The sequence below is a fragment of the Moraxella sp. K23 genome (assembly GCF_041154765.1).
Classification (GTDB): Bacteria; Pseudomonadota; Gammaproteobacteria; order Pseudomonadales; family Moraxellaceae; genus Faucicola; species Faucicola tetraodonis.
Genome location: NZ_AP031595.1, coordinates 576,715 through 692,057, shown reverse-complemented (window position 1 = coordinate 692,057; position 115,343 = coordinate 576,715). Strand labels below are relative to the sequence as shown.

The 115,343-nt window shown below is 44.2% G+C and carries 94 protein-coding genes, 4 tRNA genes, 3 rRNA genes and 1 pseudogene (1 of these 102 running past the window's edge); 42 read left to right on the top strand and 60 right to left on the bottom strand.

Annotation, left to right across the window (positions count from 1 at the left end):
* On the bottom strand, positions 1 to 1,088 hold the 5' portion of the coding sequence (locus ACAM37_RS03070; protein ID WP_369626532.1) for a ComEC/Rec2 family competence protein. It extends 1,750 nt beyond the left edge of the window; the window shows 1,088 of its 2,838 coding nt (coding positions 1-1,088); the start codon lies at positions 1,086 to 1,088; its stop codon lies beyond the left edge, outside the window.
* 102 nt (positions 1,089 to 1,190) lie between these two features.
* Between ACAM37_RS03070 and ACAM37_RS03065 the strand changes: the two genes are divergently transcribed.
* Positions 1,191 to 2,015 (top strand): YdcF family protein, encoded by an 825-nt coding sequence (locus ACAM37_RS03065; protein ID WP_369626531.1) that lies wholly within the window; start codon positions 1,191 to 1,193, stop codon positions 2,013 to 2,015.
* Here ACAM37_RS03065 and lolD read toward each other — a convergent pair.
* On the bottom strand, positions 2,012 to 2,689 hold the full coding sequence (lolD, locus tag ACAM37_RS03060; protein ID WP_007115912.1) for a lipoprotein-releasing ABC transporter ATP-binding protein LolD: 678 nt from the start codon (positions 2,687 to 2,689) through the stop codon (positions 2,012 to 2,014). The genes ACAM37_RS03065 and lolD overlap by 4 nt on opposite strands.
* Positions 2,690 to 2,698: 9 nt before the next feature.
* Positions 2,699 to 3,934, bottom strand: a complete 1,236-nt coding sequence (locus ACAM37_RS03055) for a lipoprotein-releasing ABC transporter permease subunit (protein ID WP_369626530.1) — start codon at positions 3,932 to 3,934, stop codon at positions 2,699 to 2,701.
* Between the two features lie 479 nt (positions 3,935 to 4,413).
* Between ACAM37_RS03055 and ACAM37_RS03050 the strand changes: the two genes are divergently transcribed.
* Entirely contained in the window at positions 4,414 to 5,391 is a 978-nt protein-coding gene (locus ACAM37_RS03050; protein WP_369626529.1) for a hypothetical protein, read from the top strand.
* A 295-nt stretch (positions 5,392 to 5,686) separates the two neighbouring features.
* Complete coding sequence (locus tag ACAM37_RS03045) at positions 5,687 to 5,950, top strand: hypothetical protein (RefSeq protein WP_312116404.1); 264 nt, start codon at positions 5,687 to 5,689, stop codon at positions 5,948 to 5,950.
* A 35-nt stretch (positions 5,951 to 5,985) separates the two neighbouring features.
* Here the strand turns inward: ACAM37_RS03045 and ACAM37_RS03040 are convergent, their stop codons facing one another.
* Positions 5,986 to 6,375, bottom strand: coding sequence for an SCP2 sterol-binding domain-containing protein (locus tag ACAM37_RS03040; RefSeq protein WP_036597947.1), 390 nt, complete (start codon positions 6,373 to 6,375; stop codon positions 5,986 to 5,988).
* Positions 6,376 to 6,898: 523 nt separating this feature from the next.
* Here ACAM37_RS03040 and ccoN point away from each other — a divergent pair.
* The 4 genes from ccoN to ccoP are packed head-to-tail and all read left to right on the top strand — an operon-like array spanning position 6,899 to position 10,347.
* The gene (ccoN, locus tag ACAM37_RS03035; protein ID WP_203172121.1) at positions 6,899 to 8,371 is read left to right on the top strand and encodes a cytochrome-c oxidase, cbb3-type subunit I; all 1,473 of its coding nucleotides are present in this window, start codon (positions 6,899 to 6,901) and stop codon (positions 8,369 to 8,371) included.
* Positions 8,372 to 8,381: 10 nt separating this feature from the next.
* Complete coding sequence (ccoO, locus tag ACAM37_RS03030) at positions 8,382 to 8,999, top strand: cytochrome-c oxidase, cbb3-type subunit II (protein WP_065252990.1); 618 nt, start codon at positions 8,382 to 8,384, stop codon at positions 8,997 to 8,999.
* Positions 8,999 to 9,172, top strand: a complete 174-nt coding sequence (locus tag ACAM37_RS03025; RefSeq protein WP_050325699.1) for a cbb3-type cytochrome oxidase subunit 3 — start codon at positions 8,999 to 9,001, stop codon at positions 9,170 to 9,172. Before ccoO ends, ACAM37_RS03025 begins: the two co-directional genes overlap by 1 nt.
* Positions 9,169 to 10,347: a cytochrome-c oxidase, cbb3-type subunit III gene (ccoP, locus tag ACAM37_RS03020; RefSeq protein ID WP_050325698.1), complete on the top strand. Its 1,179-nt coding sequence runs from the start codon at positions 9,169 to 9,171 to the stop codon at positions 10,345 to 10,347. The genes ACAM37_RS03025 and ccoP overlap by 4 nt, the downstream gene beginning before the upstream one ends.
* A gap of 90 nt (positions 10,348 to 10,437) precedes the next feature.
* On the opposite strand, the gene ACAM37_RS03015 is transcribed toward ccoP, so the two are convergent.
* Complete coding sequence (locus ACAM37_RS03015) at positions 10,438 to 10,791, bottom strand: Spx/MgsR family RNA polymerase-binding regulatory protein (protein WP_369626528.1); 354 nt, start codon at positions 10,789 to 10,791, stop codon at positions 10,438 to 10,440.
* A 95-nt stretch (positions 10,792 to 10,886) separates the two neighbouring features.
* Here ACAM37_RS03015 and leuS point away from each other — a divergent pair, with 95 nt between their 5' ends.
* The 7 genes from leuS (at position 10,887) to ACAM37_RS02980 (ending at position 19,473) form a co-directional block, all read left to right on the top strand.
* A complete protein-coding gene (gene leuS / locus ACAM37_RS03010; protein WP_369626527.1) occupies positions 10,887 to 13,547 on the top strand; it encodes a leucine--tRNA ligase in 2,661 nt (886 codons plus the stop codon).
* Between the two features lie 136 nt (positions 13,548 to 13,683).
* Positions 13,684 to 14,250 (top strand): LPS-assembly lipoprotein LptE, encoded by a 567-nt coding sequence (locus ACAM37_RS03005; RefSeq protein WP_369626526.1) that lies wholly within the window; start codon positions 13,684 to 13,686, stop codon positions 14,248 to 14,250.
* Between the two features lie 29 nt (positions 14,251 to 14,279).
* Positions 14,280 to 15,299: a DNA polymerase III subunit delta gene (holA, locus tag ACAM37_RS03000; protein ID WP_065252996.1), complete on the top strand. Its 1,020-nt coding sequence runs from the start codon at positions 14,280 to 14,282 to the stop codon at positions 15,297 to 15,299.
* Between the two features lie 299 nt (positions 15,300 to 15,598).
* Positions 15,599 to 16,909: an efflux RND transporter periplasmic adaptor subunit gene (locus ACAM37_RS02995; RefSeq protein ID WP_369626525.1), complete on the top strand. Its 1,311-nt coding sequence runs from the start codon at positions 15,599 to 15,601 to the stop codon at positions 16,907 to 16,909.
* A gap of 78 nt (positions 16,910 to 16,987) precedes the next feature.
* On the top strand, positions 16,988 to 18,970 hold the full coding sequence (locus tag ACAM37_RS02990) for a MacB family efflux pump subunit (protein ID WP_369626524.1): 1,983 nt from the start codon (positions 16,988 to 16,990) through the stop codon (positions 18,968 to 18,970).
* A gap of 256 nt (positions 18,971 to 19,226) precedes the next feature.
* Positions 19,227 to 19,302: transfer RNA gene (locus ACAM37_RS02985), tRNA-Lys, on the top strand.
* Positions 19,303 to 19,397: 95 nt separating this feature from the next.
* Positions 19,398 to 19,473, top strand: a tRNA-Lys gene (locus ACAM37_RS02980).
* Positions 19,474 to 19,713: 240 nt separating this feature from the next.
* Here ACAM37_RS02980 and ACAM37_RS02975 read toward each other — a convergent pair.
* From ACAM37_RS02975 to ACAM37_RS02955, 5 genes are all read right to left on the bottom strand, one after another.
* On the bottom strand, positions 19,714 to 19,992 hold the full coding sequence (locus ACAM37_RS02975) for a lipoprotein (RefSeq protein WP_007115896.1): 279 nt from the start codon (positions 19,990 to 19,992) through the stop codon (positions 19,714 to 19,716).
* A 203-nt stretch (positions 19,993 to 20,195) separates the two neighbouring features.
* Positions 20,196 to 22,217: an NAD-dependent DNA ligase LigA gene (ligA, locus tag ACAM37_RS02970; protein WP_369626523.1), complete on the bottom strand. Its 2,022-nt coding sequence runs from the start codon at positions 22,215 to 22,217 to the stop codon at positions 20,196 to 20,198.
* Positions 22,218 to 22,373: 156 nt separating this feature from the next.
* Positions 22,374 to 23,315 (bottom strand): cell division protein ZipA C-terminal FtsZ-binding domain-containing protein, encoded by a 942-nt coding sequence (locus ACAM37_RS02965; protein WP_369626522.1) that lies wholly within the window; start codon positions 23,313 to 23,315, stop codon positions 22,374 to 22,376.
* 158 nt (positions 23,316 to 23,473) lie between these two features.
* Positions 23,474 to 27,121: a chromosome segregation protein SMC gene (gene smc / locus ACAM37_RS02960; RefSeq protein WP_369626521.1), complete on the bottom strand. Its 3,648-nt coding sequence runs from the start codon at positions 27,119 to 27,121 to the stop codon at positions 23,474 to 23,476.
* 218 nt (positions 27,122 to 27,339) lie between these two features.
* Positions 27,340 to 27,522: a hypothetical protein gene (locus ACAM37_RS02955; RefSeq protein WP_007115891.1), complete on the bottom strand. Its 183-nt coding sequence runs from the start codon at positions 27,520 to 27,522 to the stop codon at positions 27,340 to 27,342.
* Between the two features lie 359 nt (positions 27,523 to 27,881).
* Between ACAM37_RS02955 and hemF the strand changes: the two genes are divergently transcribed.
* Positions 27,882 to 28,877, top strand: coding sequence for an oxygen-dependent coproporphyrinogen oxidase (gene hemF / locus ACAM37_RS02950; protein WP_369626821.1), 996 nt, complete (start codon positions 27,882 to 27,884; stop codon positions 28,875 to 28,877).
* A 67-nt stretch (positions 28,878 to 28,944) separates the two neighbouring features.
* Here hemF and gloA read toward each other — a convergent pair whose 3' ends face one another.
* From gloA to ACAM37_RS02935, 3 genes are all read right to left on the bottom strand, one after another.
* Positions 28,945 to 29,439, bottom strand: a complete 495-nt coding sequence (gene gloA / locus ACAM37_RS02945) for a lactoylglutathione lyase (protein ID WP_144917904.1) — start codon at positions 29,437 to 29,439, stop codon at positions 28,945 to 28,947.
* Positions 29,440 to 29,669: 230 nt separating this feature from the next.
* Positions 29,670 to 30,311 carry a carbonic anhydrase gene (locus ACAM37_RS02940; RefSeq protein ID WP_159676529.1) on the bottom strand — a complete coding sequence of 214 codons (642 nt, stop codon included), beginning with the start codon at positions 30,309 to 30,311 and terminating at the stop codon, positions 29,670 to 29,672.
* A gap of 119 nt (positions 30,312 to 30,430) precedes the next feature.
* Complete coding sequence (locus tag ACAM37_RS02935) at positions 30,431 to 32,062, bottom strand: DUF2252 domain-containing protein (RefSeq protein ID WP_369626520.1); 1,632 nt, start codon at positions 32,060 to 32,062, stop codon at positions 30,431 to 30,433.
* A gap of 350 nt (positions 32,063 to 32,412) precedes the next feature.
* Between ACAM37_RS02935 and potA the strand changes: the two genes are divergently transcribed.
* From potA to ACAM37_RS02915, 4 genes are read left to right on the top strand one after another with little or no spacing between them, the layout of a single operon-like run.
* Entirely contained in the window at positions 32,413 to 33,600 is a 1,188-nt protein-coding gene (potA, locus tag ACAM37_RS02930) for a spermidine/putrescine ABC transporter ATP-binding protein PotA (protein ID WP_472826323.1), read from the top strand.
* 55 nt (positions 33,601 to 33,655) lie between these two features.
* Positions 33,656 to 34,525, top strand: a complete 870-nt coding sequence (gene potB / locus ACAM37_RS02925; RefSeq protein ID WP_312116469.1) for a spermidine/putrescine ABC transporter permease PotB — start codon at positions 33,656 to 33,658, stop codon at positions 34,523 to 34,525.
* A gap of 10 nt (positions 34,526 to 34,535) precedes the next feature.
* A complete protein-coding gene (gene potC / locus ACAM37_RS02920) occupies positions 34,536 to 35,330 on the top strand; it encodes a spermidine/putrescine ABC transporter permease PotC (RefSeq protein WP_369626519.1) in 795 nt (264 codons plus the stop codon).
* A gap of 19 nt (positions 35,331 to 35,349) precedes the next feature.
* On the top strand, positions 35,350 to 36,495 hold the full coding sequence (locus ACAM37_RS02915; protein ID WP_369626518.1) for an ABC transporter substrate-binding protein: 1,146 nt from the start codon (positions 35,350 to 35,352) through the stop codon (positions 36,493 to 36,495).
* Positions 36,496 to 36,575: 80 nt separating this feature from the next.
* On the opposite strand, the gene gorA is transcribed toward ACAM37_RS02915, so the two are convergent.
* From gorA to ACAM37_RS02900, 3 genes are all read right to left on the bottom strand, one after another.
* Entirely contained in the window at positions 36,576 to 37,946 is a 1,371-nt protein-coding gene (gorA, locus tag ACAM37_RS02910) for a glutathione-disulfide reductase (protein ID WP_369626517.1), read from the bottom strand.
* Between the two features lie 134 nt (positions 37,947 to 38,080).
* Complete coding sequence (locus ACAM37_RS02905) at positions 38,081 to 39,319, bottom strand: 5-methylcytosine restriction system specificity protein McrC (protein WP_369626516.1); 1,239 nt, start codon at positions 39,317 to 39,319, stop codon at positions 38,081 to 38,083.
* Positions 39,316 to 40,611: an McrB family protein gene (locus ACAM37_RS02900; protein WP_369626515.1), complete on the bottom strand. Its 1,296-nt coding sequence runs from the start codon at positions 40,609 to 40,611 to the stop codon at positions 39,316 to 39,318. Before ACAM37_RS02900 ends, ACAM37_RS02905 begins: the two co-directional genes overlap by 4 nt.
* A 217-nt stretch (positions 40,612 to 40,828) precedes the next feature.
* Here ACAM37_RS02900 and ACAM37_RS02895 point away from each other — a divergent pair, with 217 nt between their 5' ends.
* Together ACAM37_RS02895 and ACAM37_RS02890 are read left to right on the top strand one after the other, a co-directional pair.
* The gene (locus ACAM37_RS02895; protein ID WP_472826334.1) at positions 40,829 to 42,178 is read left to right on the top strand and encodes an MFS transporter; all 1,350 of its coding nucleotides are present in this window, start codon (positions 40,829 to 40,831) and stop codon (positions 42,176 to 42,178) included.
* A 112-nt stretch (positions 42,179 to 42,290) separates the two neighbouring features.
* Positions 42,291 to 42,857: a DNA-3-methyladenine glycosylase I gene (locus ACAM37_RS02890; RefSeq protein WP_369626514.1), complete on the top strand. Its 567-nt coding sequence runs from the start codon at positions 42,291 to 42,293 to the stop codon at positions 42,855 to 42,857.
* 58 nt (positions 42,858 to 42,915) lie between these two features.
* On the opposite strand, the gene ACAM37_RS02885 is transcribed toward ACAM37_RS02890, so the two are convergent.
* Complete coding sequence (locus ACAM37_RS02885) at positions 42,916 to 43,494, bottom strand: BLUF domain-containing protein (protein ID WP_369626513.1); 579 nt, start codon at positions 43,492 to 43,494, stop codon at positions 42,916 to 42,918.
* Between the two features lie 100 nt (positions 43,495 to 43,594).
* A complete protein-coding gene (gene rarD, locus ACAM37_RS02880; RefSeq protein ID WP_369626512.1) occupies positions 43,595 to 44,572 on the bottom strand; it encodes an EamA family transporter RarD in 978 nt (325 codons plus the stop codon).
* A gap of 174 nt (positions 44,573 to 44,746) precedes the next feature.
* On the opposite strand from rarD, the gene ACAM37_RS02875 reads away from it, so the two are divergent.
* The gene (locus ACAM37_RS02875) at positions 44,747 to 45,214 is read left to right on the top strand and encodes an Lrp/AsnC family transcriptional regulator (protein ID WP_100270281.1); all 468 of its coding nucleotides are present in this window, start codon (positions 44,747 to 44,749) and stop codon (positions 45,212 to 45,214) included.
* Positions 45,215 to 45,269: 55 nt separating this feature from the next.
* Here ACAM37_RS02875 and ACAM37_RS02870 read toward each other — a convergent pair whose 3' ends face one another.
* Together ACAM37_RS02870 and ACAM37_RS02865 are read right to left on the bottom strand one after the other, a co-directional pair.
* Positions 45,270 to 45,737: a threonine/serine exporter family protein gene (locus tag ACAM37_RS02870; protein WP_007115872.1), complete on the bottom strand. Its 468-nt coding sequence runs from the start codon at positions 45,735 to 45,737 to the stop codon at positions 45,270 to 45,272.
* Positions 45,738 to 45,785: 48 nt separating this feature from the next.
* A complete protein-coding gene (locus ACAM37_RS02865) occupies positions 45,786 to 46,673 on the bottom strand; it encodes a threonine/serine exporter family protein (protein ID WP_369626511.1) in 888 nt (295 codons plus the stop codon).
* A gap of 422 nt (positions 46,674 to 47,095) precedes the next feature.
* On the opposite strand from ACAM37_RS02865, the gene ACAM37_RS02860 reads away from it, so the two are divergent.
* From ACAM37_RS02860 to ACAM37_RS02850, 3 genes are all read left to right on the top strand, one after another.
* Complete coding sequence (locus ACAM37_RS02860; RefSeq protein ID WP_369626510.1) at positions 47,096 to 49,495, top strand: YgiQ family radical SAM protein; 2,400 nt, start codon at positions 47,096 to 47,098, stop codon at positions 49,493 to 49,495.
* A 510-nt stretch (positions 49,496 to 50,005) separates the two neighbouring features.
* Positions 50,006 to 50,218 carry a DUF2905 family protein gene (locus tag ACAM37_RS02855; protein ID WP_219332143.1) on the top strand — a complete coding sequence of 71 codons (213 nt, stop codon included), beginning with the start codon at positions 50,006 to 50,008 and terminating at the stop codon, positions 50,216 to 50,218.
* Between the two features lie 111 nt (positions 50,219 to 50,329).
* Positions 50,330 to 51,994, top strand: coding sequence for a vWA domain-containing protein (locus ACAM37_RS02850; protein WP_369626509.1), 1,665 nt, complete (start codon positions 50,330 to 50,332; stop codon positions 51,992 to 51,994).
* 72 nt (positions 51,995 to 52,066) lie between these two features.
* Here the strand turns inward: ACAM37_RS02850 and upp are convergent, their stop codons facing one another.
* The 6 genes from upp to ACAM37_RS02820 form a co-directional block, all read right to left on the bottom strand.
* Entirely contained in the window at positions 52,067 to 52,702 is a 636-nt protein-coding gene (upp, locus tag ACAM37_RS02845) for a uracil phosphoribosyltransferase (RefSeq protein ID WP_065263959.1), read from the bottom strand.
* 161 nt (positions 52,703 to 52,863) lie between these two features.
* A 5S ribosomal RNA gene (gene rrf, locus ACAM37_RS02840) occupies positions 52,864 to 52,977 on the bottom strand.
* Positions 52,978 to 53,075: 98 nt separating this feature from the next.
* A 23S ribosomal RNA gene (locus tag ACAM37_RS02835) occupies positions 53,076 to 55,935 on the bottom strand.
* Between the two features lie 298 nt (positions 55,936 to 56,233).
* Positions 56,234 to 56,309 (bottom strand) — tRNA-Ala (locus ACAM37_RS02830).
* An 85-nt stretch (positions 56,310 to 56,394) separates the two neighbouring features.
* Positions 56,395 to 56,471, bottom strand: a tRNA-Ile gene (locus ACAM37_RS02825).
* 136 nt (positions 56,472 to 56,607) lie between these two features.
* Positions 56,608 to 58,139 (bottom strand): 16S ribosomal RNA (locus ACAM37_RS02820).
* Together the 16S, 23S and 5S rRNA genes with 2 tRNA genes alongside form the textbook arrangement of a ribosomal RNA operon.
* 588 nt (positions 58,140 to 58,727) lie before the next feature.
* On the opposite strand from ACAM37_RS02820, the gene ccoG reads away from it, so the two are divergent.
* Complete coding sequence (gene ccoG, locus ACAM37_RS02815) at positions 58,728 to 60,152, top strand: cytochrome c oxidase accessory protein CcoG (protein ID WP_050325858.1); 1,425 nt, start codon at positions 58,728 to 58,730, stop codon at positions 60,150 to 60,152.
* Between the two features lie 126 nt (positions 60,153 to 60,278).
* Positions 60,279 to 60,848 (top strand): FixH family protein, encoded by a 570-nt coding sequence (locus ACAM37_RS02810; RefSeq protein WP_369626508.1) that lies wholly within the window; start codon positions 60,279 to 60,281, stop codon positions 60,846 to 60,848.
* 119 nt (positions 60,849 to 60,967) lie between these two features.
* Here ACAM37_RS02810 and ACAM37_RS02805 read toward each other — a convergent pair whose 3' ends face one another.
* The gene (locus ACAM37_RS02805) at positions 60,968 to 61,891 is read right to left on the bottom strand and encodes a PHP domain-containing protein (RefSeq protein WP_369626507.1); all 924 of its coding nucleotides are present in this window, start codon (positions 61,889 to 61,891) and stop codon (positions 60,968 to 60,970) included.
* A gap of 204 nt (positions 61,892 to 62,095) precedes the next feature.
* On the opposite strand from ACAM37_RS02805, the gene ACAM37_RS02800 reads away from it, so the two are divergent.
* The 4 genes from ACAM37_RS02800 to ACAM37_RS02785 all read left to right on the top strand — a co-directional run bounded on the left by ACAM37_RS02800 (position 62,096) and on the right by ACAM37_RS02785 (position 64,793).
* Positions 62,096 to 62,659: an inner membrane-spanning protein YciB gene (locus tag ACAM37_RS02800; protein ID WP_369626506.1), complete on the top strand. Its 564-nt coding sequence runs from the start codon at positions 62,096 to 62,098 to the stop codon at positions 62,657 to 62,659.
* A gap of 12 nt (positions 62,660 to 62,671) precedes the next feature.
* A complete protein-coding gene (locus tag ACAM37_RS02795; protein ID WP_099834262.1) occupies positions 62,672 to 62,974 on the top strand; it encodes a YciI family protein in 303 nt (100 codons plus the stop codon).
* Positions 62,975 to 63,039: 65 nt separating this feature from the next.
* Entirely contained in the window at positions 63,040 to 63,468 is a 429-nt protein-coding gene (locus ACAM37_RS02790; protein ID WP_282841264.1) for an SH3 domain-containing protein, read from the top strand.
* Positions 63,469 to 63,512: 44 nt separating this feature from the next.
* Complete coding sequence (locus ACAM37_RS02785; protein WP_369626505.1) at positions 63,513 to 64,793, top strand: TIGR03862 family flavoprotein; 1,281 nt, start codon at positions 63,513 to 63,515, stop codon at positions 64,791 to 64,793.
* A gap of 10 nt (positions 64,794 to 64,803) precedes the next feature.
* On the opposite strand, the gene ACAM37_RS02780 is transcribed toward ACAM37_RS02785, so the two are convergent.
* On the bottom strand, positions 64,804 to 66,153 hold the full coding sequence (locus tag ACAM37_RS02780; RefSeq protein WP_369626504.1) for an APC family permease: 1,350 nt from the start codon (positions 66,151 to 66,153) through the stop codon (positions 64,804 to 64,806).
* A 146-nt stretch (positions 66,154 to 66,299) separates the two neighbouring features.
* On the opposite strand from ACAM37_RS02780, the gene mnmC1 reads away from it, so the two are divergent.
* A complete protein-coding gene (mnmC1, locus tag ACAM37_RS02775; protein WP_369626503.1) occupies positions 66,300 to 68,399 on the top strand; it encodes an FAD-dependent 5-carboxymethylaminomethyl-2-thiouridine(34) oxidoreductase MnmC1 in 2,100 nt (699 codons plus the stop codon).
* Position 68,400: 1 nt separating this feature from the next.
* On the opposite strand, the gene ACAM37_RS02770 is transcribed toward mnmC1, so the two are convergent.
* From ACAM37_RS02770 to ACAM37_RS02720, 11 genes are read right to left on the bottom strand one after another with little or no spacing between them, the layout of a single operon-like run.
* Entirely contained in the window at positions 68,401 to 69,210 is an 810-nt protein-coding gene (locus ACAM37_RS02770; RefSeq protein ID WP_369626502.1) for a glycosyltransferase family 2 protein, read from the bottom strand.
* A complete protein-coding gene (locus tag ACAM37_RS02765; RefSeq protein ID WP_369626501.1) occupies positions 69,207 to 70,031 on the bottom strand; it encodes a beta-1,6-N-acetylglucosaminyltransferase in 825 nt (274 codons plus the stop codon). Before ACAM37_RS02765 ends, ACAM37_RS02770 begins: the two co-directional genes overlap by 4 nt.
* Before the next feature lie 4 nt (positions 70,032 to 70,035).
* Positions 70,036 to 71,037 carry a glycosyltransferase family 52 gene (locus tag ACAM37_RS02760; protein WP_369626500.1) on the bottom strand — a complete coding sequence of 334 codons (1,002 nt, stop codon included), beginning with the start codon at positions 71,035 to 71,037 and terminating at the stop codon, positions 70,036 to 70,038.
* On the bottom strand, positions 71,034 to 72,290 hold the full coding sequence (locus tag ACAM37_RS02755; RefSeq protein WP_369626499.1) for an oligosaccharide flippase family protein: 1,257 nt from the start codon (positions 72,288 to 72,290) through the stop codon (positions 71,034 to 71,036). The genes ACAM37_RS02760 and ACAM37_RS02755 overlap by 4 nt, the downstream gene beginning before the upstream one ends.
* Positions 72,290 to 73,342 carry a pseudaminic acid synthase gene (gene pseI / locus ACAM37_RS02750; protein WP_369626498.1) on the bottom strand — a complete coding sequence of 351 codons (1,053 nt, stop codon included), beginning with the start codon at positions 73,340 to 73,342 and terminating at the stop codon, positions 72,290 to 72,292. Before pseI ends, ACAM37_RS02755 begins: the two co-directional genes overlap by 1 nt.
* 10 nt (positions 73,343 to 73,352) lie before the next feature.
* Complete coding sequence (pseG, locus tag ACAM37_RS02745; RefSeq protein ID WP_369626497.1) at positions 73,353 to 75,047, bottom strand: UDP-2,4-diacetamido-2,4,6-trideoxy-beta-L-altropyranose hydrolase; 1,695 nt, start codon at positions 75,045 to 75,047, stop codon at positions 73,353 to 73,355.
* Positions 75,044 to 75,718, bottom strand: a complete 675-nt coding sequence (gene pseF, locus ACAM37_RS02740) for a pseudaminic acid cytidylyltransferase (RefSeq protein WP_369626496.1) — start codon at positions 75,716 to 75,718, stop codon at positions 75,044 to 75,046. The genes pseG and pseF overlap by 4 nt, the downstream gene beginning before the upstream one ends.
* Positions 75,718 to 76,899, bottom strand: a complete 1,182-nt coding sequence (pseC, locus tag ACAM37_RS02735) for a UDP-4-amino-4,6-dideoxy-N-acetyl-beta-L-altrosamine transaminase (protein ID WP_369626495.1) — start codon at positions 76,897 to 76,899, stop codon at positions 75,718 to 75,720. The genes pseF and pseC overlap by 1 nt, the downstream gene beginning before the upstream one ends.
* 54 nt (positions 76,900 to 76,953) lie before the next feature.
* A complete protein-coding gene (pseB, locus tag ACAM37_RS02730) occupies positions 76,954 to 77,952 on the bottom strand; it encodes a UDP-N-acetylglucosamine 4,6-dehydratase (inverting) (protein ID WP_369626494.1) in 999 nt (332 codons plus the stop codon).
* A 39-nt stretch (positions 77,953 to 77,991) separates the two neighbouring features.
* Positions 77,992 to 79,257, bottom strand: a complete 1,266-nt coding sequence (locus ACAM37_RS02725) for an exopolysaccharide biosynthesis polyprenyl glycosylphosphotransferase (protein ID WP_369626493.1) — start codon at positions 79,255 to 79,257, stop codon at positions 77,992 to 77,994.
* Positions 79,257 to 81,056: a PglL family O-oligosaccharyltransferase gene (locus tag ACAM37_RS02720; protein ID WP_369626492.1), complete on the bottom strand. Its 1,800-nt coding sequence runs from the start codon at positions 81,054 to 81,056 to the stop codon at positions 79,257 to 79,259. The genes ACAM37_RS02725 and ACAM37_RS02720 overlap by 1 nt, the downstream gene beginning before the upstream one ends.
* A 411-nt stretch (positions 81,057 to 81,467) precedes the next feature.
* On the opposite strand from ACAM37_RS02720, the gene ACAM37_RS02715 reads away from it, so the two are divergent.
* Both ACAM37_RS02715 and tfpZ read left to right on the top strand, forming a co-directional pair.
* A complete protein-coding gene (locus ACAM37_RS02715; RefSeq protein ID WP_369626491.1) occupies positions 81,468 to 81,989 on the top strand; it encodes a pilin in 522 nt (173 codons plus the stop codon).
* A 58-nt stretch (positions 81,990 to 82,047) separates the two neighbouring features.
* Positions 82,048 to 82,782, top strand: a complete 735-nt coding sequence (gene tfpZ, locus ACAM37_RS02710) for a TfpX/TfpZ family type IV pilin accessory protein (RefSeq protein WP_369626490.1) — start codon at positions 82,048 to 82,050, stop codon at positions 82,780 to 82,782.
* A 245-nt stretch (positions 82,783 to 83,027) separates the two neighbouring features.
* On the opposite strand, the gene ACAM37_RS02705 is transcribed toward tfpZ, so the two are convergent.
* The 17 genes and pseudogenes from ACAM37_RS02705 to ACAM37_RS02625 all read right to left on the bottom strand — a co-directional run bounded on the left by ACAM37_RS02705 (position 83,028) and on the right by ACAM37_RS02625 (position 101,618).
* On the bottom strand, positions 83,028 to 83,474 hold the full coding sequence (locus tag ACAM37_RS02705; RefSeq protein WP_369626489.1) for a type IV pilin protein: 447 nt from the start codon (positions 83,472 to 83,474) through the stop codon (positions 83,028 to 83,030).
* Complete coding sequence (locus ACAM37_RS02700; protein WP_369626488.1) at positions 83,474 to 84,067, bottom strand: type IV pilin protein; 594 nt, start codon at positions 84,065 to 84,067, stop codon at positions 83,474 to 83,476. Before ACAM37_RS02700 ends, ACAM37_RS02705 begins: the two co-directional genes overlap by 1 nt.
* A gap of 8 nt (positions 84,068 to 84,075) precedes the next feature.
* Entirely contained in the window at positions 84,076 to 87,840 is a 3,765-nt protein-coding gene (locus ACAM37_RS02695) for a pilus assembly protein (protein WP_369626487.1), read from the bottom strand.
* Between the two features lie 70 nt (positions 87,841 to 87,910).
* Positions 87,911 to 88,789: a PilX N-terminal domain-containing pilus assembly protein gene (locus tag ACAM37_RS02690; protein ID WP_369626486.1), complete on the bottom strand. Its 879-nt coding sequence runs from the start codon at positions 88,787 to 88,789 to the stop codon at positions 87,911 to 87,913.
* Between the two features lie 3 nt (positions 88,790 to 88,792).
* Complete coding sequence (locus ACAM37_RS02685) at positions 88,793 to 89,707, bottom strand: PilW family protein (protein ID WP_369626485.1); 915 nt, start codon at positions 89,705 to 89,707, stop codon at positions 88,793 to 88,795.
* Positions 89,707 to 90,318 (bottom strand): type IV pilus modification protein PilV, encoded by a 612-nt coding sequence (gene pilV / locus ACAM37_RS02680; RefSeq protein ID WP_369626484.1) that lies wholly within the window; start codon positions 90,316 to 90,318, stop codon positions 89,707 to 89,709. The genes ACAM37_RS02685 and pilV overlap by 1 nt, the downstream gene beginning before the upstream one ends.
* Positions 90,315 to 90,851: a GspH/FimT family pseudopilin gene (locus ACAM37_RS02675; RefSeq protein WP_369626483.1), complete on the bottom strand. Its 537-nt coding sequence runs from the start codon at positions 90,849 to 90,851 to the stop codon at positions 90,315 to 90,317. The genes pilV and ACAM37_RS02675 overlap by 4 nt, the downstream gene beginning before the upstream one ends.
* Positions 90,852 to 91,177: 326 nt before the next feature.
* Positions 91,178 to 91,921, bottom strand: a complete 744-nt coding sequence (locus ACAM37_RS02670; RefSeq protein WP_369626482.1) for a ComF family protein — start codon at positions 91,919 to 91,921, stop codon at positions 91,178 to 91,180.
* A gap of 8 nt (positions 91,922 to 91,929) precedes the next feature.
* Positions 91,930 to 93,243, bottom strand: a complete 1,314-nt coding sequence (locus tag ACAM37_RS02665) for a phospholipase A (RefSeq protein WP_369626481.1) — start codon at positions 93,241 to 93,243, stop codon at positions 91,930 to 91,932.
* Positions 93,244 to 93,410: 167 nt separating this feature from the next.
* Positions 93,411 to 93,521 (bottom strand): annotated as a pseudogene (locus ACAM37_RS12210) (DUF3465 domain-containing protein); the annotation flags it as partial.
* 17 nt (positions 93,522 to 93,538) lie between these two features.
* Positions 93,539 to 94,645, bottom strand: a complete 1,107-nt coding sequence (locus ACAM37_RS02655; RefSeq protein ID WP_369626480.1) for an RNA-guided endonuclease InsQ/TnpB family protein — start codon at positions 94,643 to 94,645, stop codon at positions 93,539 to 93,541.
* A gap of 78 nt (positions 94,646 to 94,723) precedes the next feature.
* Entirely contained in the window at positions 94,724 to 95,221 is a 498-nt protein-coding gene (locus tag ACAM37_RS02650; protein WP_369626479.1) for a DUF3465 domain-containing protein, read from the bottom strand.
* Positions 95,222 to 95,326: 105 nt separating this feature from the next.
* Positions 95,327 to 97,501 carry a cytochrome c biogenesis protein CcdA gene (locus ACAM37_RS02645; protein WP_369626478.1) on the bottom strand — a complete coding sequence of 725 codons (2,175 nt, stop codon included), beginning with the start codon at positions 97,499 to 97,501 and terminating at the stop codon, positions 95,327 to 95,329.
* A gap of 195 nt (positions 97,502 to 97,696) precedes the next feature.
* On the bottom strand, positions 97,697 to 98,146 hold the full coding sequence (gspG, locus tag ACAM37_RS02640; protein WP_065253641.1) for a type II secretion system major pseudopilin GspG: 450 nt from the start codon (positions 98,144 to 98,146) through the stop codon (positions 97,697 to 97,699).
* A 140-nt stretch (positions 98,147 to 98,286) separates the two neighbouring features.
* Positions 98,287 to 99,492 (bottom strand): type II secretion system inner membrane protein GspF, encoded by a 1,206-nt coding sequence (gene gspF / locus ACAM37_RS02635; RefSeq protein WP_369626477.1) that lies wholly within the window; start codon positions 99,490 to 99,492, stop codon positions 98,287 to 98,289.
* A gap of 27 nt (positions 99,493 to 99,519) precedes the next feature.
* Entirely contained in the window at positions 99,520 to 100,416 is an 897-nt protein-coding gene (locus ACAM37_RS02630; RefSeq protein WP_369626476.1) for a hypothetical protein, read from the bottom strand.
* A gap of 218 nt (positions 100,417 to 100,634) precedes the next feature.
* On the bottom strand, positions 100,635 to 101,618 hold the full coding sequence (locus ACAM37_RS02625) for an AraC family transcriptional regulator (RefSeq protein WP_369626475.1): 984 nt from the start codon (positions 101,616 to 101,618) through the stop codon (positions 100,635 to 100,637).
* 473 nt (positions 101,619 to 102,091) lie between these two features.
* On the opposite strand from ACAM37_RS02625, the gene ACAM37_RS02620 reads away from it, so the two are divergent.
* From ACAM37_RS02620 to lon, 3 genes are all read left to right on the top strand, one after another.
* Positions 102,092 to 102,709, top strand: a complete 618-nt coding sequence (locus ACAM37_RS02620) for a 5-formyltetrahydrofolate cyclo-ligase (protein WP_369626474.1) — start codon at positions 102,092 to 102,094, stop codon at positions 102,707 to 102,709.
* Positions 102,696 to 102,959, top strand: coding sequence for a hypothetical protein (locus tag ACAM37_RS02615; protein ID WP_076774006.1), 264 nt, complete (start codon positions 102,696 to 102,698; stop codon positions 102,957 to 102,959). The genes ACAM37_RS02620 and ACAM37_RS02615 overlap by 14 nt, the downstream gene beginning before the upstream one ends.
* Positions 102,960 to 103,250: 291 nt before the next feature.
* Positions 103,251 to 105,746 (top strand): endopeptidase La, encoded by a 2,496-nt coding sequence (gene lon, locus ACAM37_RS02610; protein ID WP_472826322.1) that lies wholly within the window; start codon positions 103,251 to 103,253, stop codon positions 105,744 to 105,746.
* A gap of 128 nt (positions 105,747 to 105,874) precedes the next feature.
* On the opposite strand, the gene ACAM37_RS02605 is transcribed toward lon, so the two are convergent.
* Positions 105,875 to 106,423, bottom strand: a complete 549-nt coding sequence (locus ACAM37_RS02605) for a ferritin (protein WP_060994576.1) — start codon at positions 106,421 to 106,423, stop codon at positions 105,875 to 105,877.
* Positions 106,424 to 106,734: 311 nt separating this feature from the next.
* Positions 106,735 to 108,021, bottom strand: coding sequence for an MFS transporter (locus tag ACAM37_RS02600; RefSeq protein ID WP_369626473.1), 1,287 nt, complete (start codon positions 108,019 to 108,021; stop codon positions 106,735 to 106,737).
* A gap of 350 nt (positions 108,022 to 108,371) precedes the next feature.
* Here ACAM37_RS02600 and hisC point away from each other — a divergent pair, with 350 nt between their 5' ends.
* Both hisC and ACAM37_RS02590 read left to right on the top strand, forming a co-directional pair.
* Positions 108,372 to 109,496 carry a histidinol-phosphate transaminase gene (gene hisC, locus ACAM37_RS02595; protein WP_369626472.1) on the top strand — a complete coding sequence of 375 codons (1,125 nt, stop codon included), beginning with the start codon at positions 108,372 to 108,374 and terminating at the stop codon, positions 109,494 to 109,496.
* Between the two features lie 5 nt (positions 109,497 to 109,501).
* A complete protein-coding gene (locus ACAM37_RS02590; RefSeq protein ID WP_099808640.1) occupies positions 109,502 to 109,753 on the top strand; it encodes a hypothetical protein in 252 nt (83 codons plus the stop codon).
* A gap of 2 nt (positions 109,754 to 109,755) precedes the next feature.
* On the opposite strand, the gene ACAM37_RS02585 is transcribed toward ACAM37_RS02590, so the two are convergent.
* Both ACAM37_RS02585 and ACAM37_RS02580 read right to left on the bottom strand, forming a co-directional pair.
* Positions 109,756 to 111,237, bottom strand: coding sequence for an anthranilate synthase component I family protein (locus ACAM37_RS02585; protein ID WP_369626471.1), 1,482 nt, complete (start codon positions 111,235 to 111,237; stop codon positions 109,756 to 109,758).
* 105 nt (positions 111,238 to 111,342) lie between these two features.
* Complete coding sequence (locus ACAM37_RS02580; RefSeq protein ID WP_369626470.1) at positions 111,343 to 112,569, bottom strand: beta-ketoacyl synthase N-terminal-like domain-containing protein; 1,227 nt, start codon at positions 112,567 to 112,569, stop codon at positions 111,343 to 111,345.
* Between the two features lie 323 nt (positions 112,570 to 112,892).
* Here ACAM37_RS02580 and ACAM37_RS02575 point away from each other — a divergent pair, with 323 nt between their 5' ends.
* The 3 genes from ACAM37_RS02575 to rpsG all read left to right on the top strand — a co-directional run bounded on the left by ACAM37_RS02575 (position 112,893) and on the right by rpsG (position 115,138).
* Positions 112,893 to 113,810, top strand: coding sequence for an EcsC family protein (locus ACAM37_RS02575; protein WP_369626469.1), 918 nt, complete (start codon positions 112,893 to 112,895; stop codon positions 113,808 to 113,810).
* 346 nt (positions 113,811 to 114,156) lie between these two features.
* Complete coding sequence (gene rpsL, locus ACAM37_RS02570) at positions 114,157 to 114,531, top strand: 30S ribosomal protein S12 (RefSeq protein ID WP_007116468.1); 375 nt, start codon at positions 114,157 to 114,159, stop codon at positions 114,529 to 114,531.
* 133 nt (positions 114,532 to 114,664) lie between these two features.
* Positions 114,665 to 115,138, top strand: coding sequence for a 30S ribosomal protein S7 (rpsG, locus tag ACAM37_RS02565; RefSeq protein WP_007116467.1), 474 nt, complete (start codon positions 114,665 to 114,667; stop codon positions 115,136 to 115,138).
* Positions 115,139 to 115,343 lie beyond the last annotated feature (205 nt).

The window sequence follows — 115,343 nt, the reverse complement described above, 5'->3', positions numbered from 1 at the left end:
GCGAGCATCAGCACATGCGGGCCTGAAATTGCCAATAAATGGCTAATCCCCGTGACTTGATAGCGGTTCTTAAGGTCGCTATCCATCAGACTTTTATCACCGGTTAACAGTCCCAATAAGATTGCATGGCTTTGGATAGCGCTTTGAATTGAACTTTGACCGGAAGTTTGAAAAGCGGGTTGGGCAGTATCGTTTTTAGCATTGACTATAGACGTGGATTGTTTCAGCAGGGTTGTATGCAAATTATCGAGGATTTTTTGGCGTAGTTGCCAGCGCAATTGTTCAATAGCAATAACCATAAGGTCTTTGACATGGGATGGATTAAATTCCCGTAGGCTCGATTTTTCAATACCGATGATCACTCCCTTTGCTTGCACCCCACGCTGCCTTAACCATTGCGCTTCATCAAATCCTAGCATGAGCGGTTTGGCATTATTGGCTAAACTTGTAGGCTTAGGCTTTGCAATGGGCTCAAGCTGTAATTTTACGTTAAGCTGCATGCCAGGTTTTAACTGCGACAAGGTCGCTTCCCAATCAGGGTTGTCTTTAATGTTAGCGCTAATCAGTGCCGTTAGCGGTGGTGGAGGGGTTGCTGACGATGAATCAGCATCACCGCCCTTATCAACGCGGACTTGCAGGATTTGTTTGATGAAACCATTGCCAATTAAGGCATTATCATTTGATAATGGGCTCATTTGGCTCACCGTATCGCTGATTTGATGCGATTCAACGATAGCATCCACTGTGACCGCTGAGGGCAATAACGCGTTTTCATACCGCTTGTAATGATATAAACCATAACTGGCACTCAACATGAGCGTCAGCAAAAAGATAAAACTTGCTAACAGCGGCAAGGTAAAACGGTAGGCTAATGCAGGGTTTGGTGACGCTCTTTTTAGCTGTTTACGCTTGCAGCCATGGTATAAACCTACATTGATTAGCAGCGCTATCAACAGGGCTACTGATAGCACAGACCAAATTTTTGCATCATAACTGGCTAGCGCAGAACCTGTCATCAAGGGTTGATTTGCTAGCGTATTGACAACTAAAAACCCCAACAAACTGGCAACCGTGATGAGCCAAATCATGTTTCATCCTTGATAAAGATAGCGATAGCTCGCTACTTCCCTTACAATTATCGAATGAACGATATAGTAAAACAAATAGCAACTTTTGGAAATTATTAATCGATGTTGACTCAATTTAGTAGCGGCAATGACAAAACCTCAGCCGTAAGGAAAAAAACTATCCAAATCACTCTAGGGATTGCAGGATTGATACTGGTTGTTGACTGCGGGCTATTGCTGGCCAATCGTGTTTTTCATATTGGCACCCTAGTGCCATTGGGCATCGGGCTAATTTTTTTAGGCCATGCGGTATATTGGGAGCGTATCCAACTTTATTTGGCGTCACAGCCGTCACTAAAAAAATTATGGCAGCTAGTTTGGCTATTATTTTTTGTCTGGTTGATAAGTTTTTGTATCTTTGTCAGCTATTTAAAACAGCACTTTAACACCGATAACCATCCTAAAGCAGCGCAAGCGATTATTGTCTTAGGTGGCGGAACAAAAGATAATAAGCCGACTGATGCGGTAAAACTGCGTTTGGATAAAGCATCTGAAGTCATCAAGCGTTTTGCAAACGCACTCGTGATAACCAGTGGTGGTTTTGATGCGGGAGAAGATGTCAGTGAAGCCAAAGCGATGGCGGACTATTTACACGACACCTATGGCATCAGCTTGGCGCATATTGCGCTTGAAGAACAAAGCACCAGTACCGAGCTTAACTTTGTCCATAGTAAAAAGATTTTAGCGCAGCAAGGGATTGCCTTAAATCAACCGATAATCGCAGTCACCAGTGATTTTCACACCTTGCGCGCAAGCCTTATTGGCAAACGACAAGGATATACCAATTTACAGGTGGTCGGGTCTGACACCCCTTGGTATATCCGTCCAAATGTGTGGTTTCGCGAATACTTTGCTTTTATCAGCGGTTGGCTACTCGATGAGTATTAAGCCACCCACGTACCATTTTGTAAGGCCAATTGCTTATCCGCTAACTGTGCCAATTGCCGGTCATGGGTGACCATCAACAGCGCGGTATTAAAATCTTTTTGTAGCTCTGACAGAATTTCAAACACCGCCTGTGCATTGGCGTAGTCTAAGTTCCCTGTGGGCTCATCTGCCAGTATTAATGAAGGCTTTGTCACCAGCGCCCTAGCAATCGCCACCCGTTGACGTTCACCGCCAGACAGCTCGCCTGGGCGATGCGTCAACCGATGTCCCAATCCTACTTTTTCCAGTAATTCAATAGACTGTTGACGCGCTACTGCGATTGGCACTGCTTTTCGCATCAATAGCGGCATTGCCACATTTTCAATGGCAGTAAACTCCGCTAACAAATGATGAAACTGATAAATAAAGCCCAAATGCTGGTTACGAAGCTCACCGCGCTGGGTTTCATTCAGATCATTGATGCGTTGCCCATGTAGCCAAACCTCCCCACTGGTCGGCACATCTAAGCCACCCAAGATATGTAGCAAGGTACTTTTACCCGACCCGCTAGTGCCAACAATGGCGATTCGCTCGCCACTGTTAATACTGATATCCAAATGATTGAGCACATTCGTGGTGGTTTTACCATCTTGATAGGTCTTGGTGATATTATTTCCTGTTAAAATCGCCGTCATGGCTCACTCCTATTCATAACGCAATGTTTGAGCCGGTTGAATGCTAGCTGCTCGGCGTGCTGGGTAAATGGTTGCCACAAAACTTATTACCAGCGAGGCTGCCACGATGATGGCTACGTCTTTCCATTCAAGTTGTGAAGGTAAATAGTTGACAAAATACGCATCAAATAAATGCAACCCAAATAAATTATTGATACCGCCTACCACATCGCTCACGGTCAACGCTAAAATCACGCCCAAAATAGTTCCCGCGACGGTACCAATCACCCCGATAAACAATCCTTGCACCATAAATACTTGGGTTATGAGCTTAGGCGACGCACCAAAGGTTTTTAAAATCGCAATGTCCGCCTTTTTATCAGTCACCAGCATCACCAAGGATGAGACAATGTTAAATGCAGCAACCAAAATAATCAAAAACAGCAACAACCCCACCATGGCTTTTTCCATTTGGATGGCACCAAATAAATTCCCATGCGTCGATGTCCAGTCACTAGGCATGAGCATATTGGGTGCAAGGCTCGCTGCTTGCTGAGCCACTTGTGGTGCGACAAACAAATCCTTTAGTTTCATGCGAATACCTTGCGCCCCCGCAGGCAGACGCAATAACGTAGCCGCATCATTCATCGGGATGAATGCCATAATATTGTTGACTTCAGGGCTGATATCATACACCCCAGTGACGGTAAAACGCTTAAAGCGCGGAATCACGCCAGCAGGCGATGGCGAAGCTTCTGGCAACACCAAGGTGACCATATCGCCTTGTTTCACCCCCAGTGAATCCGCCATTTGCTTGCCAATCACAATGTCAAATTGACCTGCTTTTAGACTATCGACACTACCACTTTCCATATGCTGATGAATAATCGAGACTTTTTTCTCATAGCTTGGCTCAATACCTGTCACCATGATACCTGCGACTTGTCCATTCGCGGTGAGCATACCCTGTAATTGGATAAAAGGCGCGACGGCTTCAACTTTGGGGTTTTTTTGAATCGTTTGCGCCAGTGTTTGCCAGTTTGGGATAATTTCACTGGCAGTGACAGTAGCTTGCGGCACCATGCCCAAAATACGACTCTTAAGTTCGCGGTCAAAGCCATTCATCACCGATAACACGGTAATGAGCACGGCGACGCCAAGCGTCAAACCCACCATTGAAATCAAAGAAATAAAAGAAATAAATCGGTTACTTCGCTCAGCACGGGTATACCGTAATCCTAAAAACAAAGCCAACGGTCGAAACATAGCATTCCTAAAAATTATCACTATTTTGATGATACCAGCAGGCAAAGAAATAACTTATTTCAAAACCATTATTCAAGCCTGCTAAAAGCGTGTTAGTCTGACACACTTTTTTACCGTTTTGGCAAAAGTTTTTTTGCAATTTTGCTAAAAATTCGCAGAATCAAACATATCCGCGCAATAAATTGTGGATGTTTTAAGCAAAATAAGGTGAAAAAATTCTGCATGTCCCCATTAACATAGCAGAATTAAATTTCATCCCTGCTTAATCAAGGGTTAATCCATTGATAACAGATAGGTTAATAGCTGATACTCGTTGATTTAATCGGGATGATTTGAAGGCTCATATTAGCCTATTGATAGCTGATAATGTAATCATTAAAATTTTGATAAATATCGTGACAGCTGTTTAGTTTATTAAGTTTGTTTGCAACATAAGCCTGTTGTTACTGATAAACCTGTTGTTACTTAAAGGACGTCTTATGACCAATACCCACCAACCCCCTTCTTCAAATGCCCCCAATACGATTAGTCTAAACTGTGATCAAGTGGTTGGTCATGCAGATCACTGGTCATGTTTTACCAACAATATTCCCGATGACGTCCCAAATTGGTTGCAATCGCATATCGATACTGCCACCATGCCTACCCCACTAAAGACTACCAACGCCACGTCTTCGCATATTTTACTATCGGGTAATCAGCCGATTCATGTCAATCAAGTGATTGAAGTTGATAGTAATCGCTCACCCAAACGTCTGATTAATGCGTTTCCTTGTGTCAATAGTCCGTATGGGCAATGGGTCACTATTGAAGGTGTCTATAAATGTGACAATCAGATAGAAGCGATTTTGCGCTTAAAAACTGATGACAATACCGTGTTGTATGTATTTGACCAGTATTATGCCATCAATGCGCACAACTATGAAAAAAATCACCGCTACTTAGTCAATCTGAGTGCATTTGCTTACACCGTAAGCTTGAGTAACCGCTCAGAAACTATTGTGGTTGATGAGCCTGAAGCGATTCGCTATCACCGCGCTTTTAATGATATTTTGACCAAAAATAATAACGTTGCCCCAAAAGACCTTGAAGCCCAAATCGCCGCTTGGCAACCTAGCGAAAACGACTTGCCGCTGGAGCCAATTGAAATCAATGTCGGTCATATGTGTGCTTATTTATTTGGTGAAACCATCGGGCAACAAGATGAGGCGTGGTGCCAAGGTCAAATTATTGGCAAACAGACTACCAGCTTTAATGGGGTTGAATTTGTATTGCTTGATGTGGTGATATTACGTGAAAGCCTTGATAATCCTGTTGTGATTCGTTTAGCGGTCAATGCCGATAACATCGATGCAACCATTCAAGTCAACGATTATATTCAAGCCAATATTTGGCTACAGGGGACTATTTTTATGGAAAACCAGAAAAAAGCAGCCACCAATTATAGAGCGTTTTAAGCCTTTCCCCTGTAAGATTATTGATTAATTTTCTTGAAGCCACTGCCCACTATGACAGTGGCTTTGTTATTTTGTAAATAAATGTAAATTTTGCCCTTTATTTTATTTAATTCATTGAATTGACTATAATTTTATATTATCGTTATTTTAAATTTGGTTTTAATCAATTTTTATCCATCAACGTCATAAATTCTATAGCGGCTCAGCCATAAATCCTATAGCGGCTCAACAGCCTACCCAACATCATCCGCTAACGTTTATGAGTGTTCTATCAGTTATTTTGGGAAGATGACCCATGCCAAATCAGTCGACTAAATCCGCAGTTTCTACTTCAGACGCTATCCAAGCCCAGACTGGATTGGTAAATCACAGCCCACTCCCACTATCTGCTCAAACCACCTTAGCCACTCAAACTAGCCCAGTCAATGGTCTGATGGTTTATACCACAGGTTTGCTACTGTACCCCACCCAAGCACGCGATAAAAAAAATCACCGAATATTATCGATGATTTTCTTTGTGCTCGGGGTGTTAGTGATATTTCGCTTAACACACGGATGATGCTAGCAATAACATCTATTATGCTATTAACCCGATTACACTTGTGTATTGGCTAAGATGTCTTTGAAAAGCTGTTTTTGCTCAGCGCTTGGGCTTGCAGTTTGGATAGACATTAACTGTCCCATATCGCCTTCAACGCGGATTTTGCCAGACATAAAGGCTTCCATCGCACGGTTCATATCACGATCTAAAAAGATTGCTTTTAAGGTATCGGCATCAAGTTTTAAGGTGGTTAAAGCGCCATCTTTTAAACCTTGATGAATCGTACCATCATAAAAAGCTGCATTGACTTCTTGATTGTCGCTATCGGTGACTTGTAAATTAATTGACATATTTTTAATCGCGGGTGGTAGATTTAGGTCACCTGCTTTATTGGTTAATTCGTCAACTTTGTCAAACCATTCTTGTGTTAAAATTTTAGCCATTTTAAATCCTCATTGTCGTTAGTTGTATTAAAACTTGTGCATCTTACCGAGATTTTGTATGAATGACAATTCTCTAACCCATAATAAACCTATTTATAGAGCAACGATAATGGCGCTCGGTTAACCATTTTTAGCATTGTTACTAGATAGTGTATGGCATGTTAAAAAAATCCCCACAATTTACATGGTTTTTTTTATTTTTCATATTATAATAGTTGGTGTGTAATTTTTTTTTGCGCTATGAACGTTACATTAGATGATATTTAGCAAAGATTAAGTTACAATACTTGGTGAGAATCGTGAGTTTGAGCCTATTTTACTGCTTGTAAATTTACTGTTTTGCGTCAAGATTTAGCCGCTAATTTCTTTAAAATTCATCGTGAAACTAGCCACTAAACAGTTAGCCTATCTTATAAAAAAATAACTAGCGCCAACGTATCTGACCTGATAGTTTTATTGACAGGCACAAAGGAGATTTCTGCTTAAACTTGTTGATAATATAGGCTGTAAAGGAAATCATCGAATGAATTTACAAAACACAGCAATACCTATTACCGATGATTATGAAGTGGACATCATTAAGTTGTTCTCAATCATGGCGGTAGTATATGGTATTATCGGTATGGCAATTGGGGTGTTCATTGCATCACAATTGGCATGGCCTGCCCTCAATTTTGGTATCCCTTGGCTAACATTTAGCCACTTGCGTCCATTGCACACCAACGCGGTGATTTTTGCATTTGGTGGTTGTGCGTTATTCGCAACTTCATATTATATCGTTCAAAGAACGTGTAAAACGCGTTTATTCGCACCTTATCTAGCCTGGTTCACCTTTTGGGGGTGGAATCTTGTTATTGTTGGCGCAATTATTACCCTACCCTTGGGTTTAACCTCAGCGAAAGAATATGCTGAGCTTGAATGGCCCATTGATATTTTAATTGCCGTGGTGTGGATATCTTATGCTATTGTGTTTTTTGGTACGTTATTGAAACGCAAAACCTCGCATATCTACGTTGCTAACTGGTTCTTTGCGGCATTTATTTTGACCATTGCGTTACTGCATATTGTCAATAGTATGGCAATCCCTGTGAGCTTCTGGAAGTCGTATTCCTTGTTTGGCGGTGCAACTGACGCTATGGTGCAATGGTGGTATGGTCACAACGCCGTAGGTTTTTACTTAACAGCCGCGTTTTTAGGTATGATGTATTATTTTGTGCCTGTACAAATCGGTCGTCCTATTTACTCTTATCGTTTATCTATTATCCACTTTTGGGCGTTAATTGCGTCTTATATGTGGGCGGGTGGTCACCATCTTCATTATTCAGCACTCCCTGACTGGGCACAGTCTTTAGGGATGGTATTTTCTATCATTTTATTTGCGCCTTCATGGGGCGGTATGATTAATGGTGTACTTACCTTATCTGGTAGCTGGGATAAACTTCGCACAGACCCTATTATTCGTTTCTTGATTGTTGCACTGTCCTTCTATGCGATGTCAACGTTTGAAGGTCCGATGATGTCAATCAAAACTGTCAATGCGTTATCCCACAATACTGACTGGACCGTTGGTCACGTGCATTCTGGTGCGTTAGGCTGGGTTGGTATGATTACCGTTGGTTCATTATATGTATTGATTCCACGTATTTGGAACAAACAAAAAATGTATTCAACTGATTTAATCACCACGCACTTTTGGCTGGCTACGGCAGGTACTATTTTCTACATCGTATCGCTTTGGATTTCAGGTATTGGTCAAGGTATGATGTGGCGTGCTACAAATCCAGATGGAACGCTGGTATATAGTTTCGTTGATACTGTCTTGTTCTCGCACTATCCTTACATTGGTCGTGCATTTGGTGGTTTATTGTATGTCACAGGTATGGTAGTCATGGCTTACAACGTCTACAAAACTATCACGATGCCAAGCACTAAAACTGTTGAAGTAGCGGATACCACTACACCTGTAGTAGAAACTGCTACCGTAAAACAGATTTAAGGAGAGACTCATGCAACTCAATCATGAAATTATTGAAAAAAACACGGGTCTTCTACTTATCCTAATCGTTGTAGCTATTAGTTTTGCGACTTTGGTAGAAATCGTGCCATTGATTTATACCAAAGAAGTTAACCAACCTTTGCCCAATATGAAGCCATGGACTGCCCTTGAGATGGAAGGTCGTGATATTTATATTCGTGAAGGCTGTCACGTCTGTCATACCCAAATGGTTCGTCCTCTTCGGGCTGAAGTGGAACGCTATGGACCTTACTCGCGCGCAGCTGAATCCGCTTGGGATCATCCCTTCTTATGGGGTTCTAAACGTACTGGACCTGATCTTGCGCGTGTGGGCGGACGCTATTCTGATGACTGGCAACGTGAACACTTGATTAACCCACAATCATTGGTACCTGAGTCTGTGATGCCATCATTTGCTTGGTTAGCAAAAAATGACGTTAACCCTGGAGAAGTACAAGCAAAAATGCGTCTATTCCGTGACCATTTTGGTGTGCCTTATAGCGATGCTGATATTGCAGGTGCACCTGATGCGGTACAAGGTAAAACTGAGCTCGATGCTGTTGTTGCATATTTACAACAACTGGGCACTGCAATGAAAGGTCAACGTTAATGTTGGGCACATTACACAGTATCGCAACGGTCGCAGCGTTTATCGCTTTTATTGCGATTGTTTGGTGGGCTTACTCGCCAAAGAATCGCAAACGATTTGAAGAAGATGCAAAACTTGCGTTAGATGACGAAGACCTAACAGGTGCATCACAACGCAATAAGGATAAAAAATGAGTGGATTTTGGAGTTTTTGGATAACCCTATTTTCCATCGCTTGTTGGGCTTGGATTTTGTTCTGGTTAGTCGGTGTATTGGGTTATCGCCCAAAAATGTCGGATGACGGTACTACAGGCCATGAATACGATGGTATCCAAGAGTTTGACCGTCCATTACCAAAATGGTGGTTAGTAATCTTTTGGGGTTCATTAGCTTGGGCACTACTATACATGCTATTGTTCCCATCAGTAATGCCAGGCTCATGGAAAGGTATTACTACGGTAAAAGTAGATGGTCAAGATGTTCCTTGGACCAGTGCTAATGAATTAGCATCCGATCTTGAGCGCAATAATGCTGTATTTACTGGCACGTTCAATGATAAAATCTTAAAAGACAAAGCGGTAACGGCGCAAATTGATAGCCTTGCTAAATTACAAGCGCAGCAAGCTAAAAATGCAGAGCCCAATGCTGAATTAAAATCGCAAATTGATAAAGGTATTGTAGGACTGGCACCTGCCGTTCTAAAACTCTCTCAAGATCCGCAAGCGATTAAAATTGGTCAGCGTTTGTTCTTACAAAACTGTTCAGTGTGTCATGGCTCACAAGCGCATGGTGCACCCGGTTATCCAAACTTGACGGACAATGACTGGATTTATGGCGGTACACCCGATAAAATCTTGTTAACCCTTAATCATGGTCGCGTCGGTGGTATGCCAGCTTGGAAAGCGCAGATTGGCGAAGATGGTGTTCGCGCCGCAGCTGAATACGTTTTGTCACTATCACCCGGTCATGGTTCAAAAGAAAATGGTCAGTTGAACCAAACTTTGGTTAATCAAGGTAAGGCTATTTTTGATACCAACTGTGCGGTATGTCACGGTAAAGATGCCAAAGGTAACCATGATATCGGTGCGGTGAATCTTACGGATGACATTTGGTTATATGGTGGCGACCGTGAAACGGTTCGTACTACGTTACGTAACGGCCGTGCCGGTGTGATGCCACATTGGGATACCAAACTGGGTAACGAGCGTATTATGTTATTGGCGGCGTATGTTTATTCATTAAGCGATCACAAACAAGACGCTTCTGTGATGACGCCACAAACTATCGTCAATAAAGAACGTGGTGCAGCCTCTACCCCAGTTGAAACTGCAAATGCGGTAAAATCTGCGGTTGCTAGTGCGGTAAAATAATTTTTACCCGCCACTTAAAAAAGCGAGTTTTAGTTACTCGCTTTTTTATTGCGGATTGACTTTTCCTTGTCCCTCTTTACTTGCCTAGTTTTACATGCCTAGTTTTTCAAAGGCAGTTTCATCAAAACCAATGATTAACTCATTGTTTGAGACGACAATCGGGCGCTTAATCATACTTGGCTTAGCCACCATCATATCTAACGCAGCATCCACATCTTGCTTTATTTGGCCTTTTTGCGCATCGCTAAGGTTGCGGTAGGTTGTACCTTTGGTATTTAATACCTTATCTATACCTGCTCGCTTTACCCAATTGGCTAATGTCGATTTATTTATCGCCTGTTTTTTGTAGTCAAAAAATTCATACTCCAAACCCAGTGCAGTTAATTTATCAAACGCCTTTTTCATGGTGCTACAGTTTTTGATACCGTAGATGGTGATGCTCATATTGGCTCCTTTTTTTATCGCAATTTTTACGGTTTTAGGCTATGCTATGGGGCTTAATATATTTTCCCATTCAAATACTGCAAATTCAGACCATTATGAGTAATTCAGCTTTAACCAGTCAATACCAACCCCAAGAGATTGAGCCCGCCCAACAACAAAAATGGGAACAGCAAAATCGCTATCAAGTAAACAACGCGGCATCAGATAAGCCATCACGTTATTTGCTATCTATGTTTCCCTACCCCAGTGGCAAGCTGCATATGGGGCACGTGCGCAACTACACGATTAGTGATGTGTTGAGCCGTTACTATCGGTTAAAAGGTTATGAAGTATTGCAGCCAATGGGCTGGGATGCGTTTGGTATGCCTGCAGAAAATGCAGCGATTGCCAACGCTGTTGCCCCTGCTGCGTGGACGTTTTCAAATATTGATAACATGCGCGCACAGCTCAAATCATTAGGACTATCGATTGACTGGTCACGTGAATTTGCCACTTGTACGCCCGAATACTACAAGTGGGAGCAATGGCTATTTGTACAACTGTTCAAAAAAGGCTTGGTATACAAAAAACTCTCAACAGTGAATTGGGACCCTGTTGATAATACCGTCCTTGCCAATGAGCAAGTGGTGGATGGTCGCGGTTGGCGCTCAGGTGCGCTAATTGAAAAACGCGAAATCCCCATGTACTACTTTAATATCACCGCCTATGCAGACGAGCTGTTAAATGATTTGGATAAGCTAGAAGGTCATTGGCCACAGCAAGTGATTACCATGCAGCGCAACTGGATTGGTCGCTCTGAAGGCATGGAAATTCATTTCCCCTATAACTTAAATGGTGAAGAAAAAACCTTAGATGTATTCACTACCCGTCCTGATACCTTAATGGGCGTGACTTATGTATCGGTGGCAGCTGAGCATCCACTGGCAAAACACGCTGCCGCGACAAATCCTGCCCTACAAAGCTTTATTGAAGCCTGCAAAAAAGGCTCAGTTGCAGAAGCAGACTTAGCCAAAGCTGAAAAAATGGGTATGGATACGGGTCTGACTGTCACCCATCCGTTGACCGGTGAGCAAGTGCCTGTTTGGGTCGCTAACTACGTCTTAATGAGCTACGGTTCTGGCGCTGTCATGGCAGTCCCTGCGCATGATGAACGCGACTTTGAATTTGCCAATAAATACCAGTTACCTATCAAGCAAGTGATTGACCTGGACGAAAACCATAAGCAAGGTCAACAGTTTGATGCGACGACTTGGCAAGACTGGTATGGCGATAAGCAAAATGGCGTGGCTATTAACTCGGGTGAGTTAGACGGTTTAAATTTTAAACAAGCCTTTGACAACATTTTAACCCAACTTGAGCCAAAAGGCTTGGGTAAAAGAACCATTAATTATCGGCTACGCGATTGGGGGGTATCTCGTCAGCGTTATTGGGGTTGCCCAATTCCAGTTATCAACTGTACAGACTGCGCTACAGTGCCTGTCCCTGAAAATCAGCTGCCTGTGGTATTACCTTTAGATGTAGTGCCCGATGGACGCGGCAATCCCCTCAACAATCTCGCTTCATTTACTGATGTCAACTGCCCATGTTGTGGTAAGCCTGCCAAACGTGAAACCGATACCTTTGATACTTTTGTAGAATCAAGCTGGTATTACGCGCGTTTTGCCTCACCCAATTATACCGATGGGATGATTAATAAAGTCGCGGCCGATAAATGGCTACCTGTAGATCAATATGTAGGCGGTGTTGAGCACGCTGTGTTACACTTACTGTATGCGCGTTTTTTCCACAAACTTATGCGTGATGAAGGCTTGGTGCAGGGAGATGAACCCTTTGCCAATTTACTCACCCAAGGCATGGTCTTGGCGGGTACTTATCTTCGCGAAAATGCCGATGGTAGCAAATCCTATTACTTTCCAGAAGAAGTTGATATCCGCTACAACGACAAAGGTCAGCCCATCGAAGCGACCTTAAAAGCCGATGGTCAGCCTGTCAAAATTGGCAAAATCGAAAAAATGTCGAAGTCAAAAAATAATGGTGTCGACCCCCAAGCGACCATTGATCAATATGGCGCAGATACGGTTCGACTTTACACCATGTTTACCGCGCCTGTCGACCAGACGCTTGAATGGATTGACGATGGACTAAAAGGTCCGTATAACTTTTTGAAAAAAGTCTGGCGTTATACCATCGAGCATGCCGAAACCTTGGCACAACAATCTTTAACCGCAACAACGCTATCGGTGAGTGACGCCCAGTCGCTGAGTAAAGCTGCTAAAAGTCTACGCCGTAAAACACATGATACTATCGGCAAATTAGATGACGCGTTTGGCAAAAACTTGGCGCTCAATACGCCTGTGTCATTTTTAATGGAATTGTCGAACGAACTCACCGCGTTTGACATTCATTCAGACAGAGATTTGGCGGTAGCCAATGAAGCACTTATAACATTATTGACCTTGCTCACCATGTACGCGCCGCACATGGCAGAAGTCTTACTTGAGGAGTTAGGGATTGATGTGATGACACTAACCTATCCAACCGTTGATACTTCAGCCTTGGTACAAGACACTATTACCATGGTGGTGCAAGTCAACGGCAAAATCCGGGGTCAAATGGATGTGGCGCCAAACAGTGACAGCGATTGGTTAAAAGCCGAAGCGAAACAACTCGACAGCGTCGCTAAATTTATCACCGGTGATATCGTCAAAGAAATCGTGGTGCCCAATAAATTGGTCAATATTGTGGTAAAAGCCTAATTGATTACAAGGGCTTATTGGCAACCTAAGCCCTTTTTTACCCTGAAGCTTTATAATAACTTGAAGCTTCATAATAAAGTGTTATCACAAGCAATACCGACAATCATAGATGGGTAACTAACAGACAGGTAACTATATGAATCAGCCATTTCTTCGTATCTTCCTAAGCAGTGTGTTACTGACGCAGCTACCTGCCTGTGGTTTTCATCTACGCGGGTATGATGCGCCTATGTCACAGAATATCCCAACCACTGAGCTGATTTTTAACAACACGCCTGAAGCCTATGCGGTTAAAAATGCGTTAAAAAAACAACTCGACCAACTAAGCATTAACACTCAAGATAGGGTGACTGATAACAAGGCAACCACCCAATCAAATACTACCTTGCCTGCCAGTATTGAAGTCAAAAACATTCGCCTGCAAAACTACCAGCTACGCGGTATTTTGACCGAAATTCGCATGGTGTTAAGCGCAGAGGTAAGCTATCGCGCCATTGAAAATGGTCAACCCCGCACGCTGACCAATACGATTCAAGTACAGCGCAGCTATCAGTATGACCAAGGCGTGGTAGCGACCGACAATCCCCAAGCCGAGCAAATTAAAGTATGGTTGTATGACAACCTGGCGCAGCGTATTGCTGACCAATATGTCGCACTGAGCCTTCCAAAAATCACCAAAGTGCCGACCACAACTACCCCCTAACCCTACCCAACCTAATTGATAACACGCTGATGCAGTACAATTTTTTAAATGCCTTTCAACATCTCAAAAATAGGCAGGACCCAGCCACTGGCCTGTGGCTAATGCATGGCGATGAAGATTTGCTGTCACAGTGGCTGATAGAAAAAATGTCGCCAAATTGGCGGCAGCATAATATGGCAATTTCGCGCATGGATATTACCAGCGCCAAATCATGGCAAGCGGTTTTGGCAGAGCTGAACAGTATGTCACTGTTTGATGACAACAAAGCAATTATCGTTCACGGCAATCATAAACCCGATAAAGAGGCGTTAGCAGAATTAGCGCAATTTGCGACGAGCAATCCAAGCAATTGCTTAGTCATTATCAGTGATAAATACGATAAGAAAAGCCAAAGCAGTGCGTTTTTTTCGCTTTGCGATAAATTTGGTCAGGTCATCGAATGTCATCTTTATCAAGAACAGCAACGCGAACAATTGCTACAGCAACACGCGCAAGACTTTGGGCTCGAACTCACCAAACCCGCTTGGCAAATGCTAATGGCACAAACTCAGCATAATTTGCTAGCGGCTTACCAAAGTCTGTGGCGACTCTCCTATCTTTATGCTACAACAGATGCGAATCCCCCTACCCATTTTGTGACCATCGATGAGCCTCAGCTGTTTGATGGGTTGGTGAGTCAATCTATGTTTACCACCTTTGATTTATCGGATGCCATGTTGGCAGGTGATACCGCGCAGGTTGCAAAAATCTTGCAGCAACTCAAAGCCAGTGAAGAACCAGAGAGTCTGGTGTTATGGATGATAGCCAAAGATATGCGCAATATTTTAAGCTTGCAATCAGGGGCAAGCTATCAAAGCCTCGGCATTTGGCAAAGCAAGCAACAGCTGTACAGTAAAGCCCTGCATCGTCATTCCCATGACGCTACCCGAAACTGGTCGGATGCACTGTACCAAGCCGACCAAGCCATCAAAGGTCTGGTGCAACAACCGGCTTGGGAGCTGCTCTACCAACTCGCTTTTCGTCTAGCGGGTCAACCGTTATTTCACTAGTTGCTTTAAAAGCTACTTTAAAAGTTGCTTTTAAAAATGCTCCGCAGCCTTTGCAACCTTTCAAACAGCACGCCCATCAAAACACATACAATCCACCACCCCCAAATTTTTAATGCGTTTTTCTTACTCATAACATTTATTTTATAATCCCGTAAGATTATGTGGTTATAATTCAAAATCCTTGCGACTTACCTATTTTTATTGCAATTTATTCTCATTTAGCTTTTAATACTCCCTGTTAAAAATCTGCATTTATTTAATTTTTCTCAATTTTTTATCCTTTGATAAGGCTTGGCACGATGACCGCTACCCAAAAAAAATGGCTCAAATGGGCAATCTTAAGTTTGATCGTTATTTCGCTGGCAGCGTTAGCTTATTGGTACTTTAAACCCAAACCCCAAAAACCCAATTACATCACCGCCAATGTCGAGCGTAGCGATATTGAAAACAGTGTCATGTCCACGGGCAAAATTGAAGGCATTAAACAAGTGGATGTTGGCGCTCAGGTGTCAGGGGAAGTGACAAAATTGTATGTTGAAGTGGGTGATACCGTCAAAAAAGGCGATGTTATTGCTCAAATTGACCCAGTTACCCTGCAAAACACCTTAACCACGCAGCAGGCTACTTTACAGCAAAGTAAAGCGAATTTGGAAAGTACCAAATCCGCCTATCAGACCAAACAAGCCGCGCTTGCCACAGCACGAGCCGACTTGAAAGGTAAAATAGCAACCTTGCAACAATCGCAAACAGAATACAATCGCCTAAAATCCTTGCTTGCCATGAATGCCATCTCCAAACAAGAGCTGGAGCAAGCGGATACCGCTGTCAAAACAGCCCAAGCCAATGTAGACAGCGCCAAAGAAGCGATTGCGACTGCCCAAGCAAATATTGCCTCATCACAAGCCGATATTGTCAGTGCACAACAAACCATAAAAAAATCGCAAACGGACGTCAATACGGCTGAAAAAAATCTTGGGTATAGCCAAATTGTTGCCCCAATGTCAGGCACGGTGATTTCTATCACCACCAAACAAGGGCAAACAGTAAACGCCAATCAATCAGCCCCCACCATTGTGACATTGGCAGATTTAAGCAGTGTGCGCGTAAAAGCCAAAATATCAGAAGCCGATGTCGTTAACCTCAAAGTAGGGTTGCCTGTTTATTTCAATATCATTGGACGCCCAGATAAGAAATACCAAGCCACACTGTCGACCATTGGACCTGCGCCCGATGGCACTACCGCCAGTGATTCATCGACCTCAACGGATTCAGCGATTTATTACATTGGTTATTTTACTGTCCCCAATCCCGATGGCGCGCTACGTATCAACATGACAGCGCAAGTCTATATTGTTGAAAATAAAGTCAGTAATGTGCTTAGCGTACCCGCTGCGGCAATTAAAACCGACCCAAAAATAGGCAGTTATGTTGAAGTCGTACAAGCCGATGGTACTACCAAAAAACAAGCGGTCAAAACAGGTGTCACCAATCGTATTACTACCCAAATTCTTAGCGGCGTCAACCAAGGGGATAAGGTGGTTGTGGGTCAAGCAACGGTGAGTAAATCAAGTTCATCGTCTAAAAATAACGGTGGCCCGCCGATGATGTAATTATCGGTAGATGATAACCCTAGATTGTAAACGTTGATTATAACCTATGACGCATGCTAACTTTGAGACACACGGCTGATGATAACGCAAGATACCAAACAACCTATTATGGAAGTGAAGGATTTAATCCGCGAATTCCCTGCAGGTGATGAAAAAATTCGGGTTTTACATGGGATTGACTTGACCATTTATGAAGGTGAAATGGTCGCAATTATCGGTCAATCAGGCTCGGGTAAATCCACCTTAATGAATATCTTAGGCTGTCTAGATCAGGCGACTGCGGGCAGTTACCACATCTATGGCAAAGCGGTGGACAAACTCAGCGCAGACGAACTTGCCGAGCTTCGCCGTGAGCATTTTGGGTTTATTTTTCAGCGCTATCATTTACTCGGTGACATCAATGCCCAAGACAATGTCGCCGTCCCCGCTGTGTATGCAGGGATGCCGGTGCGGCAACGTGAAGCGCGCGCCACCCAATTGTTAGACGACTTAGGGCTTGCGGCAAAAACCCAAAATCGCCCAAGCCAACTCTCCGGTGGTCAACAACAGCGTGTGTCTATTGCTCGTGCCTTAATGAATGGTGGCGACATTATCCTGGCTGATGAACCGACTGGGGCATTAGATAGCCAATCGGGCAAAGACGTGATGGCAATTTTGAGAAATCTAAATAGCCAAGGTCATACCATCATTATGGTGACCCACGATCCTTCTATCGCTGCCCAAGCCGAACGCGTGATTGAAATCAAAGACGGACAGATTCTTAAAGATTATTATACCGACAATAGATTTGATAAAACCAAAGCGGTTCAACACCTAAATTTTGCCAAAAAGTCTGGTGTTACCGCGTTTTTAGACCGCTTATCTGAAGCCTTTAAGATGTCTGTTTTGGCGATGAAAGCCCATAAAATGCGGACATTGTTAACCATGCTAGGTATTATCATTGGTATTGCCTCTGTGGTATCGGTAGTGGGTCTAGGGCAAGGCTCTCAACAAAAAATTCTCAATGATATCAGCTCCTTAGGCACCAATACTTTAACCGTACGAGATGGCTATAAATTTGGTGACCCTCGCCGTAAATACCATGATAATAATTTAACAGATGCCGATGCCAATGCTGTCGCAGAACAACCTTATGTGCAAAGCGTCAGTCCACAAGTCAGCAGCAATACCGCCACCGCCCGTTACCGTGAAACAGAAGCTTCTGTGAATGTCAGTGGCGTGGGCAAAGATTATCTAACGGTGAAAGGCGAAAAACTCGCGCTTGGGCAAACCTTTAATGACAATAGTATCACCTCGATGACCCAAGATGTGATTATTGATAATAATGCAAAAACCGCCTTTTTTGGCAATGTCAGCGATCCCATTGGTGAAGTGATGTTGGTGGGTAGTGTGCCCGCTCGCGTCATCGGTGTATTGCAGCCGTCTGAGCAAGCTTTTGGTCCAAGTTCAGACACCCCTACCCTATATATGCCTTATACCACTGTGATGCATAGAATGGTTGGTACTAGTCATGTAGATAGTTTTATTGTGCTACTAAAAAATACTATCTCGTCTAGTGCCGCTGAGCAAGCTGTTTCTGATTTGATAGAGCAGCGACACGGCACCGATGACTTTCGTATTCAAAATTCTGATTCAATTCGTCAGACGATTGAATCCACCACAGGCACGATGACATTACTGGTTTCGTCGATAGCCATTATTTCTTTGATCGTGGGGGGTATTGGCGTCATGAATATCATGCTCGTCTCAGTTACCGAACGTACCAGTGAAATTGGTGTGCGCATGGCAGTGGGCGCAAGACAATCTGATATCATGCAGCAGTTTTTGATAGAAGCGATTTTGGTATGTATCTTGGGCGGGATTTTAGGTATTAGCCTAGCGTTTGGTATCGGCGCTTTAATTAACAAATTTGCAGGGGGTAATTTCCAAGTGGTGTATTCAACCACCTCCATTGTAGCGGCTGTGGTGTGTTCCACTCTCATTGGTGTGGTTTTTGGGTTTATTCCCGCGCGCAATGCCGCGAGACTCAATCCTGTCGATGCCTTATCAGGTGGTGAATAAAAGTTTTATCACCTAGTTAATTAATACCTAGTTAATCCACGTCTAGCCAATCAAGATTTATTTAATCAAGGCTAGATAAGTTAAAGGTATGATAAGTCGATGAATTTAAGCCGCTATCTTGATGCAAATCTTTGGTTGAAAAAATTGTGCAAAAAGGCTTGCAAACCAAGATTTAATGCGTATAATATGCACTCACTTAACGGCAATAGCCAAAATAAAAACGTTAAAAATCGTTTTTGATTGCCTTAACAGTTTTGGATCGTTAGCTCAGTTGGTAGAGCAGTGGACTTTTAATCCATTGGTCCCGCGTTCGAGTCGCGGACGATCCACCATATATTGCTTTGCAATTTTTTAATGCTTTAGCAAATCATAGATTTGCTCTTGCGAAGCTAAAAACGTCTCCCAGACGTTTTCTTAACGCTTCTCAGGATCGTTAGCTCAGTTGGTAGAGCAGTGGACTTTTAATCCATTGGTCCCGCGTTCGAGTCGCGGACGATCCACCATATCCAAAGCCCTTATCGAATTGATAAGGGCTTTTTTTATACCCTTGATTTTGTAACGCTATGATTTAGGCTAGCAGTTTAGGTTAGAAAAATAAAAATCACCTAGTTGAACTTATCTTTGATTGTATCAAATAGCTTGCCTAACGTTTAGCAAAGAAAAAAGCCAAACCATTAAAGGTTTGGCTTTTAACAGCATCGCTGTCGGATGCTGTCGAGATAGGCTATGACTTTTAGTATAGCTTATTTTTGGTATGGATAGTTAGGTGATGTACTTAATACATAGCCTGTTGCCCCGCCCGCTGCTGCACCGATTGCCGCAGCTTTACCGATGTCGTTACGGTTGCCATCTGATTTTGCCAGTGCACCTAATGCTGCACCCGCTACCGCGCCTTGCGTCGCCGCGCGAGAAGAGCCTTGGGTAGTGACGCGGTTGCCATAGGCATCAGTGGTTGCACACGCTGTCAATGCTGTTGAACCAACAAGTGTCGCAAGTACCGCAAGTGTTTTAAGTGATTTCATAGTTTTCTCCAGTAGGGTTTCCATTTGCTAAAATGTCAGGTGCTTTTAGCAACTTACGGAAGATATATTAGCGTAAATTTTTCACCCTATTGTTATAAATAAAGACTGATTTATACGTGTTTTGTAAGTAACCTTGCTATAATTTGGGCAACAAATAGCTTACTCAAGGTTGCGTTAACTTTTTCTACAATACCGCACATATATTAGGCATGATACGTGTTCAATAAATCGGTGAATTGCGCTTCAGTCACCACTTTCACCCCCAGTTTTTCAGCATTGGCAAGTTTACTGCCCGCTTTTTCGCCTGCGAGCAGTGCGGTGGTCTTGGCAGAAACGCTGCCTGAGACTTTTGCCCCTAATGCTTGCAGTTTGGCTTTGGCTTCGTCACGTCCCATGCTTTCAAGGGTGCCTGTAATGACCCAACTTTGACCTTTAAGCGGCTGATTACCTTCAGGCACTTGGCTGACAGGCTGCCAATGAATACCCGCTTGTAATAGTCGATTAATGACTTCGATATTGTGCTCGGCACGAAAAAACTCAAAAATCGAGTCTGCGGTTTTTTCACCGACATCGGGGGTTTTTTGTAAGGCTTCAATACTCGCTGCCATGAGCGGCTGCAAGTCGCCAAATTGCATGGCTAAATTCATCGCCGTGCTCTCGCCTACGCCACCAATACCCAAGGCAAAAATAAACCGCGGTAAGGTCGTATCTTTACTTTTTTCAATGGCGGCTAGCATATTTTCGACAGATTTTTCCCCTAATTTTTCAAGGTTGATGAGCGCATCGCGGTGCTTGCTCAGCGCATAAATATCTGCGACATTTTTAACAATACCTTGCTCAAAAAAGTTAATCAACCAGCGCTCACCAAGCCCGTCGATATCCATCGCTTTACGACTGACAAAGTGAATCAGCGCTTCTTGTTGCTGGGCTGGGCAAAATAACCCGCCGGTACATCGTGCCAGCGCTTCACCTTCTGGCATGATAACGGGTGAATCACACACCGGGCAATGCGTCGGCAGGCTCACCACTTGGGCATTGGCGGGGCGCTCGTCCGTCCAAACGCGCGTAACTTTGGGTATGACATCACCGGCACGGTGTACGCTGACCATGTCCCCTGCTCGAATGTCTAAACGCTGAATTTCACCGATATTATGCAGGGTCACATTGCTCACAGTGACGCCACCGACATTGACAGGTTCAAGTTTGCCCACAGGCGTCAACTGACCTGTGCGCCCAACTTGCCACTCAATCGCATTTAGACGCGTCATCACAGTTTCGGCAGGGAATTTATAGGCGGTTGCCCAGCGTGGCTCACGGCTTAAAAAGCCCAGTTGCTCTTGCAAGGCTAAACTATTGACCTTAATCACCGTGCCATCAATTTCAAAGGGTAAGTGACTGCGTTTTTCAATCACCGCTTGATAATACGCTTGCAGCTGCGCGGCTGTTTGCACGATTTTGATATCGCTAATGCTAAAGCCCAACGCTTTTAGCCAAAAAAGCGCATCGGATTGGGTGGTAATCTCAGCGGGTAAGCCTTGATTGACGGAATAGGCATAAAACGCCAGTGGACGACTTTTGGCGATATTTGGGTCAAGTTGGCGCAAACTTCCCGCAGCGGCGTTACGCGGATTGGCAAAGGTTTTCTCCCCTTTCGCCTGTGCATCACGATTGAGCTTGGCAAACCCTGCTTTGGGCATGAGTACTTCGCCGCGCACTTCTAGCCGTGGTATATCAATCGCTAGCTGTAGGGGTAGATTTCGAATAGTACGCACGTTTTGGGTAATATCTTCGCCTGTTTGACCATCGCCGCGCGTGACCGCTTGGGTAAATTGTCCGTTTTGGTACAACAGTGAAACCGCAAGCCCGTCAAGTTTGAGCTCGACTTCATATTCAGGGTTTTGCTGATTGTCTGCCAAACGGTCATTGACCCGTCGCATAAAGTTCTGTAAATCATCAAAAGTAAATAAATTACCCAGTGACAGCATGGGTATTTGGTGGGTGACTTGGGTAAAAAACGGCAACGGCTTGTCACCTACTTGGTTGGTAGGGCTATCGCTTTGTACCAATTCAGGATACGCGGTTTCTAGTGCCACCAGTTCTTGGCGAAGTTGGTCGTATTCGCTATCTTCTAACAGCGGATTATCTAGGACATAGTAAGCGTGGTTATGTTGTTTTAGCTGTGCAATGAGTTTGCGCATTTGCGCAGTAATAGCGTCTGTGTTCATAATCATGATGCTTTAAAAAAGATAACAGATATTTTACAACAAAGTGATGGTTTACTTGGTCAATTTTTTCAGTCATCAGGTCAGTCAAAACAATAAACATTTTGGCAAATAAAAAAAGGCACTCGTGAGGAGTACCTTGTTTCATTTTAGTAAAATCTATCGACCAAAATTAATGGCAAGCTCGCGCATGGCTTGGGTGTTTTCTTTGTTAATCGGCTCGCCTGTGTCGTCATATACTGTGGCATTTAGGTCATTGGCAAGCAATCCTGCGATACTCATCATGCTATCAAAGCCTTGAACAGGGCGTGGATGTGGTAGCGATAAAAATAATACCAAGCCTTTCATGGTTTGCGTCGGTAGTCGATTGAGATCGAAAGGTGAAATACCTTCATTATCAATCATCATCAGACTAAACCACAATAAGCCTGTCCCGTCTTTGTTTTCGTAGCGATGGAACATATTCATCGCACCAAACTTCAAGCCATACTTGTCAATCAGCTCTAACAGATAATCGCCTTTAATGTCGACAAACTGCTGATTAGGAAAAATACTGATGTTGATATTTTGAATCGCGTTGTTGAGTGGGCTGTTTTGTTCTTCGTCAATTTGCGCTTGGATATGGGTGTCCAAAATTGGGCTGTTATCGGTAAAGCTGTCATTTTTTAGCTGATTTTCATCGAAAGTATGCACAACAGGGCTGATAGTCTCTGTGGCATTGGCGAGCATGCTAAAAGCGTCGTTTTCGTTTTCCACAAATGTATGGGTTTCTGCCAATAATTTGTCATTGGCAGATTTAGTGACATTGGCAAAACCGTCATTGGCTGGATAGTTGTCTAGGTGTAACTCGGTATCGTCCGCGCTTAGCTTTACTTCGCCTTTAGGATTGTCGGGTGTAATTTCTGCTTTAAACAACTGGCTTTCTTCGGGCTCAGGGCGCTGATGGCGTGGAATAATAGGTAGACCATCTTTGTCATGTTCAATCGCGTCAGTCGCTAATACATCTTGGTTTTTTTGACGAATGGATTTTAGTAGCGTGTAAATACCCCAAACGATAGCAACAACCGCAAGAATGATAAGAATAAGCTGAGTGATAGACATAAACAACGACCTTTGAGAAAGACGATAACGACCCTGTTTGTAGTGTAAAAATTTTTACATCGGTATTTTTGCCGTTATACTATCATGACTTCATAAAATCAGCTAGAAAAAACCGTGACAAGGCTTGACTTTTTGCGTATTTGACAGGTGAAAATCGCTTATGCCAAATAAGCTTCCACCTCCGCCATATCCACACTGACCAGCTTGGACACCCCCGCCGTTGGCATGGTCACACCTTTGAGCTCATCAGCAATTTGCATGGCAAGTTTGTTATGACTGATAAAAACAAACTGTACGTCTTTGGCAAGCTGCTCAATTAAGCGGGTAAAGCGCGCGACATTGGCATCATCGAGCGGCGCATCGACTTCATCGAGCACACAAAATGGCGCAGGCTGCTGTTTAAAAATAGCAAAGATTAAACTTAGCGCCGTCAAGGTTTTCTCACCGCCCGATAACAGCGCTAGCCGGCTGTTCTTTTTGCCTTTTGGCTGTGCCATAAGCTCTAACCCTGACTGCCAGCCTTTGCCGCTGTTATCTTTGTCATTGGTATAGTCTGATAACACCAGCTGCGCTTGCCCGCCGCCAAACACTTGGGTAAATAGCTTGTTAAGCTCGATATTGACTTGGGTCAACATATCCATAAAAAGCTGTTTGGTCTGACTGTCAATCTGCTGGATAGCAAGTTGTAATTTTTCAATGCTTGCGGTCAAATCCGAGATTTGCTCAGCAAGGGGCGCCAAGCGGCTGTTCACTTCACCGAGCTCAGCCACCGCGGCATGATTGACTGCCCCAAGATTAACCACCTGTGATGCTAACTGGTCGAGTTGTCGCTGTAGTTGCTCGCGTTTGTTGCTACCCATTAACTCAATATTGTCAGTTTTTGGCACGGCGATTTTGCGACTAGTCAATTGCTCACCAATTAATGCGACGTTTTGTTTTGCTAGTGCCAATGCGGTGTCGGTGGTGTGGTATTGCTGTTGTAGTTGGCTCAACTGCTGCTGAGACTCTTGCACAGCCAATTGCGCTTGATGCACCTCGGTTTCCATGATTTTCAAGGTCATTGTCAATTGGGTAACGCTGTCATTGGCGGTTTGCAGTTGCGTCGAGTCCACCGTGAGTTGCTGTTGTAGCTGTGGCAAGCGTGCCTGCTGCTCGCTAATTTTATGACTCAGCAGCTGCTGCTCACTGGTGAATCTTGCTTGGTCTTGCTCAGCTTTGGCAAGTTGCTGCTCACTTGCGGTGATTTGCAATTGTCCGGTTGCCAGTGTTTGGGTGATGCGATTTTGTTGTTGTTCTAGCTCGCGCTGCTGACTGGCAAACTGGTTTAAGCGTTCATCGAGTGACTGGCGCTCGCTGATTTGCTGCTGTAATTGCGGTTGTAAATGCGAAAGCGTGTTGCTTAGCTCATAAACCCGCTGTTGTTCTTGGTGCAATTTGTCAGCAAAATCTTGCCCCTCTTGTTGTAGACGCTCGCTGTCACTGTCTAGACGTTTTTTATCTTGATTAAGTTTATCGAGTGCGGATTGATAGTGATACTGCTGTTGTAGTTTTCGTTGCTGGCATTGCTGTTGTTGCTGGGTTAGGCTTAGCAGTTGATTACGCGCGGTTCGGTCTTGCGCTTGCCATTCTTGCAGACTAACCTTCGCTTGTTGCAAGCGATCGGCTAGACGCTGTAGTTGCGGTTGTTGCTGCGCCAAGTATTCATCGAGCTCTTCAATACGGGCTTCATTCATCAACTGCTGGCTAAAACTGATAACCTGCTGACCCTCAGCTTGCAACAAATGGCTTAGGTTAATCAGCAGCTGATTATTACAGAGTATCAGCTGTTGCGCTGATGTCTGCACCAGCAACCAATCGCCCGTTGGTAAGTTATCGAGCAGCCCTTTATCCTGCACATCTGCCCAGTCAAGTGGCGTAGCACTGATCCAAACCTGCTGAAAAATAGCCAGATTGGGCGCCGCAATCAAAGCAGACAGTGGCAGACAACCTTCTATTAGATGGCTGTTCGCTGTGTGATTTTTCGAGGTGTGATGTAAAGTTGGTTTATTATCAATAAACACCGCATGGTCATGGATGATTTGGGCAAAATCTTGGTCAGCCGCGATAGACCATTTGGCAAATACCGTAACTAGGGTATCAAAAACATTGGCATACCCCTTACCTGTTTCGGTCAATTGCAGTTGACTGATAAGTTTTGGCAAACTGCTAGTATGTTCTTGATTGGGTGACTGGTGGATAACTTGGGCAAGGGCAGTTTCTTGTTGTGCTAGAAAATTTTGTAGTGTCGCGTGCTCGGTTTGCCACGCTTGGTACTGCTGCTCAGCTTGGCGATGCTGACAGGTTAAGCTGTCAACTTCATCGGCTTGGTCAGCGATAGACTCTTGACGGGCGATGATATTGACTTCAAGACGTTCAATCTCATCACTGAGTTTCGTCATTTGCATGTCTAGTTCGTTATTCTCAAACGCTGCAAATTGCTGATCAAATGCGGCCTTAGCAGTCTGCCATGCCAATATGGCTTTGTCATGTTCGCTTTGGCGTTGTTGTTGGCGCTGTTGTTGGCTGGCATGGTGTTTGAGGGCATTTTCACTGACGGCAAGATTTTTTTCTACGTCTTGCTTTTGCTTATTTAATGCCACTAAATTTTTTGCAATTTGCTCACGCTGCTGTTTGCAATCATCTTGTTCATCACGCAATTGGCGCAATTGTGCGGTAAGCTGTTCAAGCTTTGCAGGTAAGCCTTCAATACGCATTTGTGCTTGCTGTTTTTGTGCTTGCAACTCTTGTTGATACTTAGCAAAACGCCCCAGCTCAACATTGAGGACATTCAGGCGTTGTTGGTCATTGGCAAGGGCTTGCTCAGCTTGCTTCAGTAGACTTTGCGTTTCATGCTGCTGCTGCCAATAATCCTTAGCAAGATTTTGCTGGTTTTGTAAAGTGTACTGTTGCTCAGTCAGAGCCCGCTGGGCAAGTTGCTGCTGCTCGATTAATCCTTCAATGAATACTTGCTGAGCATCCACGCGCTCACGCATCGCTTGAAAATCTGCCGCGAGTGTTTGCTGTTTTTGCCATGCCCGCCCATAGTCATCAATGAGTAGTTGCTCACTGATCGCTTGCTGCGCTTGTTGCCATTGCTGGGCTTGTTGTGCCGTTTTGGCTTGTTTTTCTAGGCGTTTTTGTTGGCTGGTTAGTTCGCTGACCATATCATGCAGGCGCGCTAAATTATCGCTTGCGGTATCGAGCTGTTTTTGGGTGTCATCACGCCGGCTTTGGTAGCGCGACACGCCCGACGCCTCTTCAATAAACTCTCGTAGCTGCAACGCATTGGCATCAATGATGCGCCCTATCATACCCTGCTCAATCACCGCATACGAGCGCGCACCAAGGCCTGTACCCAAAAAAATATCGACCACATCGCGGCGGCGTACTTTGGTGCCATTGATAAAGTAATCGGATTTGCCTTCTTTATTGATTTGCCGACGTACCGATAATTCTTGATACAGATTTAGCGCGTGGTGGATGCCGCTGCTACCATCTTCGCCGCGGGTATGTTCAAACACCAATTCTACGCTTGCCAAACTTTTGGCGGACTTGTCTTGCGTGCCTGCAAAAATGACATCACTCATCGCGCCGCCGCGGAGCTGCTTGGCGGAGGATTCGCCCAGCACCCAGCGGATGGCATCAATCACATTGGATTTGCCGCAGCCATTGGGCCCGACAATCGCGGTGATGGTTTTGGGGAAATGAAACGTTGTAGGGTTGGCAAAGGATTTAAAGCCTGCCAGTTTGAGCTGTTTTAACCGCATGTTGCTAGAGTGTAGGTATCAAAAAAAGGCGCTTATTTTAGCAAAATTTTAGCGATTATTCATTAAATCTATGCTGACTTGATCTATGCTGAATTGGAACACAGAAATCAGGCTAAACTTACTAAACCCTTAAGCTGATAAATCTGCCATAGCATAAAAAAAGCATAAAAAAACCGCTAAGTGGATTAGCGGTTTTATCAATCATGTTTTCGCCACTATTATTTTGCCGGTGACGCAGTAGCAGTCGCTGTATTTGCCGTTGCAGTTGCTGTATTATCGGGTGCAGACGCTGTTGTGGTGGTCGTTGTCGTCGTGGTGGTGGTTTCAGTTTTGGCTTCTTCTTTTTTACCACAGCCCACAAGGCTGATGACCGTCACTAATGCGATTAATAATTTATTCATAGTTTTCTCCAAAAACGGTTAATGTAATCATCCATCTGATAACTTGATAGTCCGATAACTATATGATCCCAATAACTATATCACTAAATCAATCAGTATCACTCGGCTAATCAGTTTATAAAATCTCAACTTAATTTTATCAAGACGTCATGGCATTTTATGAGTTTTCTGACCGTTTGGATAGCGGCTGTGACGATTTTTTTAAGGGTTTTATGTAAATATTTATGCGTATCATCAGTCAATACGCTAAATTTTACCCGCGCCATTGTGTGTTACAATGATTATTAAAAATCAACCATTAAAAATTAACCACTAAAATTTAATCGCTAAAAATTTTTAAAAGAACTATTGCTATGTCTATGCTGCTCTCCTCACCCAATGTTCAAGCCGTTCGCGCTTATTTACTTGATTTACAAGACCGTATTTGCCAAGCGCTAGAACACCAAGAAGCCACTGGCGGCTTTAATCTATATGCTGAAGGTGCCAGTAATGCCAAATTTGTCGCCGATGTTTGGGAAAGACCCACTGAGCAAGGCACCCATCAAAATTTGGGCGGTGGTCGCTCCAATGTACTCCAAGGTGGCAAAGTGATTGAAAAAGGCGGGGTGATGTTTAGCCACATTGTTATCAACCATCTACCAGCCACCGCCACCGCTCGCCACCCTGAACTTGCCGGTCGCCAAGCACAAGCACTCGGTGTCTCGCTGGTGATTCATCCGACCAATCCCAACGTGCCAACCAGTCATGCCAACGTGCGGATGTTTATCGCGGAAAAAGAAGGCTACGAGCCGATTTGGTGGTTTGGTGGTGGCTTTGATTTGACGCCGTTTTATCCTGTGATGGAAGACTGTGTGCATTGGCACCAAGTGTGTCATGATTTGTGCGCGCCGTTTGGGGCAGACGTTTATCCCAAGTTTAAGACTTGGTGCGATGAGTATTTTTATTTAAAGCATCGTAACGAACAACGTGGCATCGGCGGCTTGTTTTATGATGATTTGAATACGCTTAGCATGGGTTGGGATTTTGATAAATGCTTTGCCTTTATGCAGGCGGTAGGCAATGGCTATCTTGAAGGTATTATCCCAATTTTTGAGAAACGCAAGCACACGCGCTATAGCGAGTCGCAACGTAATTTTCAGTTGTATCGTCGCGGTCGCTATGTCGAATACAATCTGGTGTATGACCGCGGTACTTTGTTTGGCTTGCAATCAAACGGGCGCATTGAGTCGATTTTGGTCAGTCTGCCGCCGCTCACCGGCTGGGAATATCGTTATGAGCCTCTCGCAGGAACGCCTGAATTTGAACTCACGGAGTTTTATCTAAAACCCAGAGATTGGCTAAATCTCAAGGCTTAACAAAACACAATCTTAATAAAATACAATAAAAAAGGGCAATCACAATTGCCCTTTTTTTAATGGGCGATTAACCCATTAAGTTTGGTTGTACGATTTCTATCCAGTAGCCATCTGGATCCAAGATGAAGGCGATATCTTTCATCGCGCCTTCTTCAGGGCGTTTTTTAAAGGTGACTTGATGTTGCTCAAACCAAGCAACCGCTTCTTGCAGATTTGGCACGGCAAAACAAATATGCCCGAATCCTTGTGGTTCGCTGTTGCCACTGTGATAATGAAACTCTGCATCAGACTCAGTGCCATAATTATGGGTCAATTCTAGCACCCCTGGCTGACTAAAGGTAAATGCGGCTAAAGCGGCAGTATCGGTCGGCAAATTTGCCACCTGTTCATCGGTGAGCTTTGCCAAAAAATACAAATCAAATTCCGCTTGTGGATAGCGTTTGGTTTGTAATAGCGTCATGCCTAATACATCTTGATAAAAAGCCAAAGACACTTGCGGGTCTTTTACCCTAAGCATGGTGTGATTAAAGATAAACCCATTGGTAGCGGACAAGTTTGTCATAGTAATCCTTATTGTAATATGCCTCTAAAAGAAAAAACCTTAAAAGAAAGACGTTAACTAAACTTCATTAATAGCGACAGTTTGCCAAAAATTCAATACTGTTTAATTTTACTTAACTTTTGGGTAAAAATATAGCCCTCATTGCTAATAACATAATGGCTCATAACATTGCACTTAGGTAAGTTGCTCAATTCGCTATTTACTATTTACTATTCGCTATTCAATAATCGCTACTCAATAAATGTCACTTTACCCGTGTCCAAATCATACACCGCCCCAACAATAATTAAGCTACTATTATTAACCGCATCTTCAAGAATACGAGAGCCGTGTTTGAGCTGGGTGACTGACATACGCACGTTGGCTTTAATACCTCGATTAATCAACTCTTGCGCGTCAATGTCTTGTCCATTGGCAGTATAAATTTCATGCAAGTTGTAAACACTGGGACGAATCCGGTCAACAATCGAACGTAAATTGGGCGAAAACTGCTGATCAGGATTGATCAGTGTCTCCACACAAGCCGTCACCGCGCCGCAATGTGAATGACCCAACACCACGACTAACTTGGTACCGAATTTTTCAGCGGCAAACTCAACCGAGCCAATCTGAGAGGGCGCGACTACGTTGCCTGCTACACGAATAACGAATAAATCGCCCAACCCTTGATCAAAGACAATCTCAGCAGGGACGCGCGCATCAGAACAACCCAAAATAATCGCAAAAGGTTCATGCACATGGGTGAGCGCATTAGACGCTAGCAAGGTTGATTGGGGGTTTTGCAAATTCTCTACGAATCGTGCGTTGCCTTGTTTGAGCATCTCGAGCGCTTGCTCGGCAGTTTCTGGACGCGGTAAGTGACTGTTTGGCATTTGGTTTTCTCCTTTCACTCAGATACAATAACGAACTGTATGATGATATAAAACGCGATATTTTTTATCATTTTAAACTTTTTAAAACGCAAAATTTTTTTAAGATGGTTCTATAGCTACTATAATACCTCATCGCCTGCCACAGCAATATGCCCATCGGCTATTTGGTTCATAAATTGCGCATAATCTTGGGCATTGCGAGCCGCAGTTTGCTCGGCATACCCTTGCATGACAGAGATGATTTCACTACCATTGCCCAGATAACCCATAAGCGTATCGGCATTGCCCGCTTTGGTATGCGCATGCGCCAAGGCATGACCACAGCTTTCGATATATTCGTAAAAATGGGCAGCCGTCATGCTCTCAAGGGACGCGGAATACTTCATGTCCCGCAGCTGCCTGACATAAAAATCCATCTCAAAGTTATCGAGCGATGCATAGCCCAAGAAAATATCACTCGATGCCTGCATCAATTGTTGCCCCTCAACCACGCGTTTACCTTGATGGCTAAATTGTTTTGCCAGTAAGGGTGTCAAGATAGACGCTTTGGCTTGCTTCATTTGCAATATCAGCGGCTCATGGTCGGCATCTTGGAATAATGCCACCGCACACACGGTACCGACACTCCCCACCCCAACTACTTTGAGCGCCACATCGGTAAAATCGTACCGGTCAAACAACACCTGTCTATCTGACTTTAGGGTATCTCGATAAGCGTCAAAAAAAGCGTGACTACCGCCAAAAAATGGCTGTCCTCGGCGTGGTGGCCGTTGCAACTCACCATCCGTTTTAAACGCGCGTAACCCTGTGACAGTATCACGCTCAGTCAATTTTGGCAGCATTTTTACCGCATCATTTTTTTTGGCTTTTTCAAAATCGGCATGACGGCGTTTACGAACAGTCACGTCTTCGGTATTTGCCAATATTTTATGGGCGTCGATTTTTTCATACCACACTTGTAGCGGTGACAAGCTACAATGCGCTTCTAATCCATCAAGGTAACTGGTCAGCAGTTTTTCTATCGCCTTATAGCCCACCGATTCTACATACTTAAAACTTTGACTGGCGATTAAAATACTGGCGACCAGTCGCTGCAAATCCCATTCAAATGGTGCAACGATGGTTTCATCAAAATCATTGATGCCAAATAATAAATTGCGTTCAGGACTGGCATAACCACCAAAATTACTGACATGACAATCGCCGCAAATCTGCTGAAATAACCCAGAATGTTGCCCCTGCCATGCTTGGTCAAATAGCATCAAAGCGGGCATGCCACGAAAAAAAGTAAACGGTGATACACTCATACGCTTGGCTCGTATGGGTAATAACGCTGCCAACCGACCTTGATTCGACCAATGATAAAGACTGAGCGCGTCGATGGCAGTCGGACGTTGGCTGATGGCAGCCAAGGTTTTTAATGGGTACGCCTTACGCTGCTGTTTGCCAAGTGCAATACTATCTGCTTGGGTTAGTAGTTTGCCTTGGTAGCGATGGCGCGTCAAATCCACACACTGAGCATGCTGTAAGGATTTTGGTAAAGCAATAGCGATGGGCAGCGCGGCTGTTGCGTGTGTTGCTGTTTTTTTGGTGGCTGTTTCTTTAGCGGCTGGTTTTTTTGCGGGTATTTTGTTAGCCGTGGTTTGAGAAGCCGTATTGTTTGCGCCTGTTTGAGTGGTTGTTGTTTGGGCATTTGTTGTTTGAGTGGCTGTTTGAGTCGTTGGGTCTTGAGGCTTTTTTCTGCTAGGCATATATTGTCTCTTAAATGTTCAATCGGTCACTGGCTAAATTATCATCACATAAAAGTCGTTCAAGCTTGCTATTTTAATGACTTTGGTAAAAAGTTACGTTGCTTATTTGTGCCAAATCAACCCCTTATTATCGACTAAAATTAGCCACTAAAATTTTATGAATAGCAGGTGAATTTTCAGTAACATTTTTTAATTTTAGCCGTTATACTGAACGCAACTTTTAACTGTATTTTCACAGGTGAAACTATCGAAAAACTCTGTATTTATGTTGTCATGCTGATTGCGCTTTGACCCTATCATAAATATGCCATTTTAGCCCGCTATTTTAGCCTTGCCGTGAGATTGTGCCTATGTCTGCATCAACGTCCGCATCAACGCCACAAACCACCCTAAACGCACCATCAGCTATGCCTGATAGCGCCCAGCCGACCAACCAAAAACCTGTACTACTACAAATCCGTCATTTATCCAAATCTTATGGCGACACCCAAATTTTGCAAAATATCAATCTAGATATTTATGACGGGGAGTTTTTGACGCTGCTGGGTCCTTCTGGCTGTGGCAAAACTACCCTACTACGCTTGATTGGCGGGTTTGAGCTGCCCAATGCCGGTAGTTTGCAGTTAGAAGGGGTTGATATTGCAGGCTTACCTGCGGAAAAACGTCCGATTAATACGGTGTTTCAGCAGTATGCCCTGTTTCCGCACATGAACGTGTACGACAATATCGCCTATGGACTAAAACTTAAAGGCGTGCCCAAAACCGAAATCGACCAGCGCGTGCGTGAAGCGCTGGCAATGGTACAACTTGACCATACCATCAATCGTCGTCCGCAAGATTTGTCGGGAGGTCAGCAGCAGCGTATCGCTATCGCCCGTGCTGTGGTCAATCGCCCAAAAATGCTGCTACTTGATGAACCTCTATCAGCGCTCGATGCCAAACTACGTGAGCAAATGCAATCAGAACTCAAACGCTTGCAGCGTGAACTGGGTATTACCTTTGTGTTCGTGACCCACGACCAACAAGAAGCCTTGTCGATGTCTGACCGGATTGCCGTCATGAAAAACGGCGTATTCCAGCAAATTGATACGCCCATTGGTATCTATGAATCGCCTGCCAATTTATTTACCGCAAGCTTTATTGGCGAGACCAATTTGTTTAAAGGTAAAGTACTAGAGGTCAACCCAGCCAGCATCAAAGTGGAAGTGGTCGAGCAAAATGACAGCTTTCATCCGATTCGCGAATTGCCCCGTCCAAAATTTGACGTGCAAGTCGGTCAAAATGTCAACTTACTGCTGCGCCCTGAAGATATCCGCGTGTACTACACCCATGAAGGTCATGAAGGCTTAATCGGCAACGTGATAGACAGTGCTTATAAAGGCAGTACCCTAGATTCTGTGATTCGATTAAAAAACGGTAATATCGTCAAAACGTCCGAGTATTTTAACGAAGACGATCCAAATTTTAACTATAAGCTGGGTCAAGAAGTGCGTATTGACTGGGTCGATGGTTGGGAGTGGATTTTGCCAGATGAATAATACTACTTCACCTTCGACCTCTAGCGTTTCGGCTGCTAGCGCGCCTGCCCCTGTTATGACAAAACAAGGCGGGCGCGGCTTTCAGCGTGCGACCCTGTTTGTGATTTGGGCATGGTTGATTATTTTTGCCCTGATTCCCAATATCTTGGTGATTGCCGCCAGTTTTTTGACACGTGATGAAGATAAGTTTTTAACACTGCCGGTCACCATGGGCAACTATATTCGATTGATTGATCCGCTTTATTTAAAAGTATTTTTGCATTCGCTGTCGATGGCAGGGATGACAACGATTATCTGTTTGCTGCTCGGTTATCCATTTGCCTACCTGGTCAGTAAAGCCGATAAAAAATGGCAGTCATTATTGATGTTAATGCTAGTGATTCCGTTTTGGACCAACTCATTGGTGCGGCTGTATGCGGTGAAACTCATTATGGCGGCCAATGGTCTACTCAGCACCATGCTGATTAACCTTGGGCTTATCAACGAGCCACTGCAAATTTTATATACCCAAAAAGCAGTGATTGGCGGCTTGGTGTATTTGCTGTTTCCGTTTATGGTACTGCCCCTGTATGCGGTATTTGTGGATTTGCGTGACGATTATATTTTGGCATCCAAAGATTTGGGCGCTAACAAGCTACAAACCTTTTGGCACGTGATTTTGCCGCTCACTACGCCAGGGATTATTTCAGGGGTATTGCTGGTACTGTTGCCTGCCATGGGCATGTTTTATGTGGCGGATATCTTGGGCGGTTCGCGCAACTTGTTGGTGGGTAATATCATCAAATCGCAGTTTTTGGATGCCCGTGACTGGCCATTTGGTGCCGCGGCGTCCGTACTATTGACGCTTGCCATGGCATTGCTGATTATCGCGTATCGAGCCAGTAGCAAACGCATTGGCAAAACTGACTACAACGAAGTGGCATAAGGGGGACGCTATGTCTAATACTATGAAATGGCTGTCTCGCCTGTATTTGACCATCGTATATCTGCTGATGTTCTCGCCGATTGCGGTGATGGTAATCTTCTCGTTTAATGCCTCAAAAGTCGGCTATCAATGGGGCGGTTTTAGTACCCATTGGTACAGCGAGTTATTTAGTAATGACGCGATGGTACAAGCTGCCATCAATTCGGTCATATTGGCGGTAGTGGCTGCGACGATTTCTACTGCGATTGGCGGTTTGACGGCGTTAGCGTTACAGCGTTATGACTTTAAAGGTAAATCGATACTACAAAGCTTGCTATTTGTGCTGATGATGTCGCCTGAGATTGTCTTGGCGATTTCGCTATTGGCGTTATTTTTGATTGTGGGGATACAGCTGGGTTTTGTGACGTTGCTAATTGCGCACATTACCTTTTGTCTGCCCTTTGTGGTGATTACGGTGACTGCACGTCTATCTAGCCTCGACACCCGCGTATTGGAAGCGGCGCGTGATTTGGGTGCCAATGAATTTACCATGATTCGTACCGTGCTTGTACCGATTATTTTGCCTGCGATTTTGGCGGGCTGGGTGCTTGCCTTTACCCTATCACTTGATGATGTGGTGGTATCGACGTTCAATACAGGACCTGAGTTTGAGATTTTACCCTTACAGATTTACTCGATGGTGCGTGTTGGGGTAAAACCTGAAGTCAACGCCGTTGGCACAATCTTGCTCGTAATCTCGCTGCTGGGTCTGATTATCTCGCAGTTATTACTTGCCAAAAAGTCGATAAATCTACCATCGACCTAAAAACGTTAAGGAGACTTATATGATATCTCGGATGCTCAATAGAAGACGTTTTTTAGGATATGGTTTATATGGTTTAGGTGTTGGCGGTGCCGTTTTAACGGGGGGGCTGGCAAGTAATTTAACGGGTTGTCAAAAAGCGAGCGAAACCGCCACTAGCGCTGCCGCGCCTACTGCCAATCAAGGTAGCAAGGTCGTCAATGTCTATAACTGGACGGAATATATCTCTGACCAAGTGCTTAAAGATTTTACCGCAGAGACAGGTATCGACGTTATTTATAGCACCTTTGATTCTAACGAAGCCATGTATGCCAAGCTCAAACTGATGAATGGCAGTGGTGAGTATGATGTGGCATTTCCGGGTACGGATTTTGTCGACAAAATGCGTAAAGAAGGGATGCTTGAGCTGCTCGACCATACCAAATTAACCAATTTTGGCAACCTGGGCAAAACCTTTATCAATGCCCCTTTTGACCCTGAAAACAAGTTTAGTATCCCCTATCTGTGGGGCTCATCAGGCATTGCCGTCAATACCAAACGCATTGCTAAAGCAAGCTTGAGCAGCTGGAATGACTTATGGAAGCCAGAGTACAAGGGGCGCGTCATGCTAATGAATGACATCCGTGACGTGTTCACCATGAGTCTATTGACCCTTGGCTATAACGGCAGCACCAAAAACCCTGAAGCCATCAAACAAGCGTATGAAAAACTCACCAAGCTGATGCCCAATGTGCGTACCTTTAATTCAGATGCACCACGCATGCCGTTTATGGAAGGGGAAACTTACTTGGGCTTGGCTTGGAACGGTGAAGTCATCATGGCGCAAGACCAAGGGATGCCAGAGCTGGACTTTGTGTATCCAAAAGAAGGCGCTATTATGTGGATGGATAACATGGTCATCCCCAAAAATGCCAAAAACAACGACAACGCCCATAAGTTTATCGATTTTATCTTGCGACCCAAATACGCTGCCATGATTAGCGAAGAAATCGGCTACGGCTCGCCCAATGAGGCGGCGAAAAAAGAAATGCCGCCTGAGCTTGCCAATAATCCGATTGTGTATCCGCCAGCTGATTTGCTAAAACATGCCATGTTCCGTGAAGACGTAGGCGATGAGATAATGGCGCTATATCAGCAGTATTGGGATAGGCTCAAAGTGGATATGTGATTTTTCAATAAGCGGTCATTAAAAAACTATAAAAAAAGCGGGCTTATGATTAAGTCCGCTTTTTTATCCTAAAAATTCGCTTAGCGCATGGTGACAAACTCTTCTGAGCCAGTCGGATGAATCGCCACCGTGTCATCAAAGTCACGTTTGGTTGCGCCCATTTTGATAGCAACAGCAAAACCTTGAATCATCTCATCGACGCCAAAACCTACGCCATGCAAGCCCACCACTTTTTCCTCCTCACCCACACAAATCAGCTTCATGTGGCACGGCTCACGGTGCTTGGTCACTGCACTATACATCGGGGTAAAACTGGATTTATAGACTTTAACCGCATTGATGCCATAGCCTTTGACCGCCTCTTCTTCACTCAGCCCTATAGTACCAATCGGTGGGTGGCTAAAAATCACGCTCGGCACTAGATTATAGTCCAAATGCTCATTGGGTTTGTTGTTAAACAAGCGCTCAGATAGTCTGCGACCTGCTGCCACAGCCACTGGGGTCAATTGAATACCATGTTCGATGATGTCGCCCACCGCATAAATCCCTTCGACATTGGTATTTTGATAGGCATCGACTTTAACAAAGCCTTGCTCATTGACTTCAACGCCTGCTTTATCAAGATTGATGGTATCGGTTGCAGGTTCGCGACCCGTTGCCCAAATCAAACAATCCACCGTCAAGGTCTCATTGTTTGACAATTCAATGCTCAATGAGCCATCCTGGTTTTTGCGTATTTGTTGTGGCAACAGTCCATAATGAAATTCAATGCCATCATCGTGCATGATATGGGTGAGCGTGGTGACAATGTCGGCATCGAAGTTTTTAAGCACCCGCTTGCTACGCACAATCAGATGGGTCTTTGAGCCCAATGCATTCATCACGCCTGCAATCTCGACACCGATATAACCTGACCCCACAATCGCTACCCGCTGTGGTAATTCGGTCAAGTCAAAAAAACCATCCGAGTCAATACCCAACTCTACCCCTTCAATCGCTGGGCGAACAGGTCGCCCCCCCATCGCTAGTAAAATATGGTCAGCGGTAATGGTCTCTATTGTGCCGTCATTTTTATACACCTCAACGGTATGTTTATCGGCAAATTTGGCAAAACCATGAATCACATCGACTTGGTTATTTTTGAGACCATTGTTGTACGACTGATGAATACGGCTGATGTAAGCTTGGCGACTTTGTACCAATTTGGCAAAGTCAAATTGTTTAACCTCCAATTCAAAGCCATAGTCAGGCGCATAATGATGGATCGCCGCTGCAATATTGGCGCCATACCACATCACTTTTTTGGGCACACAGCCAACATTGACGCAAGTACCGCCTAGCTGTTTGGCTTCAATCAAGGCACATTTTTTACCATAGCTGGCAGCACGGTTGATGGATGCAATCCCCCCTGACCCACCACCAATCGCGATATAATCATAATGTTTGCTCATAATTCTTCCTGTTTTTTGGTCATTTTCAAAGTTATATGTGGTTATTTTACCAAGTTTTGGTAGCAAGAAAAGTTGTTAATTCTCACCTTTCTCATTGATAAAATAAAACAAATTATCTTTTTCTTTGAATAATTCTAAAGAAAAAGGTTTAAACACCCTTGCGTCACCGCAAAAGGTATCAGATAAAATCGGGTTTTTTTGGGTTGGCAAAATTCAATCTGCTGTGCCATCAATTGCGCGCTTAGTGTTGGGACAACCAGCCAAGCTTCGTCGGCATCAAACTCACTGGCGTAGGTAAGTAGTTGGTACATGTCTGCCAAGCTTATGTCGTTGGAACTAGCAGTTTTTTTCCATTTTACATCGGCGATAATGAGTTTATCGGCAGACTTTAGCCAAATATCCGGTTTGATGGTTAACCCTTGCTGCACGGTCAATGGCTGTCTTTTTTGCTCAACTAGCTCAAAATTCTGCGCGGCAAATTGTTGTTGGATTTTCCTGCCCACCCATTTTTCAAAGGCAAATGGCATATTCACCAGCCAAGTTGGGGTCAAAAACTGCCCTTGGCTACTCGCTTGTTGTAGCGTCAGCAGCGCATAACAAAAGCTGATAAAAGTATAATTACGCTGGGCAAGCAGACTGGGCAACGCGGTCAATTCTTGCAGCGCTTGAGAAAATAAGGTGTCGTATAAGTCTTTGGCAACGCTACCCACTGCCTGCCACTGCGGCGGTAATGGGCTCGACAATGGGCTGCTAGCCATGCTGCCTATCACCCGCTCGATGGTGGTTTTCACCAAGCGATTGCCAGCGGTATCCATCACAAAATTTTCACTCTGATGATAAAACTTATGTGGCTGGTGGCAGTTATGCTGCAATTGCTCTTTGATGAGTAATTTACCCTGCAGATAGGGCTGATTTTGCTCAAATTGCTGATATTGCTGATTGGGCACATACTGCGCAAATCCCTGCCAAAAATACGCTTGCAGCCACTCGCTAAGCGATAGTGAATGATTGATTGGTGGAGGATTGGGGGCTAGAGGATTAATGAGTCGTTGATTGGTTAGATTAGGTAACGACTTGGGCAATAAGGCTTGCCACACTGCTGTCAGCATCTGTTGCACCCATTGACGGGTTTGGGTAACTTCATGGGCATGGGTGATTTGGGCTTGTGCAAGTTTTGGCAAAATCTCAACCTGCCCGCCACTGGGCAACCCAATCACACCGATATAGTGGCGCACTTTGAGTTGCCACCGCTGCTGTTTACGCTCAATGCGAAACACGTCAAAATTTTGCTCGATAAGCCAGTCAAAATCTTGCCCATCGTCAAAATCTGCCGCTGTCAGGTAACTATGTTCAAACGTGATGATGGCTTTCATTGGGTGCTTTGATAGATTGCAAGATAGCTATTTGGCTCATCAAGCGCCTGGGTATGGATGTCAAAACCCGCTTTCTGCGCCATAAATCCAGTTGCTTTTCTGTTATCAACCAGCCTAATAAAGCGTTGCCCAAAGATTGCTTGCAAGATTTGTCCATGGTGCTGGCAGGCTTGTGCCACTTGTGGGATGATGGATTGGCTAAACGCAGCGCTTAACGCTTGCAGCGAATCAATACCCCACAAAAAACTATGCCCTAACTGGCTGTCTTTTGCCAAATTCTGCGAGATTCTTTCATTCAATACGGTCAACAATTTGGCTAAATCAATCTCAATCCCATTTGCCATGACTTTACCCAATAACTGTGGCTGTGGTCGACATTCAATAAATTCAAAACGGCGGCGAAATGCCATATCGAGCGGCGCCAATGAATGATCTTGGCTGTTCATGGTGGCGTAGATATCGACATTGCTAGGCACACTAAACGGCTGACGCGAATACGCCAAATTTACCGACAGGCTATCTGTCTGTCCTGCGCGTTTACTCGGTTCAATCAAACTCATCAATTCCCCAAACACGCGGGCGACATTGGCGCGGTTGATTTCATCAATCAACATGGCATAACGGTGACTAGGGTCATGTTTGGCTTGTTGACACAGTCTAAGAAATGCCCCTGACTCAATGCGATAGCTCATCTGTCCATTGTCCGCGATGTGGGGACGAATCCCTTCGACAAATTCTTCATACCCATACGCTTGATGAAAACTGACAAAACTAAATCGTTCTAGCTTTGGCTGCAAATAGTTGGGCTGAAACTGGCTGTGCATCGCCGCTTGGTAATCATCGAGTTTGTTTTGCAAATCTGCTAATAACGGCAAACTGTCTGCTAATAAAAACCAATTACTGCTATCGTCTTTATCAAAATACGATTGGCTAGCCCTTCGATGATATTTGACACGGACTGAGTTCTTATCACTGTACATCATCAATGTGCCCCAAGCCGTTTGATTCAAATTTTCTTTACGGTCATTTAATTGCGCCTTCATCCTAAAAAATTGATGATCGATTATTTCTGGCACTTTAAGCAGTTTTCTACCTTGTTGATAATTATTTAGGAATATCAAACAAATTACATCTCGCCAGCTTAGTGGCTTAAGCAAAGCTTGTAGCAAATCATCGGCATTGGCGACTGGCAATAGCTCGGTATAGCGTTTGGCGATTTGTTGCAGTCGGTGGGTCTTGCCTGTCCCTGCTACGCCCGTATAGATAATATTTTTTGCTGGCTCACGAATCATGGTTACCTTTGTTACCTCTTAAATTTTAACGTGTATTTTGTGGTGGCTTATTATGGATAAGCTGACGAAATTTATCAAATCAGCGATTAATAACCAAATTTTTGCATTATCTTAACTATTTTTATCAAGTTGATGACAAATTATGATTTACAATTCATTCCAATATTTTATGTATCTTAATTTTCACTTAAACTTTTATTATCTAAGGAGGGCAGACATCATGACAACCGCTTCAACCGTGCACCCTGATCATCACAATATCGCGCTACGCAATGACCCAAAAAAGGTCGCCGTGGCATCCATGATTGGTACGGCTATTGAGTTTTATGATTATTATATTTATGCCGCTGCGGCGGTATTGATTTTTAATACCCAGTTTTTTGATAAAACCGATGAAAAAGCAGCGATGCTTTACTCGCTTTCGACGTTGGCATTGGCATTTATTGCCCGCCCTTTCGGTTCAGCGTTATTTGGTCACTTTGGTGATAAACTCGGTCGTAAAAAAACCTTAGTGGCCTCTCTGCTCACCATGGGTTTATCAACCGTAGCGATTGGTTTGCTACCGACTTATGCACAAGTAGGCGTCATTGCCCCATTGTTGTTATGTTTACTTCGTGTGGGTCAAGGGATTGGGCTTGGCGGTGAATGGGGCGGTGCTGCCTTGGTCGCCACCGAAAATGCGCCAGCAGGCAAACGTGCTTGGTATGGTACTTTCCCGCAGTTAGGCGCGCCGATTGGGTTATTTTTAGCTAATTTAGTGTTCTTTTTACTCAGTTATTTTTTAGGAAAAGATGCCTTGGTCGAGTGGGCATGGCGCATCCCGTTTCTTATTTCAATCGTGCTGGTGGGTGTAGGTCTTTGGGTACGTTTAAGCCTGCATGAAAGCCATGTATTTCTTACCGCTGAAGCCGAAGGCAAAAAAGTTAATGCCCCTGTGTCAAAAGTCATTACCCAATATTGGCGTCCGCTGGTGCAAGGCACATTTTTGATGTCAATGACTTATGTGATTTTTTATATCATGACTGCCTTCGTACAAGCCTATTCAAAAAGCCCGGCAAAAATATCTTCTTTTGGCTTCCCAACAGGGTTAGGTATTGCCCCAAATACCTTTACTGGCTTTTTATTGGTGGCTGCGATTGTGTTTGGTATTTTTACCAGTATCTCAGGGATTGGCGCGGACAAAATCGGTCGTAAAAAATGGCTGATTGGCGTGACTATATTATGTATGGTGTTTGCCTGCTTTATGCCAACACTGCTCAGCAATGGCACGCCAACCACGGTATTTATTTTCCTCATTTTGGGCATGGCATGTATGGGTATGTCATTTGGTCCAATGGCAGCGCTATTACCAGAGCTGTTCCCCACCGAAGTACGGTATTCAGGTGCGTCACTGGCTTACAATCTAGCGGCGATTGTGGGTGCATCGATTCCTGCGATTTATGCCATCAAAATCAATGAGCAATATGGCATGAAAGGTGTGGCTATATATATTGTGATTAACGGTTTGATTTCTCTCATCGCGTTATTCTCAATTAAAGAAACCAAAAATATCGATTTGATGGATTAAAAGATAGATTAAAGGATAGACTAAAAACTGATACCTCAAAAACGCTGGCAAATGCTGGCGTTTTTTTGCCCAAGGCGGTTATAATAAACCTTTCAATACCATGAGACCTAGGATGAAAGCCTATAACCGCTGTGAATGGTGCGGCACAGACCCACTTTATCAAGCTTACCACGACAATGAATGGGGAAAGCCCAGTTATGATGACCGTCATCTATTTGCCATGCTGTGTTTAGAAGGCATGCAAGCGGGACTCAGCTGGATTACCATCCTCAAAAAACGCGAGCGTTATTACCAAGTATTTGCTGATTTTGACCCTGCAATGATCGCGCAGTTTGATGATGACATGGTGGATAGCCTCATGACCGATGCGGGCATTATTCGCCACCGCGGTAAAATCAAAGCCATCATTAACAATGCCAAATGCTATCTAAAAATTACCGAAACGCAAGCTTTTAGCGATTATCTTTGGAACTTGTCGCCCAGCGGCTTGGCAAAAATACCACAGGATAACCACCCAAAAATATTTGCTGATATTCCCACCAACACGCAATATTCAGATAACATGTCAAAGGCGCTTAAAAAAGACGGATTTAAATTTGTGGGCTCGACGATTTGCTATGCGTTTATGCAAGCAGTCGGTATGGTGAATGACCATGTAGCGGCGTGTGATTTTCGATAAGCCGGTTCAATAGTCAATAGCGGATAACCTATTTCTCGATGCCACAGATTTCTCGATGCTAAAGCCCCCAAAATAGGCTAAAACTAATCAAAATCAATACCAGTAAAATGCTCTGAACCAATAAAAAATGCTGATGCACTTTGAGCAGTCCGCGCAGACTGACCCCATAATGACTGACATTTTTAAGAGAATAGCTTTGAAAATCCACCAAGCTACGGCGATGATATTGTGAGCGCATGACCTCAACAAACTTATCAGCCGCTGCCGCTTTTGACCCAGCTGACAATACAGGTAAAAACGCATTGATAACCTCTTCATGCGTTTCTGGGTTATTGATATTTACCATCAACATTTGCCAATCTTGAAACAGCCGTTGTTCGATGACCCCTTTAGACTTGAGCGTGACATCGCGGTTGCACCCATCACGCTGAATGTTACCAAATAATTGCTCAATCGCTGATTTTTCGCCTTCAATGTACTGAAAAAAATAGCCATTACCAAAGCACAAAAAACCGGTAATTTGATGGGCAGAGTTCTCACGCTGTGCCACCGTCATGATATCAGACAGCGTTCTAGGGGTTATGCCAGCTTTCAACGTCATCCGGCTCACATAAGTTAGATAATGAATTTGCCCCAAGCAGCACCTCAGTCTTTATGGTTTTACAATTTTTGTTCAGCGCAATTTTAACAATTTATTACATACTTAGCCATCCATTAAATCAAGAATATTAGCTTACCTAGTCACAAATAGCGGTTGAGTGGCTTTTTTTGGACACTCGTATTGCATTTACGATCATCAGCAATACCCCTACCCAAATTAAAGCAAAACTGGCAATCATGGTACCATTGACAGCTTCATGCAGCACAAAAATGGACAATAAAAACATCAGCGCAGGTTCAAGATAACTGAGCATACCAAAGGTGTTCATCGGCAACACCTGACTGGCTTTGAGATTGGTCTGCATGGCAAGCGCACTAATCATACCCAGTCCAATCAATAACAGCCCCATTGTCATTGACCCTGTCACTATCGATACACTCGTGTTTTGCCATAATAAAAAACCCAAGGCAATCGGGGCAATCACTGACAAATCAACGAACAGCCCCATCAGTGCCGGCACCCCTTGCCAGCGGCGCAGTCCATAATAAATCGGATACGTCAAACACACCCATGCAGTGACCCACGATACACTCCCCGCGAGCCAAAATTGCAATCCCACCCCTGCTGACGCAGCGATAATCGCCGCCCACTGCAATCGATTTAAGATTTCTTTAAACACCACACAACCCATCAGTACCATCATCAAGGGAAGCAAAAAATACCCCATTGCGGTATTGACCGCCTGTCCATTGATAGGCGCCCACATAAATAGCCACAGCTGGCTTGCCAAAATCGGTGTCGGCAACAGCAATAAAACCCATTGTTGTTTGTTTAAGCCCATCAAAAATGCTTTGAGTTGCCCAAAATTTTGCGTCACAGCCAATAACCCCACCAACCCAAACCACATCGCCACCATGCGCCACAAAAAAACTTGCGTGCCTGACAACGGCGCAAGCCAGTGACTATACAGATACAGCACGCCAAACAACACATTAGAAATCAATGCCAACACCACCCCAAAACGTAACTTTTTGCCAGCGGTGGCAGGCTGTGGCGTTGTTGCCTTGGGGGGGACAACGATAGACGATGGTGATAAAACGCTGGAGACTGACATAATTGACCTTGTTATATTTTTGCTTTTGCGGTTAAATTACCAAAAAGTATAACAATTATTTTTGGTAAATTATTTCAAAATACCTTTATTTATGATAATTTAATATTAATATAAGATAAATTTGCTATATTTTTCTCAATTTATTTTATTGTGTATTTTTAGAAGGACATGGCTATGATTCATGAAATCGATGATATCGATAAACGTATTTTAAACTTGTTGCAAGAAGATGCGACGCTACCGCTTAAAAACATTGCCGAAAAAGTGCATGCATCGGTAGCGACCTGTCAGCGCCGTATCCAAATGATGACAGAGACCGGGGTGATTACTCGCCAAGTGGTGATTGTCAACCCCACTGAATTGGGCTTTGATTTAAGCGCGTTTGTGCTGATTGAAATGGAAAAACAAAATACCGCGCTGCAGCATGGCTTTGAGCGTTTGATGAACCGATTGCCTAACGTGATGAGTTGTTATGAAATCTCAGGGGATTATGACTTTTTGCTATTGGTACATGCCAAAAATATGGCCCAATATCACCGTTTTACCCGTGATAATTTAACTTATGAAAACAATGTCCGACGCTTTAAGAGTCAATTTGTGATGAATTTTTCCAAAGTAGGCACTAAAATCCAGTTAGATTAGTTAGATTACTGCGCCATCAGATAATGGGTTCAAATAATGGGCTCAAACAATGGGCTCAAACAATAGGCTTAGTGCGATACCAAAATGACGTCGGCAACGAAATGCCAAACACCAACGCAGCGGTCACAAATATCGCATTGAAGCTAAAATCCATCATTTGGGTAAATACTTGTGGATTATAGCCATAGTAGCCTAGCTGTACAAAGCTAATCATGGCTTTGTACGCGGTAATCCCCGGCATCATACACAGCATGGCAGGCACCAAAATCATCTTTGGGGTAAGTAAATATTTTTTTGCCAAATAAATTGCCACAAAGGATGAAATACCCGCTGCTACAAACGTCGCTAGTATCAAATTGACTGACAGTTGTTTTAATAGCTCTCTAAGTCCGTAACCCAGCACCGTCAACAATAAGCATTGCCAAATATAGCGGCGCGGCACATTGACAAGCAGTGTCCAGCCAAGCGTCATCAAGCAAGCAAAAGTTGCTGCGCGTATCAAGGCAATCGCATCAATCGCCATTTTTCACCCGACCCAATATTGGCAATAAAATTTTATCAAACGCTTTCATCAACCCACGCCCCAATGACTGATATTTAGTAATAGCAATGACAGCACGATGCCGATACAGCTTGACAGTGTCAAGATAATCACAAACATAAAGCGCCCGATACCGATGTTCATATAACCTTTGAGCATATCCGACAACGAATTTATCAAAGGAAAACTGGGAACCAACCAAAGCACACTTGATGCCATGGCAATATGCGGGTCGTTACCAATCCCCAATAACAGCGCAGTACTGGCGAAGATGGAGCCAAAACACGCCGCTATAAGCGCGGATATAAAGGGGTTAAAGTTGCGGTTACTCAGCCATAGCCGCAGCGAATACCCCATCATACTAGCAATAAACGTCACCAAACACACCAGTACATCGCCCCCTGCCAAATACGCAAAGCAGGCACACGCCACACCGACCATCGTCGCGACCATCTTGGCAGGATAAGTGCCCCGATCAATCTCATCAAATCGATAAGTCGCATGCTCTAGGGTACTCGTCACCGGCATACTTTCCAAATCCAGTACGATTCGCTGAATTTGTACAATGATATTGACATTGATGGCATGGGTGGTTGACGCGCGCAAGGTGGTAATACAGCGGTTATTATAAATTGTGGTGATGGTCAAGCCATTATAGGCAATCCCACACTCCACGCTAGCCAACCCCAACGCTAATCCCAATCGGCGGCACAAATCTGTTACCGTTGCCGATTCCGCCCCATATTGCATGAGTAGCAGCCCACAGCGCACACACAGACGGGTGATTTGCTGCTGGTGTTCATACGCCATATACGGCAACCGCCGTCTAGGCTTCGGCTCTGTCGGGGGCGAAAGCTTAGTAGGCTCAGGTGTTAGCGGATCAAGCGCTTCTAGGGCATCAGCAAAAGTATCGGTCATAGCATCATTTTAACAACCTTGATATCTCATTTTAGCATTAAACTAGCATAAAATCAGGGCGAATCAGTATTGCTTTATTGATTAAAAGGTTGATTAAAAAGCTGAGTGAAAATGAACAAAAAGTTGAAAACTACCCGTTATTTAAAAAAATTCTACCTACTTAAAAAGCTGCGATTGGTTTATTTTGGTTTAAATAGTAGGGCGATATTCAATACCTTCCATTACCCTCCATTTTAATCACCATCTAGCCATTTAATAGTCATTTTGCCCGTTAATTTTTACAAAATATGGAATCGCCTTGCCCTTTAATTAAACCCGACTAATTTAATCAGGTTTTTTTGTTATTTCGCCCTATAAACCCCCATCGCAAAATTGATTCATGATAAAATGAGCCATATTCATTTTATTTAATATCCAAGCCTATGTCCGCCGAAACTATTGCCAACAAAGCCTTTAAACAAGGCACCAAAGCCCTATTTGACTATGACAAACACTGGGCAAGCTGCTTTGAGACTGCGCCATTTTTGCCGATGAGCCGAGCCGAAATGGATGCCCTTGGTTGGGATGCCTGTGATGTCATTATCGTCTCAGGCGATGCCTACGTCGATCACCCAAGCTTTGGTATGGCAATCATCGGCAGACTGTTAGAGTCGCAAGGCTTTCGCGTCGGTATCATCGCCCAGCCTGACTGGACGAGCAAAGACGCTTTTATGACACTTGGCAAACCAACCATCGCGTGGGGCGTCACCGCAGGCAATATGGATAGCATGATTAACCGCTACACTGCCGATAGACGCATTCGCAGTGACGATGCCTACTCGCCAGACAATGCCCCCGACAAACGCCCCGACCGTGCGGCTGTGGTATATAGCCAGCGCTGCCGTGAAGCCTATCCTGATGTGCCCATTATTTTGGGCGGGATTGAAGGCTCGCTGCGCCGTATCGCCCATTATGATTATTGGTCAGACAAAGTGCGCCGTAGCATTTTGATGGATAGCCGCGCTGATATTTTGCTGTATGGCAATGCCGAGCGCGCGATTGTCGATGTTGTACATGCACTTGCCAAAGGTTACCGTTTTGAAGACCTTGCCAAAGTGCGTGGCACCGCGTATCTCTCGACACAAACCAAAAAACACTGGCAACGCGATATGATAGAAATCGCCAGTAACGACGTCGACACCGTTGGGCGTGTTGACCCGATTATCAATCCGTATGTGATGATGGAAGATGTGGGCGACTGTCACATCGAACAAGAAAAAACGCTTGAGAGTCAATACAAAGGGTTTGTGGCAGATAAAGTCGAGCACAAAGTGCTTAATGCTGATAAGGTCGCTGAAAGCCAAGACATCCAAGTGGTCAACCTCAAAGACCCCAATAAAAACGCCTTAAAACACAAACGCCCCTTGCCCCCCCGTGACAAAACCGTGATTCGCTTGCCCGACTTTGAGCAAGTCAAATCCGACCCCGTACTTTACGCCCATGCCAACCGTATTTTGCACCTAGAAACCAATCCGCATAACGCCCGCGCCTTGGTGCAGCGACATGGCGACATTGATGTATGGCTCAATCCGCCGCCCATTCCACTTACCATGGAAGAGATGGATTATATCTTTGATTTGCCGTATGCCCGTTTGCCCCATCCTAGCTACGGCAACGCAAGAATTCCTGCCTACGACATGATTAAATTATCAGTCAATATCATGCGCGGCTGTTTTGGCGGCTGTACTTTCTGCTCGATTACCGAACATGAAGGACGGATTATCCAAAACCGCTCAGAAGAATCTATCTTGGGCGAAATCAAAAAAATCCGCGACACCGAGCCATCATTTACCGGGGTAATTTCTGACCTTGGCGGACCGACTGCCAACATGTACCGTCTGCATTGTAAAGACGATGCCATTGAGAAAAACTGCCGCAAACCCTCCTGCGTGTATCCCGATATCTGCGATAACTTACTCACCGACCACAGTCATCTCACCCAACTGTACCGTAAAGCTCGTGATATCAAAGGGGTGAAAAAAATCCTGATTGCATCAGGCTTGCGCTATGATTTGGCGGTCAAAGACCCCGAATATGTCAAAGAATTGGTCACCCACCATGTCGGTGGATATCTCAAAATCGCCCCCGAACATTCCGAAACCAATGTACTATCCAAAATGATGAAACCGGGTATGGGGACGTACGATACTTTCAAGCAGATGTTTGACAAATACAGCCGTGAAGCAGGTAAAGAGCAATATTTGATTCCGTATTTTATCGCTGCTCACCCTGGCACCACCGACACGGACATGATGAACTTGGCAATTTGGCTCAAGCGCAATGGCTTTCGTGCCGACCAAGTACAAGCCTTTTACCCAAGCCCCATGGCAACTGCTACTACCATGTATCATACTGCCAAAGACCCGCTGCATAAAGTCACCCGTGACAGCGAAGGGGTGGAAATCGTCAAATCGGGCAAACAACGTAAACTCCACAAAGCATATTTACGTTACCATGACCCCAAAAATTGGGCACTGCTGCGTCAATCGCTTAAAGACTTGGGGCGTGAGGATTTGATTGGGCATGGCAGTCAATGTTTGATTCCGCCTTATAATCCAAAACTGGAAGGTGAAGACTTTTACCAATCGGCAAGAAAGAAAAACAGCTCAGCAGGTGGCGATTCTGTTAAGCGTAATGGTAAAGCGGATAACTCCAATTCAAATAATGGGCAAAGTAAATCGGAAAAAAAACCCACGCCCACGAGCTTTGGTAAAAAACCGAATCCGAAAAAGAGTAATTTCCAAACGCAACATACAGGCTTACCGCCGCGGAAAACTAAATAGTTTATGTTATTCAAGGCTTGTAGAGTATTTCTACAAGCCGCCTCATTTATTTTTAAATAATTTCAATTTTAATGCCATGTCTGAAGATTGATAGCAATTTTATGTCTTTTGCATGATTAAAAAAAGAGTGTTTAGCACCTTTAACTTGGTTTAGACTTTGATGATTTCTAAAATCTCCCAATTTGATTTTGGTGTTTTCTTCGAATACTGTAATCGTTAAATGCAAAATAATTAGCTAGAAATAACCTATAGTCTGAATGGATTAAACCATTCCCATGACTGATGGCTGCGTTATTTCACCTTCTGTCTAAAAATCCAATGTATTGTTCCAAATAAAGACTCGAAGCCTCAAACATTATGTGACAGCCTTTCTTATTGATAAAAAATTCTCAATAAAATTTAAATTTTTATTTTCACATTAAGCTTACATCTTAACAACTAAACGTAGCACTAAAAACATTAAAAAATCAATAAAATACAAGCCATTATAAAAACAAAAAGGTTCTGAGCATGGCAAAAATTTTTATTGGGATAGGGATTTTATTTCTCATCATTGGCTTAATTTATCTGTTTTTTCCCAATGCCTTTAGTTGGTTTGGTCGTATGCCAGGGGACGTTAATTATCGCTCGCAAGATGGCAGCTTTAGTTTTCATTTTCCCATCGTTACCATGATTATCGTGAGTATCATTCTCACTATTATTCTTAACCTATTTAACCGCTGATAGCGCTAACTACAGCCCTGTCTAGCGGGTTTTATCGCAAAAAACTGCCTTTTTCATCAAAAAATGTCGTAAAATGTAGTTACGCCAGTCACGATTGAAAAGGAGTTAGTCATGCAGCGCGACATTTTTAAGCCAACACTACTGAGCCTCGTCATCGCCCAAAGCTTATTGACGGCGTGTAGCCCCTCACCGTCAAACAGCCGTGATACGAGCCCTGCCACACCTGTTATTGCCCAACCAACCGTTATTGCTCAACCAACGCCCGTAGTTGCGGCGCCTACCATGATGATGGACGCGGCAGCAATGAGCAAGATGGCACGCTACTCGCCTATCATGCCGATGCCGATACCACAGGATAATAGCGAAAAATATCAGCACCTTGCAATCAACCCCATTCACCAAACCGCCACCGATGCTGTTGCCACCTTTAGTATCGATACTGACACGGGCAGCTACGCCAATGTGCGCCGTTTTCTAAACGACGGACAATTACCGCCTACTGACGCGGTGCGTATTGAAGAGCTTATCAACTATTTTAACTATGACTTTTCACAAGCCAAACGCCTTGCCAACGCCCCTTTTTTGGTAAGCACCGAAACAGTTGCCGCACCTTGGCGTACACCCAATCGTATCATCAAAGTGGCTATTAAAGCGGATGACCCTACCATCACCAAAAAAAGCGTCTTACCGCCTGCCAACTTGGTATTTTTGGTAGATGTATCGGGCTCGATGTCAGACAACGATAAATTACCACTAGTCAAATCTTCACTAAAAATGCTCACCAAGCAATTGAGGTCGCAAGATACCATCAGTATCGTGACCTATGCTGGTCGTACCCAAGTGACGCTTCCTGCCACCAAAGGCAGTGATACCGACAAAATATTAGCCGCGATTGATAGCCTAGATGCCAGTGGCTCGACCAATGGCGAAGCAGCGATAAAGCTGGCTTATCAACAAGCAAAAATCCACTATAAAAAAGACGGCATCAACCGCATTTTGATGATGACCGATGGGGATTTTAATGTCGGTGTATCGGACGTCGATGAAATGCTAGATATTATCCGCCGTGAGCGTGATAGCGGTGTGTCACTTTCCACATTTGGCTTTGGTGAAGGCAATTTAAACGACCACATGATGGAGCAAGTCGCAGATAACGGCAACGGTAATTATAGCTACATTGACAGCCTGTCTGAGGCCAAAAAAGCCTTGGTAGACGAAATGTCAGCAACCTTTAATACTGTGGCAAAAGACGTCAAAGTCCAAGTGGAATTCAATCCCCAGACGGTTAAAGAATGGAGGTTGATTGGTTATGAAAACCGTGTCCTTGCAAAAGAAGATTTTAACAACGATAAAGTAGACGCAGGTGAGCTAGGGGCAGGCAAATCCGTGGTTGCGCTGTTTGAAGTTACCCCTGTGGGGCAGCAAGGTTGGCTAGACGATAGCCGCTACCAAGCTTACCCTATCAATCATACAGGCAAAAATACTGAGCTGGGGTTTTTAAAACTGCGCTATAAAGCGCCAAATAGCAACACATCAACGCTTTTGACCCTGCCAATTAGCAATCAGACCCAACAGCCAAGCAATGAGCTGGCATTTGCGCTAAGTGTGGCAAGTTTTGGTGAAACCCTGAAGCAAAGCAAATACCTCGGTAATTGGCAACTAAACGATAGCAAGCGATTCGCCCAAGCCAATCTTGGCAACGACCCACAAGGTATTCGCCGCGAATTTATCAAGCTTATCGACTTAGCCGATAGCTTACAACCCACCAAAAAATAGCCACTATACAACTGTTAATAAAAAAGCTAGATAAATCATCTAGCTTTTTTACTACTTTTACTGTTTTGCCCATCAGTGCTGTTTTGTGCCAAAAATTTTATCCCCTGCATCCCCAAGCCCTGGAATAATATACCCCTGTTCATTCAAATGGCTATCGAGTGCTGCGGTAAAAATCTTGACATCAGGATGGGCATCATTCACCGCTTTTACCCCTTCAGGCGTTGCCACTAATACCAAGGCTTTAATATTTTTACAACCGTGTTTTTTCATCATATCAATCGTTGCTACCATACTACCGCCAGTCGCAAGCATAGGATCTAAAATCAACGCAGGACGCTCATTAATATCTTTGACCAATTTTTCAAAAAAAGGCACAGGCTCAAGGGTATCCTCATCACGTTGCAATCCAACCATCGAGATTTTTGCCGTGGGAATAAGGTCTAAAACCCCATCAAGCATTCCTAAACCTGCGCGCAAGATAGGTACGACAGTAACGGTTTTACCTTTGATTTGAATGCCCTCAATTTGGTTGCCTTCCCAGCCCTGAATGCTGATTGTTTCTATGGGAAAATCACGGCTTGCTTCATACGCCATCAAACGGGCAAGTTCTTTAGTCAAGGTACGAAATTTATAAGTGCTACTATCTGCCTCGCGCATCAAGGATAATTTATGCTTAACTAAGGGATGGTCAATAACGGTAATTTGCATGGTAACACTCACTTTAAATTTCACACCAAAAATTTTCGCCTATTTTACCCAAAGTCTGCGATAAAAACATTAATTTTCTATTCTGAGTTTTTCTCTGAGTCTTTCAGGGATACAAAAAAACACCCCCCTTACAACAGTAAGGGGGGTGTTTTGGAATAGGGAGCTGACGATGACCTACTCTCACATGGGCGAACCACACTACCATTGGCGCATTGGAGTTTCACTTCTGAGTTCGGGAAGGGATCAGGTGGGGCCTCCAAGCTATTATCGTCAGCAAAGGGGGATAGAGAAATGAGTTGATTTAAAAGTAAAGTATGAGCTATATCAAGCGAGGTGAATATCGTTATTACCTACAAAGCCATTTAGGCGTTGTATAGTCAAGCCAAACGAGCAATTAGTATTGGTTAGCTACACATATCACTATGCTTCCACACCCAACCTATCAACGTCGTAGTCTACAACGGCTCTTTAGGGAAATCTAATCTTAAGGTGGGCTTCCCGCTTAGATGCTTTCAGCGGTTATCCCATCCGAACATAGCTACTCGGCAATGCGACTGGCGTCACAACCGAAACACCAGAGGTTCGTCCACTCTGGTCCTCTCGTACTAGGAGCAGATCCTCTCAAATTTCCAACGCCCACGGTAGATAGGGACCGAACTGTCTCACGACGTTCTAAACCCAGCTCGCGTACCTCTTTAAATGGCGAACAGCCATACCCTTGGGACCTGCTTCAGCCCCAGGATGAGATGAGCCGACATCGAGGTGCCAAACACCGCCGTCGATATGAACTCTTGGGCGGTATCAGCCTGTTATCCCCAGAGTACCTTTTATCCGTTGAGCGATGGCCCTTCCATACAGAACCACCGGATCACTAAGACCTACTTTCGTATCTGCTCGACTTGTGGGTCTCGCAGTTAAGCGCGCTTTTGCCTTTATACTCTTCGAACGATTTCCGACCGTTCTGAGCGCACCTTCGTACTCCTCCGTTACTCTTTAGGAGGAGACCGCCCCAGTCAAACTACCCACCATACATTGTCCTCAGCTCTGTTAAGCTTGAGTTAGAACCCCAACATTACCAGGGTGGTATTTCAAGGATGGCTCCACAGACACTGGCGTGCCTGCTTCAAAGCCTCCCACCTATCCTACACAGGTAAGGTCAAAGTTCAATGTAAAGCTGTAGTAAAGGTTCACGGGGTCTTTCCGTCTAGCCGCGGGTACACAGCATCTTCACTGCGATTTCGATTTCACTGAGTCTCTGCTGGAGACAGCGCCGCCATCATTATGCCATTCGTGCAGGTCGGAACTTACCCGACAAGGAATTTCGCTACCTTAGGACCGTTATAGTTACGGCCGCCGTTTACTGGGGCTTCGATCAAGAGCTTCGCTTACGCTAACCCCATCAATTAACCTTCCAGCACCGGGCAGGCATCACACCCTATACGTCCACTTTCGTGTTTGCAGAGTGCTGTGTTTTTAATAAACAGTTGCAGCGGCCTGGTATCTGCGACTGCCAATAGCTTTGTAGAGCATGTCTACTCACCATCGGCAGCGTACCTTCTCCCGAAGTTACGGTACCATTTTGCCTAGTTCCTTCAGCAGAGTTCTCTCAAGCGCCTTGGTATTCTCTACCTGACCACCTGTGTCGGTTTAGGGTACGATTTCTTTATGACTATCGCTTAGAAGCTTTTCCTGGAAGCAGGGTATTTGCCACTTCGCTGTACAAGTACAGCTTGCTATCAGATCTCATTAATAGTCTAGCGGATTTGCCTACTAAACCTAACTACATCCTTCCACTTGGACAACCATCGCCAAGCTGGCATAACCTTCTCCGTCCCTCCATCGCATCATAAACAAGTATCGGAATATTAACCGATTTCCCATCGACTACGCCTTTCGGCCTCGCCTTAGGGGTCGACTCACCCAGCCCCGATTAACGTTGGACTGGAACCCTTGGTCTTCCGGCGAACGGGCTTTTCACCCGTTTTGTCGTTACTCACGTCAGCATTCGCTCTTGTGATACCTCCAGCATGCTTTACAACACACCTTCACAGGCTTACACAATGCTCCCCTACCACTTAATTGAAACAATTAAATCCGCAGCTTCGGCTCCTAGTTTGAGCCCCGTTACATCTTCCGCGCAGGCCGACTCGACTAGTGAGCTATTACGCTTTCTTTAAAGGATGGCTGCTTCTAAGCCAACCTCCTAGCTGTCTGTGCCTTCCCACATCGTTTCCCACTTAACTAGGAATTTGGGGCCTTAGCTGGCGGTCTGGGTTGTTTCCCTCTTGACGACGGACGTTAGCACCCGCCGTCTGTCTCCCGGATATCACTCATCGGTATTCGGAGTTTGCATCGGTTTGGTAAGTCGGGATGACCCCCTAGCCGAAACAGTGCTCTACCCCCAATGGTGTTCGTCCGAGGCGCTACCTAAATAGCTTTCGGGGAGAACCAGCTATCACCGAGTTTGATTAGCCTTTCACCCCTATCCACAAGTCATCCCCTGGCTTTTCAACGACAGTGGGTTCGGTCCTCCGGTAACTGTTACGTCACTTTCAACCTGCTCATGGATAGATCACTCGGTTTCGGGTCTATACCCTGCAACTAGACGCCCTATTAAGACTCGGTTTCCCTACGGCTCCCCTATTCGGTTAACCTTGCTACAGAATATAAGTCGCTGACCCATTATACAAAAGGTACGCCGTCACATCATAAATGATGCTCCGACTGCTTGTATGCACACGGTTTCAGGTTCTATTTCACTCCCCTCACAGGGGTTCTTTTCGCCTTTCCCTCACGGTACTGGTTCACTATCGGTCAGTCAGGAGTATTTAGCCTTGGAGGATGGTCCCCCCATCTTCAGACAGAATTTCTCGTGTTCCGCCCTACTTAATATGCTTCTTATAACCTTTCGAGTACGGGATTATCACCCTCTACGATTGACCTTTCCAAGTCATTCCTCTAAATTATAATCAGTCGGCTCCTCCCCGTTCGCTCGCCGCTACTAGGGGAATCTCTATTGATGTCTTTTCCTCGGGTTACTGAGATGTTTCACTTCTCCCGGTTTGCCTCGTAAATAAATTTACGATACCTGTCTTATGACAAGTGGGTTTCCCCATTCAGATATCGCCGGATCACAGGATATTGCCGCCTCCCCGACGCTTTTCGCAGGCTGTCACGTCTTTCATCGCCTCTGACTGCCAAGGCATCCACCATGTGCACTTCATTACTTGACTATACAACCCTAAAGGGTCGTATAGGTAATGGTAACGATCTTCACCTATGTTTACGCTTGATTCAGTTCTCTTTACTTTTAAGTAATCAGTTGTTCCAATCATTTCTTTGGGTCTGATTGGCTGATTACTAAGGTTAATTATCTTCGTTGGAACTTGATAATTAACCCAGACTCATTTCTCTATGTTGTTATTGAATTATCAGACCCTCGTCAGGTCGTGATTTCTGATAAAACAGATTGAAGTAATCTCTTAATACTTACTAAATTACTCTGTCTGCTTTATAACGTTAAGCTAATTATGGTGGAGCCAAGGAGAGTCGAACTCCTGACCTCCTGCGTGCAAGGCAGGCGCTCTACCAACTGAGCTATGGCCCCTGAGCAAGGATCAGCAAAGCATCGCTTTGCCCGAGCGCAAGAGAATTTACGAAGTAAATTCTAAAGCATTTAACCTCTGGTTAAATGGTGGGTCTAATAAGACTTGAACTTATGACCCCTGCCTTATCAAGGCAGTGCTCTAACCAACTGAGCTATAGACCCTGAACGAGGATTAGCAAAGCATCGCTTTGCCCGAGTGCAAGAGAATTTACGAAGTAAATTCTGAAGCCGTAACCCTCGAATTAGCTTATTTATACACAAGAACAACTTGCTGTGAATTCTCACTTAGTGCTTTAGTTAAGGAGGTGATCCAGCCGCAGGTTCCCCTACGGCTACCTTGTTACGACTTCACCCCAGTCATCGACCACACCGTGGTAAGCGCCCTCTTTCGTTAGGCTACCTACTTCTGGTGCAATAGACTCCCATGGTGTGACGGGCGGTGTGTACAAGGCCCGGGAACGTATTCACCGCAGCATTCTGATCTGCGATTACTAGCGATTCCGACTTCATGGAGTCGAGTTGCAGACTCCAATCCGGACTACGATAGGCTTTTTGAGATTAGCATCACATCGCTGTGTAGCAACCCTCTGTACCTACCATTGTAGCACGTGTGTAGCCCTGGTCGTAAGGGCCATGATGACTTGACGTCGTCCCCGCCTTCCTCCAGTTTGTCACTGGCAGTATCCTTAAAGTTCCCGGCTTAACCCGCTGGCAAATAAGGAAAAGGGTTGCGCTCGTTGCGGGACTTAACCCAACATCTCACGACACGAGCTGACGACAGCCATGCAGCACCTGTATGTGAATTCCCGAAGGCACTCCCGCATCTCTGCAGGATTCTCACTATGTCAAGACCAGGTAAGGTTCTTCGCGTTGCATCGAATTAAACCACATGCTCCACCGCTTGTGCGGGCCCCCGTCAATTCATTTGAGTTTTAACCTTGCGGCCGTACTCCCCAGGCGGTCTACTTATCGCGTTAACTGCGCCACTAAAGTCTCAAGGACCCCAACGGCTAGTAGACATCGTTTACGGCGTGGACTACCAGGGTATCTAATCCTGTTTGCTACCCACGCTTTCGAATCTCAGTGTCAATATTATGCCAGGAAGCTGCCTTCGCCATCGGTATTCCTCCAGATCTCTACGCATTTCACCGCTACACCTGGAATTCTACTTCCCTCTCACATATTCTAGCACCACCAGTATCACATGCAGTTCCCAGGTTAAGCCCGGGGATTTCACATGTGACTTAATGAGCCACCTACACTCGCTTTACGCCCAGTAATTCCGATTAACGCTCGCACCCTCTGTATTACCGCGGCTGCTGGCACAGAGTTAGCCGGTGCTTATTCTGCAGGTAACGTCTAATCTAATGGGTATTAACCATTAGCCTCTCCTCCCTGCTTAAAGTGCTTTACAACCAAAAGGCCTTCTTCACACACGCGGCATGGCTGGATCAGGGTTGCCCCCATTGTCCAATATTCCCCACTGCTGCCTCCCGTAGGAGTCCGGACCGTGTCTCAGTTCCGGTGTGACTGATCATCCTCTCAGACCAGTTACAGATCGTCGCCTTGGTGGGCCTTTACCCCACCAACTAGCTAATCTGATTTAGGCTCATCTAATAGCAAGAGCTTGCGCCCCCTTTCACCCGTAGGTCGTATGCGGTATTAATTCGAGTTTCCCCGAGCTATCCCCCACTACTAGGCAGATTCCTAAATGTTACTCACCCGTCCGCCACTAATCATATCTAGCAAGCTAGATAATCATCGTTCGACTTGCATGTGTTAAGCCTGCCGCCAGCGTTCAATCTGAGCCATGATCAAACTCTTCAGTTTAATCTTTCTATATCCTAATCACCACTTCCGCAGTCACTAAGATATTAATTTGTTGACTCAATTATTTATACTGTCTTTGCTCAAATAAACTTACGAGTATCTTCACTCTGACAATACAAATTAATTAAAGTCTTAATTTTATCGCCCTAAGTGAAAATCCACACAAGTTGTTCTTGTGTTTGTTGTTATTTAGTTCACAACATCATCGGCTGATGTCGTTAAGAAGGTCGCTATTTTAACAGCTTATTTTGTGTTGTCAATAACTTTTTTCTTTAATTTTTTATGACCGCTCAACTTATATCTATATTAATTTAAGTTGTTGTTTTTACTACAGTTTGTGGCTGTAGTCGCTGCCAGTGAGTGCGTATTATACGCTTTTCTTTTTACCTGTCAATACCACTACGAAAAGTTTTTTCATTTATTTTGCAGTTATTGATAATTCCCTTTATTTTGTGGGTATTTAGTGCCATTTGATATATAATTGAATATATTGTTTAAGCAATTTTTTGTTAGGCGATGTTCGCTAGTTTTGCGGTCGTCGTCTTTCATTTTTTTATATTCATGTCAGAAAATATGTGAGGGCAAACAATGTCTGTACAACCTCCTTCCCCTGCTGGTAATGATTTTAGACTTCCTGTTCACCAAGTAGATGCCACTAAAAAACGCGTACACCCCCGTTTTGTGACGGGTTTTTATCAAAACATCCGCGTTGTCAGTATGTATTTTTTATTGTTGTTGTTTTTGGTGTTACCATGGATTCGCTATGGCGGACACCAAGCAATATGGTTCGATTTCTCGGGTTCTAAGATTGTGCTATTTGGGCTAACTTTTTTACCCCAAGACGTTTTTATTTTTGCGTTTTTCTTTATGGTTGCTGCCTTTTTATTGTTTATGGTGACCGTTTATGCCGGTCGTGTGTGGTGTGGCTATGCGTGTCCACAGACGATTTGGACGCATATGTACCAATATACTGAGAAGCTTATCATCGGTGATCGTAATAAGCAGTTTAAGTTAGATAAAGCGCCTTGGAATGGCGAAAAAATCATGAAACGCGGCTTGGTGTATCTGATTTGGTTTATCATGGCGTTGGTGACTGCATTGACGTTTAGTAGTTATGCCGTTGGGACTGATTATCTTTATCATAGTTGGCAATGGTTTGGCGTTATTCCTGTGCCAGATTGGACACCGCTAACTTGGGTTTCGGTACTTATTTTTACCTTTGCGACGTTTGCCAATGCAGGCTATATGCGTGAGCACTTTTGTACCCATATTTGCCCCTATGGCCGCTTCCAAAGCGTGATGTTCGATAAAGATACGTTGATTGTCACCTATGACTATAAACGTGGTGAGCCACGTGGCGCACGTAAAAGAGGCGGTGAAGATGAGAACTTAGGTGACTGTATCAACTGTTTGATGTGTGTGCAAGTGTGTCCGACGGGTATCGATATTCGTGATGGTTTGCAAGTTGAATGCATCCAGTGTGCGGCCTGTGTCGATGCGTGTAATGACATCATGGATAAAGTTAATAAACCACGCGGTTTGATTCGTTATAGTACCGAACGCCAATTGGTAGAGAATGAGCCAAGTAAAATTTTGCGTCCCCGGTTTTTTGCTTATTTGGCGGTGATTACGTTGTTGATTGGGACGGGGGTTTATTTTTTAACCAGTCGTGTACCGCTGCAGATTGATATTCGCCGTGACCGTAATCAGTTGTCGTCAATCAATGCGCAAGGTTTGGTAGAAAATAACTACATCATCAAAATCACCAACAAAACCCAGCAAGACCATGATTATGCGGTGACATTGACACCACAACCCGGCTTAAAACTTGATAGCCGCTTTAAAACCATTCCATTAGAAGCAGGCGAAAGTTATGACTTCCCTGTCAGTGTGCTGGGCGATCCAAAAGTGATTACCCAAAGCAATATTCCTATCCAAATGCAAGTGGTGAGCGTGGATGATGGCGGCAAATATAAAGCGGTAAAAGATAACGTGTTTACCACCGATAAATAAGTTTGATTGCCTAAAAAAGCTGATTTTGATAATCGGCTTTTTTTGTGCCAAATTATTGGCGCACGTTATTGGGGCACGGGTTTTTCTGCTATACTAGCTTTTTGATTGTTATCTGCTGAGTGGTCTATGGCAACGCCGACAAATTCTCCTGCTTCATCAACTTCTAATCAGTCGATATCCAAACTTTGGTATAAAAATTATATGGTTTGGATTTTTGTTATTGGTCTGCCGCTATTTGTGGTAGTCGCCTGTATCTGGTTCGTGTTTTACTCGGTGAGAATCCAAGACTCTACTGTGCGTGATGACTGGTACATGGATGGTAAGACCTTATATGCGGATGTGTCCAAAGATAAACTGGCGCATGATTTGGGGCTAACCGGTCAAATGATGATTAGCCATCAGGCAGTGAACTTTAAACTTGAGGCGCCCGTCAGTGACAAATTTAAAGCGCCTGAGCAATTGGCAGTGGAGATTTCCCATGCCACCCAAAAGCAAAAAGACCGTGACATTATTGTCAAACGGTTAAGTGATGGCAGTTATGCGGGCAATGTGCAGCTAGACCCGTCTAAAGGCAAATACTATATTGTGGTGCATGACCCAGCCAATAGCTGGCGACTGCGTGCAATTGAGGAATTGCCGATGGCAAAGTCGATTGACTTTAAGCCACTGACCGCGTTTGATAAAAAACCAGACTAACACTGGCTAAGATTAACTAATAAATAATCGGCACTTGGCGTCCTTGTGCCTTTCATAGATATTCTCATAACCAAAAATGCTAAAAAACCTTGCTGGGTAGTCAACGAAATGGTAAGTGTTTAACAACTCTCCCAAATCCCCACTTGCCCTTCGTGCAATTTTGGTACACCGCCAAGCACGCGCCAAGGCATGGTGCTGCCGTGAAAATCACTACCGATAGACACCTTTAACTCATGCTCTTTAATCACTCTATCGATCATATGGCGGGTTGAAGTCGGTTCATTACTGGCGGGCAATTCCACCGCATCGCCACCGCTACTGGCAAAATCTGCAATCAGTTTACGCACTTTGTTGGCGGTTAAATTGTAACGGGTCGCATGAGCCAAAGATGCTTTGCCACCGCAGTCATGAATCAAATTGATGCAATCTTTAAGCGATAAGCCATCGAGTGCCACATAGCAAGGTTTATGGTCAGCCAAATAGCCAGTAAAGGCTTTTTGCACATCACTCACCAAGCCTAGATCCGCCATCACTTTGGCGATATGGGTACGACCGACTGCTTGGGGATTACCTTTTGCTTGCACTAACACCGCCTGCCAAATCTCATCCATCGGGCGTTTAAAGGTACTTGCCACACGCTCGCACATCGCATAGCCGCGCATTTCTCGATTGGCTTGGATGGCAGCCAGTTTGTTATGCATTGTTTCAATATCACTAAAGCCGTACCCCAATACATGAATCACTTTTTCATTTTGGGCAGGTTTTTTGGCGTAGCCGCCCATGACACGATGACGGCAGCTGATTTCAACACCGTGAATCAGCGTCATACCAAGGCTATCAGCGGTTTGGCGCGCCTCAAGGATACCAAGTACCGTATCATGGTCGCTTAAGGATAATACTTTCACCCCTTTTTCATGCGCTTTTTGCACCACTTCGCTTGGGCTAAAAGTACCATCTGAGCGGGTACTGTGGCAGTGCATATCAATCGGAAGTTGGGTATAAATAGGACTGCTAGACAAGATATCGAGATTTAAAGAATTCACAAATACGCCTTAATTACAAAAGCTAGTTGCCAACAATAGGACAAAAAGGGGTTAAGACAAAGAGGGGTTAACTCTGCGCTGGCTTATTCACAAGGGCACGTGATTGATGAAGCAAGGAAAATCGCAAAGTTACTTTTCGATTTTAGCATATCCGTGTAAACTAGCGGCTAAGATTTTTACAAGCGATTTTTGTTAGAGACGACTATGAGTGGTTTATTGGATTTGCTACCTTTACTGGCATTTTTTTACTTTTCCAAACAACAAGGGGTACTGGCAGGTGCGGCGGCGTTATTGATTACCACACTGGTGGTATATGTGGTGCATTTTGCCCGGCAAAAAGGCAAGCTTAATAAACAGCAGTGGGTGACGCTGATTTTAACCGTGGGATTTTGTGGGTTAAGCTTAATTTTCCATGACGAAGCGTTTTTAAAATGGAAATCAACCGTCATCAATAGCGTATTTGCGATTGCCCTCATTATCAGTGTCGCGATAGGTAAACCGCTATTAGAGTTGGCAATGAAAAATGTGTTTCGATTGACCCAATCGGGCTGGAATAAACTCACCCTCGCTTGGGCAGGGTATTTCTTACTGATGGCAGGTTTGCAATATTATTTTGCGTTTTTTACCAACAACGATACCTGGATTAATTTTAAAAGCTGGGGATGGATACCGGTGATGCTCGTGTTTTTAATCGGGCAATTTATGTTCTTAAAAAACCATCTAAATCCAGATATACAGCAACAAACCAATGATAAAGGAAAAAACTAAAGGAGAATATGGATGGCACTTTATATTATTATCGGTCATGACGTCCCTGATAGCCTTGAGCTACGCAAACAATTCCGTTCTGCTCATCTTGAGCGTCTTACGCAGTTAGATGAGCAGCACCGTCTAATCATCGCAGGCCCTACGCCCATTGCGCATGGAGAGCCTGAAATGAGTGGCAGTGTATTGGTCGTGGATTTTGACAGCGATGAAGCCGTGCAAGCTTGGGCAAGTGAAGAGCCTTACTTATTAAATGGTGTGTATAGTCATGTGGATATCAAACCTTTTATCCAAGTTTTTCCTAAATCAGTGAGTTAATGTTGGGTTTAACAGTTGTTTGCAGTACATAATTGGCAAAGTCTGGGTGGTGATAGGTGGTAAGCATGAAAAAATTGGTGGGCAGGTTGGCAAACGGCGCAGTGTTATTGACGGTATTACAGGTAACGAGCCTGACCCATGCAGCACCGCAAGTTATCGTCACTGACCCAAAAACAGGACAACCACTCGCCAAACAGCCAGAGATTGCCTCGAGCGTTGCCAGTAGCACCTCACCGATGCAAAACCCCAAACAACCTACCCTTGCCCAGCTCAACCAGCCCACTGACAGCCAGTTGTCTAAAGCCAACCAACAACTATTGGCAAAAAATGCTGAATTACAAAACCAAGTCGATAGTTTAAATACGCAGGTCAAAGTACTTATCAATGAGCGCAGTGGACAAATTTTTATCTACGGTGCGGTCACTGCACTGCTCAGTGGGATACTTGGTATCGCACTGGGCTGGATGGTCGCGGGACGTAAAGGTCGTTGGTAATCGACTTTACAAGCCTACTATTATAAGCCTAACATTGACTTGCTATGATGCCAAATAACCAAACCGACTTGCCAAAAAAGCCCACCGTCGCCATCATTGGCGCGGGTCCTGCTGGCCTGATGGCGGCAGATTATCTGCGCCAGTTTGATGTTACAATCCACGTATTTGAACAAAAACCTTCCCCTGCCCGCAAACTGTTGATGGCAGGTAAATCTGGACTCAATATCTCGCACGCTGAGCCCGTTGATACCTTTGTCACACGCTATCAGCCCAACGACTGGCTAACGCCGCATATTGAAGATTTTAATGCGGCGCATATCCGTGATTTTATGACCCGCTTAGGAGTTGAATCTTTTGTTGGCTCGACAGGTCGCATCTTTCCTACCATGATGAAAGCCTCGCCACTGCTGCGGGCGTGGTTGCAAGCGCTGCAGCAGGATGGTGTAACGTTTTTTTATCGGCATAGCTGTGACAACATTGAGGGCAAGCAAGCGACTTTTTCGGTAGTGCATGAAAGCGGTAACCTGACTGTTAGCAAAAGCTTTGATGCGATTGTGTTGGCAACGGGCGCGATGTCATGGTCGCGGCTCGGTAGTGATGGCAAATGGCAGGCATGGCTCAGCGATACAGAATTGACGCCGTTCTATGCCAGCAATGTCGGTATCTGTCGCCCACTGTCACAGCCTTGGTCAGCGCATTTGCACCGCGATTTTGGCAAAGCGTTAAAACGCGTGAAAGCTCAGGTGACGTTGCCCGATGGCAAAATTGAGCAGGGTTTTGGTGATATTATTCTCACCCATTATGGTATGGAAAGCGGGCTGATATATCGGCTCAATCGTGCCATGCGCGAGCAATTAAATCATACGGGCAAGGTATCACTACAACTTGATTTGCTGCCTGATGTGTCTGACGAAAAATTATTGAGTAGTTTAAAAAACCCCAAAAAACAATCGCTAGCTAACCTTTGGCGAAAGGCAGGCCTTGATCCGGTCAAAATCGCCTTACTCAGAGAAATCGTCGCAAAAACGCACTGGCATGATGCCGATAAGATGACAAAGGCAATCAAACAGTTAATGGTAGAATTCGATAACTTTCGACCGATTGAAGAAGCGATTAGCTGTGGCGGCGGGGTAAAACGTACAGCATTAACTGAGGATTTTTCGCTAAAATCCAATCCTTATGTATTTTGCTGTGGCGAGATGCTTGATTGGGATGCGCCAACGGGTGGCTATCTGCTGACGGCTTGTTTTGCCACGGGCCGAGCCGTCGGACAAGGCGTGGCGCAGTTTTTAGCGTTATCCAAAAAGTTGACGCAATGCAATTGACATAAGGTACTTATCGACTGTGCAGATAGCGACTGTAAAAGTAGGCAAGCAGCAGCACAAGCGCACAAATCGGTAAGCAGACAGGCAAAAACAGCGGATTTTGCATACCGCCGAACACTACCATCAGCGAGCCCAATGCCGCCAAAATCGGCGATATTACGCCCAATAACATACTTTTGATATGACCTTGTTGCCATAATCGAAACACAGCAAAGTAAAATACCAAATACAGCAAATAACTCACCACAATCGCGATTTCTGAGATATCCATATCGCCTAGCAGCTGACTTTTCATCACCGTATAATGCACAGCCGCCCAAAACATAGATAAGGCAAAACCTAGCAGCGCTGAACCAACCGATAGCTGATAGATGGGCGAGACGTGACGCAATTGCGCGCTAAACGGAATCAATGATTTGAGCGCTAAAGAATGCGGCAGACGAATCAAACCTAATACCAAGCCATTGACTGTGCCCATCACCGAAATCACCACAAATACCAAAAAGGCTTTGGCAGCGGTTCCACCAAATAACTGGGTCGCGACCACATACACGCTTTCATCACCCAATGCCATCACTTGTGCGGCGCCTAGATACGCGGTAAGTCCAACAAAGTACAGCAAATAGCCCAATAAAATCAACATAGGGGCAACAACTAACGCAATCGGTAAATTACGTTTGGCATGTTTGATTTCCCCTGAAATACTGGTAGAGACCACCCAGCCATCAAACGAAAACGCAATCGGACCGATGGCGCCGAGCCATGCCAAAGACTGGGTCGCTTGACGCGCGGATTCACTTGGATGGGTTAACGCAGCCACAGGGTCGCCATAGACAAAAGCCATCATCCCTAGCACAAATAACGGAATTAATTTAACGATAGTGGCAAAGACTTGAAAACGCCCTGCAAACACCGCTGCCATCACATTAAACAGATAACAAATGACAAACCACGTCAGCCCAATGCCCATTTGTAATTCAAGCGATGCCTCTTTTACCCCAAATAATAGGGCGGTGTAAATACCCACTACCCACGTCACCACCACGCCAAGCGTCGGGTAATACAAAAATAATTGAAACCAGCCAATCATGGTAGAAAAATGTGGACTGACAAATTCATCGGCATAGCCAATCAAGCCGCCATGCGCATCGGTACGTTTTGCCAGCTCAGCAATCGATAACGAACCGAAAATAATCGCTACCGCCGCCAATACAAAAACCCCTACCCCCAACGCCACATTGCCATGGGTATATTTTAAAACATTGTCTGCCTTAAAAAATATCCCTGAGCCAATCACAATCCCCACAATCATTGCCAATGCGGTGATTAGGTTATAACGCCCGTTACTTGATTGATTCATGTTGTTACCACACCCAAAAAAAGCTGCATGCCATGTTGCAACGATAAAAAATCAGTTATGCTATACCCCCTAATCGCTGTTTTCAAGCCTTGTATTAGTAATATTTTATTCAGCACTAACTTTTAGTTATTTATTATGGGTCACTGATGTCACAATCTAGCCAACGTCCTGTCACAAGCTCAAGCAAAAGTAGCACCCTAGCAGCAACCATTCAAACCGCCAAACTGCACTGGCAGCTAGATGATAACGGCGTGACTGTCCCCCTCTCTGGCGACTTTGGTGATGTCTATTTTTCCAAAACCGATGGCTTGGCAGAATCTCGCCATGTTTTTATTGATGGCAACAACTTAGCCTCTCGCCTCGCTAATTTGCGGAACTTTGAACGATTTGTCATCGGTGAGATTGGTTTTGGCACAGGGCTTAATATCTTGGCTATTTGGCAACTGTGGCAACAAATCAGACCTGACAATCACAGCCATTTACATATCATTACCACTGAAAAATTTCCCCTACGCAAAACTGACCTTGAACAAGCGCTGAGCGTTTGGACAGAGCTTGCTGGGTTATCACAACAGCTCATTGCAAACTATCCACCGCCACTGGCTGGCTGTCATCGTTTGAACTGGTTTGATGAACGATTGACGATTGATTTATGGCTTGGCGATGCGACAGGCAGTTTGTCGCAAGTGACTGGGCAAGGCAAAGTCGATGCGTGGCTACTTGATGGGTTTGCGCCGAGCTGTAACCAAGAGCTTTGGTCAGCGGCTTTATTGGCTCAAATCGCAAGATTGTCCAAACCTCACACGACTTTGGCGACATTTAGCGTGGCAAGCGCAGTCAAACAGGGGCTAAAACATCAGGGTTTTAGCTTAGCCAAACGTAAAGGCTTTGGCAAAAAGCGAGAAATGCTCACCGCAAGCTTTCAACCTAAGTTAACATCCGCCAGTTTTTGCGAACTTTATTTTCGCTATAACAAAAAAATTAAACCATTTTTTATCACCCTACCCTTTACGGACACGTTTGAATCCCGACGTCGTCACCGTCGAAAAGCCAATAACGTTAAAGGCTTTGAACTACCCAATTTTTCCGCCATCACAAAACCGCTGTCTGTCGCGGTGATTGGGGCGGGTGTAGCGGGGTTAAGCAGTGCGTATGCCTTAGCCGTCCGTGGACACAAGGTCACCATTTTTGATAAAGATGAGCCATTGGCAGGCGCATCGGGCAACATACGCGGTTTTCTTGCACCAAAACTTACCAGCCTAAAACGTCTTGAAACCAATCTACATGCGATTGGTTATTTGGCAAGCTGTCGATTTTACCCTTATTTGACCGCACAAACCGGTATTGAAATCCTACAAACTACCGGCTGTTTGGATTTACTCTCACACAATCGCTTACAACTCGATGAAGTCAAAGATTTTCCCATTGAATTTGCCCGTTTATTGACCGCTGAACAAGCCAAAGCAAAGGTCGGTTATGAGGTTGGGCAAGCAATATTTTTGCCCAATGCCGGGTTAATCACTACCGCAAACTTTGCCAACGCTGTTTTATGCCACCCCAATATTAGCTTTCAAACCGAGAAATTAACCTATTTTCAGCAAGCCTATTTTCAGCAAGATTGCGACCAAGTGCTATTAACATTCACTGAGCGTCAGCAGTTTTTTGACCATGTGATTTTGTGCATGGCATTAGACACCTGCGATTTTTTACCCACCGTTAAACGCTTTAATCACAGCCGTGGGCAAGTGACGTGGTTTGTTGTCGATGACCATGATAAAGCACAGTTGCCAAAACTGCCGCTAAAGTATGGCAGTTATTACGCCAGTTTTAACGAAAACAGCAAACGCCATGTCATGCTTGGGGCAAGTTTTGTTAGGGATACCTTGGATACCACGCCAGCCGTTGCTGACCACCAGATGAATGTGGCAGATTTGGCGGATGCGGTGCCCGATTTGGTCAACAACACCGATATGTTTACCGTCGAAAAAAACATCCCCCATTGGCAGGGTCGCGCCAGTATCCGCAGCCAAACCGTGGATTATCTACCCCTAGTTGGGCAGGTGTGGCAAGCGGGTTATGAAAGCAAAAGCCGAGTCTGGAGCTTTTCGGCATTGGGGTCAAAAGGCTATGCTTATGCGCCGATTTGTAGTGAGCTGTTGGCGGGACTGATGTGTGGGGAAATATTGCCGTTAGCTAACAAAATGGTCAACAGTTTAAGTCCCAATCGCAAGGTCATTCGGCGCTAAGTTATTTTCTCAGCAGTTTTTGATAAACCAAACTGCGTAAACTATTTGGCAATAATCGCACCGGTAAGCGAATGGCGAGGTTTTTAAGCAATTGCGCCATAGGCAAAAACCCTTGTTGATAAAAGCTTTGCTGGATTGCCCACTCGTATCGGGCATACGCCAAGCCCCCGCGCCGTTCATACATCGCATCCCCTGCCCGTGCATACACCAGCACCTCGGGCAAATTGGCAAACTGATAGCCAGCGACCAATAATCGTACCCACAAATCATAATCTTCAAACAGCGGCGCATGCCGATAGCTACCGACTGCTTGTACCGCTGATTTTTTGAAGGCAACCGTCATGTGGTTGATGGGATTGCGCGACTTGGCTGAGGCAAAAATTGCCTCGTGTGAGGTTGGCACCGTGCGAGATTTTTTCCCCTGTGATAGCTGCTTTTCAAATTCAATGATTTGCCCGCCCAACACGTCAATTTCAGGATGGTTTTGGATAAAGTTGATTTGCTGCTCAAAGCGGTTAGGCACACAGATATCATCCGTATCCATGCGCATGACCCAGTCATGTTGACAAGCGTTTAGACCTGCATTCAAAGCCTGTCCAAGCCCGACGTTTTTTGTTAAAGCGATAATCGTTAACGGTAGTTGCAGCTTAAAATCTTGTACCACTTTTTGTAATGCCAAATTGATTGGACCATCAAAAACCAACACAACCTCAGCAGCTTGGCGTGTTTGGCTAACCAAGCTAGCTAGACATTCGGCCAGAAATTCGGGGTTTTCTTTGTCATACAGCGACATCAGTACAGAAAATTTCATATTAATTCACCCAGCCAAGTCAATGCCACATCCTTTTTTACTTTACGGGCAAACCAATAGCCATTAAATTTCGCCTGCTCAAGCTTTAATAAATCCAAATAAATCGGGCTATTACCATTATTTACATTTTTGTCAAAAATAATTTGTCGGCGGTTATCATTACTTAGGCGAATTTGATTGGTTAATTTTTCAGTAATTAGGGTTTGAAAAAAGTGTTCATCGGGCACCAGCTTGTGACGGAAAAAATCACTGTATTCATCGGTAAAAGGCATAATTTTTTCCCAGTCTGCACGCGTCACTGAAAACCATTGTGAGCCAAAATAAATGGGCGAGTGATAAGTTTTTATTTTTGCCACACCTTGTTGCAGTTTGGTGATGATTTTGCCCGTCAATTGCCGTTGCCAGTTGCTGTCGGCATGGGGGCTGTCCATAATAAAGCGATACGCATACTGTGGCGCCCTCTCGCAGGTCATCATCGCCTGAAAATCAAACCGCTGTTGCCACTGTTTTTCTATCACTTCAAATGGTTGTAACACCACATCTTCACCGCTTAACAGGTGAAAATAAGCATTGTCCTCATTGGCAAACGCCGTTTCAAACAATTTTAATGTTGCTTCAATTTGGCTAAACCCGCCCCAACGTACCGTTATTCTATCTTTGAGCAAAAATACATTGGCTAGCTGTGCAGTCTCAGCGTTAGGAAAATAATTGGATTTAGCATCCACATGCACATAAAAATTGACGTTGGGCTGAATTTTCGCCAGCTTAATAAAATAACTGATATCTTGATGGGCTTGGATAAGTAAGGCGTGTTTTTTCATATGACTACCCTTTGAACCCATTTAGATTATCTGCGTCATCTAAATTAATCAGGGTAAAACCACGACTGGCAAGAAACTGATAAGCATCAGGGAATTTATCCCACAGCGCTTGGGTATACACCATAAATACTTGGGTGCGGGGAAATTCTTTGAGCGAAAACACAGCAGTGCTGATAAAGGTATAAATTTCAAAGCGCTGCTGGGGGTTTTGTTGCAAAGCCTCGCTTAGATAATCTTCAATGATTTTATCGCTATCAATCACCGGCAAAACATGGCTAAAATCCAAGTTTTCTCGCGGGTGTGGACAAAATGCGTCAAGGTGAAATGTCTTGACCATTGTTTCTACAATATCAGCATAAGCTTTATCACCGATAAAATTGTCGAGGGCTTGCCCCAATAACAGCCGTTTTACCGGCAAATTCTCATCTGGCTGATTGTCTACTTTATCAAACAAATAAACAGGCTCGGTAGTGTCTATAATATTTTTTTCCTGGGGAAAAATGGTGAAATGTTTTTTGGAGATAGCCAAAATACTGGGAATACTGGGATAAGTAATGCCCACGGCGTGTTTAAACAGTTGTAGTGGTAAGGATTTTGGTAACGGTTGAAAATAGCTAGAGTTGGGGAAAATATTAGCGGTGCCGTCATCAAAGGTATACAGCTGTTGGAATGTTACTTTAGAAATAACATATTGCAAAAACAACACGTCAATACTGGCAAGATAGACGTTTTCGATAGGTTTTTGCCAAATATCAAGCGTGTTAAGTGTGGTTTTGATGTGGTTTAGGGTAGCAAAACGTTCGCCCCAGGTTTTATTGTTCAGTTCGATAAAGGCGGATTTTTCGCAGACCTGCTCAAGTTGTTCAAAATAATAGCGGTGTTTGGGCTCGCTTTTTGAATGGATACCATACGGCAAATAAAGCCCAATAAAGGGGGTACTGTGCTGCTTAATAATTTGCTTGGCAATCAACACTTGCAAGGGGGTGATACAAATAATGAGATTCATGGCGTTTTTTTGACCTTTTCCACCTGCAGCGTATAATAATATAACAACGGCAAAATCACCACGCCACTAATAATAGTCGCATACGGCACCACCGCCAGTGATACGCCACTTAACAGCCACAAGGCAAGCAAATACACCAGCGTTGAGATGACGGAACACAGCGAAATTTGCGCACTTTTGGCATGATAAAACAAAAAATTCACCAACAATAAATACGGAATTATCAGCGAAAACGCCAGTACAAACATCACCACATAATACTGGCTTTGGGCAAAATCTGCCCCCAATAGCCACGCCATCAATGACGACGGCATCGCCCACGCCATGGCAGTCAACAGAAAAGGCACTATTAAACTTAGCCAAAACAGTCGATGCAATTGCATCACTGTCATGCGCTGCGATTTTAGCCGTTCATATAAGTGAGGCACCAGCGCAGAATTGACCGCCATAATCACAATGGTCAAGCTACTAGCGACTTGCACCCCTGCCGAGTATACCCCTAGCTCATGACTGCTAAACCGCTCGTGAATCAACACTCGGTCAAGTTGCCCTTTGATGGTATAGCTTAACCCATGTAACAGCAGCGGCAAGCCTAGGGTTAAAATATAGCCCAGTCCCAGTTTGAGCCGTTTTGGGGTAAAGCGAAAGTTGATAGCAAATTGGTATTTTGCCCACGCCAACGCTGCCACAAAAGTAAACCCATGCGCCAAGATAATCGCAATCAGACGCTGGGCAACTTTATCGGTGGTATCGCCAGCAAAAAACTGAAAAATCAGCACCGTCCATAGTAAATTACCCAAGGCTAAGCCCAGTTGGATGGTCAGATAGCTAAACGGGCGTTTTTGGCATTGCCGCAGTGCCAGTTGGTTTTGAATCAAGGTTTGCAAAAAGGCAGTAAAAAAGCAGTAAAATAGCAATTCGCTATGTAACAGCCAACTAATCACCGTCCCAATCAGCAGCACGCCCACGCTATATAGCCCGCCTGCCAATAAAATATTGCCCAGCCCATGCCTGCCATACACATAAAAATACCGGGTCAACGCACCATTTTGCGACAGACTCATGGCGATTACAATAAACGCCGTGAGCGATAAATAATAGGACAAATCACCAAAGCCCGTTGTGCCTAATACCCTTGTTAAATAGGGCAATAGCAAAAACGGCACAGCTTTGGCGGTCATCTCGCCCACCACATAAATCAGGCTGTCTTTGAGCAAAGCAGATTGTGTTAAACGTTTGATTTTATTTAACATTACCTTTCAAGAACATCCCACGAGGTGGCGGTATTGGCTTGGATATCCGTTAGCACTTTTTTGCCCATTAATTCATCATAAAACTTCGGGGCAAGCCCAAAGCCAGGGCGAACGCTACGGATACAGCTTTCATCAATCACATCCCCTGCCGTCATGTCTTTGACAAAATACAGTGAGCGGCGAAATTGCACATTGCCGATTTCGCTTGATTTTCGCCCATAATCGACTTGTCCGAGCGACTGCCAAGCGGTTTTGCTATCACGGCAGAGCGCGGTGAGTTCGTCTTTTTCCAGTGAAAAACTGTCATCCGCGCCGCCGCCATTGCGGTCTAGGGTGACGTGTTTTTCAATAATACATGCCCCTAATGCCACGCTTGTCACGGCAGTGGTGTTGTCAAGCGTATGGTCGGATAAGCCAATCGGCACGCCAAAACGGCGCTGCATATCGACAATGGTACGCAGGTTATAATCCTGTGCAGGGGCAGGATAACCACTCACACAGTGCAATAACGCAAGCTCACGGCAGCCGCCATCACGAGCGGCGGCAACCGCCTCAGCAATTTCGGTTTGGTCTGCCATCCCTGTGGAGATAATCATTGGCTTGCCGGTACTTGCCACATATTTGATAAGCGGTAAATCAATGGCTTCAAACGAGGCGATTTTGTACGCTGGGGCGTTCAAATCCTCGAGTAAATCCACCGCAGTAAAGTCAAACGGTGAACTAAACATGGTGATACCGACTTTGTGAGCGTGCTCAAACAATGGTTTATGCCACTCCCACGGCGTGTAAGCTTCTTGGTACAAGTCATATAAGGTACGCCCGTCCCACAACCCTCCATGAATTTGGAAGTCAGCGGCGCTGCTGTTGAGGGTAATGGTATCTGCGGTGTAGGTTTGCATTTTGACCGCATCAGCCCCGCACGCCTTTGCCATGTCAATGATACGGTAAGCGTTATTGATGTCGCCGTTGTGGTTGGCGGACATTTCAGCAATGATGTACGGCGTATGGTCAATGCCGATTGGGCGATTGTTAATGCTAAAATTTTGATTCATAAAAACACCCCTAAAATAAAAAATCTTGCGATTTTAATTCAAACTCAACCACATCATACACTTTTTCACCCACACCAAAATGCTGTTTTAACACGCCTGTTTCGCTAAATCCCAATTTACGATGCAACGCCAGTGACGCGGTATTATATGCCAGCACTTGCGCGGTGATTTTACCAATGTCGGTGGTGTTGAAAATCCGTGCAATCGCCAAAACTCCCAACGCAAAGCCAAGCCCCTGCCCTTTTGCGCTATTAGGGGATAAATAAAACCCCCAACTGGCAGTTTTTTCATTCGCGCTTAAAGAATTAGGATTTGACGCATTAGGGTTTGGCGCATGGGTGTTTGCCAACTGCAGCGTCTGGTATTTATCTGCCGTCATTTGGGTAACATTGACTAGCCCCATCGGCTCGCCGCCTTTACTCCCATCCGTTTCAAAAATCAGCAAATGCACATTGGCATGGTCAAGCTGTTTGCGATACCATTTCTCATGGTCAGCGAGGGCAATTTCATCTTGCCCAAACATCCACTGGCGTACGTCGATGTGATTACGCCATTGCCAAATCATCTGGCTATCGGCTTGGGTCGCTTGTCGCACTTGACAATGTTGAAATTTTTGCGCAAATTCAATCCAGTGCGCAACCCGTTTCGCCCCTTGCCCATCGACCAGTTTGGCAGATTGGCGGCTGAATTTTTTATAATTGTCGGCCAGTTCGCTCAACAAGCGGGGCAGCTGCTCATCCAATGTAGCCATGTCAGTTACCACTTTGACCAGGTTTTTATCTGCCAACGCTTTGGCAATCACCTGCTGGTTATCGGCAAGCACGATCAGCACCATCGGTAAGCCCAAACAGCAGCGCTCCCAAGTCGTGCTGCCTGCCGCCCCAATCGCAAGGTCAGCATTTGCCATCAACTCCGCCATATTAGTCACATTGACAAGCACAGCACAGGCAAAACTTGCGTGTTTGGCAAACCTTTGCACACTTTTAATATGCGGTGCGGTTTTGCCCATGACGACAGTCACGTTAAACGCTTGCTCAGATTGTTGGACAAAGGTATTGAGACTTTGCAAAATCTTGAGCGTGACATTATCGTTATCGACTCCGCCAAGATTGACCAATATATTGTTGGGCGGCTGCACGCTTTTACGTCTGCTTAGGCTTATCGCTCGCCAGTTGGCAAACTCATCACGTAATAGTGTATAGCGTGTACCTAGTAGTCGCTGGCAATCACTTGGCACAAGCGGTTGATAATCTTCGTTTTTTCGCCCAAAATTTTGGTCGAGCAAAATCTCACAGTCGTGCGTTCGGTCGGCTAAATCGTCAATGGCTAAAATTTTAAGGTTTGGCAAAAGTCGTTTAGCTTGTTGCTCCCATTTTTCGCCAATCGCATAATGGTCGATAATCAGCCAATCTGGCTTTAACGCTTGCAAGATGGGTTTACACTCGGCAAAATCATCGCTTTCACTGGCGCCTAGCCACTCGCTATGGGCATGCTGTTTGATAAAATCTGCAATCCCACTTTTGGCTAACAGATGCACAGCAAAACCTTTTTGTCCAATCAAATCCGCCAAATGCCCGTCATGCTCCCGACAAATAAACGTGATGTCATGCCCTTGCTGTTTTAACCGGTCAGCGAGCGTGAGGCAACGCATGATATGACCGCTACCCATCGTTAAACTTGCATCTGCTCGGACCACGATCTTCATGCTCGCTCCAGTTGTGCTTGGTACAGGCGTTCAGCAAATCGCCAATCGTTATCATCATCAATATCGACCACACTGTATTTTGGCAACACATAGCCTAGGGCATGATTATGGATTTTATCCTCGCTGAGCCATGCTTCACGACTGCCCCAATAAAATTGCCCTGCGTCAAAATAAGCCTGCGTCAAATCTTGGGTTCGGGTGAGTTCATGTTGGCTAAACATGCTCGACACTTCACCGGCATCGCTTAATTTTAGTGAGCGTAATACATTGGATTCAAATTCTAAAACCGGAAAACAATACAAACTGTTGGATGACTGCCAACACTCAAAACTGTCGGTTAAATACTGCGATTTTAATAACGGCGTACAGGGGTATAGACAGCAGATATGGCTAGCTTTTGGCATGCTCTGCAGCACATGCCGAATCACCGCAGCAGTAGTGGCGTAATCATCGGCAAGCTCGGCCGGTCTTCGGCTGACAGTAGCACCATGGTGTCGAGCGATATCGGCAATAGCGCCATCATCAGTGGAGACGATAATCTGCTCAAACAATTGGCTGTTTTTTGCCGTTTCAATGGCACGAGCCAGCATGGGTTTGCCACAAAAATCTTTGATGTTTTTGCGCGGAATGCGTTTACTCCCCCCACGGGCAGGGATGATACAGACCTTCATTATGCTAATGCCTGATAAATTGCATTGACCACTTGCGCTTGCGAGGCTTCGCTCAAGTCATAATACAATGGCAAACTAATGGCTTGTGCATAGTAGCTCTCGGCATGGGGAAAATCGCCTTGTTTAAAGCCCAACTTGGCATAATAAGGCTGGGTATGCACTGGAATATAATGCACATTCACCCCGATATTTTGCGCCCGCAAACTGTCAAACACTTGCTTACGCGTTTTGCCACTGTCTGCTGTTAGTTGAATGGGATATAAATGAAACCCCGAATAATTAGCAGGATTGCGATAAGGCAACATAATCGGTAAGTCTTTGAGTAAGTCATCATACCGCTTGGCAAGCTGATGACGGCGAGCCACAAACTCATCCAACTTTGTCATTTGACTGACCCCCAATGCACCTTGCAATTCGGTCATGCGATAGTTAAAGCCCAAATCAATTTGCTGATAATACCAACCACCGTCAGGTTCATGGGTCATTAGATTGGCAGCACGGGTGATACCATGACTACGGAGTAACTGCATTTTTTCCGCCAACACGGGGTCATTCGTTGTTGCCAGTCCACCTTCTGCGGTGGTAATGATTTTGACAGGGTGAAAGCTAAAGACGGTAATGTCGCTAAACTCACAATTGCCAATTGGTTGATTGTGATATTTGCCACCAATGGCATGAGAGGCATCCTCAATAACCTTAAAGCCATATTGTTGCGATAGCGCATGAATGGCCGCCATATCACAGGGTTCACCGGTGAAATGCACGGGAATGACTATTTTTGGCAAGCGGTTTTCAGCATCGGCAAGCTGTAACTTTTCTGCTAACGCGTTGATAGACATATTGAGCGTTAGCGGATCAATATCCACAAAATCAATGTTAGCACCACAGTACAATCCACAGTTGGCAGATGCGGTAAAGGTAATCGGCGTCGTCCACAGCCAGTCGTCTTTACCCTTTTCACCTTGACCAAGCCCCAATGCCAAACAAGCAATATGTAGTGCTGACGTCGCACTATTCACCGCCACGCCAAACTTTGCCCCCGTATAGGTAGCGACGCGTTCTTCAAACGCTGGTACTTGACTACCTTGGGTCAAAAAATCAGACTGTAGCACAGCGACCACGGAATCAATATCAGTTTGGGTGATATGCTGACGACCATAAGGGATAAATTGATTTGCCATAATATTTGCCCAAGGGGTTCGTTATTAAGTGGGTTTGTTATCAAGGGTTAGCGTTTAAATTTTACCAATTTTTGCTTTGTTGGTTTCAATCCATTCTTGGAGCTGCCCAGTTGTCATCCACTCACTGTTATTATCACTGGCGTACACAAAGCCTTCTGGCACCTTAACACCATCTTTGATACGCTCAGGCGTTTCATCCCAGCCATTAATCGCAGGCAAGATTTTAAAATGCTCAGGATATTCGTAGGTATGAAAAGAATCTTCGGCACTAATCATTTGCTCATGCAATTTCTCGCCAGGACGAATACCAATGATTTTTTGCTCGGCAGTGGCAGAAACGGCAGTTGCCACATCTGGCATGGTCATAGAAGGAATTTTTTTGACATAAATTTCGCCGCCCACCATGTCGTCAAATGCATGCCAAACCAGCTCCACACCTTGTTCAAGCGAAATCATAAAACGGGTCATACGCGGGTCTGTGATGGTCAGTATGCCACTGTCTTTAATTGATAGAAAATACGGAATCACCGAGCCACGACTCCCCATGACATTGCCATAACGTACCACCGAAAAGCGTGTGCCATGCTCCCCTGAATAGGCGTTGCCTGCGACAAACAGTTTGTCCGATGCCAATTTGGTCGCGCCATACAGATTCACTGGACTAGACGCTTTGTCAGTCGATAAGGCAACGACTTTTTTCACCCCTTTATCAATACAGGCATCAATTAAATTCATTGCCCCGTTGATATTGGTTTTGACACATTCAAATGGATTATATTCGGCGGTGGGTACGATTTTGGTTGCTGCCGCATGCACCACATAATCCACCCCATCAAGCGCGCGATATAGACGGTCTTTATCGCGCACATCACCGATAAAAAACCGTACACGCGGGTCGCCTTGGTACAGTTTTGCCATTTCCCACTGTTTCATCTCATCACGCGACAGGATAATCAGTTTTTTAGGGTTGTATTTTTCAAGTGTCATCGGCACAAAGGTATGCCCAAATGAGCCTGTCCCGCCTGTCACTAGAATGGTTGAATTGGTTAACATAGTGCACTACCTATTATGGCTAAAGTTATTTATCGCAGTTTATCTAGCCCCAAAACCTGTCAGCATGGTTTGAATGGTTTTGAGCACAATCAAGATATCTAATGCAAAAGAAATATGTTTAATATAATAAAAATCGTACTGTACTTTAAGCGCTGTCTCATCGGTATCACTGGCATAGCCTTGTGTGACCTGCGCCCATCCAGAAATACCGGGTTTGACGATATGTCGATAATTATAAAAAGGGATGGTTTTTTCAAAGGTTTTAACAAAACTTAGCTGTTCGGGTCTCGGTCCAATCAGGCTCATATCGCCTTTGAGCACATTTAAAAATTGCGGCAATTCATCGATACGGGTTTTGCGAATAAATTTACCGACTTTAGTCACACGCGGGTCATTTTGTTGCGCCAGTTTTGCCCCGTTCTTTTCTGAGTCAAAGCGCATACTGCGAAATTTATAGATTTTAAACAATTTGCCGCCTTGCCCGACCCGCTCTTGGACAAATATGGCCTTACCCGGACTCTCCAACCGTATCGCAATGACAGTGACCACCGCAATCAGCAATACAAAGGGTGCTACCAATAAAATCGCTATAATATCAATCAGTTGTTTAAACCATAAATAGGTTTGCGATGGCAACAGCGAGCCCAATTCGTTTTCATACAAATGATGAATCGGCAGACGACCCGTCAAAGACTCATACACTTGGCGGTTATTATACACCGGTCTGCCCTGTAACGTTTGCTCGGTTAAAAATCGCTGCCAGTCTTCATCGAGTGCAGGCGATGACAGGTCTGCCACTATCGCTTGCACTTTTTTGGATTGTATGGCATCCAAATGCGGTTTTTCAAGCCGCAGCCAACGGATTTGAAAAATCGCTTCAAAGTTTTGACAATGCCCTAGTGGAATATACGCCATATAAGGTTGGTGCGCTTTTTGCTCAAGTAAAAATGATAAAAAGAAAAACACTACCCCGATAACACCCGATAAGCCAAAATAATATAGCGAATACGGCAGCCGAAAAACGATAATCACCATGCCTAACAGCATCATTACCAACAATAAGGTTGGCAACACAAAGCTAATGGAGCGTTGACCTGGAAACTCGGTGAGTTTGCGCAGACCCAGGGTGACGAGCAACACACCCAAGGTGGCTAACACCATACTGTTAAATTCAGTAATCAGCCAGCGCCCCTGCAAAAAGCGCATTCGCCACATCAGCAAGGCGGGCAACACCACCACCACCAACCATCCTACAATGAGGCGGAACACAAGATTTTGCCATAATAAAAAAATTACCCGCTGCATTATGGTGTAAGTCCTGTTTTTTCAGGGTTGGCGTGACGCCATTGTCTAAACTCACGGTATAAATCTGCAAATGTCGCAGGATCTTGTTTGGCAAGGTTGCCCAAGTCGGTCTCGACATTGTCACAATCCGACAAATTTTTTACCATGACACAAGCCGCTTTGATATGGGTTAATGCCGCTTGTTGGTCACCTTTATAGGCTAAGAACTGTGCATAAGCTAATATATTATACTGGGAAGAATCGGTATTTAGCACCTCTTCAAAGATTTCTTCTTTGACGCTTGCCTGATGGCGATTAATCGGCACTTGCATGGCAAGGATGCGGTCATGATACGCGCTAAAGCCAAACACCTCATTTTGATAGTCAATTCCTTTGTCTTGGTTTAGATGATTGGTGTGCTTGATAAAGCGATTATAATCCAAATAATTAAGATGAAAATATTGCCAAATATAGTAGCCTGATAGCATCGCCAAACCAAGCATGACCACAGACATGGCTTTTGTGAGTTTGGGTTGCCACACAAACTGCCAGTTGCGCTGATCAATCAACGCCAAAAATAAGGCAAACACCGCGAGATAACGAAAATACCATAACGGGTATTCTACGCTGGCATACAAGATACTGGCGATGACAAACGCCAGTGCAATGGCGCTTTCGCTGCTATGACGCAGATGAATCGCCCGCACCAGTAGCCAAACAATCGGCACAAAGCACAGTGCACCCAGCACACCTAGCTCCGCCAAAATCATGGTGGCAAAATTGTGAGAATGGTCGGCAATCTCTGGCCATTTAAAATATTGGGCATAATCAACGCTTGCGCCCATGTAGTTGTTCCAGCCGACTCCGGTGAGCACATGGTCATGAAATATCATCATGGCGCGTTCGCTCATCGCCGAGCGGTTCCCCTGCCCGCCCGCCATACGGCTTACCGCGCCAAGCTGATTGGCGCTGCTATAATTGCTAATCCAGCTTGCGCCCATATAATACAATACAAAAACAACTAACCCCAAAACGGTGGCAGAAAGTTTGCTTTTCCACGCTATCGGCTGGGTCAAAAAGAAAATGGGAATCACCGCCAGCATCATCACCAGTCCCGCCCGACTTTGTGTCAAGGCAAGCCCGATGGTAAATATCACAAACAATAGCATCAAACCAAACCGCGCATATTGTCGGTATCGACCCATCAGCCACTGCGGCGTACTTAACCTTTCTTGAAACGACTGCTGCAGTTGATAAATCACCCCACACAACGCCAACACAAACGCATAGCCTGCGTGATTGGCTTGCCCAAAGTTGCCATCATAGCGTCCGCCATTGGCGTTACCGCGCGCAATCACCCAGCCTTTATAATCAATCTGATAGCCGCTCATCTGCATCATTTGAATCATAAAGGTGACGATTGCCATTATATATACCGCAATAAACAGGCGGTTTAATAAATTCGCTTTATTTTCAATATTACTGCCTATCCACGCAGTCAAGGCAACGACCACCAAGCTTATCACCGGAAAGATTAAGGCATCAGGGTAAGCGATATGATTAAATAATGGCTGACATACAAGCAATAGCGCTAGCAGCAACCAAGTAAGCACAGATTTGCTCACCTTTGTCATCGGGTTTTGCCAAAAAAAAGCGGCTATGGCTAAGCTGATAAACCCAAATGCGGTGGCATTGACGACAAAATCTCGACCGAGTGGCGAATGCCAAGGCATTAGATAGGTCAAAATGGCGAAGCCCATGAATAGGGTAAATAGACGGATATCTTGATTGGGGGTTTGGGGTGGCGTAGATGGCAGCATAGGATTTTCGTATGGGTTAAACGCAAAAATGCTAAACGGGGTAGTTTAGCATTTTTTATAAAATAAGTATTCGATTCAGCAATGAAATTTATATCTTGATACTACTATATCTGTTTGGTAAGCTTTCAAAGGTAGCAATTTACGCTATCACTACACCTAAACAGAAACAAACAATAGGTGATGCAAATTACCCTATGACAATATTTGTCGAAAGCCTAAAATCCAATCTGACAATAATTGTCACTTTTTAATAAAAATAGGCAGATGAATCTATAATCTGAATTTTTTTATGGATAAGATGCTGTTTTTCTATGTAAATTGTCTATAATAAAAGTTGGCACGTTTAGTGCTAATATTAAGATAGGCTTTTAAAGCTTATAAATAAACCAATAACATTTGTGGAGAATGTTTATGAACGCACAAAAAGGTTTTACCCTTATCGAATTAATGATCGTTATCGCTATTATCGGTATTTTGGCTGCAATCGCAATTCCTGCGTATCAAGATTATACTACTAGAGCAAAAGTGACTGAAATGCTTTCAGTTGCTTCTTCTGCGAAAACTTCTATTAGTGAGGGTTTTCAAAGTGGCGGGATAACTGGGCTAAATGCTGTAGTTGCTGATATTAATAATAAGAATACTCAAGCTGCAAATACCAGTAAGTATGTAGCTAAAGTAGAAGCTACAGCAGATACTGGTGTAATTACTATTACTTCTTCGAAAGATAATAGTCTTCCTAGCACTGCTCAAGCTAAGACAATTAAGCTTACACCTTATCAAGGTACAGCAGGGTTATCTAAGACAACTGTTTCTACAGGTGCTCCTTTACAATGGGCATGTTCTTCTGAAGGAACTACAACTGCGAAAGCTCGTCTTTCTACTGTAACAGCGGGAACAATGCCAGCTAAATTCGTGCCATCTGAATGTAAATAAATTTTAGGCTAAATTAAAACGTATCATTAATGATACGTTTTTTTATAACGGCTATAATATGACACCTCGTATTAAATTTTTTCTTGTTCACATAATCACCTCAGTAATTATTGCTTTTCTATTGACTCTATTAGTTCTTTTTATTTGGTATCCATCACCACTTGCCACAGCCGTTGGCGTAACGCATATCTTTCTAATGCTATTGGCCATTGACGTGATTTTAGGACCACTTTTAGGTTTATTGGTCTATAAAGAAGGCAAAAAAACACTAAAATTTGACCTAAGTACCATTATTCTCATTCAAATCGCGGCTTTATGTTATGGGGTGTTTAGTATTGAACAAGGACGTCCTGCATGGTTGGTGTATAATGTAGATCGTTTTGAATTGGTACGAAAAAATGAATTAGTTGATACGAATATTCAGCAAGCACAGCCACAATTCCAACAACCTTCATGGTTTAAACCGCAATATGTCGCCACTGAATTTGCCAAAGACACACAACAACGCAATGATGAAATGTTTGCAGAAGTCTTTAGCGGTATTTCAATTGCGCAGCGTCCAGAACGTTATGTAGAATTGACTCAAGCAAAAACCCAAATTCAACAACGTGCATTACCGCTTGTAGAACTGCAACAGTTCAACCCAAAAACAGACGTTGAAAAAACTTTAGCCAAATATCCAAAAGCAGATGCGTGGCTACCCTTAAAAGCCAATGCAGTGGATATGGTGGTTTTAGTCAATAAAGAATCTGCAAGCATCATCAAAATAGTTGACTTAAGACCATGGGAATAGTTTTAACGACATATTCTTTAACTCCATTCATTAAAACTGAGTGGCTATATCAATCAAATAGTCCGAGTATCTTGCCTCAATTCAAAATTTTCTATCAATAAAGAATGGCACTTTTCCAGCAGTATTTCATAATCTTCTTTCAGCTGCTCATAATCACTTTTTACCGCCTTAGTCAGTATCTTATGTCACCCAACATCAATGTTGTTTTATATTGCCAAAAATTGTTCAATGCCTAGCTTGATAAGCTAGTTATTCCACTCATTAGCCATCCCGCATTCGCCTGTATCTTGGGTATCGCCATCATTATTTTTATCGCGACATTTGAACCCTTGCGCGTTTAGCGTGAGCGTACCATCAGTTGCCATCTGCGATGAACTAACAGGTGTCGCTGTAATTGTCCAACGGTCAGAGAGGGGGGTGGGTGCTAGGGTGATAGTATATAATGCTGTACCACTCCTAGGGAAACTCCCATCTAATCCCGTGCCTGCGTTCGTGTAACTGCCTTGTGCCAGTTTACGCGATTCAATCTGCGAGGCGATATTTTGCAACTCAGTCATCATATCAGTGCGTTTGGTTTTGATGACGTAGCGCTGATAGCTGGGATACGCAATCGCCGCCAGCACGCCAATAATCGCAACCACAATCATCAGCTCGATCAGGGTAAAGCCTTGTTGGCGATATCGATTTTTCATTACCACTTCTCCGAGTTATTACCGCAATCTGAAGAAGTTATTGTCACACTCGTATCAGCGTTGTTGATTTTACACTGAGCTCCTTCAGAATTAAGTAAAATTTTCTTAGCACTTGGGAATTTATTAGTGTTAGGTATTGCCAACATTGCCCAATTACGTCCTACAGCCAACGTACTATCGTCTATAGTTGTGCTAGTATTCACTAAACTTTTATCTTCACTTGATGTAGTGGTGCTACTGCCTACGGTTGTCGTAGTTTTGACTACACTTGCTAGGGTAATTTTATAGTGATAATTACTGCTGGTACTATTGGCAGGGACATAAATAGTTTTATTATCTGTTTCATCATAATCATAGCTGGTTGTACCATCACTAGCAATTTTTTTGGGTAAAAAGCCTTTATAGGTCAGTGAAGTCGCCCGCCAGCGATTGAGCTCAATCTCTAGCTGCTTCATTTTGGCTTGCGCTTGCGATTCGGCATTGCGAATAGCATATTGCCGATACGATGGGATAGCGATACTGGCGAGTATCGCAACCATCGCTACCGTTACCATCAGTTCAATCAGCGTAAAGCCCTTGTGACGATTCATCATTGCCTCGGTTATTTATTCACTTCATACCAAGTATTTGGCTTTAAGGTATATCGCTCATTGTAGATATTCTCTATAGCTGAGCCATCACCTGTCGTTTTAGTTAGACCAGATAATGGCTGGCTAATTCTATCAAGTCCAATATTATTAGACCCCGTATCACCTGCTAGCAGCTTACCGCCGTCATCACCAAAGTCCACTCGGTTATAGGCTCTATCTCTAATTGTTTGCGTACCAATCAATAAGCGTTGATTGGACAATGTAGAACTACGCGGTCCTAGCGTCAATTCTTGGATACCTTGCCCTGCCCGCGCAAAACCTGCTGTACCATTTTTAGATGCGGCATATTCATCGATAGCCACCCCTGCTGAATTTGTGGTTTGTTTTAAGCAGATACCGTAAGGCAGACAGTACAATTGACGCTCTGAGCCGCCTGTGATTTTTGCAGAACAAGGCTCAGTGACGCCATAGTTCATATCAGGGTTGTAGACAGTAGTGTATAAGAAACTATCAATGACCTCAGACTTGCCCACGCCTTTGGTATATTTGACCTTATCAAAGCCATCAAAGCGCGTTAATGGATAATACCAGCCACGTTTGGCTTTTACAGAAGTGATAGCCGCTTGTTTGGTAGCTAAAGTATAATCTGCAGTGACCGTAGGTAACGCCAATAAGTCGCTAGCGGCTGTGGTATTGGCGGTCAAGTCTACCACTTTTTGTACTTTAGGCGCATCTGTGGCGGTAGATTCTTTGCGGGTGGTAAAATCATCGGCATATAAGATACTATCTGCCAAAGTGACATCAGTGTCCATAATGCCATACAGCCTATCGGCATAAGCATCGCTAGTACGTAGTTTTGATAACGGCGAACTGCGGTCACCTGAGATGACATTAACCACAGCAAATAACCGACCATTATTAAAGCTACTATCACCCCGATAAAAACTGACCACAGGCCGCTCATAAAAACGGTGATTATACTTGATATCTGTACCACTAAAGGCAGGTTGCAGCAGACGCACTACGCGCGTATTGCTAAATGAAGTTTCAGGTTCAGCTGTGCCACTGCTCACAGGTTTGATGAATCCAGCATTGGTAAAATCAGCACGGAATACTTGCCCACCCAGGTCAGCAAAGTATAACTGATCCATATAGCCATCGTTGTTGCGGTCAAGGACAGTAATCCCGCCTACGATACTATTATTGAGGGTAGAGACTGTTGTATTGGTAGCACCGGATACCGCATTGGCTGTTTTGGTGGCTGACCAAATTAAATCCCCTGTTTTGGCATCAACCATATATACAGCATTGCCTAGGGATTCTGTAGCGGTTGTGCGGTTACATGCTTGTGATTTTTGATTGCTTAAGGTCGAAGTTGTGGTACCGACTTGATAACCTTGGTCTTCATAGCAAGTATCGTAGCCACCACCAAAGACCAACACATCTTTATAAGCATTGACTTTTTTGGTTGTCGAATCTATGCCTGTGGCAATTTTTGCCTTGGTAGGTTTTGCCCATATTTGTCCCATACGGTCAAAGCCTGGCGTAGCAGAATCGATTCTAAACAGCATTTTAGGATTATCTTTATCCGTTAAATCCAAGCCATACATACCTTCTCCGCCCATCCGTAGTCCGCCATAAGCACGGACATAGGTATTACGGCAGTCACGGGTATTATTTGGGTCGATATCCGTATCTGCTGGACAAGGTGTTACAGTGACTCTGTTGTTATCGAGGTCATAAAAATAATTAGCACTCACTAACCAAGGGGCATCCACACCAAAGTAAGGTTTGCCCACCTCTGTGCTCGTACCATTGATAAGCGCCTGTGGTTGGCTGATGAGCATTTGTTTAGGGATAAAGGCAAGCTGCTCTCTTCCCCCATTGCCTGTAGTAGTATAGTCATCAGCATTTACCATGTGTAATGACCCATCACTAGAACCAAAAAGCACATAGTCATCACGTGTGGCTGTCACTTTACCATCGGTGTCAAGGGTTGCAGAGTAAGATACCATGCTTGGTGTTGAATGGATAGTGGCTCCAAGGACTTTGACAGGTGACGTTGGTGCAGTGAGTACCAAGTCTGCTAAGGCTTGGGTTTTTTGCGCATCAGTCAATGTAAAACCTAAAAATTGTAGTAATAAATTGACATTGTCACGCGAATACGTGGTGGTATCCACGAAGGTATTTGAGGCACTGATGATACTTCCATCCAAGGTGACTTTACCTGAGGCATCGACACCCAATTTTCGTAGGCGAGGCTTTGTATCATTTGAGGAGTTATCTTCAATGTACAAGGTTCTTACATTATTCACAGCGGTGTTCGGGGTAAGCAAGTTACTATAAAATCCGCCTGAGGTGACATTATTATTTTTGCCATTGATATCGGCTATTGCACTCCAAAGATCTTCGGTGGCAGGATTCAGATTGCCTGCGACATCCAAAAATAATGCACTATTATTTTTGCCATATAGCGTACCTTCATCGAGGCTATATTTTTTTAAATTACCTGCCCATGTTGCAGGTGATTTACCAACTTCGGCTTGTAAGATGGGATAAAAAGCAACGGCTAATTGGCTATCTGCTCGGTAAGGGTCATCAGGTATGACAATGGTACCTGAAGGGACTGGTCGAATATCAGCACTTAATACATCCATAAACGCAGCCAAGCTATCTATAACATCCTGTGATGAATCGGCATAGTAATAGCCGCCACCACCAAACTCTTGACCAAGTCTACATAAGTTTTGGACATCTTTATTAGTTGATGAGGTGCAGTTATATATTTTCTTGCCATTAATCGTAGTGGGTGTACTTAGACCTGCCATACCCGAACCAAAGCCCACCGTAGCTGTCTTGATAGGAATACCAGTTGCATTACTATTTGAAGCTAAAATTTGTCCATAGTTCGCCATACAGCCCCAACCTAAAGCACCATACTTTCCATCTGGCAATAGCTCACAATTAGTTACTTTTGTAGCAGTAGTGCTTAGGGATGTATTCATTAATGCTTTCGCATCTTCAGCCTTAACACTGGTATTAGGCTCACCGTCTGTTAATAAATAGATTCCATTACCGGCACAAGTAGTTTGTTGAGCGCCTTGTTGATAAAGAGTACCATCCGTGATTTTGGTGCTTGCATCAGAATTTTCAAACCCTGAACCAGTTCCTGATGTGTTAGTACCCAGCATATAAGCGCCTGCCTCCGCAAACGCACTCGGTGTCGGTGTACCACCCCTAGCAGTTAACCCTGCAACATAATTTGCCATTAGCTGGCGATTTTCCATTGTGAGCTTTTGTATTGGATAACGAATGATGCCAGTTTTACCATCACCATTGTAAGGAAAAATGCCAATACCTAAACCAATATCATTACTAACCTTATTACTGGTAAGTAAGGTTACCAAAGCCACTTTAAGGCTATTGATTCGATTATAAATCGTCTTGTTCGTGGTGCTTGAAGTACAACTTTCCAGATTTTTGATAGTAGTAGTAAAAGTTTTAGTACTGTCATTTGCATCTGTATAAACAAATTTTGTATCTCTAGTTTGTGTTGTATCACTCTTACATCCACTCAGTGCTGAACCCATACTACCTGAGATATCAAGCATCATCATGATATTTGGATTGCCAGGCGTGGGTAAGGCATAAATCTCTAGGTCACCAATTTGCTTTTTGACGACATCCGCCTGTGAGGTACTCACTGCTACCGTCATCGACATAGCAATAACTACATATTTGATTGAAGTCGTTATTTTACCTTGATACGATTTCATTGCTTTAGACCTCTTAACACCAAATTTAGGTTTCATCGTTATCACCACATTATCTTTATCTTAACAAACCTTATCTACCTGATGGGGTTAAAGTACATTTTGACGATAATGTCCCTGTACCTTTGCCAAACGGAATACAGTTGGTTGAGCTTGACATATTCTCGACATCCGCTTGCTCATAAAGCATCTTGCTTGGGGTGTTGGCTTTACGCATACACTCAATCAGAGAATATTTTCCTGCACTCACATTGTCTTGGATAGCAGTTTGTTCAAAGCACTTATCAGAACCCACCTTAGGCTCTGCATACGCAGGTAAGGCTGCGGTGGCGCGAATGTCGAACTTGAACTTTTTACTGGTGCGGTTTTCTACTTCTTTTCCAATCACCATTTGTGAAAATGGTTCAGCATCGGTTTCAGGTGGGGTGACCGCAATATTCATCTGGGTCATTGAGGTTTGTCTATCACTATTATAGCTATCGGCACTGGTATAGTCACAGTAGCCACTGTTACGCCCACTCCAGTAGCCCCCGCCTTTTTTTAGGATGGTAGCGTTTTTGGCAAGGTATTTTTTTTCACGCGGATTATAGCAGTAGATAAATTCGTTGGTAGCATTGTCTGAATTGAGTAAAAAATGCCCGATAGCCCCTGACACGCTCGTGATATCTTTATATGCCTGTGAACTAGGATTGGCATTCACCATCGCCTCTAACTTTTGATTGCCACTATCGGCTGATTGTAGCAACAGGGTATTGATTTGGTCAGCGGTGGCGGTTTTGAGATCCGTAGTACTTTGACGTACTGCTATCGCCCCTGCCAACAGGATAAGCACCAAAAACAACAATACTACAATGAGCGCCGCACCACGTTGATGAGATGGCAAATTATGTGCCTTGTTTATTGGACGGATAAGCGCGGATTGCGTGCTGATCAATAGGATTGGATTGCTCATTGGCTAACTCCCCGCAGTTAATGTCGTACTGGTGTCAATATTGATAACTCGCGCGTTTCTCAATAAGGTCGTAGATTCATAGGTAGTGCGTACTAGCTTAGGCTGTCCTGACTTTAATGGCTGAGTTGCGCCTAATAACTTAAAACTGGTCGCGACATCGCTACCGATGACAGGTGAACTGCCTCGGACAATTAGCCCAATTTTGACTGCGGTAATAGGCGGCTTGGTACCAGACAATGCTAAATACTCACTAGCGGTCAAGTAACGCATCAACCCAGCATCACTAGGTGCGTCAGTTTGGATACCCAACAAGATTTTGAATTGGTCTACCCCTAAGATTACCTCGCTGCCACCGCTTTGATAGTTCGCACTCAAACCAGTAATGCCTGCAGTTGTAACCCTACCCGCATCGCAAGCTAGCAACAGCCCTTGCCCTGTGGTACTTGAACTTCTAACAAAATACCGTTCAATTACAGTAGCTTTTGGATCAATATCAGCACTTTCACAATCCGCAATTTTTACACCCGTGGTATTTTTAAATTGAATCGTTAACTGGTCGCTATTGATCCCTGTGATATTAGAATCGCCGCCAGTGCGTGTAAAATAAAGATTTTTGGATGTGTCTGAGCTTGCCAAACCAATATTTTCAGGTGAAATGACGATGCCACCACCCACCGTTTTATCGGTAATAGAGGTTACTGAATTTCCCAAGTTTGCCAATCGCAAATGGCTCTCTAGCTGCTGCAAACCAAAAACGCTCGCGTCTTGTAGCTCACTGCCGCTTTTTTGGGTTGAGGCGGTTTTGGTGTTCGTTAGATATACTTGTATCACCGCAGCAGAAATCAGCAGCCCCAATACCAATGAAATCATGAGCTCTATTAACGTAAAGCCTGAAGTAGAACGATAACTTGATATCATCAGTATGCCTCCATAATGAAGCATTGTGCACCAAAATTATAGACCGCATCTTCATTAGCGCAGGGTTTGTCTTTAGTCGTATCGGACGCAACGGCGGTATCCAAAAAAATCGGGTCGGTATCGCCCCAAGCAGCAATCAGGCATTGGCGGTCTTGTCCAACCGTACTAATCGTTGTGGCAACACCACTAGCGCTAGTGGTTGTCGTGCGTTTGGTAGGGCAAGTTGCCATACCCACGTTCAAGCCATTGTCTGCGGCATATTGCTTGACGGTTAAGGCGTCTTTTACTGCCAGTTGCTTAATCGTACAGGACACAGGCGTACCCCCTGTCATGCAACTATCTTTGGTGATAGCCACATTGCTAGTATCTGTATTAGTGAGTGTGGTGGCGGTGCCGTTAATCGCGGTTTTGAATGCGGATATGCCATCTATATTCGCTCGCATCATCTCGGCTGCACCACGCAGTACCGTTAATGCTCGGGTACGCATCAAACTCTCATCGGTGGCTTTGACTGCGGTCATCTGCATCGCAGTGAATCCAAGCACCGCGATTGCTAACAACATCAATGCTACCAGCACTTCTATTAAGCCAATGCCTTTTTGTGAATTCATGAACACGTCCCATTTTTGCTAGTAACAATATTACTGCTTGCATCGACCATGATGGTATATTTATCAGACCCAGCACCATAACACACTGAAAAATTGGTCGTGCTATCTGTGACAGTGCCCGTTCCGGTGTCCCCTTGGTAAGCTTTTTTATAAGGGGTAAAACTAACTGCAGTTAAGGCACTCGGGCTAGCGGTAATCGTCAAATTTTTGTCTAGCGTATAGTCAGACAGCATTTCATCAGCATCTGTTGCCGACCTTTTTACATACAATACAGTGATTTTTTTGCTTGATGAGCTATTGGTTAGCACTACCCTAGTAGATCGCTGAGCAATCATTGCTTGGGTTCTTGCATCTTTTAGCGCAGCTTCAATGATGTTTGCCCCATCTTTGATTCTGGCTTGCTGAATCTGTCGTTGCATACTAGGTGCTGCCATCGCCGCAATGATAGCTATAATTGCAATGGTGATGACAAGCTCAATCAGCGTAAAACCTTGGTCTCGGTCACGATGATACTGTCTTTTCAAAACTTTCATCACGATACCCACCCATACCCCTTGATAAACGACCTATCATACCATGTTTGCTAGCACAAACCATTCTAACATTAAAGCAAAAAACATACCTATTATCGCAGTGTTTTTGTTAATTGCCATACCTAAAGCTTACTACCGATAGTTTACCTTAGTCACTTATCGTTGCTAAGCGAATTAGGACAAAAGGGCGCCCACGTATTATCAAATCATTTTTAGCTTAGTATTTTAAAGAATCCTTCCAATAACCCACTGGTAGCCCGCCTTTATCTGCGAGCTTTAACGGTATGGCGTTGCAACTTTGGTCGCAAAACAGTCACAAGCAGAACCTAATGCAAAACCTTCCCATGCAAGATTGAATACGCATGGATATGGGCAGATGGGTGATAATTCGTGAGTAGATTAGCCAATTCAGACAAGGTGGCACCTGTGGTGACCACATCATCAAACAAAATCAAATGTTTGCTAGGCGGCATATCTGTTAGGGAAAACGCATCTTTGATATTATCTAAACGCTCCTCTCGGCTTAGACCCTGCTGGTGAGGTCGGTCGAGTCGCTGCACACCCGTAAAAACAGGGATTTGCCAGTGAAAGCTTAGATAAGCGGTTAACATGGCAAGCGGATCGAAGCCGCGTTGCCTAATGCGCTGTAGACTTGTTGGCACTTTAACGATTAAAGAGTTTTTTGAATGACAACCGTTGGGAATATGCAGTTGTCTGATAGCTTGAACCAAAACGGGCAGATGATGTAACTGCTGCCCATTTTTGTACCCAAGCATGATTTGATTGAGGGGATATTGATAGTAGCCGCTGGCTACGCCACGCAGTGACGTTTGCTTTAGTTGCAAAGTAAAAAATGACGTGGACCATGCAAACCGGCTATGGCATGGCTGACAAAGAAATTGCTGTCGATTGAACCAATGGTCATGATGACGCGGTGCTAAGTTATCAAAGCCTGCTGCAGCGCAATCATTAATGCCACATAATTGGCAACGGTGATGAACTTTCGCTTGATACACTAGCGCCATGGCAAAGGGCAATCGCCACCAAGGCAAGGGGGCTAAGACTGCCATAAACGCAGTTAAAGCCCTTTAAAATCATTGAACATAAAACCAATACCGATATTGGTGCTCTTATGATTATAGTCTTGGATGTTTTCACCATAGCCATGGAATACTTGTAAAATCGCTTTCATACCGCCTGTCAATGGATAAGCATAATCCACTTGTATAGCGCCTTTATTGGTACTTGGATTATAACGCATCACACCGCCGACTGTGCTTTGGTCATTGAGCGGATACAACCAACGCACATCGCCATAGCCCATGTAGTCCCCGATATCTGGGTTATCCGAGTCTTTACTGTTTTCATATGCGATGAGCCACAGTCTTGGAATCACGGTGAGTTTGCCCCACTCCGTCCCTGCCATCGCATAGATACGATTCCAAGAGCGTGATAACGGGTCTGACTGTCCGTTTGATTCATGCACGAGCCCCGCGCCTAACATTCTTAATGACCCATTCCCAGGCAGATCACCCTTGATAGGCTGTGTCAAAAATATCTCTGGCTGATAATCTGAGCTGCGAAAAGGTCTTGAATACTTACTATTGTACACTTGCCAATAAGACTGCTGGGTATAGCCAAGCCAAACATCAGCATTGGTATCGAACACATCTTGGGCAAGCTTGGTTTTCATTGAAATTTGCAGCTTGCTATCTAGATGCTGAAGAGAATCTTTCGATGCGCGAACATGATCTTGGGTGGGTGAATGAATATCATAGTTTGGCGTCGCGTTGTACCAAAGCGGCATGACATACATGGGCAAATGTGGACGTATCGTCAGTATCCCTTTGGGATCATTTTTATCCAAGTCATATAACACACTCAGTGGCGTATATTTTTCCACATCCGTTGCAGTCACCCCCACTTGTTTTAAGATGGTTTTGTCAAGCTTGTTGGGTACCAAATGATCCAGTTTTTTTTGCTCGTTTTTAGTGGGGGTCGTGACAGTTGTCGTTTGATCCACGGCTAACACGGGCACTGCTTTACCTTCTTTGATACTCACTTTCAAGGTTTTGGCAATATCAAGGGGCGCCTTGGCTTCGGGTTCGATTTTACCAACGCTTATCTTGTCAAAACAAGCCAACCGCGCGATATTGTCAGTGATTTTTGAACAAGTTAGCAGCATTTGCTCGTCGACAGGGATAACGGTTGTTTTTATTAAAGTTTTTGTTGAATCTTGTGTTGAGGGTTTTGTTGAAGCTTTTGTTGAAGCTTTTGTTGAAGCTCTTGCTGAGGATTTTGTTGAAGTTTTTGCCTGCGCCGTTGCTGTAACTGTTAGTGTGGCTAGTATAGCAAGCGATAAAGCGGTACGGTAAAGCGTAAGTTGTGACATAGGTTGACCTTCTTACAAAAATATCGTTCATGATAGCAAAAGTTGATGAAAAATAGTTAACAAATGCATAATAATTTTTAACAGTAAAGTAAAATTACAAGCAACTATTGGCTCGTCAATTATGGGTATTTCTATTGATATTTCTATTGGTGCTGGTATTGGTAATTCTATTGATACTGCTGGCCTTTATACTCAAGCCAACCGTCTTGATGACGGCTAGCAGGGTCACGGTGTGTCCAATGTACAACGCCACCTTTGTCGTTATAAATATATTCACCTTGACTTCCTCCCCTTGCTAAAGCAAGGGGATTCCTTCTACAAGACGGTCAAGCCCGACCGCAAGAATGTTCTTACTGGCATTGATATCTCTATCATGCCATGTGCCACACGAAGCACATATCCATTCTCTTATTCCAAGCGATTTTCTACCTTTCGGACTATTGGCGGTGATTTCCCCGCAACACGAACATCGCTGGGTCGTGTATCTCTCATTCACGATTTCAAAACGGCAACCTGCGTTCTCGCATTTGTAGGTCAGTTGCCTTTTGAGTTCAAACCAACCTGCATCGTAAACCGATTTGGCGAGTTTGCTTTTTTTACTGTTAAATTGGGTGGTTTTCACATCACCGACCACGATTAGGGCATTGTCCTTGACTAATTGGGTGGTGAATTTATGGATGAGGTCTTGGCGTGTATTTTTGATTTTGGCATGAATCGCTTTGACACGTTGTTTGTTTTTAGCTCTTTGAGCAATGGCTAACGCTTTAGCATATTTGAGCGTTTGTTTGATTTGTAATTTATTGCCATTTGAGGCGGTGGCACTGTCTTTAAGTCCTAAGTCAATGCCTACACTGCCTGTACCGCATTGTGTCTTGGGGTAGTCTTTGACGGTGATACAGGCATACCAACGGTTACGGCTGTCTTGTACCAATTCGCATGTGTTGATTTGGTATAGGCTAAGGTTGTAGCTGTCCCATAGGTCAATGACTAGTTTTTGTCCTTTGGCTAGGCTTAGTTGCAAGGTGGATTTTAAGCCCTTTTTGCCTGTTTGGTGCGTGGCAATATGCTTAATGGCAGATTGTTTAAATGGTAGCCAACCTAATGATTTACGTTTTGAATTTGGGTTGTTGGTTCGCCATGATAGTTTAGCTTTTTTGAATTGTTTTCTAGCTTTGGCGTGGGTTTCATTGATGGCTTGAATGGTTTGCGAGTGTAACCCCAGTAATTCACCGCTACCTTTGGTGTATTCGTTCAAATCATAAGCTGAAAAGAATTTACCAGTTTTTTGTAGGTGCTTGTAACTCAAGTCATTGACGTAGTTCCATACGAAATTGACCGAACCGCTTAGGCGGTTAAGCTTTGCTGTGTGTTTATCTCGTATGCGTAGCTTGAGTGTTTTCATGCAAATTATTTTAGCAAAATTTATGCAAGCGTTATAGTGTATGAGTTGCCTTATATCCACCGCCTAAAGTCGGTGGTTTTACGGCAACGGAGGATAAAAACGAATGGGATTGTTGGCTTGAATACCCTCGATGCGCGGTGCCAAATCAATATTATGGGCAATTAACACCGTGATGTTTGGGTAGTTATCAATTTTGACCAAAAATTTTTGATGGCGGCTACCCTCATTATCGTCTTTTAGCACTTTAATCACCGTACCACACCCTAATACCTGTCGTTTAACGCTGGGATTTTTGGCTTGATAAGCTTGATTAATTACGGCGTTGTTGCATTGAAGATTTGTTGCTTGACGTTTTTTGTCAGTATAACTTGCTGAATTTTTAGCCGTCTGTTGATTGGACTTTGGGCCTGTCAACGGTGAATTTGGGCTTGCTAACTGGCTATTTCCGCTTTGGTTTTGGCTTTGGTTTTGGCTTGGCTGTTGGTCGGCATTGCCTGCATGGGAACACCCAGTGACAAAAATCAGCACCCCCAAAGTTAACGGGATGGCTATAGACTTTGCTAAGTGATAGTTCAATTTTTATTTAACCTTTATGGTTGAATGGGTCAATGAATCATTTGACTGAGTTTTCTTGAACTGAGTTGTTTTCTTGAACTGAATTTTCTTTAACTGAGTTTAGAGTTAATTTAATTGGGACAAAAGTTGCTCAAAATCAGAGCGTTTGACTGCACCGTTTTGTCTTGCTACCAGTTGACCGTTTTGGTAAAACAACAATACAGGCGGACCGAACACGGCTAGTTTTTTATAGATTGCTTGGCTATCCGCCGTATTGTCAGTCACATCGAGTTTGACAACTTGCCAGCTGGCTAAACTTTGCGGCGGGTTGACAAAAAGTGTTTTATCCATGATACGACATTCAATGCACCACTCTGCGGTGACATTGACGACTAGCTTTGGATATTGCGTAAGCAAGGGTTCAAGCTCTGACAGTTTAGTGATTGTAATCGTTTGGGTGGTCTTTGTTGCCGTGAATGCCGATTGCGCTGAGGTATTCACAAGCTTGTTAAGCGGCTGCCAACTATCTTGACTACCTGAGGCAGTGCCTATCACAAGACACGCTGACCAAATCCATGCTAGCAATGCTAGTGCTTGAGTGAGTAATTGACCTTTTTTGCCCTGCCAGCGCCACAGCCATAAGCCAATCACAGCAAACCACAGCGCCCATAGCATCAGCATCCAGCTTGATAGCCATATACGCTCTATCATCAATAAAGCGACGCCAAATAACAGCAAACCAAAGCTAGTTTTGACCCAGTTCATCCACTCGCCTGCTTTTGGCATAAAATTACCTTGGGTGGCGCCCAGTAAAATGAGCGGTGTGGATAGCCCAAGCCCCAACAAAAACAATGCGGCAAACCCCATCACAGGATCACCCAGCGCTGCTACGCCTGCCAACGCACCTGCAAGGGGTGCCGTCACACAAGGGGAGACAACCAGCGCAGAGAACAAGCCCGTCAAATAACTACCACTTAAGCTACCCAGTCGATTTGCCCCAATTTGGCTGATTTTTTGGAACTTAACACGAAGCGCATGCGGCAGTTGCCAGCGAATGACATCCAACATGTACAGTCCAAGCACGATAAATAGCCCTGCAAAAATTAGCAAAATAACAGGGTTTTGTAGCCAGTTTAATATACCCAAAGATTGCCCAAATAACGCAACCACTGCGCCCAAAATGCCATAACTGGTGGCAACACCCAAACCATAACTGCCCGTGAGTAATAACCCTTTTTTGGCAGATGGACGATGTTGACGGGCAACGATATTGGCTACAATCGGCAGCATGGGTAACACACAAGGGGTAAAAGCTAACCCCAATCCTGCTAAAAACAATAGCAATAACGCAACACCGCTATGCTTGGTTAATCCAAAAATATCTTGATTGCTAGCGCTAGCTGTCAAACTCGTTGCCACCGCTGCCGATGAAACCGCGGGTTCAGTTATGACAGTTGTTTGGACAGGTTGAGACGATGTAACGGAGGCTATAGGGGCGGATGCCGTTAACTGGGCTGTGGTTAAGACATCGGTCATTGCGGTTGATGCGATTTGCTGCCCCGCTGCCGCTCTACTGCCACTGGACAGCGTTTGTTTGGTAGACGGTGTGCTAGTTGCCTCATCGACGGTTTTAGCAGGGGGCAAGCTAGCAGATTGCTGAGTCGTTATTGGGGCGGCATCATTGGTCATCGCCAAGGTATTGGTGACTTTGGTTTGCGCCGTTTTTGACGTCATTGCGTCTGATTTTATTGCGCCATTTTTGGTGGAAGCGGCCAATTGGGTGATGACAAATTTGGTCTTTTCTGGGGGATAGCAAAGTCCTACTTTGGCACAGCCCTGCCATTTGACCGTAGCAGGTTGCGAAGTAATTGCTTTATCCGCGCTCAAGGTGGTTGTGGCAGTAAAGGGGTGTTCAAACACAGGCACCCGACCAAAATCCGGGTCATCCACATAGGTCGGTGCTGCACTAAATTGTAGCGGCGTCGCTGTTACCCCATCAGGCAATTGTAAGGTTAATTTATCCCGATACGCATAATAGCCTGCTTTGACATCCACATGAATGGTCACTACTTGCCCTTTTTGCTCAGTATAGACTTTAAAAGCCTCATGCACCGGTAGCGGCTTGTCTTTGGCGCTCAAGCTGGTATTGTCACTGCCGCCAAAAATCTCGCTTAAACTAATCGCTTGGGCGCTTGGCATAGTGAGGCTAGTGACAGCCAGTAGCGTGCCAAGCAAAGAGACATGACGACTCACGGTTCGAAAACAAAACAATGGCGTAGGCATAGGGGATATATTTTTCAAAGACAACTTCTCATACATTTTAAATTCATACGTTTTAAATTTATACGTTTCAGATTTATACGTTTCAGACTTTATACGTTTTAAGCCACGTAATTATACTATGACGGCTAATTTTAGCTAATCCCTGTCCAAAAACCTAGCAAAAAAATCAGAGTGCGTGACTCTGATTTCGTTAACCCAGTGAAAACACCAAACTTATAACTTAGCAAAAATGTCTGCGTCTTGACCTTCGCCGCCTTCTTTGCCATCAGCGCCCAATGAGAACAAATCATAGGTTCTGCCTTCGGTACCTGGGATAACGTATTGTAGGTCATTATCCCAGCCATCTTTCGGGAAACCGCCTTTAATATACCCGCCCTCTGGCCAGTTTTTGGCGCCTTGTGGTGGCTTATTTAAGGCGTCTAACCCTTCTTGGGTGGTGGGATAGCGACCATTGTCCACTTTAAACATATCAATGGCATTTGAGGTGTTGGATAAAGCCGTTTCGGTGGTTTTGACGCGGGCTTTGTCACTTTGACCCACCACTTTGGGTACCACCAGACCTGCCAAAATTGCCAAAATGACAATCACCACCATGACTTCAATTAAGGTAAAACCCGCTTGACGATTTTTTGATACATGAGCACAACACATACGAATTTCCATTTTTTAGATTTTTAGCGCTTTTGATAAGGTGTTAGGATTTTACACGGCTTTTTTGACAATTTGCATACCGATTTGGTTAATTTTGTCGGATGATTTAGCCATTAATTATTTAGCCATTAATTATTTGGCGGTTTTAGGTTTTACCCTGCCAAATCATTCATATTGATAATCGGTAGCATCACTGCCATTACAATGGTCATGACTATCACCCCCATCAGTACCAACATCAGCGGCTCAAGTAGTGACAATAGCGTGCTAATCATATTGGTGGCTTCATTTTGCTGCATCGCTGCTGCACGCGTCAGCATGTCATCAAGCTCGCCTGAATTCTCGCCGCTTTTAATCATTTGTACCATCATCGGCGGAAAATAATTACTGCGCTCAAGCTGGCTTGATAGGCTTGCGCCTTCGGTGACTTTTTCTGTGGCGCGCGCGATGGTATGTTTGATATGGGTATTGGTGGTGACTGCCGCGCCAATAGCTAATGCTTCCACCAACGGCACCCCTGAACGTACCAAAATCGCTAACGTACTGGCAAAACGTGAGGCATTCAGATTTCGCGATAATCTGCCAAACACTGGCAACCGCAAGACAACTTGGTCAAAAGTGGCTTTGCCTGCCGCCGTTTTAACAAACTTCACAAATAAAAAAACCGCACCGATTAGCCCGCCTAATATCAGCCACCACCATTGGGTTAAAATATTAGACAATGCCAACACCACTTGGGTGATCCATGGCAGCGCTTGCTCGGATTGTTCAAACACTTTGACAATTTTTGGCACGACAAAGCTCATCAAGCCCACCACCACTGCCACTGCCATCATCAGCAAAATTATCGGATACACCATCGCGCCTTGTACCTTTTTTTGCATGGCAAAGCGATTTTCGGTGTAATCGGCTAACTGATTTAAAATCAAATCCAAATGCCCTGAGCGCTCACCTGCGGCAATGGTGGCAATATAAATCGCTGGAAAATTACCAGAGTCTTGTAGCGCACTCGCTAGACTATAGCCTTCCAATACTTTGGCACGCACGCCATGCATCAACGCTTTGACATGCGGTTTTTCGCTTTGTTTAGCAATCGCTTGCAACGCTTGTTCAATCGGTATTGAGGCTGCCAACAACACCGACAATTGGCGGGTGATTAATGCCAAATCATACGCACCCACCCCTTTTTGCCACAATCGGTTGTGACTGACATCGGTTTTTTGTACAGGTGAGACTTCGACAGGCAGTAAATTTTTATCACGCAGTTGTTGGCGGATTAGCCTAGCAGAATCGCCTTCAAGAATACCTTGGTGTGACTTGCCTTGGGTATCCATGGCTTTGTACTGAAATGCGGGCATGTGAGTTCCCAACGGGTAAGATTAGCGTTATTTTAAAGGCTTAATAGGCTGAAATAAAGACTCGTTTTCATTGGAATCATATTGTACCAACACCGATAGCTCATCGCGCAAGTCTTGTTTGTTAAAGCTATTGACCTCGGTAATCAGCATTTTCTCGATTCGTTTGTCAACGGCGTATTCACTGATTTGCGCACAATAGATGGCTAATTGATAAACTTGCGCTTTGAGCGACTCATCGAGTGATTGCAATAGTCTCACCAATTCTGCCACATTGATGACTTGGTAAGGGTAATTGGGAATCGCCGCCTCTTTTAATGGGGTGACTGAATAGTTGACACCGAGATGGGCAAAATAATAACAACTAAATAGATAACCTAAAATATGCCCGACAAAATAACCCCGGTCATTGTGATAGCATGCCACCCCCAAAAACTCAATCACAGTCGCCGCCAAACTATGCTCAAGACCGCGAAATTCAGTTGACGATGGCATCAAGCCTACGGTTGGCAGGTTCATTAAATTTTTGTTTTGGCTGACAAGCTGCCAACCAATCGGTCGCTGCGGCGGTAAATGATGGCTAATCGACATCACCAAATCATCGACGATATGTAAATTATTGAACAAATGCTGCAGTTGCATCAGCCCAACATTATCGCGCATGTTTAAATATTTGGCGACTTGCAGTTTTTTAGTTTCAATAAACTGGGATTTTTTACTGGAGATATAAAATAACAGTTGGTTGGGATGGGAGTGCTCAAAATACTCGGTCACTGCGTTTTCTTGTGCATGAAACACGGCAGTGTATTGACTGGTAACATCCATTGGGTTAACACCACGATGGTCCATCGCAGGGTCTTCTGGATTGGGTTTGGTGTGCAAGCCATGTGCTTCGACAGGTTGACCTTTGGTAGTTGAAGTTTCCATGTTGGCAATCGCAGCTGATAAAATATGGGACAGTGCTTGTCACTATATCATACCCCCATCGACATAACCTAACAGATATTGCTATGAAAATAGACTGGTCATTCTTAGTTGCGATAAAACTTGTCATAAGACATAGAGCTTGCTATAAAAGTGGCGATAACCACAAAACCGCAGCAAACCTGCTTTTTTGTGGTTACTCAGGGTTCTCGACTACTGACTCATTCCTCGCCCAAGCTATCAGCAAAATGCACACCATCGGTTCGAAACGACTGGCGATATTTTCGTGGTGACATTTTATAGACGCGTTTGAATGCTTGGCTAAAGGTACTATCGGAGGCATAACCCACTAACTCACTGATACGGCTAATGCTATTTTCTTGTAGTCGTAAATACCGGGCTGCAAGACGAAGTCGATAGTCGGTTAAATAAGTTAACGGCGGCACCCCCACCACCTCACGAAAATGCTCGGCAAAACTACTGCGTGACATCCCGGCGACTTCAGCTAGCTTATGAATGGTCCAATTGGTTTCAGGTCGATCATGCATGACTGCCAACGCCTTGGCAAGGTAAGGGTCTTTCACAGCTTTTAGCCAATTATCTGTCGCTTCAGGCAAATCCTCAATATAATTGCGTACACACTCAATCATCAAAATACTGGCGATACGATTGATAATGGTCATTTTGCCAAGTCGGTTCTGCTCAGACTCTAATGCCAAAAATTTGACCCCCAAATCAAGCATAATCATTTTTTGCTCATCGTTTGATTCGCTTTCTGGCAAAATTTCTGGTAAAGCGCTGAGTAACGGGCGCGTAATCTCTCGATCGTAATGGCACACAATCGCGACTATTTCGGTTGTTTGCGCTGGTTCATCACCTTGGCTAGAAATCGCAGGGTTACCCAAGTTGATAGTTTCAACAGTCTGGTTGCTTAATAACGGGGCAATATCAATTGATGGGATATCCGATTGCCCCACACCACAAATAAGGTGTTTTTTGCCGCCTGGCACCATGACCACATCGCGCGCGCGTGCGTTGCGATATACATCATCGACTTTAATACTAATCCCACCTGTGGTAACCAAATAAAACACGATACAATCTTTTTTATCTAACTCAAACGACCACTCCCCAGTGGCGTGTATATAGTGATACTGAGTTTGATACAAATGTATATCTTCAAGCAACATACTGAGTGCATCCATTAATTTTTCCTAAGTTATTAACACGGCAATTTAAAAAAAATGCAACATAAACTACAAACCAGCTAACTTACAAGCCAAACTTTAGTAATTGGACTTGAGATAAAAATTTAAAGACGTATACATAAACCGTCATCCTCGTTATCAGCAATCATATCATCTTTTACAGGCGCTGCTAGTTAAGTTTGAGTCCGTAGGGCTACTAAAACTCAGTATCACCGTCCGCAAAAATGCTTTATTTTTCAAATATTTCAAAGGGAATGGCATAACAGGTAGTGGACACTTGTTATGGGTTGTACACTATCGGTAGGATGTTTGGGTGTTTAAGCAAATAAATAAGTGAATAAATAGCTAAGCAACTAAACCTAATTAGCCAAATCAGCCATTTGGCTTTCTTTTGATTTTGATTTATTATCATGCTTTATTATCAATGGCTTAACTATAATCTATAACCATTACATCATCGCTGTGAATCTATGAATGCTCATCACTTGCGTAAACAGTTACGTCAACAACGTCTACGCTTATCCAAGCGCCACCGTAATCGCGCCGCTTATCAAGCACGACGAGGTTTAAACCGACTACAGCATCCTGCTTTAACTGGCAAAAACGTCAAGGTCGGGATTTTTGCAGATGCCTTTGGGGAGATGCCTACCCAACCGCTGATGGATTGGGCGAGACAGCGCGGTTATCGTATTTATTTACCTGTCGTCACTGGCAAACATCAGCCGCTGGTATTTATCCAATTTAGCCAAAAAACTTGGCGACAATCTCGCCTACCCAAACACCCGCTAGGTATGCGCCAACCTGAGAAAGGAAAAATGCTTAACGTAGCGGCGCTTGATGTATTGTTTATGCCGCTAGTGGCAGCAGATAAAATTGGCAATCGTATGGGTATGGGTGGCGGTTACTACGACCGCACCTTAGCCAAAGTTAAAAGTCGACCTTTAAAAATTGGCTGGGCTTATGATTTTCAATTGGTTGAAAAACTTGACAGCAATCCTTGGGATATCAAGCTTGATGCCTTAATCACGCCGAGTAAACTATGGTTATTTAGACGCTATTTGGTGGAACAATCCCATGCAAAAAAATGACAACTCCCTGTTTCAACATGTGGTGATGACCTCACCTGCCATAACCGACAATGATGCTGATATTGAGATTAATATTGATAGCGATACCCATACCGACACTAGCCAAGTCCATCAACCCTTATACCCATCAAGCGGTGAATTAAGCAATTCAGAAATTGCCAGTGTCATGAATCCCGCTAGATTAACGCAACTTTTAACCCAAGCTGATGCCTTTACCCGAGTGAATTCTGAAGACTTGGACGACTTTTAGATACGTATAAGCTAGACATGCATAAATTGAACACGTATCAACTAGCCTAAAAAATTAGATAAATATAAATCAATATTACAGCGGCATTAGGCTCAGTGCACGATTGCGGTGGTTATTTTCAGCGCTTTGTTACCAATTTATTGCCCTTGGCTGGTCGTTTTTTTCCCCTTTGTGTGACCAGCCTTGCAATTTTTTGCATTGACGCCATTTATATTTTTAAGTCTATCAGCAAGCCATCATTTGCTCACAAATGGTCAGTTGCTTGTTGTGTTATTTAAGGGGACATAGTATATGCAAGATGATGTTTTAATGACAAACCCAGAATCATCTGAATCGCAAGAATTCACTACGCTACCATTGTTAGCTTTACGTGACGTTGTGGTATATCCACAAATGCAAATTGCTTTATTTGTGGGTCGTACGCCTTCAGTCAAAGCAGTCGAGCTTGCGCAAAACGAATTTGACAATAAAGTATTGGTAGTGGCACAAAAAGACTCACTATCTGAAGACATTGATGCCAGTAATCTATTTGAATATGGTACGGTGTGCCGTGTCGTCAATACCATGCCACATGAAAATGACGAAAATTGCATCAAAGTGCTGATTGAAGGTCTGTACCGTGCCAAATTGGTCGACATCCAAGACAGCGCTGAGGAAGAAGCGGTATTACTGGCCGATTTTGAAAAAGCGCCCATCACCGTGAATATGAGCGCTAAAACGCAAAAATCGCACAAAGAAGCGTTAGTTGCTTTGTTTAGCAAATATGCCGAAAATCGCCTACGTAACTCACGCGAGTTGATTCGTGTGGCTGAGCGTATCACCCAACTTGAAGAGTTGGTATATTTCATTGCGACGCGTGTCTCACTCAATTTATCGATTAAACAAAACTTTTTGGAAGTTGATGATTTGACTGCGCATATCAAAGCGTTGTCAGACTATTTGATTCAGCAAAGTGCCGAGCACAATATCGAGCAAGAATTACAAGAAGCGGTCCGTCGCCAGATGGAAAACAACCAGCGCGAGTATTTCTTAAATGAGAAAATGAAAGCGATAAAATCTGAGCTTTCTGACCTTCATGAAGAACGCGGTGAGAATTATGAAGATGACGATATTGCTGAGCTAGAAAAACGTTTAGCGGAAGCCGATTTGCCAGAAGCGGTGCGTAAAAAAGCAGAAAATGAGTTTCGTAAACTCAAAACCATGCCTGCTGCCTCTTCTGAGTCATCGGTCGTGCGCAACTATGTCGAGTGGATTTTAGACACCCCTTGGAACAAAACCAGTGATGTGTCAATCGACCTCAATAGAGCCCATGACGTGCTTGACACTGACCATTATGGTTTACAAGATGTCAAAGACCGCATCTTGGAGTTCTTGGCAGTGCAATCTCGCGTGGATACCTTAAAAGGTCCGATTCTCTGCTTGGTAGGTCCGCCTGGGGTGGGTAAAACTTCCTTGGGTGAATCCATTGCCCGTGCCACAGGTCGTGAGTTTATCCGTATGGCATTGGGCGGCGTGCGAGATGAAGCTGAAATCCGTGGACATCGACGTACCTATATCGGTGCTATGCCAGGTAAAATCGTACAATCACTCTCAAAAGTGGGCGTGAAAAATCCGCTATTCTTACTCGATGAAATCGATAAAATGGCGCAAGATTTTCGTGGTGACCCTGCTTCAGCATTGCTTGAAGTGTTAGACCCCTCGCAAAATCATAGCTTTAACGATCACTACTTGGATATGGATTTAGACTTATCACAAGTGATGTTTATCTGTACCGCTATTATCTGTACCGCTAATAGTATGGATATCCCACCTGCGCTACTTGACCGTATGGAGGTGATTCGTCTGCCAGGTTACACCGAAGATGAAAAAATCAGCATCGCGGATAAATACTTAGTACCAAAAGCCATCAAGCAAAATGGCTTAAGTGATACTGAAATTGATATCACCGATGAGGCACTCAAAGCGATTGTACAACGTTATACCCGTGAAGCAGGTGTGCGTAACCTTGAACGTGAAATCAACAAAATCGCCCGCAAAGTGGTAAAACAAAATGTTGAATCATCGGGCAAAGACAAAGCGGAAGATAAAACCGCGGCACACAAATTAACGGTCGATAGTTCAAATGTCGCTGATTACTTGGGTGTGTACCAATTCGATTATGGCTTGGCGGAGCAAGAACCTGAAGTCGGTCGCGTCACAGGTTTGGCTTGGACACAAGTCGGTGGTGAGCTGTTGACCATTGAAGCGGTTGCGGTGCAAGGTAAAGGTGAACTGAGTTTTACAGGTTCACTAGGCGATGTGATGAAAGAGTCAATTCGTGCGGCGATGACGGTGGTTCGTGCCCGTGCTGATAGCTTAGGCGTCAGCTATGATAAGCTCAAAGGCACAGATATACACGTGCATATGCCAGAAGGTGCGACTCCCAAAGACGGTCCATCTGCCGGTATTGCGTTAACGCTTGCGTTAGCCTCTGCGATGACAGGTATTGCCATTCGCCCCGATATTGCCATGACAGGCGAAGTGACTTTGCGTGGCAAAGTGCTGCGTATCGGTGGCTTGAAAGAAAAACTGCTTGCAGCGCATCGTGGCGGTATCAAACACGTGTTGATTCCAAAATCCAATGAGCGTGACTTGGTTGATATTCCTGACAATGTCAAACAAGGCTTAAGCATCCAGCCAGTAGAAACGATTGATGAAGTATTTAAAGCGGCGTTGGTATCACAGCCAGTGGCGTTAAAACCCAATCAATTGCCGGTCGATGCCAGTGACATTAGTTTAAAAAGCTAGTCTAAAAAGCTATTTTAAAGAGCTAGTTTAAAAAGCTAAGCTGCCACTGAAGTAAAAACTGAAATAAATAATAATGAAGTACAAAAAAAGCTGAGATTGATTCTCAGCTTTTTTTATGATGGCAAAAATTATTCCACCGATTTTTCCCGTGGCAAATCACCTTCTTGAGAAGCTGATGCCATGTCTTTATCCAACTCATAGAAGCTTTGGTTATCCGCCTTATCTTTTGATGCCAAGGCAAATTTATCACGTAGGTTATTGATTAATGCTTCTTCTTCGATTTGTTCTTTGACAAACCATTGTAAGAAATTAAACGTTGCCCAATCGCGCTCTGCCATGGCTTGGTCCACAAGTGCATAGATTTTTTTTGAGTTTTCTAACTCATGTTGCCAGACATCTTCGATACAGGTTTCAAGACTGACAGGGTTGTCACGCGGTGCGGGAATCGCTTCAATTTTAGCTTCGCCACCACGCTCATTGATGTAAGCTAAAAATTTGAACATATGATTACGTTCTTCAGCCGAATGCTTGTAGAAAAAATCTGCAATACCTGGATAATTGTTCACTTCCGCCCAACTGCCTAGCGCAATATATGCCTGCGCTTGTGTGGCTTCTTCCATCATTTGCTTGTTTAACGCTTGTTCCATTGCGTCTGAAATACGTTTATCGTTTGACATATTATTTTCCTCGGATGATTTTTTTTGTGGCTAATTTTATAAGATGGCTAATCTTGACTAGACAACGTTATCACATGAGTTATCTCATGATTGGCTACCAAGATTGGCTATATAGTTGTTAGGGATAAAACAGAGCATTACCAATAATATTGCGGTTAGTTACCGTTAATTGCATTGGTAATGACGCTCACAGTATAGATAAAAAGCTGGCAATAAACAGGATTTTTTACTCAATTTAGCTGAAAGATACACAAGCCTTTAACATAAAAATACCGGGTAAAATATTGAAAGTTATCTTAAACTTTTATTCGCTATTCAATCGCTTTGTTTTGCGTTGCCAACCAACTAAACACACAATTAAGCGCCATTAAAATGGTTAAAAACCCCATCGATAGCGTCCAAGTATGACTCAAGTCTTTAAGCCACCCTGTCACAATCGGACCGGTTATAGCAATGCTATAACCCACGGTTTGTGCCATCCCCGACAGTTCAGCGGCTTGTTGACTATCCTTTGATTTTAAGGTAAAAATCATCATGCATAAGGTAAAAATCACCCCACATCCAAAGCCTGATGCAATACTCCAAACCCATACCCAGCCTTGCAGGGGCAAAAACCCAAAACCAAACACACCCACCAAGTTTCCCACTGCGGCAAGTAACGCTAACGTGCGTAAATTCCACTGACTAGAGACCCATTTGGTCAACAGTAAAATCGAAGGAAAAGCGACCAATTGAAACACCATGCCCACGTTGCCTGCTTGCGCTTTGCTCAGCCCTTTATCAATGAGTAACGAGGGTAAAAAACTGGCGAGCGTATAATAAATTAGTGATTGCAAACCCATAAACGCACTAATCCACCATGCCATCGGGATTTTCCAGACTGATTTTCGGCTTAGTTGTCCTGCTTCGGCAACCGCTTGATTAATGACTTGAGCATCATGGCTGCTAATTTTTTGCCGAAGCCGCAAATGGGCGACCATTAGCCAAGCCGCTACCGCTGCCACAGAGACCCAGCCCCATACCCCCAGTGCAAATTGCCAATTGGACAAGCTGACAAGCCACATCGCAATGCCTGACGCAAAGCCAGCAAACACCGACAAAAACATCGAATAGCTTCCCATCACAAGCCCAATGTGATTGGGGGTGTATTTTTTGATGACGGCCGGGATTAATACATTGCCGAGTGAAATCGCCAACGATAGCAGCACCGTACCCGCTAGCAAAAATCCTAATTGCGGATGCGCCACCCGCACAAAAATACCGATAGCAAGCAAACTGGTTGCCAAAATCATGGTGTTTTCTAAGCCAATCCGCCGTGACAGCATAGGCGCAACAAACGAACTCGATGCAAATGCCATGACAGGAATCGTACCAATCAAACCAATGGTTTTGGTCGTTAACCCCAAATCTTGCTGAACCAGTTTTGCTACCGCACCAAACCCAATAATGGGCGCGCGCATATTGATAGCCAATAATAAAATGGCAATGACTACCGTGATAATTAATGCCTTGGTCGGGGCAGTCGCTACCGAAATCTGAGACGCGTTAGCAGCAGGGTGAATATTCGACTCGCTCGATTGCGACGCTGAGAATTTCATACATCTTCCAAAATTTTAACTAGGTAATCTATTAGCACGGGTGATTTAGTAAGCTTATTTTCATGGGCTTAATTTAACGGGCTTGATTAAAAAGGTTATCTTTTAACACATTCGTCAAGCCAGCGCACGGTTTATTCACATAACGGCTAAAAATTCACTGTCTATCAGCCTTGCTCAACCGTTAGCCCAAATTTTATAATATCAGTGGGCTACGGTAGATAAATTTTTAACTAATTTATGCTACTATGTATTTTTTGTGCCAGCCTTTGGCGGATTGGTTCGGTAAATTGACTTAGCAAATTGACTGGCCACATTGATTTAACACATTGATTATCTTGTAAGGATTTGTCATGGTGGATACGCTTACTTCAAACGCAGATGCAACGCCCGAAATCAACACTCGACTATGGAGCACTTTGATTCGCAACCTAACGCCCTATACACCGGGTGAACAGCCCAAGCATGACAATTTGTGTAAGCTTAATACCAATGAAAACCCTTTTCCACCTTCCCCCAAAGTCGCTGAAGCCATCGCACAAGTTTTGCTCAATCAAGCCGATCATTTAAAGCGTTACCCTGCCCCAGAATCCGATGAACTACGTGCGGTGATGGCACAAGTTTATGATGTAGCCCCCAATCAAATTTTTGTCGGTAATGGCTCTGATGAAGTTTTGGCGCATATTTTTGCTTGTTTTTTTGTCAAAGACCGTTCGGTATTAACCCCTGATATTGGTTACAGTTTTTATCCTGTGTATGCCGATACTTTCCATGTGAATTTGGTGACCATTGCGCTCAAAACCGATTTTAGCATTGATGTTGATGACTATCGCCGCCCTTGCAGTGGCATTATTATTGCCAATCCCAATGCGCCAACTGGGGTGCTTTTGCCGCTGGCGGATATCGAAAAACTCCTACAAGAACATCGCAATGCGGTGATTGTGATTGATGAAGCGTATATTGATTTTGCAGACACAGCCAATGCCTCTGCGGTCAGTTTGATTGATAAATATGATAACTTAGTGGTAACCCAAACCTTTTCAAAGTCTCGCTCATTAGCAGGGCTGCGTGTCGGCATGGCGTTTGCCAATCACTCACTCATTGAAGCATTAAATCGGTATAAAAATAGTTTTAACAGCTATCCCCTAGATCGCCTTGCCCAAGCCGGCGCAGTTGCCAGCTTGCAAGATAACGACTATTTTGTTGCCTGCAACCAAAAAGTCATTGCACTACGCCATGATGTCACTCAAGCTTTGACCCAATTAGGCTTTACTGTCTTGCCTTCACAAGCTAACTTTGTGTTTGCCAAACCACCTGCTTCCATGGGGGAAACCATACAGGTATTTGAGAAACTGCGGGCGCAAGGGGTGATTGTTCGTCATTTTAACAAACCAAAAATTAGCGATTATTTGCGTATCACCATCGGTACGGCAGAACAAAATCAGCGCTTACTAGATACCTTAACAAGTTTGGTTTGACGGCTGTGAGTGACCCTAGCATACAGTTTTATTTAAAATGCCAAAACATTGAAACAGGCGACGTTATTACTTACCGTTTTGCCGAAAAGGTGGATTTGTTGGCATTTGGTCAAACCTTGGGAGATAAAAAACTGGCGATTGTGGATACCCATATCGCCTTTTATGATATTGAGCCAGTGTTTAATCCATTTGATGGCGAAAGCGTGCCCATCAGTGCAGGCGAACTCAATACCGCACTTGATGGCAGGTTGTTGTAACTTTACTGGTGCAATATTTTTAGTAAATTTCCTACTTTATCAAAACATTCTTGGTATTCTGCGTCACAGTCTGACGCAATCGTGATGCCGCCGCCTGCCCACAGACTGACATTACTATCTAAAGCTTGTAGCGTACGAATCAGCACATTCCATTGCCCTGTACCATCAAAATTGAGATACCCCATGGTGCCACAGTAAGCCCCGCGCGGTTTGGCTTCCAACTCATTGATGATTTCTACCGCGCGCTTTTTGGGTGTACCGGTAATCGAGCCAGCCGGCAGACTTTCAAACAATACCGTCCAAGGGCTGATGTCATCTTTGAGGGTGGCAGTGATCGTGCTCACCATATGGTGGACATTGCTAAAACTTTCGATATCAAACAGTTTTGGGACTTTTACCGTCCCAGTCTTGGCATATTTGCCCAAATCATTGCGCAGCAAATCGACAATCATGACATTTTCGGCGATGTCTTTTTCGCTGCTAGCAAGTTCATTTTTATTGGCTTGGTCAGCAGCTACGTTTTGTCCGCGTGGGCGCGTGCCTTTTATCGGTTTGGTAATGATGCAATTTTCGCCTTGCGCGTTTTTTGCAAAGGTAAAAAACAACTCTGGCGAGCAGCTTAGTAACTCGTAATTGCCGAGTGCTAGATATCCTGCAAACGGCGCCTGGGTGGACTGATGCAAGCTTGGCAAATAATCGACCAACTGCTGATTGGATAACTCACCTTGCCAGCACTGAGTAAGATTAATCTGGTAACAGTCCCCTGCTTTTAAATAGTCTTGGATTTTGTTAAAAGCTTGGTGGTACGCAGATTTTTGCCATAAAGGTGACAAGCTAAGCGGCTTTGGTGTAGGAAGGTTGGCGTCACTGACTAAATTATTCAGCCAGTTTTCGATGGTGACGGCTTGCGCCATGGCTTCCTCAGTGGTGGTATGTAAATGCCACTTCCCGTATTGATAGGTCAAATAAATATCATAATGTCCCAAAAATAGTTGCGGCTGATTGGGCGTTAAGTAACTGGCTTCCCCGTGAGTTGCACTTGCTTGCACATGGTTTGCATTTGCTAAATGATGCGCTGATAAATCGTAGCTAATAAACCCCATCAGGCCATCTTGGTAGCCCACATTAGCTGTATGTTGGATAGCAGACTGCTTAGATGATAGCTGCTGGTGTTGATAAGCCTCAAGCACAGCAGTTAATTCGCCAATATCAATACCCTTAGTTGCCCTATCAGTGGCAGTATCAGCACCAGTGTTAATCACAGTATCACAGTACCCAACATCATCGAATGAGCAATTTTGCCGTTGCTTTTGGGTAAGCTGATTTTGAGAATGTATTTCAAAAATTGTTTTGGGCAATAAACCGATAACATTTTGACCTTCGTTATTGAGCCAAATCGGATAGATTGCATGATTATTTGCCGTATTAAACTGCTCTAACAGGGTGATGAGTTGAGAAGGCGCAAGATGTTGTAAACTTGGCATTGAGTACATGCTTTACCTTTATGATTATATTTAGCGTCAAAAAAGCGATGACAATCGGGTAACTGTCATCGCCTATTTTTATCAATTATGACGGTCCATCAGTATTTATTCAACAAACTTTTTGATGATTAAACTTGCATTGGTACCACCAAAGCCAAAGCTATTGGTCATTATAGTGTTTAAATTGACTTGACGCGTTTCACGGACGATATCAAAATCTGTGGCTTTCTCATCCAAGGTTTCAATATTGATATTGGGCGCAATAAAGCCTTGATTGAGCATCAATAAACAATAAATCAATTCTTGCACCCCTACCGCACCCAAGCTATGACCTGTCATTGATTTGGTCGAGCTAATCGGTGGCAACTCACTTCCAAACACTTGGCGAATCGCTTCAAGCTCAGTAATATCCCCAATCGGCGTACTGGTACCATGGGTGTTGATATAGTCAACGGAGTTTAAGCCTGCTTGTTTAAGGGCTTGTTTCATACAGTTGACCGCACCTACCCCACTGGGTGCCACCATATCCGCACCATCAGAGCTTGCACCATAGCCAACAATCTCTGCCAAAATAGTCGCGCCGCGTTGTTTCGCAGAGTCTAGGCTCTCAACCACGACCATGCCGCCACCGCCTGCAATCACAAAGCCGTCTCGATCGGCATCGTAAGGGCGACTGGCGAGTTGCGGCTTGTCATTATATTGTGTGCTCATCGCACCCATACCATCAAACATACAAGATTGTGTCCAGTCTTCTTGCTCGCCGCCGCCTGCAATCACGATGTCTTGCTTACCCAATTGAATCAGCTCCATGGCATGACCCACACAATGCGTTGAGGTCGCGCAAGCTGAGGCAATAGAATAGCTAACCCCGCCAATTTTTAACCCCGTTGCAACACTGGCTGATACCGTACTTGCCATGGTTTTTGGCACGGCCATGGCGCCGACACCGCGCAAGCCTTTTTCACGCATTGCATCAACCGCTGCCGCCACATCGGCACTCGATGCCCCACCCGAACCTGCTACCACGCCGATATTGGTATTGTGAGCAATATCTGTTAATGACAATCCTGCTTGCTCGATTGCTTGTAGCGCACTTAGATAGGCGTATAAACTGGCTTTTGACAAAAAGCGTTTAAGTTTGCGATCGATATGCGAGGTATCTAGGTTATCGTCATCAATACTACCTGAGACACAGGCTTTAAAGCCTTTTTCTCGATAAATTGGATTAAATACCAAGCCTGATTTGCCTTGCTGTAGCGACTTGCTGACTGTGGCTAAGTCATTACCAATACATGAGATAAGTCCTGCCCCTGTGATTACAACGCGCTGCATATACCATTCCTTTTGGTTTAGTCAATTGATGATAAATATCACGCTATTCTACCCCTCTGGATTTCACCTGCCTAGTTTTTCCCAAAAAATGTTACAAAATATTTCTTACACTATGGTATTGATCACAGCTATTTTTAGTTTTCTTGTCTTAACCTAACCTAGCCCAACCTAGTTATATGCGAAACAATCAAACAAATCGATAAAAGATATCATTGTGTAACGTCTCTTTACGCATTAAAGTTGAAAAGTGCGGTCACTTTCTTTACGCTGTTTTACTACAACATTATTTTCCAATAAAAAGCATAATATCAAGGATAACTCTCATGTCAGCCTCTACTTCTATTAGCCGCCGTGTTTTTGAAGCCCTAGGTCACAAATTAGCACAACTGAGCGCAAAAGATACGATACAAACCAAACCATTAGCGGATATTGATTTTGACAGCCTTCAACAAGCATTATCAAATGATAAAAACGCGTTTCATGAACATATTCCCAAACTATCAAAAAAACTACTTGGTGAAACCCCATTTGGCAGCTATACCAAAATGGCGACCTCACTAATCCCCAAGACAAGTTTTGATAAAGTAACGGATGCGGTTTTTTCCCAAGTCGGTAAACTGTCGCAAAATTGGGCGAATTTTGATTTGGCGCGTGATGCGCGTTTTAAAGACAGCTTGGCTTCTAGTGAGCGACAAGCCCTAGCCCGTAGTATTGGCGATCAAAACCGTGCTTTAGCTACCCTAGGTGGACTTAGTAACTTGGCAGGTTTACCAGGTATTTTGGTAGATACAATGTGGTTATTGGCGGTGTGTTTACGGACGATTTTTCAAATTAGTGCAATTTATGACCGTCCGTTGACGGGACAACAAGGTATCGCCATTGCTTATGAAATTTTAGCTAAAGTCGATCTCAATAAATTGCAAGAAAAGCAAACTTTGCTCGCAGGCTTGGGTATATTTGAAGCGATGACCGACCAATCGATTGAAGAATATAGAGCGGCAGTACTTGCCGAAGAAGACAGGCAATCAGCGATGGGGGTATTAACCAAACTAGAAGAAATATCGACGCAGTTTAATATTAACATTGAGCAGTTTAATTTCGGTTTTTTACATAAAGTCATTCCACTCACTGCAGTTGGCTTGGGTACGGCTTACAACAATATTATTATCAATGAAGTGATTGAAATTGCGATGTCGGTATTTGCCCCCGCGCCAAAGTTGACGCATATGACTGAAGAATAACAATAAATAATAACTGAGCTAGAACCAATGCGTTGACTTTTAACCGATAAGTTTCTTAAGGTTTTCAAAGTTAACGCATTGGTTCTTTTAGTTTTGGTCTTTTTTATTTTAGTCTGTTGTGATGTGATTTACAGTGTGCTGGATACCCTGTGTGCTTGATAAACGCGATGTTTGATAATTTGCCTTCCCCTACTTTTTTTAAATTTCTCTAACAATCATCATCTACATCATCTAGGTGATTTTTTAGTTGATAAAACCAACAAAAATCTCTATAATACGCTGTCCTAAAAATAGCTTATTAGCGGTTTTTAGAGATTTTTTGACAACAAACGGGAGAGAGTGCCTTATGGCAACTACAAATCAATTAATTCGTAAAGGTCGCAATACCATTACTGAAAAATCAAAAGTGCCAGCATTAAAAGCTTGCCCACAACGCCGTGGCGTGTGTACCCGTGTATACACTACCACACCAAAAAAACCAAACTCAGCGATGCGTAAAGTATGCCGTGTGCGTTTGACGTCAGGTTTTGAAGTATCAAGCTACATCGGTGGTGAAGGTCACAACCTACAAGAGCACAGTGTTGTACTTATCCGTGGTGGTCGTGTAAAAGACTTACCAGGTGTTCGTTACCATACCGTTCGTGGCGCACTTGACTGTGCAGGCGTAAAAGATCGTAAACAAGGCCGCTCAAAATACGGCGCAAAACGTCCTAAAGCATAATTTTAGCCGTTTTTTACCCCATTTTTTAACATTGTTTGCATAGTTGATTATAGTTTTGCAACACTATGCAGTAAGGCTGGTGAAAAGCAACCGCTTAGCTACCAGACTACCCTGAATACACAAGGAAATTATCATGCCTAGACGTCGTGTCATCGCTGCCCGTGAAATCCTACCAGATCCTAAATTTGGTAGCAAAACACTTGCTAAATTCATTAACCATGTAATGGTTGACGGTAAAAAATCAGTTGCAGAATCAATCGTATACGGTGCATTAGACCGTGTTGTAGAAAAAAACTCGGGCGTTGATCCTGTCCAGTTTTTTGAAGATACGTTAGAAAGAGTTCGCCCAATGGTGGAAGTAAAAGCTCGCCGTGTGGGTGGTGCTACCTACCAAGTTCCTATGGAAGTACGTCCCTCCCGTCGTACTGCATTAGCAATGCGTTGGTTAGTTGATGCGGCTGCAAAACGTTCTGAAAAATCTATGGCTTTACGTTTAGCAGGTGAATTGCTAGACGCGGCTGATGGCAAAGGTAATGCACTGAAAAAACGTGACGAAGTTCACCGTATGGCTGACGCAAATAAAGCGTTCTCACACTATCGTTTCTAATTGATACTGATTGCTATCACCTAGGTAGCAATTAGCTTATAATAGATAGATGATATTGGGTGACTTGAAGTTTGCAAATTTAGCCCAATATTGCATATTGAAAAAGAAGCTTGTCATGCATTTGTCATGGCAAGCTCTTATCATACAGCACTTATGTCAAGAGTAAGGCTTTCTTTTATCTAGTTGGTTGTCGATCTTTCAATCA

What these genes read in the sequence shown, in the direction of transcription:
- ACAM37_RS02995 (WP_369626525.1), top strand. Translation starts at nt 15,599, where the DNA reads ATGACCGCTACCCAAAAAAAATGGCTCAAATGGGCAATCTTAAGTTTG.
- leuS (WP_369626527.1), top strand. Translation starts at nt 10,887, where the DNA reads ATGAGTAATTCAGCTTTAACCAGTCAATACCAACCCCAAGAGATTGAG.
- ACAM37_RS02790 (WP_282841264.1), top strand. Translation starts at nt 63,040, where the DNA reads ATGAAAAAATTGGTGGGCAGGTTGGCAAACGGCGCAGTGTTATTGACG.
- ACAM37_RS03025 (WP_050325699.1), top strand. Translation starts at nt 8,999, where the DNA reads ATGTTGGGCACATTACACAGTATCGCAACGGTCGCAGCGTTTATCGCT.
- ACAM37_RS02620 (WP_369626474.1), top strand. Translation starts at nt 102,092, where the DNA reads ATGAATGCTCATCACTTGCGTAAACAGTTACGTCAACAACGTCTACGC.
- smc (WP_369626521.1), bottom strand. Translation starts at nt 27,121, where the DNA reads ATGCGGTTAAAACAGCTCAAACTGGCAGGCTTTAAATCCTTTGCCAAC.
- ACAM37_RS02780 (WP_369626504.1), bottom strand. Translation starts at nt 66,153, where the DNA reads ATGAATCAATCAAGTAACGGGCGTTATAACCTAATCACCGCATTGGCA.
- potB (WP_312116469.1), top strand. Translation starts at nt 33,656, where the DNA reads ATGACAAAACAAGGCGGGCGCGGCTTTCAGCGTGCGACCCTGTTTGTG.
- ACAM37_RS02720 (WP_369626492.1), bottom strand. Translation starts at nt 81,056, where the DNA reads ATGCTGCCATCTACGCCACCCCAAACCCCCAATCAAGATATCCGTCTA.
- gorA (WP_369626517.1), bottom strand. Translation starts at nt 37,946, where the DNA reads ATGAGCAAACATTATGATTATATCGCGATTGGTGGTGGGTCAGGGGGG.
- gspG (WP_065253641.1), bottom strand. Translation starts at nt 98,146, where the DNA reads ATGGAAATTCGTATGTGTTGTGCTCATGTATCAAAAAATCGTCAAGCG.
- potA (WP_472826323.1), top strand. Translation starts at nt 32,413, where the DNA reads ATGTCTGCATCAACGTCCGCATCAACGCCACAAACCACCCTAAACGCA.
- ACAM37_RS03050 (WP_369626529.1), top strand. Translation starts at nt 4,414, where the DNA reads ATGACCAATACCCACCAACCCCCTTCTTCAAATGCCCCCAATACGATT.
- ACAM37_RS03040 (WP_036597947.1), bottom strand. Translation starts at nt 6,375, where the DNA reads ATGGCTAAAATTTTAACACAAGAATGGTTTGACAAAGTTGACGAATTA.
- ACAM37_RS02865 (WP_369626511.1), bottom strand. Translation starts at nt 46,673, where the DNA reads ATGACCGATACTTTTGCTGATGCCCTAGAAGCGCTTGATCCGCTAACA.
- ACAM37_RS03045 (WP_312116404.1), top strand. Translation starts at nt 5,687, where the DNA reads ATGCCAAATCAGTCGACTAAATCCGCAGTTTCTACTTCAGACGCTATC.
- hemF (WP_369626821.1), top strand. Translation starts at nt 27,882, where the DNA reads ATGCTGCTCTCCTCACCCAATGTTCAAGCCGTTCGCGCTTATTTACTT.
- ccoO (WP_065252990.1), top strand. Translation starts at nt 8,382, where the DNA reads ATGCAACTCAATCATGAAATTATTGAAAAAAACACGGGTCTTCTACTT.
- ACAM37_RS02715 (WP_369626491.1), top strand. Translation starts at nt 81,468, where the DNA reads ATGAACGCACAAAAAGGTTTTACCCTTATCGAATTAATGATCGTTATC.
- upp (WP_065263959.1), bottom strand. Translation starts at nt 52,702, where the DNA reads ATGCAAATTACCGTTATTGACCATCCCTTAGTTAAGCATAAATTATCC.
- lolD (WP_007115912.1), bottom strand. Translation starts at nt 2,689, where the DNA reads ATGACGGCGATTTTAACAGGAAATAATATCACCAAGACCTATCAAGAT.
- ACAM37_RS02875 (WP_100270281.1), top strand. Translation starts at nt 44,747, where the DNA reads ATGATTCATGAAATCGATGATATCGATAAACGTATTTTAAACTTGTTG.
- ACAM37_RS02580 (WP_369626470.1), bottom strand. Translation starts at nt 112,569, where the DNA reads ATGCAGCGCGTTGTAATCACAGGGGCAGGACTTATCTCATGTATTGGT.
- ACAM37_RS02935 (WP_369626520.1), bottom strand. Translation starts at nt 32,062, where the DNA reads ATGCCTAGCAGAAAAAAGCCTCAAGACCCAACGACTCAAACAGCCACT.
- ACAM37_RS02940 (WP_159676529.1), bottom strand. Translation starts at nt 30,311, where the DNA reads ATGCCAAACAGTCACTTACCGCGTCCAGAAACTGCCGAGCAAGCGCTC.
- ACAM37_RS02890 (WP_369626514.1), top strand. Translation starts at nt 42,291, where the DNA reads ATGAAAGCCTATAACCGCTGTGAATGGTGCGGCACAGACCCACTTTAT.
- ACAM37_RS02965 (WP_369626522.1), bottom strand. Translation starts at nt 23,315, where the DNA reads ATGTCTATCACTCAGCTTATTCTTATCATTCTTGCGGTTGTTGCTATC.
- ACAM37_RS02670 (WP_369626482.1), bottom strand. Translation starts at nt 91,921, where the DNA reads ATGGCAGTCTTAGCCCCCTTGCCTTGGTGGCGATTGCCCTTTGCCATG.
- ACAM37_RS02760 (WP_369626500.1), bottom strand. Translation starts at nt 71,037, where the DNA reads ATGAATCTCATTATTTGTATCACCCCCTTGCAAGTGTTGATTGCCAAG.
- ACAM37_RS02655 (WP_369626480.1), bottom strand. Translation starts at nt 94,645, where the DNA reads ATGAAAACACTCAAGCTACGCATACGAGATAAACACACAGCAAAGCTT.
- ACAM37_RS02695 (WP_369626487.1), bottom strand. Translation starts at nt 87,840, where the DNA reads ATGAAATCGTATCAAGGTAAAATAACGACTTCAATCAAATATGTAGTT.
- ccoP (WP_050325698.1), top strand. Translation starts at nt 9,169, where the DNA reads ATGAGTGGATTTTGGAGTTTTTGGATAACCCTATTTTCCATCGCTTGT.
- ligA (WP_369626523.1), bottom strand. Translation starts at nt 22,217, where the DNA reads ATGAACACAGACGCTATTACTGCGCAAATGCGCAAACTCATTGCACAG.
- ACAM37_RS02755 (WP_369626499.1), bottom strand. Translation starts at nt 72,290, where the DNA reads ATGTTAAATAAAATCAAACGTTTAACACAATCTGCTTTGCTCAAAGAC.
- ACAM37_RS02585 (WP_369626471.1), bottom strand. Translation starts at nt 111,237, where the DNA reads ATGCCAAGTTTACAACATCTTGCGCCTTCTCAACTCATCACCCTGTTA.
- ACAM37_RS02615 (WP_076774006.1), top strand. Translation starts at nt 102,696, where the DNA reads ATGCAAAAAAATGACAACTCCCTGTTTCAACATGTGGTGATGACCTCA.
- holA (WP_065252996.1), top strand. Translation starts at nt 14,280, where the DNA reads ATGCAGTACAATTTTTTAAATGCCTTTCAACATCTCAAAAATAGGCAG.
- ACAM37_RS02630 (WP_369626476.1), bottom strand. Translation starts at nt 100,416, where the DNA reads ATGGAAACTTCAACTACCAAAGGTCAACCTGTCGAAGCACATGGCTTG.
- ACAM37_RS02600 (WP_369626473.1), bottom strand. Translation starts at nt 108,021, where the DNA reads ATGAAATTCTCAGCGTCGCAATCGAGCGAGTCGAATATTCACCCTGCT.
- ccoN (WP_203172121.1), top strand. Translation starts at nt 6,899, where the DNA reads ATGAATTTACAAAACACAGCAATACCTATTACCGATGATTATGAAGTG.
- ccoG (WP_050325858.1), top strand. Translation starts at nt 58,728, where the DNA reads ATGTCTGTACAACCTCCTTCCCCTGCTGGTAATGATTTTAGACTTCCT.
- ACAM37_RS03005 (WP_369626526.1), top strand. Translation starts at nt 13,684, where the DNA reads ATGAATCAGCCATTTCTTCGTATCTTCCTAAGCAGTGTGTTACTGACG.
- ACAM37_RS02705 (WP_369626489.1), bottom strand. Translation starts at nt 83,474, where the DNA reads ATGAAAAATCGATATCGCCAACAAGGCTTTACCCTGATCGAGCTGATG.
- ACAM37_RS02810 (WP_369626508.1), top strand. Translation starts at nt 60,279, where the DNA reads ATGGCAACGCCGACAAATTCTCCTGCTTCATCAACTTCTAATCAGTCG.
- ACAM37_RS02900 (WP_369626515.1), bottom strand. Translation starts at nt 40,611, where the DNA reads ATGATTCGTGAGCCAGCAAAAAATATTATCTATACGGGCGTAGCAGGG.
- ACAM37_RS02685 (WP_369626485.1), bottom strand. Translation starts at nt 89,707, where the DNA reads ATGATATCAAGTTATCGTTCTACTTCAGGCTTTACGTTAATAGAGCTC.
- potC (WP_369626519.1), top strand. Translation starts at nt 34,536, where the DNA reads ATGTCTAATACTATGAAATGGCTGTCTCGCCTGTATTTGACCATCGTA.
- ACAM37_RS02625 (WP_369626475.1), bottom strand. Translation starts at nt 101,618, where the DNA reads ATGGATGCACTCAGTATGTTGCTTGAAGATATACATTTGTATCAAACT.
- pilV (WP_369626484.1), bottom strand. Translation starts at nt 90,318, where the DNA reads ATGAATTCACAAAAAGGCATTGGCTTAATAGAAGTGCTGGTAGCATTG.
- pseG (WP_369626497.1), bottom strand. Translation starts at nt 75,047, where the DNA reads ATGAAGATCGTGGTCCGAGCAGATGCAAGTTTAACGATGGGTAGCGGT.
- lon (WP_472826322.1), top strand. Translation starts at nt 103,251, where the DNA reads ATGCAAGATGATGTTTTAATGACAAACCCAGAATCATCTGAATCGCAA.
- hisC (WP_369626472.1), top strand. Translation starts at nt 108,372, where the DNA reads ATGGTGGATACGCTTACTTCAAACGCAGATGCAACGCCCGAAATCAAC.
- ACAM37_RS02800 (WP_369626506.1), top strand. Translation starts at nt 62,096, where the DNA reads ATGAGTGGTTTATTGGATTTGCTACCTTTACTGGCATTTTTTTACTTT.
- pseC (WP_369626495.1), bottom strand. Translation starts at nt 76,899, where the DNA reads ATGGCAAATCAATTTATCCCTTATGGTCGTCAGCATATCACCCAAACT.
- ACAM37_RS02690 (WP_369626486.1), bottom strand. Translation starts at nt 88,789, where the DNA reads ATGAGCAATCCAATCCTATTGATCAGCACGCAATCCGCGCTTATCCGT.
- ACAM37_RS02605 (WP_060994576.1), bottom strand. Translation starts at nt 106,423, where the DNA reads ATGTCAAACGATAAACGTATTTCAGACGCAATGGAACAAGCGTTAAAC.
- ACAM37_RS02795 (WP_099834262.1), top strand. Translation starts at nt 62,672, where the DNA reads ATGGCACTTTATATTATTATCGGTCATGACGTCCCTGATAGCCTTGAG.
- mnmC1 (WP_369626503.1), top strand. Translation starts at nt 66,300, where the DNA reads ATGTCACAATCTAGCCAACGTCCTGTCACAAGCTCAAGCAAAAGTAGC.
- pseI (WP_369626498.1), bottom strand. Translation starts at nt 73,342, where the DNA reads ATGAATCAAAATTTTAGCATTAACAATCGCCCAATCGGCATTGACCAT.
- ACAM37_RS02955 (WP_007115891.1), bottom strand. Translation starts at nt 27,522, where the DNA reads ATGAATAAATTATTAATCGCATTAGTGACGGTCATCAGCCTTGTGGGC.
- ACAM37_RS02855 (WP_219332143.1), top strand. Translation starts at nt 50,006, where the DNA reads ATGGCAAAAATTTTTATTGGGATAGGGATTTTATTTCTCATCATTGGC.
- ACAM37_RS03055 (WP_369626530.1), bottom strand. Translation starts at nt 3,934, where the DNA reads ATGTTTCGACCGTTGGCTTTGTTTTTAGGATTACGGTATACCCGTGCT.
- ACAM37_RS02575 (WP_369626469.1), top strand. Translation starts at nt 112,893, where the DNA reads ATGTCAGCCTCTACTTCTATTAGCCGCCGTGTTTTTGAAGCCCTAGGT.
- tfpZ (WP_369626490.1), top strand. Translation starts at nt 82,048, where the DNA reads ATGACACCTCGTATTAAATTTTTTCTTGTTCACATAATCACCTCAGTA.
- ACAM37_RS02870 (WP_007115872.1), bottom strand. Translation starts at nt 45,737, where the DNA reads ATGGCGATTGATGCGATTGCCTTGATACGCGCAGCAACTTTTGCTTGC.
- ACAM37_RS03015 (WP_369626528.1), bottom strand. Translation starts at nt 10,791, where the DNA reads ATGAGCATCACCATCTACGGTATCAAAAACTGTAGCACCATGAAAAAG.
- ACAM37_RS02990 (WP_369626524.1), top strand. Translation starts at nt 16,988, where the DNA reads ATGATAACGCAAGATACCAAACAACCTATTATGGAAGTGAAGGATTTA.
- pseF (WP_369626496.1), bottom strand. Translation starts at nt 75,718, where the DNA reads ATGAAGGTCTGTATCATCCCTGCCCGTGGGGGGAGTAAACGCATTCCG.
- rpsL (WP_007116468.1), top strand. Translation starts at nt 114,157, where the DNA reads ATGGCAACTACAAATCAATTAATTCGTAAAGGTCGCAATACCATTACT.
- ACAM37_RS02675 (WP_369626483.1), bottom strand. Translation starts at nt 90,851, where the DNA reads ATGAAAGTTTTGAAAAGACAGTATCATCGTGACCGAGACCAAGGTTTT.
- ACAM37_RS02770 (WP_369626502.1), bottom strand. Translation starts at nt 69,210, where the DNA reads ATGAAATTTTCTGTACTGATGTCGCTGTATGACAAAGAAAACCCCGAA.
- ACAM37_RS02975 (WP_007115896.1), bottom strand. Translation starts at nt 19,992, where the DNA reads ATGAAATCACTTAAAACACTTGCGGTACTTGCGACACTTGTTGGTTCA.
- rarD (WP_369626512.1), bottom strand. Translation starts at nt 44,572, where the DNA reads ATGTCAGTCTCCAGCGTTTTATCACCATCGTCTATCGTTGTCCCCCCC.
- ACAM37_RS02915 (WP_369626518.1), top strand. Translation starts at nt 35,350, where the DNA reads ATGATATCTCGGATGCTCAATAGAAGACGTTTTTTAGGATATGGTTTA.
- ACAM37_RS02860 (WP_369626510.1), top strand. Translation starts at nt 47,096, where the DNA reads ATGTCCGCCGAAACTATTGCCAACAAAGCCTTTAAACAAGGCACCAAA.
- ACAM37_RS02850 (WP_369626509.1), top strand. Translation starts at nt 50,330, where the DNA reads ATGCAGCGCGACATTTTTAAGCCAACACTACTGAGCCTCGTCATCGCC.
- gspF (WP_369626477.1), bottom strand. Translation starts at nt 99,492, where the DNA reads ATGCCCGCATTTCAGTACAAAGCCATGGATACCCAAGGCAAGTCACAC.
- ACAM37_RS02785 (WP_369626505.1), top strand. Translation starts at nt 63,513, where the DNA reads ATGATGCCAAATAACCAAACCGACTTGCCAAAAAAGCCCACCGTCGCC.
- ACAM37_RS02700 (WP_369626488.1), bottom strand. Translation starts at nt 84,067, where the DNA reads ATGATGAATCGTCACAAGGGCTTTACGCTGATTGAACTGATGGTAACG.
- ACAM37_RS02765 (WP_369626501.1), bottom strand. Translation starts at nt 70,031, where the DNA reads ATGAAAAAACACGCCTTACTTATCCAAGCCCATCAAGATATCAGTTAT.
- ACAM37_RS03065 (WP_369626531.1), top strand. Translation starts at nt 1,191, where the DNA reads ATGTTGACTCAATTTAGTAGCGGCAATGACAAAACCTCAGCCGTAAGG.
- gloA (WP_144917904.1), bottom strand. Translation starts at nt 29,439, where the DNA reads ATGACAAACTTGTCCGCTACCAATGGGTTTATCTTTAATCACACCATG.
- ACAM37_RS02725 (WP_369626493.1), bottom strand. Translation starts at nt 79,257, where the DNA reads ATGCAGCGGGTAATTTTTTTATTATGGCAAAATCTTGTGTTCCGCCTC.
- ACAM37_RS02665 (WP_369626481.1), bottom strand. Translation starts at nt 93,243, where the DNA reads ATGTCACAACTTACGCTTTACCGTACCGCTTTATCGCTTGCTATACTA.
- rpsG (WP_007116467.1), top strand. Translation starts at nt 114,665, where the DNA reads ATGCCTAGACGTCGTGTCATCGCTGCCCGTGAAATCCTACCAGATCCT.
- ACAM37_RS02905 (WP_369626516.1), bottom strand. Translation starts at nt 39,319, where the DNA reads ATGAAAGCCATCATCACGTTTGAACATAGTTACCTGACAGCGGCAGAT.
- pseB (WP_369626494.1), bottom strand. Translation starts at nt 77,952, where the DNA reads ATGTTAACCAATTCAACCATTCTAGTGACAGGCGGGACAGGCTCATTT.